This window comes from Streptomyces sp. NPDC127098 (assembly GCF_042722465.1).
In the GTDB taxonomy this organism is placed as follows: Bacteria; Actinomycetota; Actinomycetes; order Streptomycetales; family Streptomycetaceae; genus Streptomyces; species Streptomyces millisiae.
The window spans coordinates 56119-164156 of the sequence record NZ_JBHXFJ010000006.1 but is presented as its reverse complement, the minus strand read 5'-3'; the positions used below and the strand labels follow the sequence as shown (position 1 = coordinate 164156).

Here is a 108038-nt window from a genome sequence, read left to right as displayed (position 1 = left end):
CGCTTCCACCTGCCGGGTAAGGAGAAGCCGACCAGGATCAACGTGGGACGGCAGTGGCGGGCCGAGCTCGACCAGTTCATGCCGCTGCTGCTCGGCGGGCCCATGACCGCGCCGCCGCCCGCGCCACCGGCCGCCGGTCCGTACCCGCCGGGGCCCTATCCGGCGGCTCCGCCCGGCGGTCGGCCGGGTCCTTACCCGAGGTGACGGGCCCGGAGCCGGGCGCGCTCGCCGCCGTCGCCAGACGGCATGGCGTCGCGCCGGACGCGGTACGGCCCGCGCCGCGTCAAGGTGTCGCCTCGCACGTCCACCTGCTGGGCGACGGGCTGGTCCTCAAGGTCGCCCGTGCCGGGGACCCGGCCCTCGCGGCCGACCTGCGCAAGGAGGCCGTCGTCGTCCCGCACGCCACGCGCCTGGGCGTGCGCGCCCCGGAGATCGTGGAGTTCGACGGCGTGGGGGAGATGTTCGGCGCCCCCTACCTGGTCCAGCGCCGCGCGCCGGGCGTCGCGCCGCCCGGCGACGAGCCGGGCGCGGACGCGTACCGGGAACTCGGCCGGCAGCTCGCCCTGTTGCACGCCGCGCCGCCGACGCCGCTGGCCGGTGTGGCGGAGGACCGCGCGGGCGACGTCAGACCCGGCATCGAGGCGCTGGCCGCCGGTGGGTACCTCAGCGCGTCGCTCGCCCGCTGGCTGACCGGTTGGCTCGACGAACTCGCCGCCCACGTCCCGGCCGAGCCGCCGCTCGTCCTCGTGCACGGTGACGTCTCGGCCGGCAACCTCCTCGTCGATCCCACCACCGGCGCCCTCACCGCGCTGATCGACTGGGGCGACGCGGCCCACGCCGACCCGGCCGTCGAGTTCGCCAAGGTGCCGCCGCGCGCGGTCCGTTCGGTGCTCGCCGGCTACGCGCCGGGCGAGGAGGAGGCGTGGTGGCCGAGAATCCTGTGGCACCACGTCGCCTGGGCCGTCTTCCGGCTGCCCACCGGACCCGAGCCGCCGACGGCCACGCACTGGAGCGCCCAACCCGCCAACCGGCTGCTCGAACTGCTACGCCACTACGTCGACTTCGGCGGTTTCGGGGACTCCGCGGGCTGAACGAGGTCCCAGCGGTTGCCGTACCGGTCGACGAAGACCGCGACCCGGCCGTAGGGCGCCGTCCACGGCTGCTTCTCGATCGTCACCCCGGCCGCCGTGAACCGCGCGAAGTCGGCGTCGAAGTCGTCGGTGTAGAGGAAGAAGCCGACCCGGCCGCCGGTCTGGTCGCCGATCCGGCTGCGCTGGTGGTCCGTGACCGCCCTGGCCAGCAGCAGCCCGGTCTGCGCGTCGGGTCCCGGGGCGACCACCACCCAGCGCTTGCCCGGGTAGTCGTCCGGCAGCGGCGTGTCCTCGCGCAGCTCGAAGCCGAGCGGACCGGTGTAGTACGCGATGGCCTCGTCGTAGTCCGGGACGACGAGGGCCAGCAGCCCGAGATGCCTCATCGGGGCAGCATGTCATCCTGGGCGACATGGCCGAAGGCGGGTACCGGGAGCGGCCGGCGTCGCGGGACGCCGGCCTCCCGGGTGCCGTGGTGTGGGAGAAGACGGCGGTCGCGGACCGCGTCGGCCGGGTGCTGCCCGACGGCTGCATGGACCTGATCTGGGACGGCGCGCGGCTGCTGGTGGCGGGCCCGGACACCCGGGCGCACCTGGTGGCCGGGGTGGCTGGCACGCGGTACACGGGGCTGCGGTTCGCGCCGGGCTTCGGGCCGCTGGTGTACGGGGTGCCGGCGGACGAGCTGACGGATCGGCGGGTGGGCCTCGACGCGGTGTGGCCAGGGCGCCTGGTGCGGGAGTTGACGGAGCGGGTGGCCGGCGCGGCCAGGGCCGGGGCGGCCCTGGAGGCGGTGGCCGCGGGTCGGCTGGCCGCCGCGCCGCCGGATCCGGAGCCCGAGCCGTGGCGGGCCCGGGCGGTGGCGGCGCTGGCCGCCGGCCGCGGGGTGGCCGGGACCGCGCGTGAACTGGGGCTGAGCGAGCGGCAGTTGCGTCGCCGCAGCCTGGCCGCCTTCGGCTACGGTCCCAAGACGCTGGCGCGGGTGCTGCGGCTGGGGCAGGCGCTGCGGCTGACCGACGCCGGTACCCCGCCGGCCGAGGCGGCGGCGCTGGCCGGCTACGCCGACCAGGCCCATCTGGCGCGTGAGGTGCGGGAGCTGGCGGGGGTGCCGCTGACGCGGCTCAGGGGGTGAGGGGTGCGAAGAGGTCGACGCCGTTGCCGTCCGGGTCGAGGACGATGGCGTAGCGCTGGCCCCAGAACGCGTCCCACGGCTTCTTCTCGCCGACGTACCCGGCGGCGGTGAGCTCCGCGTAGACGGCGTCCACGTCCGCCGGGTCGTCGCAGCGGAAGGCGAGCCCGAGGCGACCGCCGGTCCCGGGGGTCCACTCCGGGTGGAAGCCCTTGATCGTCGCCACGGTGTCCCAGGCGACGCGCAGGCCGCCGGGGAGCCTGGCCTCCACGTGCGGCTGGCTCTCCGCCCCTTCGGGGATGTCGAGGCCGAGCCGCCGGTAGAAGGCGAGTGAGGCCGCCATGTCGTCGGTGACGAGGCCGATGAGGTCGAATCGTGCTGTCATGCCGCCGAGGCTAGGCCGGGCGGTCGGGGCGGTCTTGAAGGAATCGGACGCGGGTGACCGTGGGAACGCGTTTTCGACGATGTGGTTGTCCACAGGTTCGTGTCCCGTTTGACCTGGGACGTCGCCCTGGCTGTGGATAACTTCCGGCCTGTGGATAACGTGACCGACATCGTGTCGGCCTGTGGATAACCCGCCTGTGGACGACTCCGGACTACACTGCGGCACGGCCCGAAGCCACAACTGGTGTTTGCGACTTCGGGCCGCTTCACGCCGCGCGCCGGGTCATCCCAGGTCGGGTCGCCAGCTCCGGCTCGTCTGCAATCGCTGCAGGTCATCGCGGATTTCGAGCAGTCGCTGCCGGTGCTCGCCCGACGTCTCGATGAGGTGGTTGAGCAGTGGCGTGACGGCGGTCCTGATCATCTGCCGCACCGACTCCTCGGCCACCGCGACCATCCGCTCGTCGACCAGCCGCTGGACGTGCCGCTCCAGCTCGTGCAGGGCCCGCAGCGGAAAGTTATCCACAGGCTCGGCGGCCGCCGAGAGGCAGGCCTCCGCCTCCGTGTCGAGGAGGTAGGACCGCACCTGACGTGCGATGACGCTGTCCCGCAGCAGCATCCCGACGTTCAGCACCGCCCGCCGGGGGTAGAGAGTGATGCCTCGTCCTGGCGTTCTAACCGACATCCTGTCGGTTAGAAACTCGCGCAGCTCCGCGCCGCGCAGGACGCGCATACCGTTGGCCTCCAACTCGGCTCGGTGCCGCTCGACCACCTTCTCGACGATCTTGGTGTCGACCTCGTAGTACGCCGCCACCATCCGCGTCGTCACGTGCAGTCCGTCCGGCAGCGTGCGCAGCGTCTTGACCTTGTCGAGGGCGTCGACCCGGTCGATCACCCGGCTGCGCAGCTGGCGCGAGTCGAGCAGGTCGCTCTCGTGGGTGTGGGTGTTCCTCATCGTCTTCCTTCCCGAGCCGGTGGCTCGACGGATGACGTAGTGTCTCTACGCCATCCGGGTTAACGAGGAAGATCCGGCGAAGATGCGGGCGAGGTGCGCGCATGCGTCCGAAGCGGGGGAAGTCGCCCGAACTCACTCCGCCCAGGGGATCGTTCTGATCTCGCCGGTCTCGGTCACGGTGGCCAGGCCGCCGGCCGTCATGCAGACCAGCGCCTCGACGGCTTCGCCGCCCGTGGTGGACACCTGTCGCGGCTCGCCCGCCGGCAGGACGGCGGCCTGGCCCGGGCCGACGTGCTTGGGTTCTGCGGTGCCGTCGCCCGAGGCGACGGCGATGGTGCCGGTCAGCGGCAGCCAGACCTGTTCGCGGTCCACGGAGTGCCAGGGGCCGCGGGCGCCGGGCGCCATCCGCACCCGCCAGGCGCTGAGTTCGCGGGTGCCGCGGCGGGGCGTGGCGAGGCTGGTCATCTCGGCGTTCGGGGTGGCGACGGTGTCGTGCTCGGTGGGCGTGTGGACGCGCATGGGTGGGCTCCTCCGGCCTGTGTAAAGCTGCTTTACTCGTGCTCTCGGCAGTGAGTAAAGCAGCTTTACACGTGTGTGTCACCATGGACCCCGTGTCAGAACCCCCGCCGCCACCCGAGACCGAGCTGACCTTCCTCCTCGGCATGGGCTTCCAGCTCCTCCTCGCCGAGTTCGAGACCCGCCTCGCCGAGCAGGGGTACGGCGACCTGCGGCCCATCCACGGCCTCACCTTCCAGGCGCTGGGACCGGCCGGCGCGACGAGCAGCGAGCTCGCGGCTCGGCTCGGCGTCACCAAGCAGGCGGCCGGGCAGATCGTCGACGACCTGGAGCGGCGCGGCTATGTGCGGCGCGAGCCGCATCCGGCCGGTGGGCGGCGCAGGCTGGTGGTGCTCACCGAGGCCGCGCACCGCCATCTCGCCGTCGCCGGCCGGACGTTGCACGGTCTCGAGGCGGAGCTCGGGGAGCGGCTCGACGTGGGCGTGCTCCGCGCCGAGCTCGAACGACTGCTGGTGGCGTTGGCGGACGGGCGGCCGCTGCCGCCGCTGCGTCCCGTCTGGTAGGCGGGGGGCGGGCGGTCAGCCCAGCGCGACCGAGTAGGGCGCGAAGCGGCGGGTGATGTCGCCCGGGATGTCGGGGGCGCCGAGCACCATCAGGGCGCAGGGGCGGTCGCCGGTGAGGCCGTTGGCGCGGAGCCAGCGGTCGAGCTCGGGGTGGCGGGCGTCCACGTCGTAGCGGATGGGGCGCGGGGCCTCGGTGCCGAGGCGGGCGACCAGGGCCTGGGCGGTGGCGGTGTCCTCCGCGACTACCGGGCCGATGACGATGCTGGACGGGTTGGGCCAGGCGGCGGCGAAGCCGGTGAGGCGCCCGGTGGCGGCGTCCTCGGCGACCAGGAAGCGGTCGGCGAAGGCTGGGAGCCTGGTCAGCAGCGCGGTGCGGTCGGTGCCGAAGACCGGGCGGTCGTAGGCGAGCACCGCCGGCAGGTCGGCGGCCGCCGCCGGCCGCACGGTGGTCGCCGGCCGGGCCTGGGGCGGCACGGCGCCGGTGAAGGTGCCGCGGATGGTGGTGAACTGGCCGACCGTCTTGAAGCCGAGCTGCTCGTAGAGCGGCCGGCCCTGGTCGGTCGCGCTGAGGAACACGGCGGCCGGTCCGCACTCGGCCAACGCGTGCCGCATCAGGTGGCGGGCGATGCCGCGGCGGGCGTACCGCTCGGCGACCAGCACCATGCTCAGGCACCGGTGGCGGTCCCCGTAGGCGGTGACGACGACGGTGGCGATCAGTCCGCCCACCGGATCGCCGGCCGGGGCGTCGATGCCGTAGCCCTGCCCTGCGGTGAGCAGCAGCCGCCACTTGTGCTCCTCGCGGGTCCAGTCCCGGCTGTCCGCCAGGTCGAGGCAGGCGGTGAGGTCGGCCGGGCCGAGGCGGCGGACCGGCGGGAGGTCGTTCGGCAGCGTCACGACCTCAGGGATACCGGGGCGCGGGGCGTGGCGCGAGCGGTTTTCGACGTGCGGACGGCGCGGGCGGCGCGGGCGGCCCGCGCGGCGCGGCCGCGTCGGGTGAGGCGCCACGGCTTGAGGACGGATATCGCGGTCATGAAGAGGTAGAGGCTGAGCGAGACGACCGGCGGCGCGACGAGGCTCGCCGGGTCGGACACCGGGTGCCCGGCGGCGACCTCGGCGGCCGCGTTGTCGATTCCGGCCCGGAACAGGAACAGCGAGGCGAGGCCGGCGCCCAGCGTGAGCCAGAACTTGACGTAGACCCACCAGTGGCGGGCAAGACCCCACGGGGTGCCGAGCGACAGCACCAGGCCGGAGGCGAAGGTGGTCAGCGCGAGCGGGGCGATCAGCCAGTCGCCGAAGATCTTCATGGCGCGGTAGGCGGCCTCGGCCGTGGCGGCCGAGTCGGTGGTGGCGCCGGCGATGCCGAGCACCAGCAGACAGAGGGTGAGGCCGAGCCAGCCGACGGACACGACGACATGTCCGACGAGGAGGGCCCGGCGCACCGGACGACGTAGCTCTCTCATGCCGCCACGGTCCCGCGCGAACCCGTCGCGACGCGTCTGACGGGGGGAGTATCCGCGGCTACTCGCCCTTGAGTACGGGCGGGGCGGTCCGCTCGGTGAGACCGGACCGGCCCGCGGGCCGGGAGCCCGCGGTGCCCGCCGAGGGCACCCGCCCGAGCGCGGTCACCACGAGGGCACCGAGCGCCAGCGCGCCGCCCAGCCACAGCACCGACCGGGTGCCGAAGCCGTCCACCAGTCGGCCGCCCGCGAAGGCGCCCAGGGCGATGGCCCCGTTGAACACGGCCACGAACAGGGAGGTGGCGCCCTCCCTGGCCTTCGGGGCGGCCAGGGCCAGCCAGGTCTGGGTGCTCACCGACACGCCGCCGTAGGCCAGGCCCCAGACGACCAGCAGGACCGCCGCGCCCGCCACGGACAGTCCGAGCACCGGAACGAGCGGCAGGGAGGCGGCCAGCGCGGCGCCGATCACCAGCACGGTGCCGCGCACCGACCGGCCCACCCGGGCGCCGACCACGAAGTTGCCCGCGATGCCGGCGACTCCGTAGGCCAGCAGGAGGGTGCCGATCATCGACGCCCCGACGCCCGAGACGTCCTCCAGGATCGGCCGCACGTAGGTGTACGCGGCGAAGTGCCCGGTCACCAGCAGGGCCACCACCGTGAGCCCGGTGGCCACCCGCGGGTTGCCGAGCAGCCGCAGCACACCGCCGAGCGCGACCGCCTCCTCGGCGGGCAGCGGCGGCAGCACCACGGCCATGGTCACCGCCACGAGCAGGGCGAGACCGCCGACGGCGAGGAACGCCTCACGCCAGCCGGCCAGTTCACCGAGGTACGCGCCGGCGGGCACGCCCACCACCGAGGCGACGGCGATACCGCTGAAGATCAGGGAGGTGGCCGGCCCGACGGACGTGGCCGGCACCAGCCGTGCCCCGAGGCCGCCGGCGAGCGACCAGACGCCGCCGAGGCCGACGCCGACCAGCACGCGGGCCACCATCATGACCGTGACGTTCGGCGACCAGGCGGACAGCACGTTGGCCGCCGCCAGGAGCACCAGCAGGGAACAGAGGACGACGCGCCGGTCGATCCGGCCCACCGCGGCGGTGACCAGCGGCGCGGAGAACGCGCCGATCAGCCCGGTGACGGTGAGCGCCAGCCCGGCCGTGCCCTCGCTCACGTCCAGCGAACCGCTGATGGGTGTGAGCAGGCCCACCGGCAGCATCTCGGAGGTGACCACGGTGAAGGTGCCGGCCGCCACGGTCAGCACGGCGGGCCAGCCGCCGTTCAGGGATCCACGTGCCATGGCTTCAGCCAAGCCGGGGGCAGGGAGGGGGAACAACCGCGGAGTTCTCATGCTTCCATGAGGTGGGCTCATCGATCGGCGGCCTGGTCCGCGTGCGGAACGCGCCGGGCGAAAGGGCGACGGAGGGCACGGTGGAGATCCGCGAGCTGGAGTGCTTCCTGATCCTCGCGGAGGAGTTGCACTTCGGACGGACCGGCGAGCGGCTGTACGTCTCCCAGGGCCGGGTCAGCCAGCTGATCCGCTCCCTGGAACAGCGCGTCGGCGGCCGCCTGGTGGACCGCACCAGTCGGCGGGTGCGGCTCACCCCGCTGGGGCGGGACTTCCGCGACGACCTCCGCCCGGCCTACGCCGCGCTGCGCGACGCCGTCGAGAACGCCCGGGCGGCGGCCCGTGGGGTGAGCGGGCCGCTGCGCATCGGGTTCCAGGGCGTCGTGGGGTACGGGTTCATGGACGTGGTCGGGGAGTTCGAGGACCGATACCCAGGCTGCGTCACCCGGATCACCGAGCTGCCGCTCTCCGACCCCTTCGGGCCGCTGTACCGCGAGCAGGTGGACGTCGCCGTGGTGTTGTTGCCGGTCGAGGAACCGACGCTCGTGCTCGGGCCGGTCTTCTCCCGCCAGCCGTACTTCGTGGCGGCCTCCCGCCGGCATCCCTTCGCCACCCGGACCGTCCTGGACGCCGAGGAACTGGCCACGACACCGCTCGTCGGGGTGGCCGCCCCGGCGCCGGACTACTGGCGCGAGGCGCAGGCACCCACCCACACCCCGTCCGGCGCGCCGGTGCCGCGGGGCCCGACGGTCGGCACCCTCCAGGAGGGTCTGTCGCTGGTGGCGGCCAACCGGGGCGTGATGCTGCTGTGCCGCCCCACCTCCGAGTACCACCACCGCCAGGATGTGGCGTACGTCCCGGTGACCGGTCTCCCCGACTCCGCGCTCGGCCTCGTCTGGCGCGGCGACCGCGAGAACGCCCGGGTGCGGGCCTTCGCCGCGGCGGTGGCCGACGCGCTGGCCCGGGACCCGGGCATCGGGTAGCGCGCTCCGGTGCCGTCAGGCGGTGGCGAAGGGGTCGCCGGCCACCCCGGCGAGCCGGATCAGCCCGGGCCCGTCGCCCCACTGCTCGGGCACGAGCGCCCACAGGGTGTATGTCACGCCGTGCTCGGCGGCGTGCCGCGTCGCCCACGCCAGCACCTCGTCGACGTCGGCGTCCGACACCTCGTACTCGTCCGCGACGTTGACCGCCCGGTCCCAGAAGTAGACCCGGTAGCGCGGGTGGTCCAGCTCCCAGGTGGTGTCCCTCGGGTCGACGCCTCGTATCCGCATGGCGCCAGTCTAGGAGCGGGGCGGCGATGAGTTTCCCCTTCCGCCGAGGTCTTTCGTGCATGACCAACGACGACCTTCCCCTTGATCTCGGTCCGGCGGCCGCCGGGGTGGCCGGCCTGCTCGACGGCGTCGACCAGGAGCGGTTCGGCGCCCGGACGCCGTGTCCCGACTACCGGGTCGAGGACCTGCTGCGGCACCTGCTCGGGCTGACGCTGGCCTTCCGGGCCGCCGCCCGCAAGGAGTTCGGCCCGCTGACGGACCTGAGCCCGACCGACACCGCGCAGCCGGCGCCCTCCCTCGACGGCGACTGGCGCGGCCGGCTGCGGCGGCAGCTCGACGAACTGGCGGCGGCCTGGCGGGAGCCGGCCGCCTGGGAGGGCGAGACCAGGGCCGGCGGCGTCAGCCTGCCGGCCGAGGTCATGGGCCGGGTGGCGCTCAACGAACTCCTCATCCACGGCTGGGACCTGGCCCGCGCCACCGGCCAGCCCTACGAAGCGGACGACGTCACCGCGGGGGCCTCGATCGCGCTGCTCTCCCAGGGGACCGACCCGGCCGCCCGCGAGGGCACCGGCTTCGCCCCACCGGTTCCGATCGCGGACGACGCCCCACCCCTGGCCCGCGCCGTGGCCCTCAGCGGCCGACAGCCCTCCTGGGCGCCGGAGCCGCTCGCCTGACCGCCCCCGGCCCGGCGAGGAGGGGCCGGGCCCGGGGGCTCACGTGGTCAGTCGGTCAGGGGCAGGTAGACGCGGTTGCCGGCGTCGGCGAATTCCTGGGATTTGGCGGCCATGCCGGCCTCGATCTCCTCGCCGGTGAGGGTGAGGCGGTCGCCGTAGTCCTTCCTGATGTCCTGGCTGATCCGCATCGAGCAGAACTTCGGGCCGCACATGGAGCAGAAGTGCGCCGTCTTGGCCGGTTCGGCCGGGAGGGTCTCGTCGTGGAAGGAGCGGGCCGTGTCGGGGTCGAGGGCCAGGTTGAACTGGTCCTCCCAGCGGAACTCGAAGCGGGCGTCGGAGAGCGCGTCGTCCCAGACCTGGGCGCCCGGGTGGCCCTTGGCCAGGTCTGCGGCGTGGGCGGCGATCTTGTAGGTGATGACGCCGGTCTTGACGTCGTCGCGGTTGGGGAGGCCGAGGTGTTCCTTCGGCGTGACGTAGCAGAGCATGGCCGTGCCCCACCAGGCGATCATCGCGGCGCCGATGCCCGAGGTGATGTGGTCGTAGGCGGGCGCGATGTCGGTGGTGAGGGGGCCGAGGGTGTAGAAGGGGGCGCCGTCGCAGATCTCCTGTTGGAGGTCGATGTTCTCCTTGATCTTGTGCATGGGGACGTGGCCCGGGCCCTCGATCATGGTCTGGACGTCGTGTTCGCGCGCGATGCGGTTGAGCTCGCCGAGGGTGCGGAGTTCGGCGAACTGCGCCTCGTCGTTGGCGTCCGCGATGGATCCCGGGCGGAGGCCGTCGCCGAGCGAGAAGGTGATGTCGTAGGCGCGCAGGATCTCGCAGAGCTCGGCGAAGTGGGTGTAGAGGAAGCTCTCCCGGTGGTGGGCCAGGCACCAGGCGGCCATGATGGAGCCGCCGCGCGAGACGATGCCGGTCTTGCGGCGCGCGGTCAGCGGCACGTAGCGCAGCAGCACGCCGGCGTGCACGGTCATGTAGTCGACGCCCTGCTCGGCCTGTTCGACCACCGTGTCGCGGTAGATCTCCCAGGTCAGTTCCTCGGCCCTGCCGCCGACCTTCTCCAGCGCCTGGTAGATGGGGACGGTGCCCACCGGGACCGGCGAGTTGCGGAGGATCCACTCGCGGGTGGTGTGGATGTCGCGGCCGGTGGAGAGGTCCATGATGGTGTCGGCGCCCCAGCGGGTGGCCCACGTCATCTTCTCCACCTCCTCGTCGATGGACGAGGTGACGGCGGAGTTGCCGATGTTGGCGTTGACCTTCACCAGGAAGTTCCGGCCGATGATCATCGGTTCGGACTCCGGGTGGTTGACGTTCACCGGCAGCACGGCACGGCCGGCGGCGATCTCGTCGCGGACGAACTCGGGGCTGACGTTCTCCCGGATGGCGACGAACTCCATCTCGGGCGTGATCTCCCCGCGCCTGGCGTACGCGAGTTGTGTGACGGCGCCCGTGCCGTCGGCGCGGCGCTCGTCGATCCACGCGCGCCGCAGCGGCGGGAGGCCGCGGCGGACGTCGGTGGTGACCTCGGGGTCGGTGTAGGGACCCGAGGTGTCGTAGAGCGTGACGGCGTTGCCGTCGGTGAGGTGCACCCTGCGCACCGGGACCCGCAGGTCCGGGCGCGACCCGGTGAGGTATCCCTTGTGTGAACCGATGACGGGCGTGCTGGACGTGCCCGTTTCCTGCTTGGTCATCAGACCCACTCCCTACGCCGGCATTACCCGGTAACAGGTTCGGCGGTCGGCGCAGCGGCAGCGCCCTCTCAGCCCCGTGCTCGGAGCTCCCGCGATGTGTTGCTCGCGTCCCCACGCTAACGGCATGACGCGCGTGCTGAACAGGGGGCCGGTGGTCCGGCGGGCGTGCGTTGGGCTTCTTACGCGATGATCGGCGGGTGACCGAACACCACGAAGGCCACCACGGCCACTCACACCAGCACGGCCCGCCGGCCCCCGTCTCGGCGCACCTGCGCCGGGTCATCGCGGCGGTGCTGATCCCGTTCGCGGCGCTGATGGCGGCCGGCCTGGTGCTGCTGTGGCCGGGTGGGGAGCCGGAGCGCGAGGACCGCACGGGCGTCGGCTTCGACCAGCAGCTCGAACAGGCGCGGGTGACGGAGGTCGTCGAGACGCCCTGCGAGGAACTCGGCGTCCAGCTGGCGTCCGGCATCGAGGGCGAGTGCGCGCAGGCCACGGTGGAGGTGACCTCGGGGCAGGACACCGGGCACACGTTCACCGAGGTGGTGACCCCGGACGCGTCGCAGCAGTTCCACGTGGGGCAGGAGGTGGTGGTCGCCTACGCGCCGGACGCGCCCGAGGAACTGCAGTACAGCGTCTCGGACGTGGACCGGCAGGCGCCGATGCTGTGGCTGGCCGCGATCTTCGCGGTCGTGGTGGTGCTGGTCGGGCGGCTGCGGGGGCTGCTGGCGCTGGTGGGGCTGGTGGTGAGCTTCGCGGTGCTGACGCTGTTCATCCTGCCGGCGATCCTCGGCGGCTCGAACCCGTTGCTGGTGGCGGTGGTCGGGGGCAGCGTGATCATGCTGACCGCCCTGTACCTGTGCCACGGGGTGAACGCCCGCACCTCGGTCGCGGTGCTCGGGACGCTGGTCTCGCTGATACTGATCGGGCTGCTCGGCTCGGTGTTCATCGAGTGGGCGCACCTGAGCGGCAACACCGACGACCAGACGGGTCTGGTGCACAGCCTCTATCCGCGGATCGAGATCCAGGGCCTGCTGCTGGCCGGCATCCTGATCGGCTCGCTCGGGGTGCTCGACGACGTGACCGTCACCCAGACCTCGGCCGTGTGGGAGCTGAAGCGGGCCGACCCGGGGGCGGGTTGGCTGAAGCTCTACCGCTCGGCGATGCGGATCGGCCGGGACCACATCGCGTCGGTGGTGAACACGCTGGTGCTGGCCTACGCGGGCGCCGCGCTGCCGTTGATGCTGCTGTTCACCATCGCGCGGGCCAGCGTGTCCACGGTGGCGTTCAGCGAGCTGGTCTCGGAGGAGATCGTGCGGACCCTCGTCGGGTCGATCGGCCTGGTGGCCTCGGTCCCGGTGACGACGCTGCTCGCGGCGCTCGTGGTGAGCGCGGACCGGCCGGCGCCCGGCGCGGCGTCGATCCCGGCGCCGGCGGGCGCGCCCGCCGGCGGAGTGGTGACCGGGGTGGCCCCGGGGGCCGGGGTGCCGGCCGCTACCAACCGCCACCGGAGGAGGAAGAAGAGGTGAACTTCCGCACCACGAAGATCAGCACGGCCACCAGCGCGGCGAAGACCAGCACCCGGAAGGCGAGTCCGAGCACCCAGGTGATCACGGAGATGATCAGGCTGCCGAAGACCACCAGCGCGATGGTGGGGATGGCGATCCAGCGCACCCACCACGGCAGTGTCATAAAGGCGGCTTTCATTGCCCCGGCTCCTTCATCGCCCTAGCTCCTACCACGATCGACTGACGCATTCGATGCTAAGGGCGCCGGACGGGGTGTGGGAGGCCCGGGCGCCCCGGTCCTCCCCTGACCGTTCCCTGACTCCTACCCTGAGCCGGGGGGCCGACTCAGCTCCCCTCGGGGGGCGAGAAGACGACCATCACCCGCAGGTCCTCGGTGATGTGGTGGAAGCGGGCGGGGGTGCCGGCGGGCACGTAGACCACGCTGCCACGCCCCACCGTGGTCGTCTCGTCGCCGACGGTCATCGCCGCGCGGCCGCTGACCACGAAGTTGACCACGTCCTGCCGCTGCGGGCGCTGGGTGTCCTGCTCACCGGCGTTCAGCGCGTAGAGCCCAACCGATACGTTGCGTTCGTTGAGAAAGCGCAGGTAGGCACCGTCGTGCGCGAGCCGTTCCGCCTCCAGACGATCCAGCCGGAACTCCTTCATCGCCTCATTCCTTTTGCTCTCCAGGTGCCATCTGCAACGATCCCTTGTATGACAAGCATTTTGTTCAGGTTCCTTGCCAACGCCGTCGCCCTGGCCGCCGCCGTCTGGCTGGTCGGCGACATCACCCTCGGGGAAGACGACGCGAGCACCGGCAGCAGGGTGGTGACCCTGCTGGTCGTCGCGCTGATCTTCGGCGTGGTCAACCTGATCGTCAAGCCCATCGTGAAGTTCCTGGCCTTCCCGCTGCTGATCGTCACGCTCGGCCTCTTCACGCTGGTGATCAACGCCTTCATGCTGCTCCTGACCAGCTGGATCGCCGGCGACGAGCGCTTCGAGGTCGCAGGGTTCATGGCCGCGGTGCTGGGCGGCCTGATCATCTCCATCGTTTCCTGGGCCGTCAACATGGTCCTCGACCGCGACTGACCGGATCGCCATGACCTACCGCATCTGCGTCGTCTGCTCCGGCAACATCTGCCGCTCGCCGATGGCCGAAACCGTGCTCCGCGCGCGGCTCGCCGAGGAGGGCCTCGACGGCTCCCACACGGTGGACAGCGCCGGCACCGGCGGCTGGCACGTCGGCGAGCCGGCCGACCCGCGCGCGGTCGCCGCGCTCGTCACCGCCGGCTACCGGGCCGGCGCCCACGACCACACGGCCCGCCGCTTCGAACACGACTGGTTCGACCGCTACGACCTGGTCGTCGCCATGGACCGGGGGCACGAGCGCGAGCTGCGCCGGCTGGCACGAAACCAGGGAGACGCCGCCAAGGTGGTGCTGCTGCGCGACCACGACCCGGACGCGGCCCCGGACGACCGCGACGTGCCCGACCCCTACTACGGCGACGACGAGGGCTTCGCGGCCTGCCTGAAGATCATCGAACGCGGCGTCGAAGGACTGCTCGACGCGGGCGTGGTGGTGCGGTCGTGAACGCCGTCGCGCGCCGCGTGGGCGGCCTGCTCAACACACTCCCGTTCGACGCCCAACCGGTGAGCGGGGGCGAGATCTGCGAGGCGTACCGGGTGCGGCTCGGCCACGGCCTCGACAACGACGGCGGTCCTTTCCACACCTGCTTCGCCAAGACCATGGACGGCGCGCCGGCGGACTTCTTCGCCGCCGAGGCCGCCGGCCTCGAAGTGCTGCGGTCCACCGGGGCCGTCGCGGTGCCCGGCGTGCTGGCCGTCGAGGCCGACGTCCTGGTGCTGGAGTGGGTGGACACGACGGAGCCGAGCGACGCCGCGGCGGAGCGGCTCGGCCGCGACCTGGCGGCGCTGCACTCCACCCCGGCGCCGCACTACGGCACGACCGGCCCGCTGTACCTCGGTCCTGTGCCCCTGACCACCCCCGACCCGCCGGTCGCCGACCCGGCCGGCTGGCCGGCGTTCCACGCCGAGCACCGGCTGCTGCCGCTGTTGCGGATGGCGGTCGACGGCGGCGGCATCGACCCGCGCGACGCGCGGGACGTGGAACTGCTGTGCGAGCGGATCGACGAGGTCGCCGGCGAGCCGCAGCCGCCGGCCGTCATCCACGGCGACCTGTGGCCCGGCAACATCCTGTGGACCGGCGACCGGCCGCACCTGGTCGACCCGGCGGCGCAGGGCGGCCACCCGGAGGCCGACCTGGCCTTCCTCGAACTGTCCGGCTGCCCGCGGTGGGACCGGGTGATCGGGGCGTACGAGGAGGTACGGCCGGTGCCGGGGCGGCGCGAGCGGGCGCCGCTGCACGCGCTGCACCACGTGCTGATCCACGCGGCGCTGTTCGGCGGACCGTACGGAGCGGAGAGCGGCACGACGGCCCGCCGCGCGCTGCGCGCGTCGCGCTGACCGAGGGGTTTCTCCCCACCCACCCGCCCTTGTTCGCGCTCCGCGCGGAGCGAAAGGGCGGGTGGGTGGGGGACACCGGTTCGCGTGACGCGTCGTGGTGGCGGTTACGCTCGCCGGGAGCGAGGAGGTGGTGCAGGTGGTCGGTGAGGGGACGCGGGCCGTGGGGGCCGGGGTGCCGGAGGGGGAGGCGTATGCCGCGCCCGTGCCGGGGCCGACGTTCGCCGCGCACTTTCATCTGCCGGGCGATCCCGCGGTCGCCCCGTACGCGTACGGCCGGCAGGGCAACCCGACGTGGACCGCCCTTGAGGCCGCCGTCGCCGATCTTGAGGCGCCGGGCGAGGCGGACGCTGCGGCGGTCGTGTTCCCGTCGGGGATGGCCGCCACCACGGCCGTGCTGTTCTCCCTGCTCCGGCCTGGGGACGTCGCCGTGCTGCCGTCCGACGGGTACCAGCTGCTGCCGCGGGCGCGGGAGCGGCTCGAGGGGTTCGGCGTCGTCGTGCGGACCGCGCCGACCGGCGCGGACGCGCAGCTCGCCGCCATCGACGAGGGCGTGCGGCTGGTGTGGGTGGAGACGCCGTCCAACCCCGGGCTCGACGTCTGCGACATCCGCCGGCTCGCCGAGGCCGCGCACGCGCGCGGCGCGTTGCTCGTCGTGGACAACACCCTCGCGACGCCGCTCGGGCAGCGGCCGCTCGCGCTCGGCGCCGACCTGTCGGTCGCCAGCGGCACCAAGGCGCTCAACGGGCACGGCGACGTGCTGCTCGGCTACGTCGCCGCCCGCGAGCCCGCGCTGGCCGCCGCGGTGCGCGCCTGGCGCACCGAGACCGGCGCGATCATCGGGCCGATGGAGGCGTGGCTGGCGCACCGTGGGATCGCGACGCTGCAGCTGCGCGTCGAGCGGCAGGGCGCCACCGCCCTGGCCGTGGCCCGCGCGCTGCGGGCGCGCCCCGAGGTGAGCGGCGTTCGCTATCCGGGGCTGCCGGAGGATCCGGGTCACGAGGTGGCGGCCCGGCAGATGCGGCACTTCGGCTGCGTCGTGTCGTTCACGCTGCCCGACCGCGGGTACGCCGAGCGGTTCCTGGCCGCGCTGCGCCTGGTGTCGGACGCCACCAGCTTCGGCGGGGTCAGGTCGACGGCTGAGCGGCGCGCCAGGTGGGGCGGGGACGACGTGCCTGAGGGGTTCGTCCGGCTCTCGGTCGGCATCGAGGACGCCGAGGACCTCGTCGCCGACCTGCACGCGGCGCTGGACGCCGCCGGGGACGTTTCGTCCGGCGGCGCACGGGCCACATGACTTGCATGACCCATGCACGACTCGTGGTCAAACGCACCGCCCGCGCCATCCTGCTCGACCGGGACGACAGCGAGCTGATCGTCATCAAGCGCACCAAGCCCGGCCTCCCGCCCTACTGGATCACCCCGGGCGGCGGGGTGGAGCCCGAGGACGAGTCGGTCGTCTCGGCGCTGCACCGCGAGGTGTCGGAGGAGCTGGGCGCCAAGGTCTGCGACGTGGTACCGGCCTTCGTCGACACCGTCCCGCACGTGCCGGAGCCCGGCGAGGCCACCCCGCCGGGGCTCAAGGTCCAGCACTTCTTCGTCTGCCGGCTGACCACCATGGACCCGGCGCTGCGGCACGGCCCCGAGGTGGAGGAGCCGCGCGGCGTCTACGAGATCGTGCGGCTGCCGTTCACCCCGGAAGGGCTGGCCGCCGTCGACCTGGTGCCGACCTCGCTCAGCGCCTACCTGACGGGGAACATCGACGGTGTCCGGGCGCTGCTGGCCGCCGACTTCGCCTGAGCCCGCGCCCGGAAGCCCCGGGGCGGCTCAGCGGCCGAACCAGTCGGCGTCGGGGGCGCGGCCGCCCGCGCGCTCGGCCCGCTCCAGGGCGCGCCGCGCCTCCGCGCGCCAGGCGTCCGGCGGGGGCGGCGGCGGGGCCGCGGGCGGCGCGGAGGGGCCGGGCGGCAGCGCGTGCGGTACCGGGCGGCCGCCGAGCTCCTGGGCGCGGCGCACCTGCGCGTCCCTGGCGGCGCCGAAGAAGTCGCCGCCCTTGCGCCGGTAGTCGTCGGTGCCCCAGGCGCGCTCGGTGTCCTTGGGCGGTGTGACGAGCCGGGGTATGTGCTTGGCGCAGTGGATGTACGCCTCCTCGACGTCGATGCGCACCCACAGGTCGGTGCGCCGGCCGGGGGCGGTGTCGGTCGGCAGGTCGGGGTGGAGGGCGCGCAGCTCGTGGTCGGGGACGATCCGGGCGCGGCCGTTGATGTGCAGGCCGATGCGGGCACGTTCGAAGTCGATGAGCAGCAGCCCGGCGTGAGGGTTCTCCGAGATGTTGCCGAGCGAGGCGTGCACGCCGTTCCCCCGGTACTCGGGGTAGACCAGGGACTTGGGGTCGAGGACCCGCAGGAACCCGGCCGGGCCGGCCCGGAAGCTGTTGTCGCACTCGCCGTGGCGGTCCGAGGTCGCCAGGAAGAACATCTCCTGACGGCCGACGAACTCCCGCATCCGGTCGTTGAGGTGATCGAGCACCTGGTCCTGGTAGAAGCGGTCGGCCCGCTCCTCGCTGCCGAGTTGACGTTGCAGCACGTGTTCGCCGTCGCTGCCCGGCCGGCCGGCGCGCGGCGGCAGGGCGGTCACGGGCCGCAGTGCCCCGTGCGGCGCGGGTCCCGTGCCCTGTGGTCCTGTTCGTTCTGGCATGCCTGAATCCCGGTACGTCACTTGGTCCGCGCTACTCAATCACTTACGTCCCGGATGCCACCAGGGTCCCGAGGAAGTCGTGTCTGATCCGGTCCGCCGGGATGCCGGCGGAGACGAGCGCGTCCACGCTCTTGCGGATCATCTGGGGCGGGCCTGACAGATAGCCGTCGAAATCTCCCCAGGGGCCGAACTCTTTGACGGCCTCGGGGAGTTGCCCGGCGAATCCACGGGTGGCGTACTGCGCGACGACCGGTCTGACCGACAGCCAGGGCAGCCGGCGCTCCAACTCCAGGAAGGAGTCGAGGTCGTAGAGGTCGGCGTCCCGTTGGGCGCCGAAGAAGACCTCGACCTCGCGGCGCACCCCGTGCTGGGCGACGTCCTCGACGAGGGCCTTGATGGGGGCTATGCCGGTGCTGCCGCCGACGCACAGCAGACCGCGGCTCGAGGTGTGGTCCACCGTCATCGAGCCGGCCGGCGGGCCGAGTTTGATGACGTCGCCGCGTCTGGCCCGGTGCACCAGGGAGCGCGAGACCCAGCCCGCGGGCACCGCCTTGACGTGGAACGACAGCAGCCCGTCGGGGCGGGGCGAGGAGGCGAAGGAGTAGTAGCGCCAGACCCGCGGCCACCACGGCGTCTCGACGCTCGCGTACTGGCCGGCGCGGTAGGGGTAGGGCTGGTCGGTCCTGACGGTGACGACGGCGACGTCGCTGGTGCGCCGCTCGTGGCTGACGATCTCGGCGTACCACCAGGGCGGCGAGCGGAGTTCGTCCTCGGCCGCGGCGTCGATCATGATCTGCGAGATGGCGGTGTAGGCGCGCACCCAGGCGGCCTCCGCCTCCGGGCCCCAACTGCGCGGCGCGTAGCGCTCGAGCGCGGACATCAGGCATTCGCCGACCAGTGGATAGTGCTCCGACTGGGTGCCGTATTTCCGGTGCCCCCGGCCCAGGTTGCACAGGTAGTCGGTCAACGTGACGGTGTCGTCGATATGTTCCGCGGCGAGGAGCAACGCACCGAACAGTCGGTCTCGTTGGGCGTCCATCGCGGCGGGGAACATGTCGCGCAACTGCGGATTGTGCAGGAACAGCAACGCGTAGAAGTAGGACGTGGCCTGGTGCGAGACCGGCTCGATCTCCGCGAGTGTGCGGCGAATCACCACGGCGTCGGGGGAAGGCCCGTTATTGCGGAGCCCTTTCACGAGCGGGTTCTCGCCGCTGCTCGGGTCGAGGGTGGGATGACCGGAAGTCCACCCGCCGTCCGAGGTGTCCGGAACCGCGCCCGGATACCCGGTGGGGTGTTCGCCTGCCCGCTCGCCCGGCTGGCCGGCCCGGAAGTCGCCGCGGTACGCGTCGTGGCCCTGTCCTTGGCTCGCCGAAGCGGCGGCCCGCCCGGCGGCATAGCCGGATCCGGGCTCATTGCCATATCCGGCGGCGGTGGCGCCATCGTTGGCCGATATCGCGGTCATGACCCTGCCTCGCCTCGATCAACTCCCGGTCGCACAGCGTGTCAGCCTGCTCACCGGGAGCGGGTGGTTAACCGGAAACCCGGCCATCGCGCCCCCGCATCTCATAAACTGGGCGGCTTCTGACCGCCTCGATGCGGGACTGACCCTACCGTTATACGGACGAGACACAACCCCCCGGCTGAAACGCGGTCTTCGCGCCATTCCTCCGTTTCCTAGAGTGGGGGTCATGAATATCACCATGCGGCAGGCGGCTTCCGCCGATGTGCCCGAGATCGTGGCCATGTTGGCGGACGACATGCTTGGCGCGGGGCGCGAGAATCCCGCTGATCAGCAGCCCTATCTGGCCGCTTTCGAGCGGCTCGCGGCGGACCCGAACCAGCTGGTGTTCGTCGCCGAGGACGCGGACGATCCCGCGGCCGGCATCGTGGGCACCTTCACACTCGCCGTCCTGCACGGGCTCTCCCGGCAGGGCGCCTCGCGCGGCCTGATCGAGGCGGTGCGGGTGCGGGGCGACGCGCGGGGCAGCGGCCTCGGCACCGAGCTGATGAGGCTGGCCGTCGAGGAGGCCAGGCGGCGCGGCTGCGCGCTGGTGCAGCTGACGTCCGACGTGGCCCGCCTCGACGCCCACCGCTTCTACGAGCGGTTCGGCTTCAAGGCGACCCACCTCGGCTTCAAGATGGAGCTGTAGGGCGGGCGGCTACCGCCAGCCGTCGGGGTGCGTGCCGCCCGGCACCGGCGCCACCGGGTCGTACGGGGAGCGGGTGAACACGAACGTGCCGAGGTCGAGGTGGGTGACGGCGCCGGCCTCGTCCCGCCCGACCCGCAGCGTCTCGCCCGCGAAGTAGCCGGCGAGCCCGGTCCAGGTGCCGTCCGGCTCGGGCCTGAACCCGGAGGAGCGGAGGCTGGCGAAGCCGGCCGGGGCCAGCGACAGCGCGCGGCCGGCGCGCAGCCGCAGCTCGTAGGCGGTGGTCCCCCAGTACCAGACGCCGGTCAGGGCCACGAGCTCCGGATCGGGGGCCGGGTCGGGGCGCCAGACCTCGGGGATGGTGGGCTCCCTGCGCAGCACCTCGTCGAGCAGCCCGGTCGCGAGGCCGTGGGTGTTCGGGCCGCTGGTGGCGTTGGCGAGGACGACGGCGCCGATCCGCTCCTCGGGCAGCGTCCACAGCGAGGCGACGAAGCCGGGCATCGAGCCGCCGTGGCCGGCCAGCAGCCGCCCCTCGTGGCGCAGCAGCTGCACGCCGAGGCCGTAGGAGCCGTCCCAGCCCGCCGGTTCGGGCGCGGCCGCCGGGGCGCGCATCTCGGCGAGCGTGTCGGCGGACAGCACGTTCGGGTCGCCGGCCGTCAGGAAGGCGGCGAACGTCGCCAGGTCGACGGCGGTCGACCACAGCTGCCCGGCCGGCGCCAGCCGCCCGGTGTCCACGGTCGGCTCCGGCTGCCGCGCGTCGGCGTACGGGTGCACGGCCCAACCGCGCGCGTGCGGCTCGCTCGGCGCGTAGCCGGTGCGGGTCAGGCCGAGCGGCAGCAGCACCTCGTCGCGCAGCGCCGCCGCCCACGGGCGGCCGCGGAGCCGCTCGACGAGCGCGCCGAGCAGGGCGTAGCCGGGATTCGAGTAGTGGTACCGGCGGCCGGCCGGGTGCTTCTGGGGCCGCTCGCCGAACACGTCCGCCAACTCCGGCCGCAGCTCGCCAGGTGTCCGCTCCCACCACGGGCCGCGCCCCTCGGCGGCGAGACCGCCGGTGTGGCTGAGCAGCTGCGCCACGGTGGCGTCGGCGCCGTGCGGCACGTCGAGGTGGGCGCCGATCCTGTCCCCCAGGTCGAGCAGCCCCTCGTCGCGCAGCCGCAGCACCAGCACGGCCGTCAGCGTCTTGCTGATCGACCCGATCCGGTACTGCACGTCCGAGGCCGCCGCCGTCGTCTCCTCGGGCAGTTCGCCCCGCGCCCCGTCCCACACCACCCGGCCGTCCCGCACCACGGCCGCCACCATCGACGGCGCCCGCCCTTCGGCTTGCGCCGTGGCCAGCCGCCACTCGCACGCACGTGCCGTCTCGGCCATCACTCCCGCGTCGTTTCCACTCATGCGCCCACGCATACCGGCGCACCGGGGCCGACGCCAGCGACTTTCCCCGCGTGGCGAAGCCACGCGCCTGCCGGCGCGGCCCGCAGCGCGCCCGTGGGCTCGGCCACGGTGCGCCTGGCGGCGCGGCCATCGCCGGCCCCGGGGCCGGTGGGGCGCGCTTCGCGCGGGGTCGGCCTGCGGCCGGGCACCTGTCGGCGTGATGCGTAGCGCCCGCCGCGCTCCGCGCGGGTTTGGGCGCGCCCGCGGCCGGGTTGCGCCCGCGCCGGCCGGCGGGGGACGGGCATGGGCCGCCGCGGTCCGTGGCCGTGCCTTGCGGCGGCGGTCGCGTGGGTGCGCCCGCGGTGCCCGCCGGCCGGGGCCGGCGGGGGTGGCCTGGCTCAGTGGAGCGCCTACGCTGGGGTGGGTGGAGCGGGATCTCGTGCTTGGGTTCGTCAACACCGTGCGGCACGACGGGCATGGTGGGGTCGCCGACGACCTGGCCGATGTCGGTGGGTTCGCCGACTGGGTCGCCGGGTGCGGGGTGGGCGTGGCGGTGGTGGACGAGCGGCTGCGGGGTGAGGTGGTCGCGTTGCGACGGGCCGTGCGCGCGTTGTTCGCGCGGGCCGTGCGGCCGGGGCCGGTGAGTCGGGCCGATGCCGGGCGGTTGATGCCGGAGGCCGAGGCCGTGGCGCTGCTCAACGAGCGGGCGGCGCGTGCGCCCGGTGTGCCGCGGCTCGAGTGGCCGGCGGAGGCCGACGCGCCGCGTGCGCGGTTCGTCGCCGGCGAGCCGGAGTTCGGCGCCGCCCTCGCCCGCGCGGCGATCGACTTCCTGGCCGGCCCGGACCGGGTCCGGCTGCGGGCCTGCACCGCGCCCCGCTGTGTCCGCTACTTCCTCAAGGGGCACGGCCGGCAGGAGTGGTGCAAGCCGTCGTGCGGGAACCGGGCCCGCGCCGCCCGGCACTACCGCCGTCACCGCGTGAGCGGTTAGGCACACGATCTCTCGAATGGGCCGGGAGGAGGCTTTCCCCTAGGCCGAACGAGAGAGCCGCAGGGCCCCGTCCGGGGTAGTCGCGTGGCGGCGCGTGAAAAAACGGTTCCCATGCCATCGCCGCCCGTCTCCCTCGACACCCGGGTGCCCGCGCTGCTGCTGCGGCTGGACCGCAATCCGTTCCACCACGGCTCGCTCGGCGCGGTCAGGTCGCTCGGCCGGGCGGGCGTCGAGACGCACGCCTTCGTCGAGTCGCCGACCGTGCCGCTCGCCAGGTCCCGGCATCTCGCCGCCGCGCACCGCTTCGACGGCGATCCGCGGTCCGACGCCGACGTGGCGCGCGCCCTGGACCTGGCCGCGGCCAGGATCGGCAGGCCGGCGGTGCTGGTGCCGATGGACGACGCCGGCGCGCTGGCCGTCGCCCGGCTCCGGGACCGGCTGGCCGACCGTTTCCTGTTCCCCCGGCTGCCCGAGGGGCTGGCCGAGCGGGCCGCCGACAAGGCGGAGCTGGCCAGGTTGTGCGCCACCACCGGCATCCCGCACCCGGAGACCGTCGTCCCCGGCGACGCCGCCGAGGCGGCCGCGGCGGCGCGCGAGCTGGGGCTGCCCGTGGTGGCGAAGTGGAGCCGCCCCTGGCTGCTGCCGCGCGACGCCGGACTGCGCAGCGTCACGCTGGTGACGAGCCCGGAGCGGGCCGCCCGGCTGTACGAGTCGAGCCCGCTGGCCGGCAGCGCGCTGCTGCTCCAGCGCCGGCTGCCCGCCGGCGGCCCCGGCACGGACTGGTTCTTCCACGGCTGTTTCGCCGCCGGCGGCCGTCCGCTGTTCGTCGGCACCGGGCACAAGGACCTGGCCTGGCCGCCGCGCGCCGGCCTGACGGCCGTGGGCAGCTGGCTGCCGAACCCGACGGTGGCCGCGCTGGGCCTCGGCCTCGCCGAGGCGGTCGGCTACCACGGGGTGCTCGACCTGGATGTGCGGCGGGACGCCGTCACCGGCGGCTACCACCTGCTGGACTTCAACCCGCGCCCCGGCGCCCAGTTCCGGCTGTTCACCGACCGCGCCACCGGCCTCGACCCGGTCCGCGCGCTGCACCTGGACCTCACCGGCCGGGCCGCGCCCGGGCCGCCGCTCCCCCGCGCGGGCCGGACGTTCGTGGTCGAGAACTACGGGGCGCTCGCCTCGTTCGCGGACCGCAGGCCGTGGTGGCCGGGCACCGGCGGCCGGGAGGTCGAGTGGGCGTGGTTCGCGGCCGACGACCCGGCGCCGTTCCTCGCCCTGACGCGCGCCCTGCTCGGCCGGGCGGTCACCCGCTCGCGCCGCATCCCCACCCCAGCGGAGAAGGAGAACGCACGATGCACGACCTGGTAGTGGTGGGCGCCGGCCCCTACGGCCTCTCGGTCGCGGCACACGCCGCGGCGGCCGGCCTCGACCTGCGGGTGCTCGGCCGCCCGATGGCCTCCTGGCGCGACCACATGCCCGACGGCATGTACCTGAAGTCCGAGCCCTGGGCCTCCGACCTCTCCGAGCCGGTCGGCAGTGACACGCTCGCCGCCTACTGCGCCGAGCGCGGGCTGCGGGCCGAGCACGCGTGCCCGCTGCCGATCGGCACCTTCACCCGCTACGGCCTGTGGTTCGCGGACCGGCTGCCGGTGCCCGTCGAGGACCGCACGGTGACCTCCGTCGCGCCGCACGGCGACGGCTTCCGGGTGGAGACGGCGGACGGCGCGACGCTGCTGACCCGCACGGTGGCGATGGCCGTGGGCGTGATGCCGTTCGTCCACCTGCCGGAGGCGCTGCGCGAGCTGCCGGTCGGCCTGGCGTCGCACAGCAGCGACCACCGCGACCTGTCCAGGTTCAAGGACACCGACGTGACGGTCGTCGGTGCCGGCCAGGCCGCGTTGGAGACGGCCGCGCTGCTGGCCGAACAGGGGGCCCGCCCGACGGTGGTGGCCAGGGCGGGCGCGGTCCGCTGGAACACCACGCCGCTGCCGTTGCGCCGTGGCCCGCTCGACCGGCTGCGCGCCCCGCACAGCGGCCTCGGCACGGGCTGGTCGAGCTGGGTGTGGTCGGAGCTGCCGGGCGCGGTGCGCCGGCTGCCGGCCGGCACCAGGGCGCACATCGCGGCGACCGCGCTCGGCCCGGCCGGCGCGTGGTGGCTGCGGGAGCGTCTCGAGGGCGTCGTCCCGGTGCGGCTCGGCCGCGAGCTGCTGCGGGCCGAGGGTACGGACGTCGGGACGGTGGCGATCGAGCTGGCCACCCCGGAGGGGGGAGCGGAGACGGTGGAGGCCGGGCACGTGATCGCCGCCACCGGTTTCGTGCCCGACCTGCGGCAGCTGCACATCCTGGATCCGGCGGTGCGGGAGGCGCTGCGCACGGTGCGCGGCACCCGGGCGCCCGAGTTGAGCGGCGGGTTCGAGTCGTCGCGTCCCGGGCTGTTCTTCGCGGGGTTGCTGACGGCGCCGTCGTTCGGACCTTCGATGCGGTTCGTCCACGGGGCCACGTTCACGGCGGGCCGGCTGGTGCGCGGGGTGCGGCAGCGGCTGGGCGGCCGGCGCTGGCCGGTGCGGCTGCCGGGACCCGCGCGGAGTAGCGGTCGGCCGGTGGATCAGGCCGCCAGCTGGGTGGCGAGCGTCTTGGCCTTGGCGCGCGCGTCCTCGTGCGCCTTGGCCGCGGACTCCTTGGACTTCTCCAGCAGCGGAGCCATCGCCGGCACGATCGGCGCCAGGGTCAGCTCGGGCACGATGAAGCTCACGTCCAGCCTGAGCGCGCCGCCGAGCAGCCACTCCAGGTAGCTCTGGGCGTAGTCGTTGCCCTCCATGGGGGTGCCGGGGGCGTAGGAGCCGCCGCGGCTGGAGACGACGGTGACCGGCTTGCCGGCGATGGTGGAGTTCTCGCCGGCCGTGCGCTCCATGATGATCACGTGGTCGATCCACGCCTTGAGGCTGGACGGGATCGAGTAGTTGTAGAGCGGCGCGCCGAGGAGGACGGCGTCGGCCGCCTCCAGCTCGCCGGCGAGCTCCTCACGCAGCGCGAACGCGGCGAGCTGCTCGGGGGTGCGGTCCGGGATCGGCACGTACTGGGTGTGGTAGGCGGCGCCGTCGATGTGCGGAATCGGGTTGGCGGCCAGGTCCCGGTAGATCACGGTGCCCTCGGGGTGCTGTTCCTCCCACGCCTCGCGGAAGCTCTTGGTGACGGCGCGCGAGACCGAGTTCTCGCCGTTGATCGACGAGTCGATGTGCAGGAGCGTGGCCATGGGGTCCCTCCGGGGGTAGCTTTGGTTAGGTGCTGCGAAGCAGTACGCAACTATTAGTACCACAGCAGCTTACTTTTCTGCAGCAGAGTGCCGAAGTTCCGGTAGGCTGGACACATGGTGGAGCGGCGGGGCGAAGTGGGCGAACGGACAGGACGGGCGGGACCGAGCGGCGAGCGATCGAGGTGCACCGAGCCGGACACGGCGGTGCAGCGCGTCTTCAACCTGCTGGGCAAGCGCTGGACGGGCGTGCTGATCGCTGCCCTGATGGGCGGCCCCGGACACTTCACGGACCTCAGGCGCGCCGTCCCCGGCATCAGCGAGCGGATGCTCTCCGACCGGCTCAGCGAGCTCGTCGCCATGGGCCTGCTCACCCGCGAGGTCCAGGAGGGCCCCCCGCTGCGCGTCACCTACCGGCTCACCCCGTCCGGCCAGGAGCTGCGGCCCGCCCTGCTCGAGCTGACCAGGTGGGCCGAGACCCACCTCCCCGAGGAGGACGTCAGCGAGTGCCCCAGCCAGCAGCAGCTGACTCCCCCCGCCCCCGGCTGACGGCCGGCCCCCCGGCCGCGCCGCGCCGATAGGGTGTGGGCGTGGCGGATGACACGACGGACCCGACGACCACGGACCCGACGAGCATGGACTCGACGAGCACGGACGAGGCGGCGGACGACGCGGCGGCGACGGCGCGGCTCGAAGCGGCCGTGCGGGCCGCCGAGGGCGCGCTGATCGAGTTCGAGATCGCGGTGGAGACCTTCCGCATCGAGGTGGAGAACTTCTCCCGCCTCCACGAGCAGCGCCTCGGCCCCTACTACAGCCGCCTCGAAGAGCTCGACGCGCAGATCGCCGAGGCCGTCGCCGCGCGCACCGGCGACCCGGAGGACGAGCGCCGCGCCCGCGAGGCGCGCGCCGCGATCATGCCGATGCCGCAGGTCGCCGACCTCTTCCAGGGCTGGCTCGACAGCGAGGGCTTCAGCCAGGAGGCCTACGCGATGCTCACCCAGCAGCCCGTCCAGCAGCCGCCCCGGGTCCGCCCCTCCGACGAGGCCCGCAAGCTCTACCGCGAGCTGGTCCGCAAGTGCCACCCCGACCTGGCCGTCGACCAGAACGAGCGCGACCGCCGCGACGTCTTCGTCTCCCGCGTCAACCAGGCGTACGCGCGCGGCGACGAGGACGCGCTGCGCGAGCTCGCCGACGAGTGGGACCGCGGCCCGCGCGGCGAGGAGCCGGCGTGGGAGCGGCAGGAGGAGCTGTACGCCCGCCTGGAGTGGCTGGCCCAGCGCAAGGACCTGCTGGCCGACGCCGCCGCCGCGCTGGAGGACAGCGCCGTCGGCTCGATGCTGCGGATGGCCGGCGACGACCCCGACGGCATGCTGGCCGAGATCGCCGAGGGCCTCCGGCAGCGCGTCGTCGAACGCGAGGCCGAGCTGGCCCGGCTGCGCGAGTCCGCCTGACGGCTCCCCGCGCGGCCGCGACGCCTCGGCTGGCCGCGTTGGCTCCGCCGCGTGGGGCGCCATCCGCCGCACGCTCGTCCACCGGGATCCGTCGGACAGGACCCGCTGGCGGCTAGGGCCTGTCTTTCGGATCTTCGCGGGCTCGCGACGAGCCCCCAGCCATGGGGGTCCCCCCGGGCGGAGTCTCGGGAGGCTGGGAGGTGCCCCCAGGCATCCCGGCTGGCTGCGTTGCCCCACGCCGCGGAGCGGCATGTCGACGCTGCGCGCGAGTACGGCCACGTACAAGCTGCGCTGCCGGCGACACTCGGCTGGCCGCGTTGGCTCCGCCGCGTGCGGCGCCGTCCGCCGCACGCTCGTCCACCGGGAACCGTCGGACGGGACCCGCCGGCGGCGGCGAGTAGTCTCGGCCCATGAGCTTCGCACCCGTGCAGAACGTCCCCCCGACCGCCGTGCCAGCCGACGCGCCGCTGCTCGACGTCCGCGAGCCGGAGGAGTGGGCCGCAGGCCACGCGGCGGGCGCCCTGCACATCCCGATCGGACAGGTCGTCGAGCGCCTCCCGGAGATCAAGGAGGCCGCGGGCGACGAGACGCTGTACGTCGTCTGCAAGGTCGGCGGCCGCTCCGCCCAGGTCGCCGCGTACCTCGCCCAGCAGGGCATCCCCGTCGCCAACGTCGACGGCGGCCTGCACGCCTGGCAGGACGCCGGCCGCGCCCTCGTCTCCGACCAGGAGAACGCCGAGCCGTTCGTCCTCTGAGCCACCGGGTGGGTCAGCCCGCCGGTTCCGCCGGTTCCGGCGGTTGCGCCATCGACGTGAGGCGGCGGGCGAGCCGGGCGGCGGCCTCGCGCAGCTCAGGCGGGTCCACCACCTCGGCGTCCAGGCCCAGCATGGCCACCCGCCCGGCGAGCCAGTTCAGGTCGTCCCCGCCGACGACGAGCAGGCACCACCCGTCGCGGTCGTCCTCCTCCACCCGCCCCACCTGCGGCGGCACCAGATCCCGCACCCGCTCGACCGGGGCGCGAAGCCGTACCCGGGCCAGGTGCCGGTACGGCGACTCCGTCACCGACCGCCGCACGTAGGCGACCGGGTCCGGGTGCTCCCGGGGCCTGAAGCGCCAGTCCGTCGCCGTCACCTCGCCCATCCGGTCGAGCCGGAAGGTGCGCCAGTCGGCCCGATCGACGTCCCAGGCCATCAGGTACCAGCGGCGCCCGGTCGTCACCATCCGCACCGGCTCGACCGTGCGCTCGCGCTCCCCGCCCTGCCGGCCGGCGTACCCGAACCGCACCCGGACGGCGTCCCGGCAGGCCCGGGCGAGCGTCACCAACACCTCGGCGTCGATCTCCACGCCCGGGCCGACCAGGGTCTCGGTCGCGCCGTGCACCGCCCGCACCTCCGCGCGCAGCCGGGGCGGCATCACCTGGTCGAGCTTGGCGAGCGCCCGCAGCGCCGCCTCGGCAGCGCCGGCGACCGTGCCGCCCGACGCCAGCCGCAGCGACACGCCCGTCGCGATGGCCTCCTCGTCGTCGAGGAGCAGCGGCGGCAGTCGGGTGCCCGCGCCGAGCCGGTAGCCGCCGCCGACGCCGGGGAGCGCGTGCACCGGGTAGCCGAGCGCCCGCAGCCGCTCCACGTCGCGGCGCACCGAGCGGTCCGTGACCCCCAGCTCGGCCGCGAGCTCGGCGGCCGTCCATGACGCCCGGCGCTGCAGCAGGGCCAGCAGCCGCAACACCCGTTCGGTGGTCGCCTCCACGGTCATCCGGTCATCGTTCCACGACGTTCCACGAAACGCGGCGAATCACGGAACGACGCTGTCCGCAATATGCGGAAGGCTGGGGCCATGACCGACCAGACCTGGGACCGGACCTGGAACCCCCTGCTCCGCGCGCAGCTCGACCACCACTGGACGAGCCAGCTGCGCGAACGCCTCGACGGGCTCACCGACGACGAGTACTTCTGGGAGCCGGTGCCCGACTGCTGGAACGTGCGCCCGCGCGGCGCGCCCGGCAGCGCCCCGGTGCGGGCCGGCTCCGGCACCATGACCATCGACTTCGCGATGCCCGAGCCCAGCCCACCGCCCTTCACCACCATCTCCTGGCGGCTCGGCCACGTGATCGTCGGCGTCCTCGCGATGCGCAACGCCTCGCACTTCGGCCGCGCCGCCACCGACTACCAGTCGTTCGCCTACGCGCCGACCGCCGCCGAGGCGCTGGCCCAGCTCGACGCCGAGTACGCCACCTGGCAGGCGGGCGTGGCGGCCCTCGGCGAGGAAGGACTGGCCCGCCGCTGCGGCGCCGCGGAAGGCCCGTACGCCGAACGACCGCTGGCGGAGCTGGTACTGCACATCAACCGCGAGGTCATCCACCACCTCTCCGAGGTGTGCCTGCTCCGCGACCTCCACCAGCACACCCCTGGGAGGGGGAACTGAGATGGCCCACGACATCCAGATCACGTTCGACTGCGCCGACCCGGCCGCGCTGGCCGACTTCTGGGCCCTGGCCCTCGGCTACCGGCTCCAGGACCCGCCCGCCGGCTTCGACTCGTGGGACCAGGCCCTGGACGCGCTGGGCGTGCCGCCCGAGCGCCGCAACGACCGCTCGGCGGTGGTCGACCCGGACGGTGCCGGGCCACGGCTGTTCTTCCAGCGCGTGCCGGAGGGCAAGCTGGCCAAGAACCGCGTGCACCTCGACGTGCGAGCCGCCCCCGGGCTCACCGGCGACGAGCGGATGGCGGCCCTGGAGGCGGCGGCCGAGCGGCTCGTCGCCCACGGCGCCACCAGGATCGACCGCCACGAGCCCGCGCCGCCGCTCGCCGGCGGCCACCTCGTGATGACCGACCCGGAGGGCAACGAGTTCTGCCTCGACTGACCCGACGACCTGCCGGGGGTCAGCGGCGGTCGTCGGCGCAGAGGGCGGCGTCGACGGTCTCCTGGAGGTGGGTGCGGGTGTCGCCCGGCACGGCCAGGGTGGTGGTGTAGGCGGTGACCGTGCGGTCGTCGCCCCGGCCGGGCGCCCAGCCGCCGAGCACCGTGTCGCCCGGCAGGTCGCCGCCGTGGCCGTAGTACCGGCCGCCGCAGCTCAGCGGGAAGCTGGCGACGCCGTAGCCGTAGCGGGTGCCGGCCGGGAAGACGCCGTCGCCGCCGACCCTGGAGACGTCGTGGGTCATCAGCCACACCGCCCAGCGCGGCAGCAGCTCGCCGCCGAACAGCGTCTCCCAGAAGACGTTCAGGTCCTCCGGGGTGGAGACCAGGCCCCCGGCGGCGCCGAAGAGGTGCCCCGGCAGCTCGGTGAGGTCGGTGGCACCGGCCGCCGGATCGGCCGGGCTGACACCGTAGTTGTGGGCGTGCCCGCCGCGCAGGCCGAACTCGCCGCGCTCCGGCCAGTAGGTGCTCTCCAGGCCGAGCGGGGTGATGATCGTGTCCTCGACGTAGGCGCGGAAGTCGTCGCCCGTGACGGCCTCGATGACCATGCCGAGGACGAGGTAGTTGGTGTTCGTGTACGCCCAGTCCGTGCCCGGCTCGAACAGCGGCTCCTGGGAGAGCGCCAGGGTGAGGAGTTCCTCGTCGGTGACGTCGAGGTCCGTCCAGTCCATCAGGCCGACGTACTCCGGCAGTCCGCTGGTCTGGGACAGCAACTGCCGCACCGTCACCGCGCTGTCCGCCAGCTGCGGCACGTGCCGGCCGGCTCGCTCGTTGAGCCCCAACCGCCCCTCGGTGACGAGCCGCATCACCGCGACCGACGTGAACGACTTGGTGTTGCTCGCGATCCGCACGCTGCCGTCCGAGCCGACCATCTCCCGGCCGCTCCCGGCCTCCGCCGTTCCGGCGGTGTGGGTACGGTCCCCGGTGAACGCCAACGCGCCCGGCACGCCGTCCTGCTCGACGAGCCGGTCCACCTGCCCCTGCACGGCGTCGACATCCCGCCCACCGGCGACGGCGACGGGGACCGTCACCCCCACCACTGTGGCGGCGAACAGGACGGCGGCGGTGAGGCGACGGCGCATCATGACGTTTCTCCTTGGGCGTTGGACGTGGGTCCGATCGACTGCCTCAAGCCTGTCGATCAACCGGCCTCCGGACACTGGCCGCAGACACCGACGCCGGGGTGTACCCAACCCCCCTGTGAACACGGGTCACAGGGCCATGGGTGGGTGTGGCGGACTTCTCTAACTTCTTCCTGGTCACACCACGGTGACCCGATGTCGAAGCACGACGTGTTGGAGGAAAGCCCTCATGGCCCGCAGGAAGTTCGGAACGGCCGCCGCGATCGCACTGTGCACCGCCCTGGCCGGTGTGGGTCTCGTCGGTTGCGACGACGCGGAGACGGAAGCGACCACCGAGGCCCCCGCCGGGGACGCCGACGCGGATCTGTTCACCGGCACCGGGACGATCACGGTCGGGGAGTACTCGGTGAACGTCTCCTGCTCCGGCACCCCGGTCGAGGGCCGGCCGACCGTCGTCCTGTTGCACGGCGGCGGCGACGACCTCACCGCCATGGCCGACTTCCAGGAGATGCTGAGCGCCGACGGCCGGGTCTGCTCCTACGACCGCCTGGGCGCGGGCGGCAGCGACCAGCCCGCCGGGCCGCAGGACTACGACGACACGAGTGAGGTCCTCGACGGCGTCCTCGACGCGGTCGCCGGGGACGAGGGCGCGGTGCTGGCCGGCCACTCCATGGGCGGCCTGATCGCGGCCCGCTACGCGCCCGAGCACCAGGACCGGGTCGCGGGTCTGGTGCTGCTGGACGCCACCCCGCCCACCCAGGTCGCCGACCTGACGAACCGGATCCCCGAGTCCGCCACCGGCCCGGCCGCCGAGCTGCGCGCCCAGACCCTCGCCATCTTCGAGGGACAGAACCCGGAACAGCTCGTCATGGCCGACGGCGAGGTCGGCTCCGCCGGCGACATACCGGTCCAGGTCGTCCGACGGGGCCTGGCCCAGTTCGCCGAGGTACCCGAGTACGGCCCGGGGCTGGACGAGGACTGGGCCGCCGGCCAGGAGCAGTGGCTGGCGCTGTCCAGCGACAGCGAGCTCGTCACCGCCGAGAACAGCGGCCACTACGTCCACGTCGACGAGCCGGACATCGCCGCCGAGGCCGTCAACGCGGTCACCGAGCAGGCCAGCGCCTGAGGCTGCGCCTGCGCCTGCGCCTGACAGGAGTACGTACACGCCCGGGTAGTACGGGTCGGGGCCCTCGCCGTACGGCGAGGGCCCCGGTTTCAGTGGGTGGTCGTCCTGGCGTGGGTGAGGAAGGCCGACCAGGCGGCGGGGGAGGTGTGGAACCGTGGGCCGTCCGTCAGCTTGGAGTCGCGAACGTGCACGGCGTCGGCGCACGTCGCCACCTCGACGCACTGACCGCCCTCGTTGGTGCTGTAGCTGGACCTGAACCAGTCGAGCTCGGGTGGTTCGTTGCTCATAGTTCTCCCAACAGCTTCTCGATCAGCTCCGTGGACTCCCGGAAGTTGAGAGCCTGTGCTCGGATACTTCCATATCGGGCCGCCATCAGACGTACCTGTTCCGCGTCAGTGATGAGCCGGCTCTGAGCATGGGATTCGATGTAGACCAGCTGGGACTTGCCCTTGGGGGTGAGCAGCGTGAAGGGGCCGTCCAATCCCGGGTGTTCTTGCTGGGCGGTGCGCATGATCTGGAGCTCGGTGCCGGGGAGTTCCGCCGCGCGGAGAAGATTGAGGAGCTGTCCTCGGTGCACCTCTCGGCCGCCGATCTGGCGGTGTAGCACCACCTCCTCGATGACGAAGGTGGTCTTCGGCGGTGGCCAGTTGTGCAGGATCTTCTGACGTTCGAGGCGATCGGCCACGCTGGCGTCGATCGTCTCCTTCGAGAATGGCGGCTGCCGGACCCCGTACAGCGCGCGAGCGTACGACTCGGTCTGGAGTAGCCCGGGAATCACCATCGTGCTGTACTCGTGGATTTCCACGGCCTTGCCTTCGAGCCGCGCGAACACGCGGAACCAGGCCGGGTGTCGGGTCCTGGCCTTGGTGCGGGCCTTTTCCAGGTCCTCGATGACGGCGGTCAGCAGGCCGCCGGTCCCGAAGAGCTTGTCGGCCGCCAGCAGCATTTCCGGGGAGACGACGCGGCGGCCGCTCTCCACCGAACCCACCATGTCCACACCGTAGTTGAGGCGGTCGGCCGCCTCCTGCTGGCTGAGGCCGGCGCGTTCGCGCGCCCGTTTGAAGAGCTTTCCCACGGCCCGGATGAAGTCGCGGGCGCCGTCGTTGTCCTCGGGCAGTTCCGCCTCGGGATCCTGCGACTGTGACTGTGCTTCTTGCGACTGTGCTTCTGCCTCGGCCATGCCACCACATTTCTCTGCTGACAGGTGACGACCCGTGGTCGTACCCGGACCGTGCGTACCGGATGTAGTGCTGGCCACGATAAGTGGGTATGAGGACCGTAGGGGCATGACCGCAGAAATTCCGCCTCAACCGCGCACTTACGTGCAGCAGTTTGCTCCCACGCGCCGGTCTGTGCGCCTCGCACATCGACTCGTAATTCATCAACTTGGTATGTGGGGTCATTCGCCCGAGAGCCCGCTTAGCGCTGTGGCCGGGGCGATGGCTGATGAGCTGGCCGCCTATGCCGTTTTCTCCGGCCCGGGGGTGGGCCGCGGATTCCAGCTTCGGCTTCGGCAGCCGGGTCTAGTGGGGGCACTACGCATCGAAGTACGCGACGCACGCGGCGATTTCCGTCAACCGCCGTGGACGCATGGTCGCGGCCCGCTTGTCGTCGCGACGCGGGCCAGTGTCTGGGGGTTCACGGATCAGCGCGGCGTCGGCCGGACGATTTGGGCTGAGTTGGAAGAGATTGAATAGACATGAGCGCGCAGCAGAACGCCGATGGAGACGGAACGACTGACGCACCACAGCAGAGCCAGGAGCAGGGGCAGGAACCGGGCCAGGACAGCCCGACGCTGCAACGCCTGCGGCAACGCGTCCGCGAGCTCAACGCGCAGAGCGAGGCCAACGCCGTCCTGAAGGGCAGGTGGTGAGAGCAGGCGCTCGATCAGTCGCTCAGGAGTACCAGCGAGCTCGAACGGGTGAACTTGCGCTGATTGGGTGCGTTTGGGGCTGATCATCCGTCTACTGTCCGTCTCGTGGATAGACGGAACATTCAGCAACACCGCCCAGCGGACGCGATCGACATCAACGACTTCGTCCACACGGCGACTGGCATGCGAGTCCGGCGATTGACGTTGCCGGACGGTACGCACTGGTTCCCGGCCGTGGATCTGGCCAGTGGCCTGGGATACGTGAACACTCGGCAAGCGGTCCTGCATCACGTTGCCATGGAGCACACCGCCCAGCTGGACGATCTCGCGAGGAGCGTCTACGGAGTAGGCACTTCGCGCAAAATCGCAGGTCACGGGCTCAAGAAGTCCATGCGCATGGTGAACTTGCAGGGCCTGGTCGCGCTCGTCAACGGAAGCACCAAGCCCGAGGCCCGCCCCTTCAAGGCGTGGGTCAGCGAGGTGGTCGTCACCGTTCAACGTGATGGTTCGTACTCGTTGGAGAAGGCCGAGGCGCAGCCGGTCACGGCCTACGCGATGCCGCAGCAGGTCGCCGACGTCATCGTGCGGCTTGAGGAGCTGAACGTGCGCTCCGACAGACGGTTGGCCGAGGCGCAGGAGGAGGCCAACCGGGCGCGGTGGGAAGGCGTTGCCGCGATCCAGGACGTGGCGCGCGACGTGTCGCGACTGGTGGGTTTGTTGGAGCGGGTGCCCCGGCAGCGGGAGCACTTCGACCAGCCGTCCGTCTCCGCACAGGAGTTGTTGGAGTCGTGGCGGTCGCGGCTCACGGTCACGGAGGACATCTGGGCTGTCGCCGTGCTGCTCGCGCCCGCGCTGGCTGAGCGTGGTGAGGCGCGGTACGGCGTCGAGGAGATCGCGGCCGGCACGGGTCTGACGACCGCCCGGGTGCACGACTGCCTGCGGTTCCTGATCAAGCGGCAGTGCATCAGGCAGATCGGCTCGGTCCTCAACACGCCCGTGTACGGGCTTCCTCAGGCGTGAAGCTGGGGCGCGCTGCGGTGCGTGGTGGGCGTGATACGTTCTGTCGCGATCAAGGCGATCAACAGACAAAAGTTGACCCCGGCGGTGCGCCAACACCCCGGGGCCCGGCACAAGGACAGCAACTCCTCATGCACATTCATCGTAGCCGCCGCGCGAGTGGCTTCGCGGCACTTCCCAACGCTCTGCTCCAGGACCGGCGGTTGTCCTACACCGCGCGGGGGATCCTCGTCGACCTGCTCTCCCGACCCGATGGCTGGTTGGAGGACGGTAAGCGGATGGCCGACACCAGCCCGCAGGGGCGCGGCGCCGTCGCCAGGGCGCTGCGCGAGCTAACTCGTTTCGGTTACTACCGGGTTGACCGCGTGCGCCGGGACGACGGGACGCTTATCAGCGTGGCGCATGTCTACGACACCCCGCAGTCGCCGCAGTCGGCACCGGGTAACACCCGTCCAGACTCCGGTGAGCCAGGCAGCGATCCGCCGGAGAATAAAAGACCAAAGAACCGAGAGAAAGTACCCACCCTCCCCGAGCCGGCGCCGGAGCCGAGCGACGGGACCGTCGCGACGCTGCTCCGCGTGGTGCGGCGGGAGCCGCGGCTGCGGCTCGGCGTGGCGGAGGCGCGGGCGCTCGCGCCGTTGGTCGAGCCGTGGTTGGAGCGGGGGTACGGCGAACGGGAGTTGGTTCCGGCGCTGCTCGACGGCCTGCCCGTGCCGGTGCACTCGGCGGCCGGCCTCCTGCGTGACCGGCTGGTGCGGAAGCTGCCCCCGGCGCGCCCGGCGGTGCCGCGACTGCGCGAGTGCGATGCCTGCGGCGGGCCGACGCGACAGGCGGGCGTCTGTCGTGGCTGCGCCGGCACAGGCGAAGGGGACCGTGCCGAGGAGTACGCGCACCGGGCCGAGGTCGCCATACGCGGTCTGGCCAGGGTGCGGGCGGTCCTGCGCGGCGGGCCGGCTGTCAGTGGGGGCTGGCAGACTGCGCCGGCATGAGCGATGACACGGTGCGGTTGCGGGACGTCGAGGTGGCCGACCTGGAGGTCTTCCACGCGCAGGAGCAGGATCCGGAGGCCGCGCGCCGGTCCCGTTTCGAGCCCCGCGAGCGGGAGCGGTTCATGACGCACTGGAAGGAGCGGGTCCTGGGGGACCCGGACAACCTCGTGCAGGCCGTCACCGTCGACGGGGTGCTGGCGGGGAACCTGGTGGCGTGGACGGAGGGCGACGGTCGGCGTTTCATCGGGTACTGGTTGGGCCGCGAGTTCTGGGGCCGGGGCATCGGCACGCGGGCGCTGGCGCTCTTCCTGGAGAAGGAGGCCACGCGCCCGCTGTACGCCGATCCGCACGAGGGGAACACGGCCTCGGTGCGGCTGCTGGAGAAGAGCGGCTTCCGCCGTGCCGGCACGGAGGACGAGCACGTGCTGCTGGTGCTCGACGAGGGCCGCTGACGCGCGCGTCAGTTCAGCCGGCGTCGGACGCGCCAGAGGCCGAAGGCCGCCAGCAGCGCGCTGGCCGCGACGTCCAGGTCGAGTGCGCCGAGGCAGACCGCGGTGTCGCCGAATGCGCCGGTGGCGCCGCCGGTGAGGCTGCCCAGGTTCCCGGCCTGGTTGACGGCCTCGGCGGTCATCGGCAGCGAGGTCGTCTCCCGAGGCTGGGAAACGCGGCCGGGGCCCGGCCCCGGCCGATCGTACCGTTGTGCGCTCAGCGGGTCCCTGCCGCCGCGGCGTGGAGGCGGAGGACGTAGCCGATCTCGCTGACGTTCTTCGCCAGTTCGAAGTTGACCCAGCCGGCGATGTCGACCAGGCGCATGCCCTCGCCCCAGGGAAGGGTCCTGGTCCGCTCGGTGGAGTCGAGGTCGGCGTCGGTGAGGGACTGGAGCGCGGTGCGCCAGTCGTCCTTCAGGCCGCGCAGCCAGTCGGTGGCGGAGGCGGCGTCGCCGGGCCAGGTGATGTCCTCGCGGTCGGGGGCGCCGTCGCGGAAGCAGTGGCCGAGGGCGGTGGTCCACCAGTAGCCGATGTGCCAGGTCAGCCAGCCGATCGAGGTGGCCGGCGCCGGCTCGGGCTCCGGCACCTGCCAGTCGGCGACCCACCGTCCGGCCGCGTCCTGGCGGACGGTCCAGCTGTCTGGGGTGGGCTCGAAGCGGCAGGCGTCGTCGTCGAGCGCCGGGAGGTGGTACTCGAACAGCGACCAGACCATGTCGAGCTGGTTGGTCAGGAGTTCTACGCGAGGTGGGGTCGTCACGAGCGGCGAGCCTGGCAGGGCCGCCGTGCGGCTCGCAAACGAATTCGGCTTGCCGCCCCCACGAGCGAGTCGTCCACGTGCAGCGGGTCTGAGGCCGCACGAACGGCATCGCTGTGTCAGACCAAAGGTTAGGCTGCATGGACGGCAAGGCGCAGCGACGGGAGGAAGCATTCGCATGACGACCGCGTCCGGCTTTCCGGCTGATGCGCCGGGGATTCCCCAGCCGGCCAGTACGCCCGAGGACCTGCGGGCGGCCATGGCCCTGCTCGCTCCCGAAGCGCTCGGCACGTTTGATACGGAGCGCGCTGTCGCCCTGCGCCAGGCGCGGGAGCAGGTGAGCGCGGCTCCGATGCGGCGTTTCGTCGGGCAGTGGGCGGTCCGTGTCGCGATCGAGCGCCACCCGGGGCGGGCGGCGCGGCTGCGGGCTCTGGAGGCCAGAGCCGCGGAAGTCGATGATCTGGACGAGGCGCGCGCCATCGCGGCCGAGATCGGTGCCATCATCGACGCGGCCACGGTCGAGGCCGGCGTCCGCCAAGAGCAGAGTGGTCTGTGAGCGACAAGTGGCAGTGGCGTTGGGAGTATGACCCGGACGCCGAGCACGTGCTTTCCGGCCTCCCGGCACATGTGGTCGCGGAAGTCGAGCGCCTTGCCGACGAGCTCGTCGCTCTCGCCGAGGTGGGCGTTGATGTCACGGACATCGGAGCCGGCCCCTCTCACGGCGGTCCGGGCGGCCTTCGCCGAATTCCGCTCCTTGCCGACGGCTGGTTCTACGCCCTGCCTGTCCCTCGTATGAAGTTGATCGCTGTCGTTCGGGTGATCCCTCCTTTCGCCGACCTCTGAGAGATCCGGTCGCTCACCACTCCCGCGGCGCGATCAGCTCCTCCGGGTCCGCGTCGGCGAAGCCGTAGGTGTGGGCGATGAACCAGAAGTCGCCGCCTATCTCCTCGCGGGCGACGGTCTCGATCTCGCTGCCGGCGGCCTCGAACTCGGCCTCCAGGGCGTTGAACTCCCGGGTGGCGGCGTGGGTGAGGGCGTAGAACGCGGCCAGGTCGGCCGGGCGGTCCGCTTCGACGCGTTCGCAGAGCCGCGTCAGGATCGCCCGGCCCCGGTCGAGCACGTGGTCGGGGAAGTAGTCGTCCTCGTAGAGCACTTCGAGGAACCGGCGGTCGGCGGCCCCCGGGTTGGTGATGGGCATGGGCCGATTGTCGCCGGGGGCACTGACACCGCGTGGCCGGTCTAGGGGTGGGCGCGCAGGCCGGACAGGAGGCGGTCGAGGGCGCGTTCCGTCTGGGCGAGGGCCTGGGGATCGGTCGACTCGGCCAGCCAGAGGGCGGCCTCGTTCATGGCGCCCGAGAGCAGCCGGGTCAGGGGGGCCACCGGTTGGTCGGGGATGGTGCCGGCGGCCATGAGGGTTTCCAGGGCCTCGGCCAGGTGGCGGGCGGAGGCCGCCTCGTCCATGGCCCGCCACTCGTGCCAGCCGAGGACGGTGGGGGCGTCCAGCAGGACGATGCGGCGGACGGTGGGGTCGGCGGCGGCGGAGAGGAAGGCGCGGCAGCCGGCGCGCAGTTGCTCGAAGGGGTCGTCGTGCTCTTGGGCGGCGGCCGCGACGCGTTCGCCGAGTTCCTGTTGGACCTCGGCGACGACGGCGCGGAAGAGGCCGGTCTTGCTGTCGAAGTGGTGGTAGGCGGCGCCCTTGGTGACGCGCACCGCGTGGGCGACCTCGGCGAAGACCACGTCGTGGTAGCCGTCGGCGGCGAAGCGGCGGCGGCCCTCGTCCAGCAGGGCGCGGCGGGTCGCCGCTCGTTGCTCGGCTCGCGTGGGGGCCATCGCGTTCCGTCCTCCCTCGAATTCACATACCCGGGGTATGTTAGCGTCTCGTACTCACATACCCAAGGTATGTGAAAGCTGGAGAGGGAGAACCACCATGAGTGCCGAGCTGACCGGCTTCTATCCGGTGATCGTCAGTCGCGACGTCGCCGCCTCGCGCCGCTTCTACACCGAGCACTTCGGCTTCGAGCCGACCTTCGAGGCCGACTGGTACGTGAGCCTCCGCCGGCCGGACGCCCCGCACTACGAGCTCGCGCTGCTCGACCACGGACACCCGACGATCCCGGAGGGGCACCGCGCCGCCATCGGCGGTGGGCTGTTGCTGAACTTCGAGGTCGACGACGTGGACGCGGAGCACGACCGGCTGGTGGGAAGGGCCGGCCTGCCCGAGGTGCTGCCGCCGCGCACCGAGGAGTTCGGTCAGCGGCACTTCGTCGTCGCGGCGCCGGACGGGGTGCTGATCGACGTCATCACGGTCGTGGCGGCGACGGAGGAGTACGCCGAGCAGTACGCGCCGGGGCACGCTCCGGCGGCCTGAGGTGCTGTACAGCGGGGTGGCATCGTGATCCGCTGGCCGGCATGAGTGCTTCGATCCGCCACATCACCTTCGACTGCGCCGACCCCTACGCGCTGGCGACGTTCTGGGCGCGGGTACTGGACGGCTCGCTCGGCGAGGACGACGCTCCCGGCCGCCCGCACGCCCTCGTCACCACGGCGACGGGCGGACTGCTCTTCATCAGGGTCGAGGAGCCCAAGACGGTGAAGAACCGCGTGCACCTGGACCTCCAGCCGGAGGACCGGACGCGGGACGAGGAGGTGGAGCGGCTGCTCACCCTCGGGGCCACGCTCCAGGGCGACCACCGGCGACCCGACGGCACCGGGTGGGTGACGCTCACCGACCCGGAGGGCAACGAGCTGTGCGTCGAGCGGAGCGCGGCGGAGCGGGGCACGGCCGACGGCTAACCGAGGCCGCGCAGTCGGTCGGCGGCCTCGGCGAGGACGTCGTCGCGCTTGCAGAAGGCGAAGCGGACCTGGGTGCGGCCGGCCTCCGGGTCGTCGTAGAAGACGGAGTTGGGCACGGCGACGACCCCGCAGCGGGCCGGGAGGGCGCGGCAGAAGGCGTAGGCGTCCTTCTCGCCGAACGGGGCGATGTCGGTGGTGATGAAGTACGTGCCGTCCGGCTGGTAGACCTCGAAGCCGGCCGCGCGCAGGCCGTCGGCCAGCAGGTCGCGCTTGCGGCGCAGGTCGGCGCGCAGGCCGTCGAAGTAGGCGTCGGGCAGGCGCAGCGCTTCGGCGACCGCGTACTGGAACGGCCCCGAGCTGACATAGGTGAGGAACTGCTTGGCGGTGCGGACGGCGGCGACGAGCGGGGCGTCGCCCATGGCCCAGCCGACCTTCCAGCCGGTGAAGGAGAAGATCTTCCCGGCGGAGGAGATGGAGACGGTGCGCTCCCGCATGCCGGGCAGGGCGGCGATGGGGTGGTGGGCGCCCTCGTAGACCAGGTGCTCGTAGACCTCGTCGGTGACGACGAGGAGGTCCCGCTCGCGGGCGAGCTCGGCGATGGCGGCGAGTTCCTCGGGGGTGAGGACCATCCCGGTCGGGTTGTGCGGGGTGTTGAGGAGCAGCAGCCGGGTGCGGTCGGTGATCTTGCCGCGGAGCTCGTCCAGGTCAGGCCGGAAGGTGGGGGCGCGCAGGGTGAGGGGGACGCGGGTGGCGCCGGCCATGGCGATGCAGGCGGCGTAGGAGTCGTAGAAGGGCTCGAAGGCGATCACCTCGTCGCCCGGTTCGAGGAGCGCCAGCATGCTGGCGGCGATGGCCTCGGTGGCGCCCGCGGTGACCAGGACGTCGGTGTCGGGGTCGAGCTCCAGTCCGTAGCGGTGGCGCTGGTGGTCGGCGACGGCCGCGCGGAGTTCGGGGATGCCGGGGCCCGGCGGGTACTGGTTGCCGTGGCCCTCGCGGATGGCACGCACGGCCGCCTCGCGCACGGCCTGGGGGCCGTCGGTGTCCGGGAAGCCCTGGCCCAGGTTGATCGCGCCGGTCGCGGTCGCCAGCGCCGACATCTCCGCGAAGATCGTCGTGCCGAGCCCGGCCAGCCTGCGGTTCAGCAGCGGCCTGCCGCTCGTCTCCAGTGACCCCATGGACCGATCTTAGGCCGGGGGCGGGCGGATCACGCGTCGAAGTCGAGCTCGACGGCGGGGGTGCGGGGGCGTGACTGGCAGGCGAGGACATAGCCGGCGGCGAGCTCGGCGGGCTCCAGCGCGAAGTTGCGGTCCATCGCCACCTCGCCGCTGACGAGGCGGGCACGGCAGGTGCCGCAGACGCCGCCACGGCAGGCGTAGGGGGCGTCCGGGCGGTTGCGGAGGACGGTGGTCAGCAGGGTGTCGCCGGGGGCGAGGGGCCAGCTGGCGCGGCGACCGTCCAGGGTGGCGGTGAGGGTCGCGGCGTTCGGCGTCTCGGACGGTGGCGGGGCGGGAGCCGGTTTCACGTGGAACAACTCGGTGTGGATGAGCCCTTGGGGAACGTTCAGCGTCCGCAGGGCGGTTGTGGCCGCGTCGACGAGGCCGAGCGGTCCGCAGAGGTACCAGCCGTCGACGCGGTCGACGGGGAGCAGCGCGGGCAGCAGCCGCCGCAGCCGGGGTTCGGTGAGGCGGCCGGTGGCCGGGCCCGTGTGACGCTCCTCGCGGCTGAGGGCGTGCAGGAGTTGGAACCGCTCCGGGTGACGGTCCTTGAGGTCGGCGACCTCGTCGATGAACATCGCGCTGGCCGCGTCCCGTTCGGCCCGGAGCAGGGTGAAGCGGGCGGTGGGCTCGCTCTCCAACAGGGTGGTGGCCATGGCGAGAACGGGCGTGATGCCGCTGCCGCCGGTGACGGCGGCGAAGTGGCCGGGGCGGGGGGCGAGGGTGAACCGGCCGGTGGGCGGCAGGACGTGCAGGGTGTGGCCGGGGCCGATGGCCGCGAGGACGTGGTGGGAGAAGAGGCCGCCGGGGATGTGGCGGACGCCGATGGTGAGTTCGGGCGCGCCGGGCGGCGAGGCGATGGAGTAGGTCCGGCGGGCGGTGCCGTGCCGGACGGTGAGGTGCTGTCCCGGCAGGTGCCGGAAGGTCTCGGCGAGATGCGGCGGCACGGCCAGGGTGAGGGCGACCGAGTCGTCGGTGAGGTCGGAGCGGCGGGTAACGGTGAGGGGATGGAAGCGCAACGGTCTCACCGCTCCTTGACGTGGTCGAAGGGCTCGGCGCAGGCGGTGCAGCGGCGCAGGGACAGGCAGGCGGTGGCCGAGAAGCGGCTCAGCAGGGCGGTGTCCCGGCTGCCGCAGTTCGGGCAGCCGACGGGGATGAAGACGGTCCCGGTGGGCCGTGGTGGGGCGATCCCGGCGGCGGCGAGCTTGCGGCGGCCCTGGGGGGTGATGTCGTCGGTCGACCAGGGCGGGGTCAGCACGGTGGTGACGGCGACCCGGGTGGCGCCGGCGGCGAGGAGCGCGGCGCGGAGGTCGGCGGCCATGGTCTCGACGGCCGGGCAGCCGGTGTAGGTGGGCGTGAGATCCACCTCGACGGCCCCGTCGGGGAGCCTGCGTAGCGCGCGCAGCACGCCGAGGTCGGCGAGGGTGACCACCGGCAGCTCGGGGTCCGGCACGGCGCCGGCCGCGGCCCGCAGTTCCTCCTCGGTCGGGCCGGTCACCAGGTGGCTCCGGGGTGGCTTCGGTGGAGGTGTTGCATCTCGGCGAGCAAGCGGCCGAAGGACTCGCTGTGCAGGCCGCGGCGGCCGGTGCCGCCGCGGGTGGCGGTGGGGACGGTGAGGGTGGCGGTGGTCAGGACCTCGGAGATGCGGGCCAGCCAGTCGCGTTCCACGGCGGCGAGGTCGAGGCCCGGGAGGTCGGGGAAGGGGTGGAACAGCTCGCCGGTGTAGCGCCAGAGGGCGTCGACGGCGCGCTGCATCCGGGCGTGGCTCTCCTCCGTGCCGTCGCCGAGGCGCAGCGCCCAGGTGACGGCGTGGTCGCGGTGGTAGGCCGTCTCCGGGGCGGCCTTGACGGCGAGCGGGGTCAGCTCGGTGTCCAGGGCGGCCAGGCGCTGGAAGAGGAGCTCCTGGAAGGTGGCGTAGTAGAGCTGGCGGGCGATGGTGTGGGCGAAGTCGCCGTTCGGCTGCTCGACCAACTGCGCGTTGGTGAAGGCGCGTTCCTCGCGCAGGTAGGCCAGCTCGTCCTCGTCGCCGAGGAGCGGGAACAGGGTGCGGGCCTGGCCCAGCAGGTCGAGGGCCAGGTTGGCCAGTGCCACCTCCTCCTCCAACACCGGGGCGTGGCCGGCCCATTCGGCGAGCCGGTGGGAGAGGATCAGCGCGTCGTCCGCCAGGGCCAGGGTGGCCGTCGGAGCGGTCGCGGGGACGGTCACAGGTGACGCACCCCGTCCGGCACGGCGTAGAAGGTGGGGTGGCGGTAGGGCTTGTCGGCGGCCGGGGCGAAGAACGGGTCGCGCTCGTCGGGCGAGGTGGCGGCGATGGCGGCCGCCGGCACCACCCAGATGGAGACACCCTCGCCGCGCCGGGTGTAGAGGTCGCGGGCGTTGCGCAACGCCACCTCGGCGTCCGGGGCGTGCAGGCTGCCGGCGTGGGTGTGGGCGAGGCCGCGGCGCGGCCGGACGAAGACCTCCCACAGCGGCCAGTCGGCGCCGCTCATGCCGCGAGCCCGTGCTTGTCGGCGTAGGCGGCGGCCGCCTCGCGGACCCAGGCGCCCTCGGCGTGCGCGGCCCGGCGGAGGCCGATGCGCTGCTCGTTGCACGGCCCGTCGCCGCGCAGCACCGCGCGGAACTCCGCCCAGTCGATCGGCCCGAAGTCGTGGTGGCCGCGCTCCTCGTTCCACCGCAGCTCGGGGTCGGGGAGGGTGAGGCCCAGCGCCTCGGCCTGGGGCACGCAGATGTCCACGAACCGCTGCCGCAGCTCGTCGTTGGTGTGGCGCTTGATCTTCCAGGCCATCGACTGCGCGGTGCGCGGCGACTCGTCGTCCGGCGGGCCGAACATCATCAGCGAGGGCCACCACCAGCGGTCCACCGCGTCCTGCGCCATCGCCCGCTGCGCGGGCGTGCCGTGGGACAGGGCGTACAGCGACTCGTACCCCTGCCGCTGGTGGAAGGACTCCTCCTTGCAGATCCGGGTCATCGCGCGGGCGTAGGGGCCGTAGGAGCAGCGGCACAGCGGCACCTGGTTGGTGATCGCGGCGCCGTCCACCAGCCAGCCGATGGCGCCGACGTCGGCCCAGGTGAGGGTCGGGTAGTTGAAGATCGACGAGTACTTGTGGCGGCCCGAGTGCAGCCCGTCGAGCAGCTCGTCGCGGCTCGCGCCCAGCGTCTCGGCGGCCGAGTAGAGGTAGAGGCCGTGGCCCGCCTCGTCCTGGACCTTGGCGATCAGGATGGCCTTGCGGCGCAGCGAGGGGGCGCGGGTGATCCAGTTGGCCTCCGGCTGCATGCCGATGATCTCGGAGTGCGCGTGCTGGGCGATCTGGCGGAGCAGCGTGGCGCGGTAGCCGTCGGGCATCCAGTCGCGCGGTTCGATCCGCTCGTCGGCGGCGACGGTGCGGGAGAAGCGGTCCTCAAGTCCGTCCGGTCGCGGTGCGGTCGGCGTCGTCGGTCGCTCCATCGGCTGGGCCTCCCCTGGCGCGTCGCCCTCGGCACAGCAACCGACCGATCGTTCGGTTCGGCGCTGCTTCGATGGTGATCCGACGGCTCCGGTGTGTCAAGGTCGCCGGCGGGCAGGTACGGTGCTGCGGTCAAGCCACTGTGGTACCGGGGGAACGGGGCGAGCATGCCGCACACCGACGACACCAGGGGCGATCCGCCCACCGAGACCGTTCAGCTGAGCGCGCTCTCCCTGGCGTCCCGGCTGGTCATCGCGCTGACGCTCGGCGCGCTCGGCACCTTCGCCGCCTGGCACCTGTTCGCGGTCTTCCTCTTCGTCGCGCCGTCGAACACGGTCAACGAGGAGTACCGGGAGGGCGTGCGCGACTACATCTACCCGGAGTTCGAGCAGAACTGGAAGCTGTTCGCGCCCAACCCGCTCCAGCGCAACGTCGCCGTGCACGCCCGCGTCGAGATCGACGGCGAGGTCACCGACTGGGTCGACCTCACCGCCATGGACATCGAGGCCATCGAGCACAACCCCGCCCCCAGCCACGCCGACCAGAACCTGCTGCGCCGCGGCTGGGACTTCTACACCGGCGCGCACAACGAGGACGGCGAGCCGGTCGGTTTCCGCGGCGAGCTCTCCGAGGAGTACATGCGCCGCATCGCGCTGCTGCGGCTCCAGGAGAGCGGTATCGAGGTGCGCGACGCGACCCGCCTCCAGCTGCGCGAGGCGCTGACCCGGGTGCCGGCGCCGGCGTGGCGCACCGAGGACTTCGACACCGAGACCCGCTACGAGGAGCTGGCGTGGTGGGACGTGACGCCGGCGGACCTGCCGGGCGGGGGTGAGTGACGTGACGGTTCCGGCTCAACGGAGCGCGACCGCGGCGGACACCGCCGAGCAGCGACCGGGCATCGGCGCGCGCTTCGACGCCTGGCTCGGGCGCGGCGTCGGCAACGTCACGCGGCGCGCGCTCGGCCCGCACCAGACGGCGATGGTGCGGATCGGCTTCGCGACGACGATGCTGCTCTTCCTGCTGCGCGAGTGGCCCCACCGGCGGGAGCTCTACGGTCCTGACAGCCCGTGGAGCTTCGACATGGCCACCCGGTTCGTCGACAACAACGGCGCGTTCACCGTGCTGCTGTGGTCGGACTCGACGCTGTGGTTCGAGTTCGTGTACCACCTGGCCATCGCGGCGAGCCTGGGCCTGCTGCTCGGCTGGCGCACCCGGGCCATGTCGCTGCTGTTCATGGTCGGCGTGCTGTCGGTCCAGAACCGCAGCATCTTCATGGGCGACGGCGGCGACAACGTCATCCACCTGATGGCGATGTACCTGGTGCTGGTGCGGTGCGGCCAGGTGTGGTCGCTGGACGCGCGCCGGCGCGCGAGCGGGCGCGAGCACCCGGCGGACCCCGTGGGGATCGTCCTGTGGACGGTGCTCGGCCTGACGCTGATGGGCGCCACCGCCACCGGCAGGCTGGAGAGCCCGATCTGGTCGCTGTTCTTCGTCGGCCTCTGGCTGGCGTACGGCTGGTGGTGGCTGATCCAGCGGTTCGACCGCAGCGAGACGCGGATCGTCTCGGACATCCTCGCCAACCTCGTGCACAACGCCACCCTGCTGGTGATCATGGCCGAGGTCTGCATCATCTACGGCACCGCCGGCTGGTACAAGATCCAGGGCTCACGCTGGCAGGACGGCACCGCCGCGTACTACCCGATGCACCTGGACTACTTCAACCCGTGGCCCGAGATCACCGGGCTCCTCTCCGGCAGCGGGCTGCTGGTCCTCGCGATGAGCTACGGCACGGTCTTCGTGCAGGTGGCGTTCGTCTTCGCGCTGCTCAACCGGCGGGCCAAGAACGTGCTGCTGGTGGTCATGATCGCCGAGCACATCGGGATCGCGGTGCTGATGGGCCTGCCGTTCTTCTCGCTCGCGATGATCGCCATGGACAGCGTCTTCCTGCCGACCGTCTTCCTGCTCTGGCTGGAACGACGCGCCCGCGGCCTGTGGACGCGGGGCCGCCGGCGGGAGCAGGACGCCGCCGCCGCGCCGGAGGTCGACGAGACGCCGGCCGTCGAGGAACGCCGGCCGGAATGGGCCAGAGACGGATGAACGAGGACGTCCCGGCGCGGTGGAACGCGGCCACGGACACTGTGCTGCTCGACGGCTTCCACGCGCTGAAGCACGCGCTGCGGTTCGGCGCCGAGGTGCCGGTCGCGGTCGCGGCCGACCGGGGCGCGGCGCTCCGGCTCGCGGCGGAACTGGCGCCGGACGTCGTCGGGCGGCTCGACGAACTCCTCGTCGAGGTGGGTGGTGAAGGGCTCGCGCGTCTGGTGCAACGGCCGCACCCCACGGGCGTCGCGGCGCTGGCCAGGACGGTCGAGCGGGAACCGGCGCCCGGGGCGCCGGTGGTGGTGCTCGACAACCCGCGCCACCTCGGCAACATCGGCGCCGTCGTCCGCCTGGCGGCGGGCCTCGGCGCGGGCGGCGTCATCACGACCGGCACCGTCGACCCCTGGCACCCGAACGTGCTCCGGGCGGCGGCCGGCCTGCACTACGCCACGGCGGTGGTGCGGCGCGACGTCGCCGCACTGCCGGCGGACCGCCCGCTGTACGGGCTCGACCCGGCGGGCGCCGACATCCGGACGGTGGACCTGCCGGCCGACGCGGTGTTCGCCTTCGGCTCCGAGCGGGCCGGGCTCTCGGCGGAGGTCCGGGGGCGCGCCGACGCGCTGGTGTCACTGCCGATGCGGGCCGGGGTGTCCAGCTACAACCTGGCGACGAGTGTGGCGATGGTGCTCTTCCATGTGCGGCCGCAGGTGGCTGGCTGACGCGCCTTCCCCCCCACCCACCCGCGTGTCCGCTCGCGCGGAGCGGGTGGGTCCGCGCCCACCCACCCGCCCCTGGGGGCACCTCCCAGCGTTAGCTGGGGGAGGGTGGCCTCGCGCGGCGGTGGGGCCTGCCGCGCTCCCGCGCTCCCGCGCGAAGCGCGCGGAGGGGCGGGCGGGCCGCGGCCGAGTTGCCGCGCAGCGGTCCGGCCTGCGGCGCTCGCGCCCACCCACCCGCGGGTCCGCTCGCGCGGGGCGGGTGCGGGTCCGCGCCCACCCACCCGCCCCTGGGGGCACCTCCCAGCGTTAGCTGGGGGAGGGTGGCCTCGCGCGGCGGCCCCAGCGCTCCGCGCGCGGGGCGCGGTGAAGGGCGGGCGGGGCCCCCGCGCGAAGCGCCGGGCCGGCCCGGCGGCGCAGCCGCGGCGCTCCGCGCTAGCGGTGAAGGGCGGGGGGTGGGGGAAATCCTCCCGCGCGGCGACCGACCCGGCGGCCAAGCCGCCGCAGGCCGGGGCCGCGCCACCGCGCGGGGCGCGACAAGGGGCGGGTGGGCGGGGAACCCCCCGCGCGGAGCGCCGGTGGGCGGTTGGCCGTGGTCCGTGCCAGCGGGGGAGGGTGGGGGAGAAAGCGCTGGTTACAGGATGCCCGCCGCGCGGGCCGTCGTGAGCCAGGTGGGGAACTCGGTCATCAGGGCGTCGTAGAGGGTCGCGTCCGGGAGGGACTTCGGCGTCGGTCCCGCGGGGAAGAAGCCGGCGTTGTCGACGGCGCGGCCGGGGAGGTCGTCGAGGCGGCGGAGGAAGGTGAACTCGTCGTCGCCGAAGCCGACGAACTGCCAGAAGATCGGCAGCCGCGCCGACTCCGCCAGCAGGCGGCCCGTCTCGCCCTTGTCCTTCGGCGCGCCGTCCGTCTGGAAGATGACGAAGGCCGGTGCCGTCGCGCCGGAGGCGCGGTGGTGGGCGATGACGGCGCGCATCGCCTTGGCGTAGTACGTCTTGCCCATGTGGCCGAGCGTCTCGTGGAGTTCGGCGATCCGGCCGCGGTGGGTGCCGAGCACCACGTCGGCCGTCGTGTGCACCTCGGTGGAGAAGAACACGGTCGGCACCACGCCGTCGTCGTCGAAGTGGGCCGCCAGGCCGAGGGCCTGTTCGGCGAGGCGCTGCACCGTGCCGTCCTGGTAGAAGGGCCGCATCGATCCCGAGCGGTCGAGGACGAGGTAGACGGCGGCGCGCTCGCCGAGCAGCCGGTGCTTGCTCAGGCTGACGCGGGCCGTCTCGTACCGCTCGACCAGGTCGGGCGCGACGGCGGTGAACTTCTCGAGGGAGAGGGGCATGACCGGTGAACCGGTCGGGGGTCAGGAGGAGTTCCCCGGGTGGTTCTCGTTGTGCTTGGCGATGCGGTCGGTGAGTTCCCGCAGCCCGTCGATCCGCATCGTCGGGAGCGCGTCGGCGTCGGGGTGGTGCTGGTGGATGAGGCCCCACGGGCCGCGCCGGATCAGGGCCGTGCGCAGGCCGAGGGCGGCGGCCGGGCGGATGTCCTCGTCGAGGCGGTCGCCGACGTAGAGGATCTCGCGCGGGTCCATCCGCAGCGAGTGGATCAGGATCTCGAAGAAGCGCGGGTCGGGCTTGGCGACGCCCATGGTCTCGGCCGAGCCGACCAGGTCCACGTAGCCCGCGAAGAGGCGGCGCAGGATGTCCGTGGCCCGCTTGGTCTGGTTCCCCGCGATGCCGAGCGTCAGTCCGGAGGCGCGCAGCAGCTTCAGGGTGAGCCGGACGTCGGCGTAGAGGTCGTTCTCGCCGAACCACTCGTGCTCGCCCACCGCCTCCCGCTTCTCCCGCTCCGCGGCCAGGTCGAACTCGGGCCGGAAGAGCCGCAACGCCTCCATGGGGTCGCGGCCCTGGGCGATCATCGCCCCGAACTGGGCGGAGAACGTGTGCCGTGGCGCGCCCACCCAGGCCGCCCAGCCATCCCACTCGCGGCTCTCGTCCAGCAGACACTCGCCGACGTCGAACACGACTGCTCGAATCATGGCCGGCAGCGTAGGGCGGCGCGGCGGGCCGCGAAACGGCGTCGTCCCCGGATCGGGCGGATAATCCGCGAAACGGGGACGGGCGCGGGCGGGGTGCGGCATATTGCCGCGCGGCGCTGCGCCCCCGGCCGCCCCTCCCTTTAATCGAACAGGTGCGCCTCGGTCACTCCGGCCGCGTCCCCCGAAGGTGTCTTCTGTTGCGCAATGCGGTGGAAACTCGTAACCGGCCGCGCGAAAAACCGTCCACAGTGAGGAAACAGGCACCAGGACGGACCGAGGGAGCTGCGATGGCCTGGGCGGAGGGCGCTTGTGTGGTCGACACGCGGACCGGCAGGGTCGGCCGCGTCACCGGTCGGCGCGGCACCCGGTTGCGGCTGCGCGCGCTGATCGGCGGGCGGGTGTGGGAGTGCCCGCAGGACGCGGTGCGCGCCGCGACCGAGTGGGAGCAGCGGAACGCCGACGTGCTGGACGCCAGCTGGCGGTTCTGGCGCGCGGCCGGGATGTGAGGGCCGTTCAGGCGGGTCGCCGGATCTCGATGAAGCGGAAGCGGGACGCGACGAACGCGGCGTCCACCAGGCTGGCGTTGGCGGCCGGGTTGCCGCCCGAGCCGTGGAAGTCGGAGAACGCGGCGGTCTGGTTGACGTAGACGCCGCCGGTGAGGTTGAGCGAGAGCTGCGCGCACTCGTCGAGGCAGACCTCGGTCAGCGCCCGCTCGACGGCCGCCGAGGTGGTGTGGCCGAGCACCGTCATCGCGCCGTGCTCGCGGATGGTGCGGCGCAGCAGCGTGAGCGCGTCGTCCGTCGAGTCGACCGCGACGGCGAACGTGATGGGGCCGAACTGCTCGGTGAGGCAGGCGGGCTGGTCGCCGGAGAGCTTGACGATCAGCGGGGTGCGGACGGTGGCGTCCGGGTGTTCCGGGTGGCTGACGGCGCGGGAGGCGAGCGCCACCTCGCCGAGCGCCGGCGCCTCCGCGAGGCGGCGCGGCACCTGGGGGTTGACGAGGGCGCCGAGCAGCCCGGCGGCGCGGGCGTCGTCGGCGAGCAGCCCGGTGACGGCCGCGGCCAGGTCGGCGACCACCTCGTCGTAGGTCTTCCGGCCCTGGTCGGTGCCGATGCCGGCGCGCGGGATCAGCAGGTTCTGCGGGGTGGTGCACATCTGGCCGCTGTAGAGGGCGAGCGAGAACGCGAGGTTGGCGAGCAGCCCCGCGTAGTCGTCGGTGGAGTCGAGGACGACGGTGTTGACCCCGGACTTCTCGGTGAAGACGGTGGCCTGGTGGGCGTTCTCCTCCAGCCAGTCGCCGAACGCGGCGGAGCCGGTGTAGTCGATGACGCGGATCTCGGGGCGCAGCGCCAGGACGCGGGCGACGCCCTCGCCGTCGCGCTCGGCGGCCAGGGCCACCAGGTTGGGGTCGAAGCCGGCGTCGGCCAGCGCGTCGCGGGCGATCCGCACGGTGAGCGCGAGCGGCAGCGTGGCGCGCGGGTGCGGCTTGACCAGCACCGGGTTGCCGGTGGCGAGGGAGGCGAAGAGCCCGGGGTAGCCGTTCCAGGTGGGGAAGGTGTTGCAGCCGATGACCAGGCCGATGCCGCGCGGCACCGCGGTGAACTCCTTGGTGAGGACAAGGGGTTCGCGCCGTCCCTGGGGCTTGGTCCAGGTGACGGGCGCGGCCGGGACGCGGGTCTGCTCGACGTAGGCGTGGGCCACCGCCTCGACGCCCCGGTCCTGGGCGTGCGGGCCGCCGGCCTGGAGCGCCATCGGGTACGCCTGCCCCGTGGTGTGCATGACGGCTTGCGCGAACTCGGCGCTGCGGGCGTTGATCCTGGCGATGGCGTCGAGGCAGACCAGGGCGCGGGTCTCGGGCCCCGCGGCGCGCCAGGCGGGCAGCGCGGCGCGCATCGCGGGCAGCAGCACGTCGGGGTCGGGGTGCGGGTACTCGACGCCGAGCGGGAAGCCGTAGGGCGAGACCTCGCCGCCGACCCAGCCCGTGGTGCCCGGCTGGTCGTGGAGCGGGAAGCGGTGGTCGCGCAGCGCGGCGAAGGCGGCGGCGCCCTCGTCGGCGGGGTAGGCGCGCGGGCTCTCGGGGTGCGGCGACCAGAAGGCGCGGTCGCGGATGGCGGCGACGGCGGCCTCCAGCGTGGCGCGGTGGGCCTCGACGGCGGGCGCTTGGGGTGCGGTGGCGGAGGTCGTCACGGCGGCCAACTCCTCATCGGGTCGCGAGTGGAACACTGGCGGGCGTGTCCGATACTGCTTCGGATACTGCTACCGAACGATCGGTCGGGGCAAGGGTGCGAGGGCGCGCGAGCGCGCCGAATGCGGGGTGTTGCCGAGGTGGGTATGGCGGCGCGGCGGGACGCCTACACGGTACGGAGCCTGTTGGAGGTCGCGGTCGGGGTCTTCAACGACCGTGGCTACGACGGCACGTCGATGGAGCACCTGTCCCGGGCGGCCGGCATCTCCAAGTCCTCGATCTACCACCATGTGCGCTCCAAGGAGGAGTTGCTCGACCGGGCGGTCAAGCACGCGCTCGACGGCCTGTTCGCCGTGCTGGACGAGCCGGCGGCGCGGGACGGCAGGGCCGTGGCGCGCCTGGAGTGGGTGGTGCGGCGCACCGCCGAGGTGCTGATGGAGCGGCTGCCGTACGTGACGCTGCTGCTCCGGGTACGGGGCAACACGGACACCGAGCGGTGGGCGCTGGCGCGGCGGCGCGAGTTCGACCAGCGGGTCGCGGACCTGGTCCGGGCCGCCGTCGCGGAGGGCGACCTGCGGCCCGAGGTGGACCCCAGGCTGGCGACCCGGCTGCTGTTCGGCATGATCAACTCGATAGTGGAGTGGTATCGGCCACATCCCGGGGAGCCGGTCGTCTCCCGCGACGTGGTCGAAGCCGTCATTTCCACCGCATTCGACGGGCTGCGAAAGCCGACGGTGCGCGGCTCCGCGCCATAGCGGAGCGATGGCACCCGCCCGTCAGGTGACATCAACTACCCTTGCCCGGCGTGGGGGTGGCGCACCAGGCACAGGCGACCACGGAGAGCCCATGAACCACGAACGCCACGTCCCCACGAGGCCGTTTTCGCCTCCGGCGGGAAAGCCGTCTTCGCCTCCGGCGGGGAGCCACGCATGGCGCGACCCCGACGAGAGGGCGGCGGAGCGTGCGGCGACGGAGCCGCCGGGTGTGGCCGTTTCCGGGGCGCGCTCGCCTGAGCCGGCGGCGTCCTCGCCGTCGCATGTGGCGGGTGCCGCGGACGCGGGTTCCGCTCCGCCTTCGGCGGGGGGCCAGACGTGGCGCGTCGTGGGGCCCGGGGCGGCGGAGCCGCCGTATGGCGCGGGCTCCGCGCAGCTGGATCCGGCGCGCGGCGCCGGGCCGGCGCCTTCGGCGGCGCAGCCGCCGCACGCGGTGCCGGCGGAGCCGGCGTGGGCACGGGCCGCCACCACGCCGCCTTCGGCGGCGGTGGCGCGGCAGGTGGGGCCGGCGACAGCCGGCCACGGTTTGGCGAGTGCGGCACGCGCCTGGCAGGTGCCGGACTGGGCCGAGGCCGAGGACTTCGTGCGGCGGTTCCACGCGGAGGAGCCGGACCAGCCGGTGCCCACGGGGATGCGGCTGCGGCAGATCCGCGAGCACCTGGAGCGCACCGGCACCTACCGGCACACCCGCGCCGAGTTGGAGTACGGGGCCCGCGTCGCCTGGCGCAACTCGAGCCGCTGCATCGGCCGGCTGTACTGGAAGAGCCTGCGGGTGCTCGACCGCCGCACCTCGGCGACGCCCGACGAGATCCACGCCGACCTGTGCGAACACCTGCGGCAGGCCACCAACCACGGCCGGATACGCCCGGTGATCTCGGTCTTCGCGCCCGCCACCCCGTTCCGCAGGGCGCCACTGGTGTGGAACAGCCAGCTCATCCGCTACGCCGGCTACCGCACCGTGGACGGCGGCGTGATCGGCGACCCCGGCAACGTCGACTTCACCGACGCGGTGCGGCGGCTCGGCTGGCAGGCGCCCGGCGGCTGGTTCGACGTGCTGCCGCTGGTGATCGAGACGCACGGCGACAAGCCGCAGCTCTTCGACGTGCCGCGCGACCTGGTGCTCGAGGTGCCGATCAGCCACCCCGACCACCCGGGCTTCGCCGAACTCGGCCTGCGCTGGCACGCCGTGCCCGCCATCTCCAACATGCGGCTGTCGATCGGCGGCATCGACTACCCGCTCGCCCCGTTCAACGGCTGGTACATGGGGACCGAGATCGGCGCGCGGAACTTCGCCGACGCGGACCGCTACGACCTGCTGCCCGTCGTCGCCGAACTGCTCGGCCTCGACACCAGCAAGGACACCACGCTCTGGAAGGACCGGGCCGTGGTGGAGCTCAACGTCGCCGTGCTGCACTCGTTCGAGGCGGCCGGCGTCAAGATCACCGACCACCACACCGAGTCCCAGCGCTTCCTCACCCACCTCGAACGCGAGGAGCGGGCCGGTCGGCGGGTGCCGACCGACTGGAGCTGGATCGTGCCGCCCATCTCGGGCGGCCTGACGCCGGTCTTCCACCGCTACTACGACGAGGGCGACCAGCGGCCCAACTTCTACCTCGACGACGAGGCCAAGGCCCGCGCCACCGGCTGCCCGGTGGCCCACTAGGCGCTAGCCGCGCGTGGCGGCGTCCGCGATGAACGAGCCGTACGACGGGCGGCCCACCGGCTCGTAGACCTGGAGCACGATGCCGGATCCGGTGGTGGCCGTGTCCGTGAGCCGCAGCGCGGTCGGCACCGTGCCGGCCGCGAAGAGGCGGCGGCCGCCGCCCAGCACCACCGGGTGGATCAGCAGCCGCACCTCGTCGATCAGGTCGTGCGCGAACAGCGAGCGGGCCAGCACCCCGCTGCCGTGGATCTGCAGCTCGCGCCCCGGGCGCGCCTTGAGCTCGGCCACCCGCGCCGGCACGTCGTCCGCGAGCACGGTGGTGTGCGCCCAGCCGGGATCCCGCAGAGTCGTGGACGCCACGTACTTCGGCAGCGTGTTGAGCCGGGAGGCCACCGGGTCCGCCGGGTCCCGATGCTCCGGCCAGAAGCCGGCGAAGATCTCGTAGGTGCGGCGGCCGAGTAGGAACGCGTCCGCCCGGTCGAACCAGCCGGTGACCAGCCGGCCGAAGTCCTCGTCGGCGTACGGGTAGGACCAGCCGCCGTGGGAGAAGCCGTCCGACGTGTCCTCCTCGGGCCCGCCGGGGCCCTGCACCACGCCGTCCAGGGTCAGGAACTCGGTCAACGTCAGCCGCATGGGTTCGCCTCCTCACGTCGTTTCCCGGTCAGACCGGGGCGCGGCGGGGAACTCATCGGTCGTCGGTCGTTCGGGGGTCATTCGGGGATCAGGTCGGTCTCCTCGAAGACCAGCAGCGTGCGCGTCGACAGCACCTCGGGGATCGCCTGGATCCGGGTCAGGACCAGTTCGCGCAGCTCCCGGTTGTCCGCCGTGTGGACCAGCAGCAGCACGTCGAAGTCGCCGCTGACCAGCGCGATGTGGGTGGCGCCCGGCAGCCGCGCCAGCTTGCTGCGCACCGTGCGCCAGCTGTCCTGCACGATCTTCAGCGTGATGTAGGCCGACGCGCCCTGCCCCGCCCGCTCGTGGTCCACCAGGGCCGCGAAGCCCCGGATCACCCCGTCGTCCAGCAGCCGGTTGACGCGGGCGTAGGCGTTGGCCCGGGAGATGTGCACCTGTTCGGCGATCGAACGGATCGACGCCCGGCCGTCCGCCCGCAGCAGTCGCAGTATCGCCGCGTCGATCGGGTCCAGCGGCCGGACCGGCCCCACCCGGCCCGTGGTCAACTGGTCTTCCGCCATGCGGATTCACCTCCCCTCCCTGGACGTCCTGCCCCCATGGGACGGCAAACCCGGCCAGCTGTCCACAGGGCCTCGCGACCCGTAGCCAGGATGCGTCGTCGACCGAACAATCGGTAGGGAGAGACGCCGACCGCACGACGGGAGGTATCGCCGTGGACGTGGCCGCACGCGAGCTGCTGCCGGAGCCGGAGCCCCACCGGGTGCTCGGCACCGGCGCCGAGCCCGACCCGGACACCTGGCCCGAGCTCTACCGGCAGTTGGTGCGCGGCCGCCGGTACAACACCCAGGCGACCGCCCTCACCCGGCAGGGCCGGCTCGCCGTCTACCCCTCCTCGACCGGGCAGGAGGCGTGCCAGGTCGCGGCCGCGCTCGCCCTCGAACCGCGCGACTGGCTCTTCCCCAGCTACCGCGACACGCTGGCCACCGTGGTGCGCGGCCTCGACCCGGTCGCGGCGCTCGGGCTGCTGCGCGGCGACTGGCACACCGGCTACGACCCGCGCGCGCTGCGCGTCGCCCCGCTGTGCACCCCGCTCGCCACCCAACTCCCGCACGCGGTCGGCCTGGCGCACGCGGCCAGGCTGTGCGGCGACGACGTGGTGGCGCTCGCCCTGGTCGGCGACGGCGGCACCTCGGAGGGCGACTTCCACGAGGCGCTGAACTTCGCCGCCGTGTGGCGGGCCCCGGTGGTCTTCCTGGTGCAGAACAACGGCTACGCCATCTCGGTGCCGCTCGCCAAGCAGTCTGCGGCGCCCACCCTGGCGCACAAGGCCGTCGGCTACGGCATGCCGGGCCGTCTCGTGGACGGCAACGACGCGCCCGCCGTGCTCGCCGTGGTGCGGGAGGCGCTGGCCCGTGCCCGGGCGGGCGGCGGACCGACCCTGATCGAGGCCCTGACCTACCGGCTCGACGCGCACACCAACGCCGACGACGCGGGCCGCTACCGGCGGGAGGCCGAGGTCGCGGCGTGGCGGGCCAGGGACCCGCTGACGCTGCTCGGCGACGAGCTGCGGCACCACGGGCTGCTCGACGAGGAGTTCGAAACGAAGGCACGGGAGGAGGCCGAGGCGCTCGCGGCGGCCCTGCGGGCCGGGCTCGGCGCCGACCCCCGGCTCGACCCGGCCGACCTCTTCGCCCATGTCTTCGCCGCCCCGACGCCACAACTGCGGGCGCAGGCAGCGTCGTTGGGGGTGACGTTGGGGTGACGACCACGACGACGACCACGATGGCGGCCGCGCTGAACCGCGCGCTGCGGGACGCCCTCGCCGAGGACCCGGCGGTGCACCTGCTGGGCGAGGACATCGGCACCCTGGGCGGCGTCTTCCGGGTGACGGACGGCCTCGCCGCCGAGTTCGGCGAGGAGCGGTGCACGGACACGCCGCTGGCCGAGGCCGGCATCCTGGGCACCGCGACCGGGATGGCGATGTACGGGCTGCGGCCGGTCGTGGAGATGCAGTTCGACGCGTTCGCCTACCCGGCGTTCGAGCAACTCGTCTCGCACGTCGCCCGGATGCGGAACCGCACGCGCGGCGCGCTGCCGCTGCCGCTCACCGTGCGGATCCCGTACGGCGGCGGGATCGGCGGCGTCGAGCACCACAGCGACTCGTCCGAGGCGTACTACATGGCGACGCCCGGGCTGCACGTGATGACGCCGGCGACCGTCGCCGACGCGTACGGGCTGCTGCGGCAGGCCATCGCCTCCGACGACCCGGTCGTCTTCCTGGAACCGAAGCGGCTCTACTGGGCCAAGGGCGAGCTCGACCCCGAGGTGCCGGTGCCGCCGGGCGGTCGCGCGGTGGTGCGGCGGCCCGGCGCGTCGGCGACGCTGATCGCCTACGGGCCCGCGGTGCCGGTCTGCCTGGCGGCGGCCGAGGCGGCGCGGGAACGCGGCTGGGACCTGGGCGTCGTCGACCTGCGGACGCTGGTGCCGTTCGACGACGAGACGGTGTGCGCGGAGGTGCGGCGCACCGGGCGGGCCGTCGTGGTCCACGAGGCGGCCGGCTTCGCCGGCCCCGGCGCGGAGATCGCGGCGCGGGTGACCGAGCGGTGCTTCCACCATCTGGCGGCGCCGGTGGGTCGGGTCACCGGCTTCGACATCCCGTACCCGCCGCCGCTCCTCGAACGTCACCATCTGCCGGATGCGGAACGGGTGTTGGCGGCGGTGGCCCGCCTGCAGTGGGAGGACTGAGGGGTTCGGTATGACGGAGGTATTCCTGCTGCCGGACCTCGGCGAGGGGCTGACGAGCGCGGAGATCGTCCGCTGGCTGGTCGACGTCGGCGACACGGTGACGATCGACCAGCCGGTGGTGGAGGTCGAGACGGCCAAGTCCGTCGTCGAACTCCCCTGCCCGCACGCGGGCGTCGTCACCGCCCGCCACGGCGCCCCAGGCGACGAACTCCCGGTCGGAACCGAACTGTTGCGGGTTTCGCCTGACGGCGGGCTCGGCGGTGCGGGAGGCGCCGTAGGCGCCGGTGATGCCGCGCCGCCTGGCGGCGCCGCGCCGAGCGCGCTGCGCGGGCAGGCTGGTGCCGGGGGCGGCGTGTCCGCCGGGTCGCCGGAGGCTGGGGCCTCCGGCCTCGCGCCTGGCGGCGGGCCGCCCACGCACGGGGGCGGAGCCGCGATGCCGCCTGGCGGCGGTGCGCCGAGTGCGCTGCGCGCGCAGGCTGGTGCCGGAGAGGCTGGGGACGCCGGCGCCGGCGGCGGCGCTGGGGCCTCCGGCCCTGCCAGTCTCGCGCCTGGCGGTAGGCCTGGTGCCGCAGGCGCGATGCCGCCAGGCGCTGCTGCGCCGAGCGCGTTGCGCGCGCCGGCTGGTGCCGGGGCCTCCGGCCCGGCGGATGACGTGGCGTCCGGGCCGGTGCTGGTCGGCTACGGGACGGTGCCGGTCGTGCCTGGCGGCACGCCGCCCACGCACGGCGGCGTAGCCGCGATGCCGCCTGGCGACGCCGCGCCGACCACGCCGGCTGGTGCCGGGGCCTCCGGCCCGCCGGAGGCGGGCGCGGTGGATGCCGCCTACGGCGGCGGGGCCGATGGCCCCGCCCGCGCTGTGGCCGTCGTGTCGCCGTTGGTGCGGCGGTTGGCGCGGGAGTCGGGGGTCGACCTCCGGTCGGTGACCGGCACCGGGCCGGGTGGGCTCATCATGCGCGCCGACGTGCTGAACGCGTCCCCCCACCCCCCACGCGGCGAGGCCGCGCCAGCCGGCGGCCTCGCCGCGCCACCGCCCGCCGCCGGCGACGTCGTCGTCGAGCTGCGCGGCGTCGCGCGGGTCATGGCGGAGCGCGTCGCGGCCAGCAGGCGGGAGGTGGCCGACGCGACGTGCTGGGTGGAGGCGGACGCGACCGGTCTGATGGAGGCGCGGCGGGTCGTCGGCGTGCCGGTGACCGCGTTGCTGGCGCGGATCTGTCTCGCGGCGCTCGCCCGCCATCCGCAGCTGAACGCGAGCGTCGACATGGCGGCCCGGCGGATCACCCGGCACGGCGCCGTGCACCTCGGGTTCGCCGCCGCGACCGAGCGTGGCCTGCTGGTGCCGGTGGTCAGGGACGCGCACGCCATGGACACCGGCCGGCTCGCCGCCGAGCTGCGGCGGCTGACGGAGGGGGCGCGGGCCGGCACGCTGGCGCCGGCCGAGGTGACCGGGTCCACGTTCACGCTCAACAACTACGGCGTCTTCGGCGTCGACGGTTCGACGCCGATCGTCAACGCCCCCGAGGTCGGCATGCTCGGCGTCGGGCGGATCGTCGAGAAGCCCTGGGCGCACGAGGGGCGGCTCGCGCTGCGGCCGGTCGTGCAGCTGTCGCTGACGTTCGACCACCGGGCCTGCGACGGCGCGGTGGCCGGCGGGTTCCTGCGGTTCGTCGCCGACCGCGTCGAACAACCCCTCGCACTCCTTGGCGACCTTTGACGTGTCCGCCGGTACCGTGGGCGGAATGAGCGCGCATGACGCCGTGATCCTCGCGGGTGGCGCCGCCCGGCGGCTCGGTGGGGCCGACAAGCCGGCCGTGCGGGTCGGCGGCCGGACGCTGCTCGACCGGGTGGTCGACGCGTGCGGCGCGGCCCGGCGGGTCGTGGTCGTCGGGCCACGCCGGCCGAGCCGGGCGCGGGTCGTGTGGACCAGGGAGGAGCCGCCGGGCGGCGGGCCGCTCGCCGCGCTCGGGGCCGGGCTGCGCGAGGTGGAGGCGCCGCTCGTGCTGGTGCTCGCCGCCGACCTGCCGTTCCTCACCCCGGCGGGACTCGCCCGGCTGCTCGACATGCCGCCGGACGCCGACGTCGTGCTGCCCCGCGACGCCGCCGGGCGCGACCAGCCGCTCTCCGCCGTCTACCGGGCCGAGCCGCTGCGCCGCGAACTCGCCCTGCTGGCGACCGAGTACGGCACTCTCGCAGGGCTGCCGTTGAAACTGCTGCTCCCAGGCCTGCGCGCGCACCGGGTCGCCGCCACCGACGACAACGGTGGCCTGGACTGCGACACCTGGGCCGACATCGTGACCGCCCGCACCAGGATCAGGGACGATATGACCGTGCTGGACGAATGGCTTGCCGCCGTCAAGGCCGACCTCGGCATCGAACTCGACGTGGACATCAAGGCGCTGCTCGACGCCGCCCGCGATGCCGCACACTCCGTGGCGCGGCCGGCCGCGCCGTTGACCACCTTCCTCATCGGGTACGCCGTCGCCCAGCAGGGCATCGCCCCGGCGGACGCGGCGGCCAGGATCTCCGCGCTCGCGCTGAAATGGGCCGAGGAGTCCGAGGGCGCGGGCGAACCGGGGGCGGCGACGTGATCGACGACTTCGACGACGCGCTGGCGCTGGCCAACGGGCCGGCCCCGGCCGCCGTCGCGACGCCGGCCGAGCCGCCCCAAGGGCGCAAGGCCGCCGGGCGCGAGCTGCCCGGCTGGGAGTCCGCGCGGGCCATCGCCCACCGGGCGGCCCGCCCGCTGCCGCCGCGCCGGCTGCCGATCGACCTGGCCCTCGGCCACACCCTGGCCGCCCCGCTCACCGCGCTCACCGACCTGCCGGCCTTCGACACCTCGGCCATGGACGGCTGGGCCGTCGCGGGCCCAGGGCCCTGGCGGCTCACCGGCGCCGCCGACGTGCTCGCCGGCGCCCCACGGGCCGAGCCGCTCACCGACGGCCAGGCCGTGCCCATCGCCACCGGCGCCCGGATCCCGTCCGGCGCCACCGCCGTGCTGCGCAGCGAGCACGGCACCGTCGCCCGCGGCCAGCTCAGCGGCCCCAACCCCGAGCCGGGCGCCGACGTGCGGCCGCGCGGCCAGGAGTGCCGCACCGGCACCGAGCTGCTGCCGGCCCGCACCACGCTCACCCCCGCCGCGCTCGGGCTGGCCGCCGCCGCCGGCTACGACCAGCTCGCCGTCCGGCCCCGGCCCCGTGCCGAGGTGCTGGTGCTCGGCGACGAACTGCTGTTCCGCGGCCTCCCGCACGACGGCCGGATCCGCGACGCCCTCGGCCCCATGACCGGCCCCTGGCTGACCGCGCTCGGCGCCCACACCCTCGTCACCCGGCGGCTCGGCGACGACGCCGAGGCGCTGCACGAGGCGATCTCCACCAGCCGCGCCGACCTGATCGTCACCACCGGTTCGACCGCCGCGGGGCCCGTCGACCACCTGCGCGCCGTGCTGCGGAGGCTGGACGCGCAGCTGCTGGTCAGCGGCGTGGCGGTGCGTCCTGGGCATCCGATGCTGCTGGCCGAGCTGCCCGGCGGGGTGCCGCTGGTCGGCCTGCCGGGCAACCCGCTGGCTGCCGTCTCGGCGCTGCTGACGCTCGCCGCGCCGCTGCTGTGCGCGCTCGCCGACCGGCCGGCGCCCGAGGAGGCGTGGGCCGAGCTGACCGACGCGGTACGCGGCCACCCCACGGACACCCGTCTCGTGCCGGTGCGTCGCCCGGCGCCGGGGGAGGCGCGGCCGCTGAGCTACGCTGGCCCCGCCATGCTGCGTGGCATCGCCGCCGCGTCAGCCCTGGCGGTCATCCCGCCGGGTGGTGCCGAGGCGCACACCAGGGTCCGCCTCCTCGACCTTCCGCACGCCTGACCGCGGAGCGGAAGAAGCCGAAGCCGCCGAAGCCGAAGCAGAAGAAGCAGACGAGTTCCGACCGCATGAAACTCAAGAGCGCGCGCCCCTCGTCCTCCCTGGACGACCTGTCGCACGGCGTCCAGCTCCCCCGCTACGTCGCCGGGCCGCTCGTGCAGGTGGTGCGCCGGCTGCTGATGGCGCTGGGGGTGATGGCGCTCGCGGTGGTCATCGTCTACACGGACCGCCACGGCTACAAGGACAACGTCGCGGGCGGCCCGGTCGGGTTCATCGACTCCCTCTACTACGTGACGGTGTCGCTCTCCACCACGGGCTACGGCGACGTCGTCCCGGTCACGGACACCGCCCGCCTGCTGACCACCTTCCTGATCACCCCGCTCCGGGTGCTGTTCCTGATCATCCTGGTGGGGACGACACTGGAGGTGCTGACCGAGCGCACCCGCGAGCAGTGGCGGTTGGCGTACTGGAGGAAGCACATGCGAGACCACACCGTCATCGTCGGCTTCGGCACCAAGGGCAGGTCGGCCGCCGAGACGCTGATGAGCGCCGGCCTGCCGCAGGACCGGATCGTGGTCGTCGACCCCAACCCGGCGGTCGTCGAGCAGGCGGGCGCCGACGGCTACGCCGGGGTCATCGGGGACGCCACCCGCAGCAGCGTGCTGACCCGGGCCATGGCGGACCGGGCCAAGCAGGTGGTGATCTCGACGCAGCGCGACGACACGGCGGTGCTGGTGGCGCTGACGGTGCGGCAGCTGAGCAAGAAGGTGCGGATCGTGGTCTCGGTGCGGGAGGCCGAGAACGTGCCGCTGCTGCGGCAGTCGGGCGCCGACGCGGTGATCACCAGCGCCAGTGCGGTGGGCCGGATGCTGGGGCTCTCCATGATCAGCCCGAGCTCGGGCGCGGTGCTCGAGGACCTGGTGCAGCACAGCAGGGGGCTGAGCCTGCGGGAGCGCCCGGTGACCAAGGCGGAGGCCGGGAAGTCGCCGCGCGAGTGCGAGGACCTGGTGGTCTCCGTGATACGCGGGCACCGGCTGCTCGGCTACGACGACCCGGAGGCGGCGACGTTGCAGTTGACCGACCGGCTCGTGGTGATCCGCCGGGTGAGCAAGGCGGAGGAGAAGGCCGCCGCGGCCCACCGCAAGGAGCGCGGCCCCGGCTCCTGGCGCATCCCCGGCCGGTAGGGCCGCGTGACGGCGGATCTTGCCCGGCTGGCCGGCGAGGGTCCTGGCGCGGTGCCGGTGCGGCTCGCGCCCCGGTCGGACGCGACGCTGCTGCGGGTGGGCGCGGTCGTCGTCAAGGCACACGCGCCGGACACCGACGCGGCGGAGCTGGCGGCGCGGCTGCGGGTGGCCGCGCACCCGGCGCTGGCCGGGATACTGCTGCCGCCGCTGCCGCCGGCCGAGGCGCGGGCGCTGCCCGGCGGCCGGTCCGCGACGTCGTGGCCGTACGGGGTGCCGATCGATCCCGGCGCCGACGAGCTGCCGTGGGAGGCGGCCGGCGCGCTGCTAGCCCTGCTGCACGCCGTCGATCCGGTGGCGCTAGGGCCAGGGCCGCTGCCGGCGGCCGGCGGCCCGGCGCGGGCCGCGGAGGCGGTGGCGCGGTTGGTGGCGGCGCCGGGCGCGGCGACGGCGGCCGAGCGGCGGCTGGTGGAGCGGGTGCTGACGGGGGCTCGGACGGACGGGACGGGCCGGGCGCTGTGTCACGGGGACTTCCACTTCGGCCAGTTGGTGTCCGACCCGGCGGGCGGCGGCGGGCTGCTGCTGATCGACGTGGACGACCTCGGCCTCGGCGACCCGGCCTGGGACCTGGCGCGGCCGGCGGCCTGGTACGCGGCCGGGCTCGTGGACGAGGCCGACTGGCGGCGCTTCCTCGCCGGCTACGGCGTGGCCGAGCCCTGGCCGGACTGGCTCGACGGGCCGGCCCGCGCGCTCACCGCCCAACTCGCCGCCCGCGCGCTGCTGGCCGGCCGGCCGTTGCGGGAGGAGGGGGCGGCCTTCGTCGACGCCTGCCGCCGGATCGACGCCCTGACGTAGGGTGGCGACGACGTCCAGTGGTCTGTTGATCCGATGGAGCCGAAGATGCAGTGTCCCAAGTGCCGTGCGCCGATGCACACGTTCAACCGCAGCGGGGTCCAGATCGAGCAGTGCAGCGGATGCCGGGGGATCTTCCTCGACTACGGCGAGCTGGAGCACATCACGCAGCTCGAGTCGCAGTACACGCAGGCCGCCCCGCCGCCCCCACCGGCGCCCGCCCCGCCGCAGCAGCCGCACTACCAGCAGCCGGCCGCGCCCGCCGCGCCCTGGGGCGTCCCGCAGCACGGCGGCCACTACGGGCACCACGGCCACCACCGCCGCAAGGGCGGCCTCTCCGGGCTCTTCTTCTCCTCCTGACCCGACCCCGACCCGCCCGTGACCCGACCATCCCGCTCCCTGCTCATCCGGTGGGCGTGGCGGTAGCGTCACGCCCATGCATGCGATCACGATTGCCGCGCCCGGGGGTCCCGAGGCGCTGGTGTGGACGGAAGTGCCGGACGCCGAGCCGCGTGCCGGCGAGGTCCTGATCGAGGTGGCGGCGGCCGGCGTCAACCGCGCCGACGTGCTCCAGCGGCAGGGGTTCTACGACCCGCCCCCCGGCTCCTCGCCCTACCCGGGCCTGGAGTGCGCGGGGCGGGTCGTCGCCGTCGGGGACCCCATCCCCCACGGGGTCGCCGACTGGCGGGTCGGCGACGAGGTGTGCGCGCTGCTGACCGGCGGCGGCTACGCGGAGCTGGTCGCGGTGCCGGCCGGGCAACTGCTGCCGGTCCCGGCCGGGATGGACCTGGCCACGGCCGCCTCGCTGCCCGAGGTGGTGTGCACGGTCTGGGCCAACGTGTTCATGGCCGCCGGGCTGCGCCCCGGCGAGACGCTGCTCGTGCACGGCGGCGGCAGCGGCATCGGCACCATGGCGATCCAGCTCGGCCGGGCGGCCGGGGCGCGGGTCGCGGTGACGGCCGGCAGCGACGAGAAGCTGGCGCGCTGCGCGGAGTTGGGGGCCGAGGTGCTGATCAACTATCGCGAGCAGGACTTCGTGGCCGAGCTGTCCGTCGCCACGGAGGGGCACGGCGCGGACGTGATCCTCGACATCGTGGGCGCCAAGTACCTGGCCAGGAACATCGACGCGCTCGCGACCGGCGGGCGGCTGGCGATCATCGGGCTGCAGGGCGGCGTCAAGGCCGAGGTGAACCTGGCGCGGCTGATGGCGAAGCGGGGCTCGGTGACGGCGACCTCGCTGCGGGCCAGGCCGGTGGCCGAGAAGGCGGCCGTGGTGGCCGAGGTGCGGGAGCACGTCTGGCCGATGTTCGCGGACGGCCGGCTCCGGCCCGTGGTGGACCGGCGGCTGCCGCTGCCGGCCGCGGCCGACGCGCACCGGGTGCTGGAGGAGAGCGGCCATATCGGGAAGATCGTGCTGACACGCTGAGCCACCCTCGGCCCGGATGCGGCTTTTGTGTTGATATGTGACGCTAGTTACATCGTCGATTACATCATCGGACAGAAGCGTGAAGGATCGGGCCTGTGAGGGTGTGGGCGGGTTTCGCAGTGGCCGCGACGGTCGTCGCGGCTCCCCTTCTCCCCCAGCCGGCCGCCGCGGTGGGCCCTCCGGCGGCGGCGTCGGCGCCTGAGGTGGAGGAACGGGACGACGGCCGGCGCCCGGCCGAGGCGCCGATCCTGTGGTGGGAGCCGGCGCCCACCACTCCTGGACCCGTCCGCGACGACGGCGCCGCCGCCCCCGTCGCGGCCCGCCGCGCGGGCGGCGAGGTACCCCCCGTCCTCCCCCTCGGGGCCGGCCTCGCCTGCCTGGGCCTGGGCCTGGGCATCCTCGGCTACCGGCTCCGTCAGTAGTCGCGACGTCCGGCTCTGGCCGCTCCCGCTACGCGTTGGCGTCGAGATAGGCGAGGACGGCCAGGACCCGGCGGTGGCCGGGGGCGGTCGTGGGGAGCGAGAGCTTGCTGAAGATGTTGCCGATGTGCTTGTGCACCGCGTTCTCCGTGATCACGAGGTCGGCGGCGATCTCCCCGTTGCCCAGGCCGCGCGCCATCAGCGTCAGGACCTCCCGCTCGCGGGCGGTCAGGGTGTCGACCGGCCCGCGGGGCGCGCTGGTGAGGAGCTGGGCGACGACCTCCGGATCCATCACGGTGCCGCCGGCCGCCACCCGGGCCAGCGCGTCGACGAACTCGCCGACCCGGCTCACCCGGTCCTTGAGCAGGTAGCCCACCGCCCCAGAACCGTCCGACAACAGCTCGCGCGCGTAGATCTTCTCCACGTACTGGGACAGCACGAGCACCGGAAGCCCGGGGCGCTCCCGCCGCAGTTCCAGTGCGGCGCGGACGCCCTCGTCGTGGAAGGTCGGCGGCAGCCGCACGTCGGCTATCACCGCGTCCGGCTCGTGCCGGCCGACGGCCGCCAGCAGCCCGGGGCCGTCCGTGACCACCTCGGCGACCTCGATGTCCCTGGTGGAGAGGATGAGTTCGAGCCCGGCGGAGAGCAGCACGTTGTCCTCGGCGATCACGACCCGCACGGCAGCTCCACGGTGATCTCGGTCGGGCCGCCCGCCGGACTGCGGACCAGCACCGAGCCGTCGAGCGCCGCCGCCCGCCGGCGGATGCCGACCACGCCGGTGCCGCGCGCCTCGTCGACGCCGCCGACGCCGTCGTCCGTGACCTCGACGAGCAGCCGGTCGTCGGACCTGGTCAGCCGTACCCGGGCGTGGTCCGCGCCGCTGTGCTTGGCCGCGTTGGTCAGGGACTCCGTCACGATGAAGTACGCGGCGGCCGACACCGCGGGCGGCAGCTCGCCGAGCTCCGCGCAGTCCACCTCGACCGGGACGGGTGACCGCGCCGCCACGGCGGCGATCGCGCCCTCCAGGCCCCGGTCGGCCAGGATCGGCGGGTAGATCGTGCGGATCACGTCCCGCAGCTCGGTCATCGCCTCCTCGGCGCCCTCGTGCGCCTCCTTCAGCAGCGTGGCCAACCGGCCGTCGTCCTCCGGCAGCTGCTCCCTGGCCACCCCGAGCCGCATCGCGATGGCCACGAGCCTGGCCTGCGCCCCGTCGTGCAGGTCGCGCTCGATGCGGCGCAGTTCGGCGCCGTGCGCGTCGAGCACCCCGGCCCGCGACTCGGTCAGCTCGCCGACCCGCTCGGCCAGCCGCTCCTCGGCCGACGGCTCCAACCCGGCCAGGCAGACGCCGGCGTGCCAGCGGGCGAGCCGCGGCAGCAGCCACCAGGTGAGCGCGGCGCCGACCAGCGACTGGCCGAGGTCGAGGGGTATGGAGGCCAGGCCCACGTCCCCGAAGGACGACTCCAGGTCGAACAGCGGCCGGATCGGGGCCATGATCACGCCGCCCACCGCCATACCGAGGAAGAGCACCGCGCCGAGGCCGGTGAGCAGCCCGGTGCCGATCGCGGTCGGCAGCCAGCGCAGCAGCCGCCGGGTCTCGGGGGAGCGCATCGCGTGCCGCCAGGCGGCGGCGAAGCCGCGGGGCGGCGCGGCCCGGCGGTCGGTGGACGCCGGCGCGTCGACGGGGGAGCCGAGCAGCCCGGCGGCCCGGCGGCGGTGCCAGTCGGCCGACTCCCCGAGGGGCCTGAGCACCCACGGGAGACCCGAGGCCAGCACCCCGACCACGAGGAGCGGGAGCACGGTGAGCAAGGCCATCGCCGCCGGCAGGGTGCCCAGCAGATAGCCGGCCCCTCGCCTCACCTCGGTCCATCGATCCTGCCGTTCACGCATGGGAAGCAGTCTGGGCCATCCGCGGCGGCGAGCGCACTACAGCAGGGTCTACCGTTCCCGCTCACCCTGACTCGACCCCGAGACGACCCTGACTCGCCTTGCGCCCCGGGCAACATACTCGGTATACATACGCGGTATGTCCATTCGCTACGGCCTACTCGCCCTCCTTGAGTCCGGCCCTCGGTACGGCTCCCAGCTCCGCACCGACTTCGAGTCCCGCACCGGAGCCACCTGGCCCCTCAACATCGGGCAGGTCTACACGACGCTCCAGCGCCTGGAACGTGACGGCCTGATCACACCCGAGGGCGGCGGCGACGCCAAGCAGCAGCTCTACGCCATCACGGAGTCGGGCCGCCGCGAGCTCGCCGAATGGTTCTCGCGGCCCGTCGACCGCACCCAGCCCGCCAGGGACGAGCTCGCCATCAAGCTCGCCATGGCCGTGGGCACGCCCGGCGTCGACGTCGCCGAGATCATCCAGGCCCAGCGGCTCCACACCCTCCAGGCCATGCAGGGCTACACCCGCCTCAAGGCCCGCGCCCTGGCCGCCGGGCCCGACACCAGCGACGAGATGGCCTGGCTGCTCGTCCTCGACCAGCTCATCTTCTTCGCCGAGGCGGAGAACCGGTGGCTCGACCACTGCGAGTCACGCCTCGTCCGGTTCGCCCGGGATCGTCGCGACCGCCCCGCGTCGGCGCCGAGCGCCCCACCCGCCGACGTGGCCGACGAGCCCGACCCCGCGGCGACGGCGGGCCGCCGCCCCGGAGCCCGGCCGTGAACTCCGCCATACGACCCGACAAGCCCGAGGGGGGAACCTCGAAATGACCGACACACCCAGGCCCGAGACCGGCTCCGCCGTGCTCGAACTGCGCCAGCTCGCCCGCGTGCACGGCAGCGGCGTCGCCGCCGTCCACGCGCTGCGCGGCATCGACCTCGCCGTCAAGGCCGGCGAGTTCGTCGCCGTGATGGGCCCCTCGGGGTCCGGCAAGTCCACGCTGCTCACCCTCGCCGGCGGCCTCGACACCGCCACCGGCGGGCAGGTGCTGGTCGAGGGCCAGGACCTCGGCGCCCTCAGCCGGGGCCAGCTCGCCAAGGTCCGCCGCACCCACATCGGGTACGTCTTCCAGGACTACAACCTCATCCCGGCCCTCACCGCCGCCGAGAACATCGCCCTGCCGCGCGAGCTCGACGGCACCTCCTCCCGCGCCGCCCGCCGCGAGGCGCTCGCCGCACTGGAGGAGATCGGCCTGCCCGAGGTCGCCGAGCGCTTCCCCGACGAGATGTCCGGTGGCCAGCAGCAGCGCGTCGCCATCGCCCGCGCCCTGGTCGGCGACCGCCGCCTCGTCCTCGCCGACGAGCCCACCGGCGCCCTCGACTCCGAGACCGGCGAGGCAGTCCTCGCCCTGCTGCGCCGCCGCTGCGACGAGGGCGCCGCCGTCGTCCTCGTCACCCACGAGTCCCGCTACGCCGCCTGGGCCGACCGGCTGGTCTTCCTGCGCGACGGCCGGATCGTCGACGAGTCGGCCGCCGGCACCGCCGAGTCCCTGCTCACCAGCGAGGCGACCAGGTGAAGCGTCTCAGCACCTGGCGGCTCGCGCTGCGCATCGCGCGCCGCGACGCCCGCCGCGCCAAGGGCCGCAGCGCCCTGGTGATCGCCATGATCGCGCTGCCCATCCTCGCGGTGTCGGCCGCCGACCTGACCTTCCGCACCGCCCAGCTCTCCCCCGCCGAGAATGTGACCCGTGAACTCGGCGCGGCCGACGCCCGCTACGAGATCGCCACCCAGGGCTCGCCCGTCCGCCAGAACCCCGAGGGCGACTACGTCGAGTACGACGAGAACGCCGACGACGCGGTCTGGGAGGACGACCCCAGGTCGGACGACGAGGTGCTGGCGCAGGTCCAGGAGGCGCTGCCGGACGGCGCCAGCCTGCTCTCCGACACCACCGCCTACGTCACCTCCTCCACCAGCACCGGACTCACCAACGTCGAACTCCGCGAGATCGACGCCGCGAACCCGCTCACCGAGGGCATGCTCACCCTGCTGCGCGGCGAGTTCCCCGGCGAGCCGGGCGAGGTCGCCGCCACCCAGGCGTTCCTCGACACCTCGGGGCTGCGGGTCGGCTCCGAGATCACCCTCGGCGGCATCGACGAGCCCTACCGGGTCACCGGCGCGTACGAGCTGCCGAGCGGCCTCGACACCGATCAGGTGATCGCGCTCCCCGGCGCCGTCCTGCCTCACGTGCAGCAGGACAACGACTGGGGCTCGGGCACCGACACCTTCCTGGTCGACGTCCCCGAGGGCGTCGTCGACTGGCCGGCCGTGCTGCGCGCCAACGAGCTGGGCATGACCGTCGTCTCACGCGACGTCACGCTCAACCCGCCCCCGGCCGACCAGGTGCTGGTGGCCGACGACTTCGGCGACTCGTCGATCGGCGCGGAGGCCATGGCGACCATCGTCACCGTCGTCTCGCTGATCATCCTGGAGATCTGCCTGCTCGCCGGCCCCGCCTTCGCCGTGGGCGCCCGCCGCGCCCGCCGCCAGCTCGGCCTGGTCGGCGCCAACGGCGGCGACCGCAGGCAGCTGCGCGCCATCATGCTCGCCAGCGGAGTGGTGCTCGGCGCCGGCGCGGCCGTCGTCGGCACCGTGGGCGGCATCCTGCTGACCCTGGTCGGCCGCCCGCTCCTGGAGGACTTCGGCGGCACCCGCTTCGGCTCCTGGGACTTCAGGTTGCTGGAGGTCGGCGCGATCGCCCTGCTCGCCGTCGTCACCGGGCTGCTCGCCGCCGTCGTCCCGGCCGTCAACGCGGCCCGCACCGACGTGCTGGAGTCCCTCACCGGCCGCCGCGGGGTGCGCCGCGCCAGCCGCGCGCTGCCCACCATCGGCTTCATCGCGCTGCTCGGCGGCGCCGCGATCGCCATCCTCGGCGCCATGACCTCGTCCGGCGTCAACACGGTCGCGGTCGGCTCGATCATCGCCGAACTCGGCGTCGTCGCCCTGACCCCGTTGCTGGTCGGCGTCTTCGGCCGACTGGCCAGGAGGCTCCCGCTGTCCGGCCGGCTCGCGCTGCGCGACGCCGCCCGCAACCGTGGCCGCACCGCCCCCGCCGTCGCCGCCATCATGGCCGCCACGGCCGGCGCGGTCGCCGTGGCCACCGTCGCGGTCAGCGACCAGGCGCGGCAACGCGCCGAGTACCAGCCGTGGATGCCCACCGGCACCGTCGCGATCTCCACCTACTCGCCGAGTGAGCAGGCGCTGCTCGACCCGGCCAGGCAGGTGATCGAGGCCGAGATGCCGACCACCACCCGAGCCGACGTCTACCGGGCGCTCGCCAAGGCCGACTGCGACGAGTCCGTCGACGACTGTGGCCTGGTCCAGCCGAGGGTGCCCGAGGAGAACGCGTGCCCGCTCTGGGGCCCGGAAAGCGAGAACCTGGACGCGGCGGCCCGCCGTGAGCTGGTGACCGACGAGCGTTGCGTCTACCCCGAGGGCAACATGATGGGCAGCAGCGGCCTGGTGGTCGCGGGCCCCGAACTGCTCGACGTCCTCGGCGTCGACGACGAGGGCGCGCGGGACGCCCTGGCCCGTGGCGACGTCGTGGTCTTCGCCGGTCGTTACTTCGACGCCGACGACCGGGTGACCATCGACAGGTACGACACCTATCCGGAGGAGTGGGACGAGGGCATCGGGCCCATCGCCCCGGCGGATGACTCGACCACGCTGCCGGGCCACCGGGTCGACGCCGAGAGCTACGGCATCGAGCTGCTGATCTCCCCGGCGGCCGCCGAGGCCGCGGGCCTGGTCACCGTCGAGGAGGGCAGCTACTACGCCACCGACCGGGTGCCCACCGAGGCCGAGCAGCAGGCCGTCAACGGCGACCTCGAGGAGCTGGCCAACCGCAACGGCGTCGTCGAGGCGCCCTGGACGGTCGTGGAGGACGGCTTCGACGGCGACACCTCGATGGAGCTGATCATCCTCTCGCTGGCCGCCGCCATCCTCGCGCTGGGCGCCGCCGGCATCGCCACCGGCCTGGCACAGGCCGACTCCGAGGCGGACCTGGCCACCCTCGCCGCGGTCGGCGCCACGCCACGCGTCCGGCGTACCCTCTCCGGACTCCAGTGCGGTCTCATCGCCGCCATGGGGGTGCTGCTCGGCGCGTTGTCCGGCATCATCCCGGCCATCGCGCTGCGGCTCGCCGAACACCGGTCCGACCTCCAGGGCTGGGAGCAGGCATGGAACGAGGGCTGGGACCCGGGCGTCAGGCCGGAGCTGTTCATCGAGCTGCCGTGGACCACCTTCGGCCAGCTGATCGTCGTGGTGCCGGTCGTCGCCTGCCTGGTGGCCACCCTGCTGACGCGCTCCCGCATCACCCTCGCGCGGCGCGCGGGGTGACCGGCGTTGCATGATGGGGGTATGACTCAGCCGAGGAACGAACCGCCCCAGGAGAACGCCCAGATCCTGGTCGTCGGACCCGACGGGATGGCGCTCAGCAGCCCCGCGCCCAAGCGCAACGGCGACGACGGCGACGAGGGCCGCTCGGAGATCCCCGTGACCGAGATGGTGGAGCAGCCGGCGAAGGTCATGCGGATCGGCAGCATGATCAAGCAGCTGCTCGAGGAGGTGAAGGCGGCCCCGCTCGACGAGGCCAGCCGGGTCCGCCTCAAGGAGATCCACGCCAGCTCGGTCAAGGAGCTGGAGGAGGGCCTCGCCCCTGAGCTCGTCGACGAGCTGGAGCGGCTCTCCCTCCCGTTCACCGACGACGGCGTGCCGACCGAGGCGGAGCTGCGGATCGCCCAGGCGCAGCTGGTGGGCTGGCTCGAGGGCCTGTTCCACGGCATCCAGACGGCGCTCTTCGCCCAGCAGATGGCGGCCAGGGCGCAGCTGGAGCAGATGCGGCGGGCGCTGCCGCCCGGCGCGTTCGGCGACGAGCAGGACCAGGGCCCCGACGCCCACGGCGGGGCGCGTTCCGGCCCCTATCTGTGACGGAATGTGACGACCCACGACCGGCGGTGCCGGCCGAGGCCCCAGGGCCCCGGCCGGCACCGCCGGTTTCTCGTGGTCGCGCCTAACTCCAGGTGATCAGCCGCCGCGGGTGCTCAAGCACCGCCGCCACGTCCGCCAGCACCCGGGAGCCCAGCTCGCCGTCCACCAGCCGGTGGTCGAACGAGAGGGCCAGGGTGGTGACGTGCCGCGGCTTCACCTTGCCCTTGTGCACCCAGGGCTGCTGCCTGATGGCGCCGAACGCCAGGATCGCGGACTCGCCCGGGTTGAGGATCGGCGTCCCGGTGTCGATGCCGAACACGCCGATGTTGGTGATGGTGACCGTGCCGCCCCGCATGTCGCCCGGCGCGGTCCTGCCGTCCCTGGCCGTGTTCACCAGCAGGTTCAGCGCGCTGGCCAGCTCGGGCAGCGTCTTGGCGCCGGCGTCCTTGATGTTCGGCACGATCAGGCCACGGGGCGTCGCCGCCGCGATGCCCAGGTTCACGTACTCCTTGTAGACGATCTCCTGGCGGTCCTCGTCCCAGGCGGCGTTGATCTCCGGGTTGCGGCGGATCGCCACCAGCAGCGCCTTGGCGACCAGCAGCAGCGCGTTCACCCGCAGCCCGGCCATGTCCGGGTCCTGCCTGAGCCGCTCCACCAGGCGCACGGTCCTGGTGACGTCGATCGTCACGAACTCGGTGACGTGCGGGGCGGTGAAGGCGCTGCCGACCATGGCCTGCGCGGTCGCCTTCCGCACCCCCTTGATCGGCACCCGCCGCTCCCTGATCTCCGCCAGCGACTGCGGCGCGACATCGGCCGCGGCCGCGGCCGCCTCGGCCTCGGCGGTGGTCGGCGCCGGCCTGGGGGCGACGGCCGCGTGGACGTCCTCCCTGGTCACGACGCCGTTCGGGCCGCTGGGGATGACGGTGGCCAGGTCCACGCCCAGATCCTTCGCCAGCTTCCGCACCGGCGGCTTCGCCAACGGACGGCCGTCCCTGGGCGGGGCGACGGCCACGCGGTCGCCCTCGACGCCCTGCGGCAGGGCGGGCCCGCCGTACCCCCCGGCGGCCTCATGCCCGCCGGGCAGGTGCGCGGGCTCCCACCCGTTGGACCCGCCGGCCGGTCCACTCGGCTGCTGAGCCGGGGCGGCCCCACCGGCCGCCCGGCCGCGGTTCGCTTCGCCGCCGGCAGGCGCCCGGCGGGGGCGCCGCTTCGGCGTGGCGGTGGAGACGCCGTAGCCGACCAGCACCGGTTCCCGGCCGCCGCCGCCCTCGCCGCCTTCGGCGGCCGGCGCGGCGGCCGGCTCAGGTGCGGGCTCCGCCGCCGAGGGATCGGTGTCCACCGTGATGATCGGCGTCCCGACGTCGACCGTCCGCCCCTCGGGGAAGTGCACCTCCCTGACCACGCCGTCGTAGGGGATCGGCAGCTCGACCGCCGCCTTGGCGGTCTCCACCTCCACCACCACCTGGCCGTCGCTCACCGTGTCACCCGGCTGGACGAGCCACTTCAGGATCTCGGCCTCCGTGAGCCCCTCGCCCACGTCCGGCATCCGGAACTCGCGGAACCGCTGTGCCGCAGACATCGTCACGACTCTCCTCAGCCTCTCGCCTCAGTACGCCAAGGCGCGGTCGACGCTGTCCAGCACCCGGTCGAGCCCAGGAAGGTACTCCTCCTCAAGACGTGCCGGCGGATACGGCGCGTGGAACCCGCCGACCCGCAGCACGGGGGCCTCCAGATGATAGAAACACCGCTCCGTGATCCGGGCGGCCACCTCGGCCCCGGAACCGAAGAAGACCGGCGCCTCGTGCGCCACCACAAGACGGCCGGTCTTCTCCACCGACCGCTGGATCGTGTCGAAGTCGATCGGCGAGACCGACCGCAGGTCCACGACCTCGATCGACGTGCCGTCCTCGGCCGCCGCCTCGGCCGCCGCGAGCGCCGTCCGCACGGTCGGCCCGTAGGCCGCGATCGTCAGGTCGGTGCCGTCCCGCACCACCTTCGCCGCGTGCAGCGGCCCGGGGATGCCGGTCGGGTCGACCTCGCCCTTCTCCCAGTAACGCGACTTGGGTTCGAAGAAGACGACCGGGTCGTCGCACTCGATCGCCTGCTGCAGCATCCAGTACGCGTCGGACGGGTTGGCGGGCGTCACGATCTTCAACCCGGCGACGTGCGCGAACAGCGCCTCCGGCGACTCGCTGTGGTGCTCCACCGCGCCGATGCCGCCGCCGTAGGGGATGCGGATGACCACCGGCAGCTTCACCTTCCCCAGCGACCTGGCGTGCATCTTCGCCAGCTGGGTGACGATCTGGTCGTACGCGGGGAAGACGAAGCCGTCGAACTGGATCTCCGCCACCGGCCGGTACCCGCGCAGCGCGAGACCGATCGCGGTGCCGATGATGCCGGACTCGGCCAGCGGCGTGTCGATGACCCGGTCCTCGCCGAAGTCCTTCTGCAGCCCGTCCGTGATGCGGAAGACGCCGCCCAGCTTGCCGACGTCCTCGCCCATCACCACGACCTTGGGGTCGGCCTCCAGCGCCCTGCGGAGCGAGGAGTTGAGCGCCTTGGCGATCGCCATCTTCTCGGCGGCCATGTCAGTTCCCCCCGTGCTGGTGCTCGTGGTCGGTGAAGGAGGCGAGGTAGTCGGCGAACTGGGCGCGCTCCTCGTCCACCAGCGGATGTCCGTCCGCGTACACGTTCTCGAAGACGGCCATGGGGTCCGGGTCCGGCATGGTCCTGATGGCCTCCCTGACCCGCCTGGCCAGCCCGTCGCTCTCCTCGTCGAGCGCGGCGAAGAACGCGTCGTCCGCGGCGCCCTCCCGCTCCAGGAGCCGGCGCAGCCGCAGGATCGGGTCCTTGGCCTCCCACGCCTCCAGGTCCTCCTTGCGGCGGTACCTGGTCGGGTCGTCCGAGGTGGTGTGCGCGCCCATCCGGTAGGTGAAGGCCTCCACCAGGATCGGGCCCTGCCCGGTGCGCACGTGCTCGGCGGCGGCGCGGGTCACGGCCAGGACCGCCAGCACGTCGTTGCCGTCCACGCGGACGCCGGGGAAGCCGTAGCCGGCGGCGCGCTGGTAGAGCGGGACGCGGGTCTGCCGCTCGATGGGCTCGGAGATGGCCCACTGGTTGTTCTGGCAGAAGAAGACGACCGGCGCCTGGTAGACGGCGGCGAAGGTGAACGCCTCCGCCACGTCGCCCTGGCTGGACGCGCCGTCGCCGAAGTAGGCGAGCACGGCGCTGTCCGAGCCGTCCATCCGCACGCCCATCGCGTAGCCGGTGGCGTGCAGGGCCTGGGAGCCGATGACGATGGTGTAGAGGTGGAAGTTGTTGCTGTTGGGGTCCCAGCCGCCGTGGTTGACGCCACGGAACATGCCGAGCAGCAGGGTCGGGTCGACGCCGCGGCACCAGGCGACGCCGTGCTCGCGGTAGGTCGGGAAGACGTAGTCGTCGGGGCGCAGGGCGCGGCCCGAGCCGATCTGCGCGGCCTCCTGGCCGAGCAGCGACGGCCAGAGACCCAGCTCGCCCTGGCGCTGGAGGGCGGTGGCCTCCGCGTCGAAGCGGCGGGTGAGGACCATGTCGCGGTACAGGCCGCGGATCTCCTCGTGGGTGATGTCGAGGGAGTAGTCGGGGTGCTCGACACGCTCGCCCTCGGGCGTCAGCAACTGCACCATCGCGGGCTCCGCCGGCCGGCTCGCGGCCGCCTTCCCGCCCGGGCCGCTCCGCTTCGCCGTGGCCTTCTTCGCCGTGCTCTTCCTGGCCGGGGACTTCTTCGTCGTGCTCTTCCGCGCCGCGGCACGGCGTGGGGTCCCGCCCGCCTCGGTGCTGCTCTCCACAGTCACTCGTGTCCTCCGTCGGTCCGGCCCCCGGGGTCCGCCGGGCGGCCAGTGCGGTCCGCCCGGTCCCGTACGGCGCACGGGGGTGGGTGCGGCCTGGACGGAACCGAGCGGTTCTTTGTCCCGATCGCGTCCCGTTCGACGGCCCAATAAGAGCACGGTATCCGTTGGGATCACAAGCTGTGAAAAGACCCCTGACCTGCGGATTTACCTGGAAATCCAAGTACTTGTATGGGTTGTGGAACGAGACGGCATCAAGCCTGGCAGGGCTTGGGGACAGGTGCACGTTAACCCGGGCAACCGGGTCGCGTGAAGAGCGGTGCACGCGCCGTTGTGTGACACTTGCGGTGTGTCCGAGGGCGGAAAAATCAGTGTATTTCTCCTCGATGACCACGAGGTGGTGCGCCGGGGCGTGCACGAGTTGCTCGCCGTCGAGCCGGACATCGAGGTGGTGGGCGAGGCGGGCACGGCGGCCGACGCGCTCAACCGGATCCCGGCCGCCAGGCCCGACGTCGCGGTGCTCGACGTGCGCCTGCCGGACGGCAGCGGCGTCGAGGTGTGCCGGGAGATCCGCTCGCGCGACGAGTCGATCCGGTGCCTGATGTTGACGTCCTACGCGGACGACGAGGCGCTGTTCGACGCCATCATGGCGGGCGCGTCCGGCTACGTGCTGAAGGCCATCCGGGGCAACGAACTACTGGCCGCCGTGCGGGACGTGGCGGCCGGCAAGTCGCTCCTCGACCCGGAGGCGACGCGCCGCGTCCTCGACCGGCTGCGCGGCGGCACGGGCGCGACCCGCGAGGACGACGAGCGGCTGGCCCGGCTCACGGGCCAGGAACGCCGCATCCTCGACCTGATCGGCGACGGCCTCACCAACCGGGCGATCGGCGAGGAGATGCACCTCGCCGAGAAGACGATCAAGAACTACGTGAGCAGCGTGCTCTCCAAACTCGGCATGTCCCGCCGCGCCCAGGCCGCGGCCTACGTGGCCCGCCGCCAGGCCGAACGCCCGGCCGGCCACTAGCGGCGTGCCGGCCGTTGCCGCGCACCCCCCGCGCACCCCCCGCCCTGGCGGGCGGCCAGCCGCGAGCCGCGCGGAGCGCGGAAAGGGCGGACGGGCGGAAGAAGCCGCGCGCCGGGTCTTCGCGCGGAGCGCGCGAAACGGGCGGGTGGGTGGGGAAAGCCGCGCGCAGCGCGGGCCCGGCGGCGTCGGCCACCGCGCGGAGCGCGGGCCCGGGTGGGGAGGTCCGTCGTGGTCGCCGTCCCTTCGAGCCGCTGGCCCCGGCAGGGGCCGCCGGCAGGGGCTAGGGCCTGTCTGACAATCCCCGGCGGGCTCGCGACGGCTGGCATCCCGCCTGGCTGCGTTGCCGAATCGCGCGAGTACGGCCAAGTATGAGCTGCGATCCGGTGCCTTGCGATGCACCGCATCTGACGACGCGGGCTGATCCTCGAAGATCGCCCGGACAGGACCTAGTCGCAGAAGGCGTCCCGCACCGCCGGCGCCTGGCTCGTCCACCAGACGACGAGCGCCGCCGCCGCCGCGAACTGCGGATCAGCCCGCTGGTCGCGGCGCTCGTAGTGCCACCGCAGCATCCAGAAGTCGTTCAACCGCTCCCACCACACCCGGTGCACGGCCGCCGCCAGCTCCGCCGGCGAGGCGCCCGTCGCCGCGCGGTAGGCGCGCGCGTAGGCACGGACCTTCGGCAGCGCGAGGCTGCCGTCCGGCCGGAGGAAGAAGATGGCCGCGGCGCGCACCGCCTCCTCCGCGCGTGGCTGGACGTCGAGCCGGTCCCAGTCGACGATGGCCACCGGCTCCACCGGGCCCTCCGCCCGGTAGAGGAGGTTGAGCGGGTGGAAGTCCCCGTGCACCCACCCCTCCGCCGGGACCTCGGCGGGCCCGGGCCGCAGGTGGGCGTGGGCGCGCAGCAGGGTGCGGCGTTCCAGCAGCCGGTGCTCGGCGAGCTCGTCGAAGCCGGTCCTGCGGGGCCTGGCCCTGACCCGGCCGAGCAGCTGGTCGATGACGGCGTCCGTCTCGGCCGGTGCCGCCGCACCCCGGCAGGTGGGGCGCGGCCTCGGCGCGCGCCTTATGACGAGTTCGAGCGCCCGGTGCACGCGCCCGAGCAGCGCGCCGAGCCGGCGGCTCTGGGCTCGGCTGAGCTGGCCGCCGTCCCGGTGGCGGCCCTCGATCCAGGGGTGCAGCGCGTAGCAGCGGTCCCGGTGCACGACGACGGTCCGCCCGTCGCGGTCCGCGAGCGGCGGCGCGACCGGCAGGCCGAGCTCCGCGAGCGCCGCGGTGGCGCGATGCTGGCGGAGCAGCGGTGCTATGTCCTCGGGGTCCCCGTCCAGGTGGTGCTTGAGGAAGAAGACGCCACGGGTGGTCGCGAGACGGTAGCCGTGGTTCAGCAGCCCCTCGGCCAACGGGGCGCACTCCAGCGGGCGCCCCGTGTCGTAGCGGCGCACCAGTTCCGAGAGGGTGCGCTCCTCCAACCGCGTCACGTGACCGGATTCAGGTGGTGCTACCGGCGGTCTCGCTGCCCGTGGAACCCGTCTCGCCCCCGATGGCGCCTTCGAGGGCACCCTCGCTGGTACCGGGGTCGGTCGTGGTGCCCTCGTCGGCGCCCTCGTCCGTCCCGCCGCCGGCGTCGTCGCCCTCCGTCGCGCCGCCGTCCGACTCGTCCGGGGGCGTGGTCGGATCCTCGGTCGGCTCCTCGGTCGGCTCCTCCGTGGGGGTGGTCGGCTCCTCGGTGGGGGTGGTCGGGTCGACGGTCCCGGTGTCGTCGGTCCAGCCGCCGGTCGAGTCGCTCGGGTAGTAGGAGTCCCCGGTGTCGTCCTCCTCCTCGACCTCCTCATCGGAGGCGGAGGGGCTCTCGTCCGGCTCGTCCGACGGCTCCTCGACGGTCTCGGTCGGCGTGGGGTCGCTGTTCGGGTTCTCCTGGTCGCCGCCGCCCATGTTGGCCGCGACCAGGACGCCGGTGCCGATGGCGACCACGGCGGCCAGCGCCACCAGCAGCAGCCGGCCCCGGCGCCCGCCGCCCTGGCGGGGCGGCTCGGACCGGCCGCCGTCCGGGTTGCCGAGCAGCATGGGGGCGGTGAGCTGGCCGGTCGGCGCGTCGACCCCGGCGCGTGAGGCCGGGGTGCCCATCGGCGGGGTGGCGCCGCCGGTGATCGAGCCGGTGTTCCACAGGCCGCCGGTGTGGCCGCCGTGCTCCTCCAGCATCCGCAGCGCGTACTGGATCATGCCGCGCATCTCTTCGGCGGACTGGAAGCGGTCGTCCGGGTTCTTGGTGAGCGCCCGCATCACCAGACCGTCGAGCTCGGGCGGGGTGCTGGTCGACACCTCGGACGGCGGCCTGGGGGTGTCCTGGACGTGCTGGTAGACGACGGAGAGCGGGGTCTCGCCGACGAACGGCGGCCGCAGCGCGAGCAGCTCGTAGAGCAGGCAGCCGACCGCGTACAGGTCGGAGCGGGTGTCGACGGTCTTGCCGAGGGCCTGCTCGGGGGAGAGGTACTGGGGGGTGCCCATCACCATGCCGGTCTGGGTCATGGTCTGGGCGGCGCCGTGCAGCGCGCGGGCGATGCCGAAGTCCATCACCTTGACCGCGCCGGTGTCGGTGATGATCACGTTGGCCGGCTTGATGTCCCGGTGCACGATGCCGTGTTGGTGGCTGTAGGCCAGGGCCTCCAGCACGCCGGAGACGATGAGCAGCGCCTGGTTGACCGGCGGCGCCTCGGCGTCGGTCAGCAACTCCCTGATGGTGCGGCCCTGGACGAGCTCCATCACCATGTAGGGCGTCACACTGCCGCCGACGACCTCCTCGCCGGAGTCGTAGACGGCCACCACCGCGTGGTGGTTGAGACCGGCGACCGACTGTGCCTCGCGGGTGAACCGGGCCTTGGAGACCGGGTCCTCGGCGAGGTCGGCGCGCAGCAGCTTGATCGCCACGGTGCGGCCGAGCCGCAGGTCCTCGGCGGCGAAGACCTCCGCCATGCCGCCCCTGCCGAGCCGGTGGGTGAGCCGGTACCGGCCGTCGCCGACCAGCCCGTTGTTGCCCCACATCTCCGGCGTATCGGGCACCTCGTTGCCGGCGGCCTCGGGGTTTCCGTCGCCGGAATCCGCGGCGCCATGATCCTGTGCCATCAGTCCTCGCCGTAATCGCTGGATCGCCCAGCCATCAAACCCGTTCCGGGGGCGCGATGACAAGTTGGGTGGTCATGTCGACATCGCGTGAAGGGCGTTACGTGTCGTGCGTGCGATGTCGCGGTGTGTCACGCGCGGCTGGCCGCGCGGTGGCTCAGTGCGCCAGCGGGAAGCTCGCCAGGATGCGCTCGGCGAGCTCCGTGTCCCCCTCGACCTTCAGCTTGTCGGCCACCCGCCGCGCCTTCGTCCGCCCGCACACGATGCGGGTGAACGTCTCCCAGTCCATGGTGAAGGTCACGATCGGGCCGAGCGACGGGCTGCGGTCCACCGAGCCGACGCCGTCCTCGTCGACCCGCACGGTGCGCAGGAACTCCACGGGGCCGCTCACGTCGAAGACCACGGCCGACTTCGTCGGCGCGCCCGCGTCCTCGGCGATCACCTTCGGCAGCTTGTTCAACATCACGTCGCGCGCGATGTGGGCGGCCGGCGAGTTGACGTTCCCCGGCTGGCGCAGCGCGCGGCGCAGATCCTGCTCGTGGAGCCAGACGTCGAAGACCCGCGCGGTGAGGAAGTCGACCAGCGGGATCTGCCCGTACAGCGGGTGCGTGACGAGGTCGTCCGGCTTGCGGCGCTCGTTGCGGAGCTGGCGGGAGCGGCGGATGATGACGTACTCGAGCTCGCTGGTCATCTCCGGGCCCGTGTGGTGCCGGCGCACGTCCACCTGCACCTCCAGGTAGCGGGTCGTCTCGTCGACCACGTGGAAGAGGTCGCGCGGCAGGGTGTGGATGGGCCGCGGGTCGCCGAGCGCCTCGCACTCGCCGCCGATCACGTGCGAGACGACGTCCCGCACCGACCAACCCGGGCATTCCGTCGGCCGGTTCCACTCGCCGTCCACGAGGGTCGAGACGAGCTCCGATATCGCCTCGATGGTCTGGGTCCAGGCATCGACATACGGCTGAAGGCTCGGGTGCGGCACGGTCACGGGACCCCTCGTGGCGGTTTCGTCGCTGGTTTCGGTGCAGGCAAGGGCGGAAGCAGGCTTGGGTGTTCACACGTTACGCTGCGCGGGGGCAGCCGGTGAATGCTTTCCCTAGGACGAATCCTAGGGGGCGCCCGCGTCGCGACTCACGCCCCGCCTCGTGCCCCGCGTCATGACGCGGCGAGGAAGGCGGTCATGGCGTTGGCCAGCAGGTACGGATCGACGGCCGCGCAGAGTTCGCGCGCCGAGTGCATGGACAGGATCGCCACCCCGATGTCCACCGTGGGAATGCCGTGCCGGGCGGCGGTGATGGGGCCGATGGTGGTGCCGCAGGGCATCGCGTTGTGCGACACGAACGTCTGCCACGGCACGCCGGCGCGCTCGCAGGCCGCCGCGAACACCGCCCGGCCCGTGCCGTCGGTGGCGTAGCGCTGGTTGACGTTGGTCTTGAGCATGGGTCCCGCGCCGGCCATCGGGTGGTGGTCCGGGTCGTGCCGCTCCTCGTAGTTGGGGTGGACGGCGTGCCCGGTGTCGGAGGAGAGGCAGAACGAGCCGGCCAGCGCCCTGGCGCGGTCCTCGACGCTCCCGCCCCGCGCGTGGACCGAGCGCTCCAGCACGGTGCCGAGCAGCGGGCCCTGGGCGCCGGTGTCGGAGGTCGAGCCGTTCTCCTCGTGGTCGAACGCGGCCAGCACCGGGATGAAGCCGAGGTCGGCCGAGCCGGCGACGGCGGTGAGCGCGGCGGTGCCGGCGTGCACCGAGACCAGGTTGTCGAGCCGCGGGCCGGCCAGCAGCTCGCGGTCCTTGCCCAGGTAGGCGGGCGGCTCGACGCTGTGCGCCATCAGGTCCCAGGCGACGACCTCGGCGGCCGGCAGCCCGGCCTCGGCGGCCAGGAACTCGATCAACTCGCCCTCGCGCGGGCGGCCGATGCCCCACAGCGGCGTCATGTGCCGCTGCCGGTCCAGCTTGAGACCGTCGTTGACGGAGCGGTCCAGGTGCACGGCCAGCTGCGGCACCCGCAGCAGCGGCCGGTCGACGTTCACCAGCACGGCGCGGCCGTCGCGCAGCGTGAGCCGCCCGGAGAGCCCGAGGTCGCGGTCGAGCCACGTGTTGAGCAGGGTGCCGCCGTAGATCTCGACGGCGAGCTGCTTCCAGCCGGCCCGGCCGGTGTCGGGGACCGGCTTGATCCGGAGGTTGGGGGAGTCGGTGTGCGCGCCGAGGATGCGGAACGGCGTGGCCGGGGTGGCGCCCTCCGGCACGTACCAGGCGATCAGCGCTCCGGCGCGCTGCACGTAGCGCCCGCCCGCGGCGCCGTCCCAGGCGGCGGTCTCCTCGACCTGCCGGAACCCTGCCTTCTCCAGCCGCAGCGCGGCGTTCGCCACCGCGTGGTAGGGGGAGGTCGAGGCCGCGAGGAACCCCATCAGGTCGTCGGTGTGGGCCAGGTCGAACGGAGCGCTCATTCCCTCAGCATACGAAGCCGCCGCCCGCCTGGCCCGGTCTCGTCCCGCATTGTCGCCGGTGTCACTGGCGTAGCGCGTCGAGCGCCTCCCGCAGCTCGGTGTGGTCCACGTGGCCGTACTTCTCCTGCGGCCCGGTGCCAGCCACCCGGTCGCGGTGCTCCTCGGCCGCCGCCAGCACGGCCTCCCTGGCCGGGCCGTAGACGATGCCGTTGTCCAACTCGGGCGGGGTGTACACGGTGCCGCGGTCGATGAAGTCGGCGACGCCCGCGCTGTCCTCCCACTGCTGGCCGAGCAGCCGCCCGGTGAACTCCCGGTCGGAGAGCAGGTCGTTGGCGGTGTCGCGGTTGTTCGCGGCGCCGGCGAGCAGGCCGCCGCTGCCGGTGTTCTCGACCACGTGCTCGGGCTCGAAGTCGAACCACAGGAACTCGTCGGGCTCGTACTGCCGGCTGGAGCGTTCCTGGACGTCCAGCGCGACGTTGGTCAGCCGCCGGGTGTTGCCGTCGTCGGCGGGCACGGTGGTGTGGGTGAGGAGCTCGCCGAAGCCGTTGTAGTCGGCCAGGGCCTCCCGGAAGGCCTCCGAGTCGGGCTCGTTCTCGAACAGCGGTCCTTCGAGCTGCGCCAGGTAGGGCGTGACGGCGGCCAGCGCCTCGCGGCGGTGCGGCGCCTCCGGGTCGGGCACGGCGATGTCGTGGTTGAGCAGCATCATGACGCCGTTGCCGACCGCGGCCCTGCCACGGGTCAGCCGCTGCGCGTCCGTCTCGGAGAGGCCCTCGGTCGGCAGGTTGCCCAGCATAGCGAGGGTCTCGGCGTCCAGCGAGGCGAAGAACTCGTCCAGGTAGCGGCTCTCGCCCTCGCTCAGCGGGCGCGGGTCGGTGATCGGGACGCGGGACATCACGTCGTGGGCCATGGTGCCGAGGGTCCTGGTGTAGTACTCCACCATCTCCGGGTCGCCGCCAAGCAGCAGGGTCTCCTTCAGCCCCTGGGCCGCGAACCTGGCCATCTCCGGGCTGGTCCACAGGGCCAGCGGCCCGGCGGTGACGTCGTACCCGAGATCGTCGAGCTCCTGCCCGAACCGGGTGAGCAGGCCGCGGTACTCGTCGATGTCGAAGCTCATGGAGGAGTGCGCGTACTGGGCGTCCTCGGCGGCCTGTTGGAGGTACCGGCCGCGGATCTCGGCGGCGAGCTCGGCGTCGTCGGGACGCCCCTCGTCGGTGTACTCGACGGTCTGCCGCTCGCCGCCCACCCAGTACGTCAGGTTGGTGCGTTCCTCGTACTCGGCCTGGGCCGAGGCGAGGTGCTCCGCGTATCTGAGCTCCAGGTAGTCGACGATCATCGACCGCACGTCGAGCTCGGTGTCGGTCGCCGCCCGCATGGCGCGGTCGAGGTAGCGCGAGACCTCCTCCATCTCCGCGCCGTTGCCGGCGAGTTCGGCGGCCGTCCGGCCGTCCCGGTCGCCGCCGTCCACCAGGGTCTCGCCGTCCCGGCCGCCGGAACCCTCGGCGATCTCGGTGGCCCGCTCCGCCAACTCCCCGGCGCCGGCCGCCTCCCCGGCGGCCTGGTGGTACACGCGGGCGGTCTCACCCATCGCCTCGGGGTCGATCTCCGCGGAGAACGCCCGCTGCAACTGCCAGGGTTCGACCTTGGCCGCCGCCTCGACCTCGTCCCGGGTGAACGTCAGCTCGGCCATCCCGCCACCTCCGTTTGCGGATTTGCTGGCTGAACGCTAGGCAGCCCGCCCCGAGGTGTCCACGCCAAGCGATCTTTTCTGAGCGCAACTTGAGGCTCACCCGCGTAGACCGCGCGACATCAGCGCGTAGGCGGCCCCGCCGACTCGAACCGGGCCCGGAGCGCCGCCGCCCGGGCGCGGTGCCGCCGGGCCTCCTCCGGCTCCTTCTCGTCGAGCGCGGCGGCCAGGCCGTCCAGGGCGGCGGCCTCGTGCCAGGGGTCGCCCACCTCCGCGTGGACGGCCGCCGCCTGCCGACAGAACGCCGCCGCGTCCTCGTCCCGCCCGAGCCGCCGGTACACCTCGCCCGCCCCCTGCCAGGCCAGCGCCTCGCGGTTCCGGTTGCCGAGGCGCCGGTGCACGGTGGCCGACCGCTGGTACGACTCGAGCGCCTCACCGAACCGCCCGGCGGCCCGCTGCGCGTTGCCGAGGGTGATCAGCCAGTAGGCCTCGCCGATCGAGAAGCGGAGGTCGAGGGCGATGTCGACGGCGCGCTGCGCCGAGTCCAGCGCCTCCGCCAACTGGCCGCTCTCGCGCCGGATCTCACTGAGCACGCGCAGCGCGTTGCCCTCGCTGCGGCGGTCACCGAGCTCACGGAAGGCCGTCAGGGCGCGCTCGACATCCTCGCCGGCCAGCGTCAACTCGCCGGCCTCGTAGCGGGCTTGCCCTCGGTTCGCGAGGGCGTTTCCGGCGCCGTGACTGTTGCCGAGACCTTCGTGCAGGGCGATGGCCTGGGAGAACAGATCATCGGCGGCCGAGAGGCGGCGTTGGTGGAAATGGTTGAGCCCGACGAGGTTGAGCGAGGCCGCCTCTCCCTCCCGGTCGCCGAGCTCACGTCGGATGCCTAGCGCGCGCCGGTGGCACTCCAGGGCCTGGTTCAGCCGATTGACCCGGCTGTGGCTCATGCCGAGCCCGGTCAACAGCAGGCTTTCGCCCGCGCGGTCGCCGACTCTTCGGGCGGCGTGGAGCCCGATCTCGCCGGCTGGCGACCAGGCGTCGCTGTGCGCGGAGGGCGCTTCGATGAACTTCGTGACGGCGGCCAACTGCCAGGCATGTCGGTCGAGTCCGGCCTCGTCGGCGGTGCGGATCGCGCTCAGGAGGTTGGCGTACTCGCGCTCGCCCCAGTCCATCGCCGCGTCGTAGTCGGGTAGCGGGAGTGGCACGACGCCGGTCGCCGGCGGCGTGAGCGGCAGCCGGGCCCTCGGCGGGTCGAGCCATCCCTGCGCGGAGTCGGCGGTGTGCAGATACCAGTCGAGCACCCGGCGCAGCGCGAGCTTCCGCTCCTCGGCCGGCTCGTCGCGCTGGGCCTGATCGGCGGCGTAGGCCCGCAGTAGGTCGTGGAACTCGTAGCGGTCGGGGGCGGTCTGCTGGAGCAGATGCGCGTCGGCCAGTGCGGTCAGCGCCTGGCGGGTCCTGGGGACGCTGCTGCCGGCGAGTGCCGCGGCCCCGTGGAGGCTGAACTCGGGGCCGGGATGCAGACCGAGCAACCGGAAGAGACGGGCTGCCGAACTGGGTAGGGCGCGATAGGACCAGGCGAAGACGGTCCGCACCGCGCCCGTGTCCTCGCCGTCGCCGGTGCTCAGAGCGTCCCACAGCGTGGACTCGTCACGCAGCTCGGCGATCAGGTCGTCCAAGCGCAGGTGTGGGTAGCTGGCGGCCCGCTCCGCGGCGATGCGGAGGGCCAACGGCAGGTGGGCGCAGAGCCTGGCCAGCTCGGTCAGCTTGTCGGCGTCGTCCTCCGGCCGATATCCGGCGGTGACGGCGCGTAGCAGTGAGACCGCCTCAGGTGCGGGGAGGGTCCCGAGGGTGAGGCGGTGGGCGCCGTCGCGTATGGCGAGGCCGGGAAGGCGGCTGCGGCTGGTGACGAGTACCAGGCTGCCGGCCGAACCGGGGAGCAGCGGCCGGACCTGGCGGACGGTGGCGGCGTTGTCCAGGACGATGAGCACGCGCCGGTCGGCCAGCACCGAGCGGAAGAGCGCGGCGCTTGTCTCCTCGTCGACCGGGATCGCGCCCGGCGGGACGCCGAGCGCGGTGAGGAAGCGATGCAGTGTCTGCTGCGCGGTGACCGGCTCGTCGGGGTCGTAGCCACGCAGGTTCACGTACAGCTGGCCGTCCGGGAATCGCTCCTCGATCTGGTGGGCCCAGCGCAGCGCGAGCGAGGTCTTCCCGGCTCCGGCCGTGCCGGCGATCACGCAGACCGACACGACGAGCGGCTCGTCCCCGTCACCGGCGAGGATCGCGTCGAGCCGCTCGAGCTCAGCCGTGCGGTTGACGAAGCCCCTGATGTCGCCTGGGAGTTGGCGCGGAACGGGAGCTTCGGCCGATTCACCGTGAGTGCTGATGGTCCTGCTCCGTCCAGGCCGGAGGCGCGGGCAGCCGCACGACCTCACGCTTCACATAGGCCACCAGATCCTCGCCGGCCTCGTACAGCTCCCTGAGGAGGTCGGTCCAGCCCTCGACGAGCTCCGGGTCGGTGAAGCGGATGGCGCCGTCGGAGAGTCCTTCCTCCGTGTACTGCACGCTGTAGAGCGTCTGGCCGCCGATGGAGACCAACTCGGGCAGCGGCCCGGCGGCTTCCAGCGGGCCGATGTCCTCGACGTGCACCACGTGGACGGGGATGCCGCTCTCGGCCCGCACGCGCAGCGAGTTCAACTCCCACTGCACATAGGGGGTCAGGGGCCTCGCCACCACCCGAACACGGCGGAAGACGCTGCCGCGCCGTCGGTCGTCCTGAGCGAGCTCGACCAGGCCTGGTCGGGTCTCCTGGATCAGCCGCAGGGACTCGGCCCAGTCGCCTCGGCGAAACGCGTCCCAGCTGGGGTTGTTCCGCTCCAGGAAGTGCTGCCGGCGCTCCAACTTCCAGGAATCGAGGCCGCGGACCGCGTTTCTGCGCTCCGCGAAGTCCTGGTGGTAGTCGTCGAGCGACAGCCGCTCGCCGCGCGCGGGATCGAGGGCGAGAAGGGACACGTCAAGCATCGGGGATGTCTGCTTTCGCGGCGCTGAGCATCGTTCCCGGGATGACGACCAGCCGCTCGTCGGCGGCGAGCGTGACGCCCTCCGGGAGCCGGGAGCGGTAGTCGGCCGTGACGTCACGGCCGATCACCGCTATGTCGCCGTTGTCGAGCTGCCAGATGTCAGGGCAGTCGTTGTCGCCGTTGGTCACGCCCAACTCCTGCGGCGACTTGCCCAACCGCCGTGCGAATAACGCCGATGTGTCGGCGTTCCAGGGACGGGACATCGCTTCCCCCAATCAGGCGCGGACGCGTACCCATAGTACGAGGCGTGATTACGGTGAGCAACGTTCGCATTCGGCCACGTGACCGTGGATGGCAGAGAGCCGGCCCCCGGCGGCGTGGGAGTGCCGGGGGCCGGTGGTTCGGGGGGTGTGGCTAGAACGCGGCCTCGTCGAGGTCCATCAGGTGCAGGTCGGTGGTCTCGGCGACGGTGCGGGCCACGGCGACGCCGGGGAGGACGGTGGTCGCGAAGTGGCGCGCCGCGGCGATCTTGCCCGCGTAGAAGGCGCGGTCCTTCGCCGAGGCGGTCGGCAGCTTGGCGGCGGCCACGGCCGCGCCGCGCAGCAGCAGGTAGCCGACGACGACGTCGCCCGCGGCCATCAGGAAGGAGGTGGTGTTGAGGCCCACCTTGTAGAGGGAGCGGACGTCCTTCTCGGTGGCCGCCAGGTCGGTCAGCAGCACGCCGACCATGGCCTCGAGCTCGCCCACCGCGCGGCCGAGCTGGTCGAGGGCGTCGGCGAGGTCCTCCTGGCCCGGCGCGTCGGCGAGGAACTTCTTGATCTCCTCGGCGATCGCGGTCAGCGCCACGCCCTGGTTGCGGACGATCTTGCGGAAGAAGAAGTCCTGGCCCTGGATGGCGGTGGTGCCCTCGTAGAGGGTGTCGATCTTGGCGTCCCTGATGTACTGCTCCAGCGGGTAGTCCTGGAGGTAGCCGGAGCCGCCGAAGGTCTGGAGGGAGTGCGCGAGCTGCTCGTAGGACCGCTCGGAGCCGTAGCCCTTGACGATCGGCAGCAGCAGGTCGTTGATCGCCTCGTCGGCGCTCGCGTCCTCGCCGGCGTGCTGCTTGACGAGGATCGCGTCCTGCACGCTCGCCGTGTAGAGCACCAGGGACCGCATGCCCTCGGCGTACGCCTTCTGCGTCATGAGGGAGCGGCGCACGTCGGGGTGGTGGGTGATGGTGACGCGGGGCGCGGTCTTGTCGGCGAGCTGGGTGAGGTCGGCGCCCTGGACGCGCTCCTTGGCGTAGGCCAGCGCGTTGAGGTAGCCGGTGGAGAGGGTGGCGATGGCCTTGGTGCCGACCATCATCCGGGCGAACTCGATGATCTTGAACATCTGGCGGATGCCGTCGTGCTTCTCGCCGAGCAGCCAGCCCTTGGCGGGGGTGCCGTGCTGGCCGAAGGTGAGCTCGCAGGTGTTGGAGATCTTCAGGCCCATCTTGTGCTCGACGTTGGTGGCGTAGACGCCGTTGCGCTCGCCGAGCTCGCCGGTCTCCCAGTCGAAGTCGTACTTGGGGACGATGAAGAGGGAGAGGCCCTTGGTGCCGGGGCCGTGGCCCTCGGGGCGGGCGAGGACGAAGTGGATGATGTTCTCCGAGAGGTCGTGCTCGCCGGAGGTGATGAACCGCTTCACGCCCTCGATGTGCCAGCTGCCGTCCTCCTGGCGGACCGCCTTGGCCCGGCCCGCGCCCACGTCGGAGCCGGCGTCCGGCTCGGTGAGCACCATGGTGGAGGCCCACCGCCGGTCCACCATCAGCTGCGCGATCCTGCGCTGCTCCTCGGTGGCCTCGTCGTAGAGGACCCGGCCGAAGGTGGGGCCCGAGCCGTACATCCAGATGGCCGGGTTGGAGCCCAGCACGTTCTCCCCGGCCGCCCAGATGAGGGAGCGCGGCGCGGTGAGGCCGCCCAGCTCCTCGCCGATGCTCATCCGCCACCACTCGGCGTCCATGTAGGCGTCGTAGCTCTTCCGGAACGACGCGGGCACCGGCGCGGTGTGGGTGGCCGGGTCGAAGACCGGCGGGGTGCGGTCGCCGTCCTCGTAGGACGCGGCCAGCTCGTTCTCGGCCAGGCGCGTGATCTCGGCGAGCATGTCCCTGGCGGTCTCGGCGTCCGTCTCGGCGAAGGGGCCGGTGCCGTACACGGCGCCGCGGCCCAGCACCTCGAACAGGTTGAACTCGATGTCTCGGAGATTCGACTTGTAGTGCCCCATGGCGAACGACTCCGTATGTGGTGGGAGAAAGGCTCTTACCGGCAGGTAACCACCAATCATGCTACCCACGGGTAATAAGAAGCAAGCGGAAACCGGTCAAGTGTGAGTCAGTAGGCTTTCCACTCATGTACGGCTACGACAACCAGTCCGCCTACGCGGGTCAGCAGCAGCCCTACGGGGTCCAGCAGCAGCCGCTCGCCGGCTACGGCGGGCAGCAGCTCTATCCGGAGCAGCCGCAGCCTGCCGCGCCGGCCGCCCCGCCACCCGCGCCGCCGTCCCTGGCGGACGCGCTGCGCGCCTACACCTCGGGGGCGATGTCCAGCGAGGAGTTCCACGACATCTTCCTCGGCGCCAAGATCTACTGCCCGCGCGGCGAGAACCCGGGCTTCCTCGCCCTGCACAACACCCAGCAGCCGGTGATCCCGCTGTTCACCTCGCTCAAGGAGCTGCGGCGCTACGCCGGCAAGGAGTCCCGCTTCTTCACGGTCACCGGCGGCGAGGTGCTCGACCTGCTGCCCACCGGCTACGGATTCGCGCTGGACATGGAGGGCGAGCACCGCCTGGTGCTGGACGCCAAGTCCGTCGAGGAGATGGTCGACTACACGATGCGACGGATGTACGGCTGACGGCGCCCGCTGGCGCGGGAATGCCACCCCCTCGACTTCTGTTGAGCGTTCAACTACTCTGAGGTCAGTCGTCGAGGAGGCTCGTCATGCCAGCGATCACCGTTGACAACCCGCTCACCCTGCCGCGCGTCGCCGCACCCGCGGCGACCGCCGTGGCCCGCCCGGTCCGCGCCGTCTCCACCGCGCCCACCGGCTTCGAGGGCGAGGGCTTCCCGGTCCGCCGCGCCTTCGCCGGGATCAACTACCGCAACCTCGACCCGTTCATCATGATGGACCAGATGGGCGAGGTGGAGTACGCGCCCGGCGAGCCCAAGGGCACGCCCTGGCACCCGCACCGGGGCTTCGAGACGGTCACCTACATCATCGACGGGATCTTCGACCACCAGGACAGCCACGGCGGCGGCGGGAGCATCACCAACGGCGACACCCAGTGGATGACGGCCGGCTCCGGACTCCTCCACATCGAGGCGCCGCCGGAGCACCTGGTCGTGTCGGGCGGGCTCTTCCACGGGGTCCAGCTGTGGGTGAACCTGCCGGCCAGGGACAAGATGATGGCGCCGCGCTACCAGGACATCCGCGGCGGCAGCGTCAAGCTCCTCACCTCCCCCGACGGCGGCGCGCTGCTGCGCGTCATCGCCGGCGAGCTCGACGGCCACCAGGGCCCCGGCATCACCCACACCCCGATCACCATGGTCCACGCGACCCTGGCCCCGGGCGCCGAGGTCACCCTGCCGTGGCGGGAGGACTTCAACGGCCTCGCCTACGTGCTCGCCGGACGCGGCTCGGTCGGCGCGGAGCGGCGCCCGATCCAGCTGGGGCAGACCGCCGTCTTCGGCGCCGGCGGTTCGCTGACCGTCCGCGCGGACGACAAGCAGGACGCGCACACCCCGGACCTGGAGGTCGTCCTCCTCGGCGGGCAGCCGATCCGGGAGCCCATGGCCCACTACGGCCCGTTCGTCATGAACACCCGCGAGGAACTCCAGCAGGCATTCGAGGACTTCCAGAAGGGCCGGCTCGGGACCGTCCCGGCCGTGCACGGGATGACCGAGGGCGGTCTTTAGGGGCTCGCGCGGGCCGGACCTGAACGGGCGGGCGGGCGGCCCGCCGCGCCGGCTAGATTCGATGGCATGACCACGCACGACCAGCCGATCAGGCCCATATCCACCGCCCCGCCGACCGACGTGGACGTCGCGATCGTCGGCGCCGGCCTGATGGGCTCGGCCGCCGCCTGGGCCGCCACCCGGCGCGGCCGGTCCGTCGCGCTCCTCGAACGGTTCGCGATCGGCCACGACCACGGCTCCTCGCACGGCAGCGCCCGCATCGTGCGCCGCGCCTACGCCGACCCGCTCTACGTGCGGCTGACCGGCCGGGCCATGGAGCTGTGGCGCGAGCTCGAACAGGACGCGGACGCCCGGCTGTTGCGGATCACCGGCGGCGTCGACCACGGCCCCGGGGGCGAGCCGGGGGCGGTGGCGGCGGCGCTCGCCGCGTGCGGCGTCGCACACGAGACGCTGCCGGCGGCCGAGGCCGAACGACGTTGGCCCGGGCTCCGGTTCGAGGGCCAGGTGGTGCACCAGCCGGACGCCGGCACCGTGGACGCGGCGGCCGCGGTGGCCGCGTTCGTCGACCTCGCCGGCCGGCGAGGCGCCGACGTGCGCGCCGAGACGCCGGTCGACCGGATCGTGGTCGAGGGCGAGGACCGGGCCAGGATCGAGACCGCCGCCGGACCGCTGACCGCCCGCCGCGTCGTGGTCGCGGCCGGCGCCTGGACCGCCGGGCTGCTCGGCGAACTGCTGCCGCTCCCCCCGCTCACCGTCACCCAGGAGCAAGTCTTCCACTTCCCGCGCCGCGAGGCCGCGTCCGCGGACTGGCCGGTGGTGATCCACGACGGCGAGCTCTCGGTCTACAGCCTGGCCGGCGGCCGCGACGGCGGCCCGGGAAACGGGCGCAAGATCGCCGAGCACCACGGGGGCCGCGCCACCACCGCCGACACCAGGGACGGTCTTGTCGACCCGGCCGCCAGGGCACGCATCGTCGACTACGTGCGGCGCTGGCTGCCCGGGCTCGAACCCGAGCCGTTCAACGAGGCCACCTGCCTGTACACGTCGACGCCCAACGAGGACTTCCTCCTCGACCGCGTCGGGCCGCTCGTGGTGTGCTCGCCCTGCTCCGGGCACGGCGCCAAGTTCGCCCCGCTGATCGGCGAGCTCGCCACCGACCTCGCGGACGACCGTCCGTCGCCCGACCACCGGTTCACGCTGGAGGCGCACGCGGCCTTCCGGCCCTGAGCGGGCCCCGACACCGTCGGGGCCCAGACCACCGGCCCTGCGTGGGCCGGCCCTGCCGGGCCGAACGTCGGCTCACCGGCCCTCAAAGGGCCGCTCGCTGGCGCTCGTGGAGTTCGAACCAGGTGGTCTTGCCCATGCCGCGTGGCGCCGAGCCCCAGGCGTCGCACAGGGAGTCCATCAGCAGCAGCCCGCGCCCCGAGGAGGCCAGCTCGCCCGGCTCCCGCAGGTGCGGCAGCTGGTCGCTCGGGTCGCTGACCTCCACCCGCAGCAGCCGGTCGCCCGGCGGGCCGCTCAGCTCGGCGACCAGCAGCGCGTCCCCGTCGGTGTGCCGCAGCACGTTGCCCAGCAGCTCGGACAGCATCAGCACCGCGCCGAACACCCGCTCCGCGTCCCCCCACTCGTGCAGCATCGCGGAGAGCTCCCGCCGCGCCTGGGCGATCTTGGCCGGCTCGGACTGCCCCACCGAGAGCACCACCCGCCGCACCCGGGTGGCCTGCTCGGGCGGCCGCCCGCCGGAGCCCGGCGGGCGGCGCAGCAGCACCAGCGCGATGTCGTCCCGGTCCCCCTCGAGCAGCGGCGCGGGCGCCGCCACCCCGCTGGGCGGCACCCGTACGGCCGCCGCCTGCACCGACTCGATCACCGTGTCGGCGAGGTCGTCCAGGTGCAGCCCGCTCAGCCCGCGCAGCGTCGAGCCGAGCCGCGCCCACCCCACGTCCAGGTCGCCGTGGCCGGTCTCGACCAGGCCGTCCGTGCACAGCAGCAGGATCTCGCCCGGCTGGAGGTTCAGCCGGGTCGTCGGGTAGTCGTCGCCGACCGCGTCCACGCCGCCGACGCCGAGCGGCAGCCCGCCGGCCGTCGGCCGGGTCAGCAGCGTGCCGTCGGGCAGCACCATCCCCGGGTCCAGGTGGCCGGCCCGCGCCACGTCGAGCGTGCCGGTCGGCGGGTCCACCTCCAGGTAGAGGCAGGTGGCGAACCGCGGGTCGTCCTGCCCCGCGTCGCCGCTGGTCAGCGCGGAGAGGAAGCGGGAGGCGCGGGAGAGCACCGCGTCCGGCCGGTGCCCCTCGGAGGCGTAGGCGCGCAGCGCGATCCGCAGTTGGGCCATCACGGCCGCCGCCCGCACGTCGTGCCCCTGCACGTCCCCGATGACCAGCGCCACCCGCCCGGACGGCAGCGGGATGACGTCGTACCAGTCGCCGCCGACCCGCAGCCCGCCGCCGGTGGGCACGTAGCGGGCGGCCACCTGCATGCCCGGCACGACGGGGCGCGCCGCCGGGCGCATGGTGTGCTGGAGGTCGGCGGCCAGCTCGCGCTCGGTGTCCTGCAGGAAGGTGCGGGACAGCGCCTGGGCCAGCAGCCGCGCCAGCGTGGAGAGCATGGCGCGGTTCTCGACGGTGAAGTCCACGTGGTAGGTGAACGCCACCAGCCAGGACCCGATGATCCGGCCGGCCACCACCAGCGGCAGGTAGGCCCAGGACGCTCGGTTGTACCGCTCGATGACGGGCCAGTAGCGCGGGTAGCGCTCGGCGTACTCCTCGGGGGTGCTCAGATAGATGGCGCGCCCGGTGCGCAACACCTCGGCCGCCGGGTAGCGGGCGGTGATGCTCATGGGGAAGCCGAGGTCGGTGGTGTCGATGGGGGTGCCGTGGTACTCGGCCAGCCAGACCCGGTCGCCCTCCCGGGAGTAGATGGCGATCCCGTCCGGCGAGAAGCCCGGCATGGCCAGGGCCGCCGTCACCCGCAGGACCTCCTGCGTGGTGCCGGCCTCGGACAGCGCCTGCCCGGCGTCCAGCACGAACGCCTCCCGCGCCCGCTCCCACTCCCAGTCGGCCTCCCCGCCGGGGGCGTGGTGCGCGCGCTCGCCGTCCCCGTCGAGCAGCACCTCGACCAGGGTGCCGGCGAGGCCCTCGCCCGCCACGTGGTTCACCCGCAGGCGCAGGGTGCGCAGCAGCTCGCCCTGCTCGTCCACCACCCGGAACTCGACCTCGGCGATCCGGCCCTCGGAGCGCTCCAGCGTGATGGCGCGCTCCATCTCCATCCAGTCGTGGATGGGGATCCGGGACCTGACGGCGGCCTGCGAGAGGGTGGCGGGCTCGGCGGCCAGACCGAGGAGCGCGGCCGCCGTCGCGTCGAGCACGGCCACGCCGCGGACGTCATCCCAGACCCAGAGGCCCGTCCCGGAGGCGGCCAGCACGTCCTCGGTGCGCACAGTGACCCATCGTATTCCGGTTTGGTGGGTTATGCCGCACCGCGTCGGGCAGGCGGGGAAACGGGGCGAGCGGCCCCGTAACGCGACGGTAGTCTGAGAGGCCGTTCCCACACACGACCAACGATCTGGATGAGCGATGCATCGGTACCGGTCCCACACCTGCGGTGAGCTGCGCGCCACCGACATCGGCAAGGACGTCCGGCTGTCGGGCTGGCTGCACAACCGGCGGAACCTGGGCGGCATCCTCTTCGTCGACCTGCGCGACCACTACGGCATCGTGCAGCTCGTCGTGCGTCCCGGCTCGCCCGGCTACGACGCGGTCAACGAGCGGCTGAGCTCGCTCGCCAAGGAGACCGTGGTGCGGGTGGACGGCAAGGTCGTCGGGCGCGGCGCGGAGAACGTCAACCCCGAGCTGGGCACCGGTGAGATCGAGATCGAGGTCGGCGAGGTCGAGGTCCTCGGCGGCGCCGAGCAGATCCCGTTCACCATCAACGCGGAGGACGGGGTCAACGAGGAGCGCCGCCTGGAGTACCGCTTCCTCGACCTGCGCCGCGAGCGCATGCACCGCAACATCATGCTGCGCAGCCAGGTCATCTCCGCGATCCGCCGGAAGATGACCGACCAGGGCTTCACCGAGCTGGCCACGCCGATCCTCTCGGCCACCTCGCCGGAGGGCGCCCGCGACTTCCTGGTGCCGTCCCGGCTGCACCCGGGCACCTTCTACGCGTTGCCGCAGGCGCCGCAGCAGTTCAAGCAGCTGCTGATGATCGCCGGCTTCGACCGGTACTTCCAGATCGCGCCCTGCTTCCGCGACGAGGACGCGCGGGCCGACCGCTCGCCAGGCGAGTTCTACCAGCTCGACATGGAGATGAGCTTCGTCGAGCAGGAGGACGTCTTCCAGGTCATCGAGAAGGTGATGACCGAGCTGTTCGAGGAGTTCGGCGGCGGGCGGCATGTCACCTCGCCCTTCCCGCGGATCCCGTTCCGCGAGGCGATGCTCAAGTACGGCTCGGACAAGCCTGACCTGCGGGCCAGGCTCGAACTGGTCGACGTCTCCGAGGTGTTCGCCGGCTCGGGCTTCAAGGCGTTCGCGGACAAGCACGTGCGGGCGCTGGCCGTGCCGGACACCGCCGACCAGCCGCGAAAGTTCTTCGACCAGCTGGGCGCCTTCGCGGTCTCGCTCGGCGCGCAGGGCCTGGCGTGGGTCCGGGTCGGCGAGGACGGGCGGACGCTGACCGGCCCGATCGCCAAGTTCCTCACCGAGTCGGACGTCACGGCGCTGCTGGCCGCCGTCGGCGCGACCGCCGGCACCTCGATCTTCTTCGGGGCCGGCGACTTCGACGAGGTCTCCAAGATCATGGGCGCGGTCCGGGTGGAGGCCGCCAAGCGGGCCGGCCACTTCGAGGAGAACGTCTTCCGCTTCTGCTGGATCGTCGACTTCCCGATGTTCGAGCGGAACGAGGACACGGGCGCGATCGAGTTCTCGCACAACCCGTTCTCCATGCCGCAGGGCGGCCTCGAGGCGCTGAACAGCAAGGACCCGCTCGACGTGCTGGCCTGGCAGTACGACATCGTGTGCAACGGCGTCGAGCTGTCCTCGGGCGCGATCCGGAACCACGAGCCGGACATCATGTACCGGGCGTTCGAGATCGCCGGCTACAGCCGGGAGGACGTGGAGCGCGAGTTCGGCGGCATGCTGCGCGCCTTCCGCTTCGGCGCCCCGCCGCACGGCGGCATCGCGCCGGGCGTCGACCGCATCGTGATGCTCCTGGCCGACGAGCCGAACATCCGCGAGACCATCGCGTTCCCCCTCAACGGCAACGCGCAGGACCTCCTGATGGGCGCCCCGAGCGAGGTCGGTGAGGCGCGGCTGCGCGAACTCCACATCGCGTTGCGGAAGAAGCAGTAGCCGCGGTGCGTGCGCGGCTCGCAGGCCCGGGTCACCGGCGCGCTCCGCGCGCCTGCTGCCCGGGTCTGTGGCCGTGTTGGTCTGCGGCCGTGTTGGTCTGCGCGGGGTCGTCCCTCCTCGTCGGCGATGGCTCGTCGGCGAGGGCGGCCGTCAGTAGTGGTAGCGGGCCTTGATGATCTTTACTTCCTTGTCGTCGGCTCGGTAGACGAGCCGGTGTTCGTCGTCGATCCGACGCGACCAGTAACCCGTGAGATCGCCCTTGAGCGGCTCGGGCTTCCCGATGCCGTCGAAGGGGGTGCGCTGGATCTCCGCGATCAGGCGCGTGATCCGCCTGGCCATCTTCCTGTCCGACGCGAGCCAGAACAGGAAGTCCTCCCAGCCGGCCGGGTCGAAGTTGACGTTCCTCACTCCTCGCCCCCGGCCATGTCTCGTAGCTCGTCGAGCGTCCTGGCGACTCCGGGCTCGCCCGCCCTGTCCCGAGCGATCGCTTCCATGAGCCGCTGAGCGTTGGCGGGAGAGCGCAGGAGATAGACGGTCTCCTGCCAGGAGTCATAGTCATCCGCGGCCATGAGAACGGCGTCCCCCGCCTTGGAGGTGATCCGCACCGGGTCGTGATCCGTGTTGACCCGTTCGATGAGTGGGAACAGACTCTTCCTCGCCTCGCTGGCACTGATACTCATGTGCTGTCCCTTCCGCATGGACTCACCGGGTGGTACGAGACCATCGTACCGTAGTGGTACCGGATTCCGGTACCACTGCGGCGGTCGCTCCGGCAGCGAGCTGCGCGAGGAGACGGGCCTGGCCGCGTTGACGGCCGAGCTCATGGCTGGGCGTGTGCCTGCTGATCCCGTTCAACTTCCCTGGCACCACTGAGGGCCGGTGAAGACCGGTATGCCGGGGTCGCCCCTGAGCGGAGCCACGCGTCAGCCGAACAGCCGACCGTTTCTCACCGCGCGGAGGGTGCGGGAGTTCAACGCTCTCTGCCGCACCAAGCGCATCGGCAGGGGCGGCGCGTGACCAGTCACCGACGTCCGAGGGCCTCGGCCTCCGCCGTGACGCGAAGCGTCGTCCGTCGACGTGCCGACCGGTTCTTCGCGGCCACCGACGTCATGTACGGCTTCGCCATGGGCATGATGTTCGGCCCTGCTCCCTCTGGCTCTTCTCCCGTCTGTTTCCGTAGGAGGCACCGATACCGCGGATCGCCATGGACTGGTCAGCGTCACGCGGCGCGGACGGCGATGCCGGGGTAGGCCAGGATCAGGCCGGACCCGTCGTAGACGAGGCGGCAGGCGAAGTCGAACGCCGGGGCCGTGTAGTCGAGCCGCTGGTGTGAGCCCTCGTCCGGCACGCGGGCGTAGGTCTGCTCCAGCCGGTCGACGGTCAGGTCGAGCGCGCGGACATACGCCGCCGGAGCGTCCGACCGTGCGCCGACCGGCAGGGCGAGGCGGTGGGCCGGCAGGGCGTTGGTCATCGCCGAGGACTCCAGATCGACGTCGAGGCAGCCGTCCAGGTGCGGGGCGGCCACGCCGTCCACCCGCCAGCGCCCGGTGCCGGCGGCCTCCAGCACCGTCGAACGCGCCGCATCCGCCCTCGACCGTGACGTGATCCGCGCCCGTCGCGTCGTCCAGGTGGTGTCGAGGGTGATCGCGTAGTCGACGATCCAGCTCTCACCGTCCTCGACCGCCGCGGTGGACCCCTCGATGTCGTAACCCCCGTCGCGGCGCGGGCGGAAGAACGCCACCTCGAACCCCGACCGGGCGTCCTGGTGCGACCAGGCCGCCGACCGGGGAGGGGAGGCGAAAGTCATGCCCCATGCTCGCACGCCCGCCCCCTTCCGCGTGGAGTGCGGGAAGGGGGCGGGCGGGTGGGACGGAAAGGCCGGGCGTCAGCCTTCCGGCATCGCCGAGGAGTGGTGGTTGACGATCAGCCACTCGCCGGTCGCCGGGTCCTTCTCGTAGACGAAGGTGTAGCGGGCGGCCACGTCCCGCTGTTCGCCCGTCGCCGGGTCGGTCAGGTGGAAGGTGTACGCGCCGGAGTCCACCGCCGCGTTGCGCGCCAGGATGTCGACGTAGGACTCGTCGATCTCGCCGTTCGGGTCCTGGGCGAGGAAGTGCTCGAAGTAGTCGACGATGCCGTCGCGGTCGGTGCGTATCACGTTGGACAGCGTCGGCTCCAGGACCGCGTCCTCCGCGTAGCGGTCGGCGACGACCTCGGGGTCGCCGGTGGCCAGCGCCTCGTTCCACTCGACGAACAGGTCACGGATCTCCTGCTCGGTGGGCTGGTGGTGGGAGGCGGTGTCCTCGCTGGACTGGCCGGAGGCCGAGGCGGTCGCCGCCGCTCCGGCGGTGAGGAGGCCGGCGGTGATCAGGGCCGCGGCGCCAAGGGTGTGGCGCCCGGTAAAGGTGATCTTTCGCATGCGCCAAGAGTTCAACGCGTGCGGTCAAGGACGGGCATGTTCCGGTAAAGGAGCGTCAAGTCCCTTCTAAAGCTTGTCTCTTGCGATCCGAAGTGGTCGATTCCGCTGCGCCGCGGACATTCAGAGGTTGAACTCCGTTGGAGAGAGGTTCAACACCCCACACGCCTCACGCAGCACGGCGAGCTCGGCCTGGGCGAAGTAGCCGTCGGCGCCGGCGATCACCATGCCGGTCTGGATCACGGCCCGCGCCTCCATCGGCTTCTTGGCGACCTTGGCGATCTCCTCGAGCACCGCGCCGCGCCCGAACTGGGGGTTGGAGACCAGCTGGTCCACGTGCTTGTTGAACCGCTGGCGCAGCGTGTCGGCCGGGAAGTTCTGCAGGACCTCGTTGCTGACGATCAGCGACTCGACGCGCTGCCGCTCCGCCGCGTCCACCGTGCCGTCGGCGGCGGCGACCAGGGCGCAGATAGCCATGGAGGCGTCCCGGTAGCCGCCGCTCTTGAGCTCCGTCTTCATGGAGGCGAGCTGGGTCTTGAACACCCCGAGCAGCTGGGACCGCGAGCCGCCCGAGCCGGAGCCCCCGGAGCCCCCGGAGCCGGCGGGCCCGCCGTGGCCACCCGAGCCGCCGAAGCCCCCGAATCCGCCACCCGAGCGGCTCCCGGAGCCGCCCGAGCCGCCAGAGCTCCGTGACTGCTGGATCCCCTTCGCCGTGTCCTTGAGCCGGTCCCACATGGCCATCTCCCCGTCGTCGCTCTCGTATGGTCGCTTTCCGCGATCTCTCGCTCTCGCACCGTCAACGGTCGCCGTGGCCCGGGAGTTCCCAGTTCACCAAGAGTTCTTAAAGTCCCCTGGCCCGGAAGGTGCGCAGCCGCAGGCTGTTGGCCACCACGGAGACCGAGGAGAAGGCCATCGCCGCGCCCGCGAGCATCGGGTTGAGCAGGCCGGCGGCCGCCAGCGGGAGCGCCGAGACGTTGTAGCCGAAGGCCCAGAACAGGTTGCTCTTGATGGTGAAGAGCGTCTTCCTGGACAGTCGGATGGCGTCCGCCGCGGCCAGCAGGTCGCCGCGGACCAGCGTCAGGTCGCCCGCCTCGATGGCCGCGTCGGTGCCGGTACCCATGGCGAGGCCCAGGTCGGCGGTGGCCAGCGCGGCCGCGTCGTTGACGCCGTCCCCGACCATGGCGACCGTGCGGCGCTCGGCCTGGAGCCGCTGGACCACGGCGACCTTGTCCTCCGGCAGTACCTCGGCGATCACCTCGTCGATGCCCGCCTCGGCGGCCACCGCCCTGGCGACCTTCTCGTGGTCGCCGGTGAGCAGGATCGGCGTGAGCCCGAGCCCGCGCAGCCGGCGCACGGCCTCCGCGCTGGTCGGCTTGATGGCGTCGGCGACCTCCAGGACCGCCCGCGCCTCGCCGTCCCAGGCCACCGCGATCGCGGTGCGGCCGCGCTCCTCGGCCGCCGCCTTGGCCTCGGCCAGCGGTTCGGGCAGGGTCAGCGACCAGTCGGCCAGCAGCCGCTCCCGGCCCACGAGGACCGCGTGCCCCTCGACCACGCCGTGCACGCCGAGCCCCGGCACTCCTGTGAAGCCCTCGACCGCCGGGAGGGAGCCCGCGCGCTCGGCCGCCGCGTCGGCGACGGCGCGCGCGATCGGGTGCTCGGAGGCGTGCTCCAGGGCGCCGGCGAGCCGCAGCGCCTCCTCCTCGGTGACACCCTGGGCCGGGTGCACGGCCAGCAGCGACATCCTGCCGGTGGTCACGGTGCCGGTCTTGTCCAGCACGATGGTGTCGGCCCGGCGGGTGTTCTCCAGGACCTCGGGGCCCTTGATCAGGATGCCGAGCTGGGCGCCGCGTCCGGTGCCGACCAGCAGCGCGGTCGGGGTGGCCAGGCCGAGGGCGCACGGGCAGGCGATGATCAGCACGGCGACGGCCGCGGTGAACGCGGTGGTGAGGGTGGCGCCGGTGCCGAGCCAGAAGCCGAGGGTGCCGAGCGAGAGGGCGATCACGATCGGCACGAAGACGGCCGAGATCCGGTCGGCGAGCCGCTGCGCCGCGGCCTTGCCGTTCTGCGCGTCCTCGACCATCCGGGCCATCCTGGCCAGCTGGGTGTCGGCGCCGACCCGGGTGGCCTCGACGACAAGCCGGCCGCCGGCGTTGAGCGTGGCGCCGGTGACGGCGTCGCCCACGGCGACCTCGACCGGCACGGACTCGCCGGTCAGCATCGAGGCGTCCACGGCCGAGGTGCCCTCGACGACGACGCCGTCGGTGGCGATCTTCTCGCCCGGGCGGACCAGGAAGCGGGTGCCGACGGCCAGCTGCCCGATCGGCACGCGCTCCTCGCGGCCGCCCTCGCGCACTACCGTGACCTCCTTGGCGCCGAGCTCCAGCAGGGCGCGCAGCGCGGCGCCGGCCCGGCGCTTGGCGCGGGCCTCGAAGTAGCGGCCGGCGAGCAGGAAGGCGGTGACGCCGGCGGCGGCCTCCAGGTAGATGGCCGAGCCGCCGTCGCCGCGCTCGATGGAGAGCTCGAAGGGGTGGGTCATGCCGGGCATGCCGGCGTCGCCGAAGAACAGGGCCCAGCCGGACCAGAGCAGCGCGGCCAGGGTGCCGACCGAGATCAGGGTGTCCATGGTGGCGGCGCCGTGCCGCGCGTTGGTCCAGGCGGCGCGGTGGAACTGCCAGCCGCCCCAGACGACGGCGGGCGCGGTGAGGGTGAGCGAGAGCCACTGCCAGTAGTCGAACTGCCAGGCGGGCACCATGGCGAGCGCGATCACCGGGACGGCGAGGGCCGCGGTGACCAACAGCCGGTGGCGCAGCGGGGCGAGCTCGTCCGCCTCGGTCCCGGCCGGTGTCTCTGGCGTGGCCTCCTGCCTGGGCGGTGGTGGTGGCTCGGCGGTGTAGCCGGTGGCCTCGACGGTGGCGATCAGGTCGGAGACGGTGACGCCGTCGGCGAAGGCGACCCTCGCCTTCTCGGTGGCGTAGTTGACGGTGGCGGTGACGCCGTCCATCCGGTTGAGCTTCTTCTCGATCCGGGCGGCGCAGGAAGCGCAGGTCATCCCGCCGATGGCGAGCTCGACCTCGGAGGCCGCCGTGGTGTCGGTGGTCCCTGCGGTGGTGGGTGTGGTGGCTGTCATCCTCGATCACGTCTCCTCGGCGGCCCAGAATACCCCAGGGCGGTATGGTCGCCCCAGGTCTCCTGTATACCCCTAGGGGGTATTGTGGCGCAAGGTCGCCCCGCGGCTCGCCTGGTGATCAACGGGGATCTGCCGCAGGCTACGAAGCATGGACAGCGCTGACCCCGCCTCCCGCAGGCTCACGATCGACCGGTCGAGCCTCGTCCACCGGCTGCGCTACGCCGCGCGCAACCCCCGGCGCATAGGCCCCCACCTGCGCCGCGGCGCGCGCGACGCCTGGCTGCGCGCCCGGCACCGGGACCACGTCGCCTACTACCGCGCCGTGATGGCCTCGGACACCGCCCGCAGCCCTGAGGCGGCCGTCGGCAGCCGCGACCACGAGCGATGGCTGGCGTTGGGCAAGCTCCAGTTCGACTACCTCAGGGACCACGGCCTGGCCCCCGGGCACCGGATGCTCGACATCGGTTGCGGCAACCTGCGCGCCGGCTGGCGGTTCATCGACTACCTCGACCCCGGCGGCTACTACGGCATCGACATCTCGCCCGACATCCTCATCAGCGCCAAGGAGACGCTGAGCGGGCGCGGGCTCCAGGCCAAGCTGCCGCATCTCACGCTCACCCGCGACCTCACCTTCGACTTCCTGCCGTCGGGCCACTTCGACGTGGTCCACGCGCACAGCGTCTTCTCGCACTCGCCGCTCCCCGTCATCGACGAGTGCCTGGCCCACGTCGGCCGGATCCTGGCCCCCGGCGGCTTCTTCGACTTCACCTTCGACCGCACCGAGGGCCGCGAGCACCAGGTGCTGCGCGAGGACTTCTACTACCGCGCCGAGACGCTGACCGAGCTGGCCGCCGGGCACGGCCTGACCGCCCGGCTGATGGCGGACTGGGAACGGCTGCCCCACGGCCAGTCCAAGATCCGCGTGACCGCCGGGGCGCCGGGAGGCGCGCCATGACGGTGCCCCGCCCGCGCGTCGTCGTCCATCCGCCGCGTGCCGCCGGCGGCCGCCGCGTCACCGTGGCCGGCCAGGACCTGGGCGTGGCCCGCTCCCCGGTGGAGCTCATCGAGTTCCTCCGGCGCGCCGGCCTCGACCCCGACGAGGTGCTGCTCGAGGACGCCACCCTCATCGAGTGGCGCGGCGGCGGCCCCGAGGTGTGGACGGGCGGCGGCGCCGACCCGTTCGAGGGCTGACCGGGCCGGCCCACGCGGATTCACCGTCCTTCGGTCGCGGAAGCCGCCGCGAGATCGGATCTGGCGGCCGCCGCGCGGCATCTCGCGCCCCGAGGACAGATGAGTTTCCGCGTCGCCGGTGGTCCACCCATCGAGAACGGACCACCGACGGGCATGTCAGGGGATGGGGAGAGATGACCAAGCGAACAGCCGGTCCCGGGGGGACCGGGGCGGCGATCGAGACGTCCGGTCTCGTGAAGGTGTTCGGCGAGAAGCGGGCCGTGGACGGAGTCGACCTCACGGTGCCGGCCGGCACGGTGTACGGCGTGCTCGGGCCCAACGGCGCGGGCAAGACCACCACCGTCCGGATGCTGGCCACGCTGCTGCGGCCGGACGGCGGCGAGGCCCGCGTCTTCGGGCACGACGTGGCGCGCGAGCCGGACGCGGTGCGGGCCAGGGTGAGCCTGACCGGGCAGTACGCCTCGGTCGACGAGGACCTGACGGGCGCGGAGAACCTGGTGCTGCTCGCCCGCCTCCTCGGCCACCGCAAGCCGGCGGCGCGGGACCGCGCGGCCCAGCTGCTGGAGGCGTTCGGGCTGACCGAGGCGGCCGACCGGCAGACCAAGACCTACTCGGGCGGCATGCGGCGCCGCCTCGACATCGCGGCCAGCATCCTCAACACGCCGGACCTGCTCTTCCTCGACGAGCCGACCACCGGGCTCGACCCGCGCAGCCGCAACCAGGTCTGGGACATCGTGCGGGTGGTCGTCGCGCAGGGCACCACGGTGCTGCTGACCACCCAGTACCTGGAGGAGGCCGACCAGCTGGCGGGCCGGATAGCCGTGATCGACCAGGGCCGGGTGATCGCCGAGGGCACGCCGGGGGAGCTGAAGTCCTCGGTCGGCGCCGGCGCCGTGCACCTCAGGCTCCGCGACCCTGAGCAGCGGGCCGACGCCCGGCGGTTGTTGGCCAAGGTGCTGAACGCCCCGGTCCAACTGGCCGCCGACCCGCTGGCGTTGACCGCCCGCGTGATGCCGTCGGGCGCCGGCAGCACGGAGCCGGCCGAGCTGGCCGCGCGGGCCCTGGCCGAGCTGGCGGGCCAGGGGATCACCGTGGACGACTTCTCCCTCGGGCAGCCGAGCCTGGACGAGGTCTTCCTCGCCCTCACGGAGAAGAGCGGTGGCAGGAACAGCGACGAGAGCATGACCAAGGGGGCCGCAGCGTGAGCACCGTAGCCGACACCACCCAGCAGGGCACGCCGGGCGAGGCCGAGGAGGACGCCTACGTACCGGCGGCCGGCGCGCTGGCCGCAGTGCTCGCGTCGACCGAGTCGCGGCCGCCGCGGCCGAGCGCGCTCTCCGCGTCCGCCACCTTCGGCTGGCGCGCGATGCTGAAGATCAAGCACGTGCCCGAGCAGCTGTTCGACGTCACCGTCTTCCCGATCATGATGACGCTGATGTTCACCTATCTCTTCGGCGGTGCGCTGGCCGGCTCCACCAGCGAGTACCTGACCTATCTGCTGCCGGGGATCATGGTGATGAGCGTGATCATGACCACGATGTACACCGGCGTCGCCGTCAACACCGACATCCAGAAGGGCGTGTTCGACCGCTTCCGCTCCCTGCCGGTGTGGCGGCCGGCCGCCATGGTCGGCTACCTGCTCGGCGACCTGCTCCGCTACGTGCTGGCCTCGCTGGTGATCCTCGCCGTGGGCCTCGCCCTCGGCTACCGGCCCGACGGCGGGGTGCTCGGGGTGGCCGCGGGGATCGCGCTGCTGCTGGTCTTCTCCTTCGCCTTCTCCTGGATCTGGACGATGTTCGGGCTGCTGATGCGCTCCGAGAAGTCCGTGATGGGCGTCAGCATGATGGTCATCTTCCCGCTGACCTTCCTGAGCAACGTGCTGGTCGAGCCCGAGACCATGCCCGGCTGGCTGGAGGCGGTGGTGGACGTCAGCCCGGTCACCCGGCTCGTCGCGGCGGTGCGCGGGCTGATGGGCGGCGCGACGGACGTCGGCGAGATCGCCTGGGTGCTGGTCGCGAGTCTGCTGCTGGTCGCGGTCTTCGGCACCCTCACCATGCGCCTCTACAACCGGAAGTAGGTCCCTACGACCGGCCCTACAACCGGCTCTACAACCGGAAGGCGGTCTCGCGCGGCGGCCGGTAGGCGCAGACCAGGCCGGTGGAGACGGACTCCCGCAGGTGCGCGGCCAGCTCGGGATGCCGGTCGTCGAGCCGGCGCAGGGTGTCGCGGATCCGCGCCGTCACGGTCTTGCGGGCGCGCTCCGCCTGGTCGCCGAGCCGCCGGTCGCGCCGGCCGAGCCCGGCAGCCGCGCGCAGCTCGGCGAGCAACGCGGCCCGCTCGGCCTCCAGTTCGGCCGCCAGGTCGGCGTCGCCCAGCCGCCCGGCCCGGGCCGTCTCCGCGTCCAGGCGGTCCAGGCGCCGCCGGTACTCGGCCTTGGCCCGCTCGTCGAGCACCGGATCCCCGCCCAGCGGGGTGAACGAGCCGTCGGGACTCAGCAGTCGGGCGGCCGGCAGCTCGGTGCCCGGCTGGCGCAGCAGCCGGTGCAGGTCGTGCAGGCCCTTGGCGTCCGGCATGCGCGCGGTGCGGCCCGCGTACCGCAGCGTCCACACCGCGCCGTCGAAGCGGAACTCGTCGGCTGGCGGGGCCGGCTCCGCCGGGTCCCGTTGCCCGGTCGAGGCGCGCAGCGCGGCCAGCCGGTCCCGGAGGTGGGCCATGCCCAACTCCTCGGCCTCGCCCGCCACCTGGTCGAGCAGCGCCGCGGCGGCCGCCGGGTCGCCCGGCCCGCCGCGGCCGAGCAGCGCGGCCGCGAGCCCGGCCCGCGCCTCGGCCGCCCAGGCCCGCGCCCCCATCCGGTCGGCGGAGTCGGCCGCCGCCGTGTAGCCGTCGACGGCGGCCGGCCAGCGCTCGGCCGCCGCCTCCACGCCGGCCGCCCACAGCGCCGCCGGGCCGCCGACGTCCAGGCCCCACAGCGAGACCAGCCACTGTCCGAGGTGCGGCGCCAGGGCTGCCCTGGCCGCCGCGATCAGCCCGGGATCGCGGGTCGCGGCGGCGGCCTGCGCCTGGAGGCGCAGTGCCAGCGGCCGCATGCTGATCGGGTAGCGCTTGCCGGCCACCGTCCGCCACAGCCGGGCCACGCCCGCCGCGTCGCCCCGCTGGGCCGCGGTGATCCCCTCCAGCAGCTCCCGGTACGCGTGGTCGTCGCCACCCAACTCACCGTGTAGCGCGTCCAACTCGGCGAACCGGCCACGTCCGAGCAGCATCGCCCAGCGCAACTGGCGCAGGAAGTAGTGGCGTTCGCCGTGCCCTGGGTGATCCCTGGTCAGCGCGAGCACCCGGCACAGCAGCTCGTCGGCCGCCGTGAACCGGCCCTGGAAGACGGCGATCACCAGCTGGTCGACGAGGGCCGAGAACCGGTAGCGGGGCGGCGCCGCCTCCGGCACGCCGGCCACGAAGTCCCGCAGCTGGTCGAGGAAGCGTGGATCGTCGCGTTCCAGCAGCGCGACCCAGCGGAACGACTTGGCGAGGTGTTCGAGGTCGGGGTCGCCGGTCCGATGGGCGAGGGCGATCATCTCGTCGGTGAGCGCCTCGCGCTCCGGCGCGCTGCCGGGCCCCCAGATCGCGTCGTGCCGGGCCATCAACGCGAAGGCCAGCGCCTCGTCGTCCCCGGAGCGCCGGGCCGACACGGCGGCGCGCACGGCGAGTTCGGCGGCCATCCGTTGCCGGACCGCGGCCTGGTCCGCCGGCTCGGCGAGCTCGTCGGGTGCCGGCGCGTCGGCATCGCGCTCCCCGGCGACCACCCGGCGCCACGCCTCGCGCAGCAGCTCGCCGCCGAGCGAGGTGGACGGGCCCAGCGGCTCCCCTTCGCCACAGGCCCAGTGCGCCGCGAGGCCGACCCTCGCCAGCAGCGCCTCGTCGCCCAGGGCCCGGGCCTCGGCCGCCGCCTCCCGGTAGATCCGGCCGGCGGCCGCCGGGTCGCCGGTGTGCTGGAGCTCGGCCGCGTAGGAGAGCCCGATCCGCACCCGCCGGCGCGGATCGACGCCCGCGGCCAGCACGTGGGCCCGGCGGTAGTGGCCCACCGCCTCCTCGAACGACAGCCGCCGCACGGCCTCGACGGCGGCCTGGGTCAGCAGGTCGAGCGCCAGGGCCGGGGCCAGCTCGGGCCCGGCGAGGTGGGCGTGCCTGGCCAGGTCCGCGGGCACCATCAGCTCGGCGACGCCGGGCGAGCCGGCCAGCGCCTCGGCCACCGCGGCGTGCCGGCGACGCCGCTCCGGCTCGTCGAGCACCTCATAGAGCGCCTCCCGCACCAGGTCGTGGGCGAACGCCTGGCGGTCGCCGCGGCCGGGCGCCACCAGGCGGGCCGCCATCGCCTCGGCGAGCAGCCTGGCCACCTCGTGCGGCGGCTCGGCACGCACCGCGGCCAGCACCCTCGGATGGAACTCGCGGCCCAACACGGCCGCGTCGGTGAGCAGTTCGACGACCGGCCCGGGCAGCGGCGCGAGCCGCCGGCGCACCGCGTCGAGCACCCCGGGCGGCACCAGGGCCGGCAGCCCGGCCCCGGCGCCGTGCCACAGGCGCGCGGTCTCCTCGACGAAGAACGGGTTTCCGCCGGTGCGCCGGTGTACCTCGGCGGTCAGCGCTGGGTCCGGCGCCGCTCCGGTGGTGCGGGCGATCAGGGCCCCGGTGTCGGCGACGTCGAGGCCGGTCAGCGCGAGCGCGGTCGCCTTGGCGCGCAGCGGCAGCAGCAGCTCGCCCACCGGATGTCCTGGCGCGGTCGCCGCGGTGCCCACGTCCCGGTAGGTGCCGATCAGCAACAGCCGTTCGAACCAGGTGTGGTGGGCCGCGAGCAGCCGCAGCGAGGCGGCGTCGGCCCAGTGCA

Annotated in this window: 114 protein-coding genes, 2 pseudogenes and 1 riboswitch (2 of these 117 only partly in view); of the genes and pseudogenes, 60 read left to right on the top strand and 56 right to left on the bottom strand. The window is 73.3% G+C overall.

The window, feature by feature from the left end:
• Together ACFWI8_RS06840 and ACFWI8_RS06835 are read left to right on the top strand one after the other, a co-directional pair.
• Positions 1–204 carry the 3' portion of a hypothetical protein gene (locus ACFWI8_RS06840; protein ID WP_387086680.1) on the top strand. Its footprint begins 309 nt before the window's first position, so the window shows 204 of its 513 coding nt (coding positions 310–513); its start codon lies off the left edge, out of view; its stop codon occupies positions 202–204.
• Positions 201–1091 carry a phosphotransferase family protein gene (locus tag ACFWI8_RS06835; protein WP_387086678.1) on the top strand — a complete coding sequence of 297 codons (891 nt, stop codon included), beginning with the start codon at positions 201–203 and terminating at the stop codon, positions 1089–1091. The genes ACFWI8_RS06840 and ACFWI8_RS06835 overlap by 4 nt, the downstream gene beginning before the upstream one ends.
• On the opposite strand, the gene ACFWI8_RS06830 is transcribed toward ACFWI8_RS06835, so the two are convergent.
• A complete protein-coding gene (locus ACFWI8_RS06830; RefSeq protein WP_387086676.1) occupies positions 1052–1474 on the bottom strand; it encodes a VOC family protein in 423 nt (140 codons plus the stop codon). The two genes, ACFWI8_RS06835 and ACFWI8_RS06830, sit on opposite strands and share 40 nt — an antisense overlap.
• 26 nt (positions 1475–1500) lie before the next feature.
• Between ACFWI8_RS06830 and ACFWI8_RS06825 the strand changes: the two genes are divergently transcribed.
• Positions 1501–2217, top strand: coding sequence for a helix-turn-helix domain-containing protein (locus tag ACFWI8_RS06825; RefSeq protein ID WP_387086674.1), 717 nt, complete (start codon positions 1501–1503; stop codon positions 2215–2217).
• On the opposite strand, the gene ACFWI8_RS06820 is transcribed toward ACFWI8_RS06825, so the two are convergent.
• From ACFWI8_RS06820 to ACFWI8_RS06810, 3 genes are all read right to left on the bottom strand, one after another.
• Complete coding sequence (locus ACFWI8_RS06820) at positions 2207–2599, bottom strand: VOC family protein (protein WP_387086672.1); 393 nt, start codon at positions 2597–2599, stop codon at positions 2207–2209. The genes ACFWI8_RS06825 and ACFWI8_RS06820 overlap by 11 nt on opposite strands.
• A 282-nt stretch (positions 2600–2881) precedes the next feature.
• Positions 2882–3550, bottom strand: a complete 669-nt coding sequence (locus ACFWI8_RS06815; RefSeq protein ID WP_387086670.1) for a restriction endonuclease — start codon at positions 3548–3550, stop codon at positions 2882–2884.
• Positions 3551–3682: 132 nt separating this feature from the next.
• Positions 3683–4069, bottom strand: coding sequence for a cupin domain-containing protein (locus tag ACFWI8_RS06810; protein WP_387086668.1), 387 nt, complete (start codon positions 4067–4069; stop codon positions 3683–3685).
• Between the two features lie 83 nt (positions 4070–4152).
• Between ACFWI8_RS06810 and ACFWI8_RS06805 the strand changes: the two genes are divergently transcribed.
• On the top strand, positions 4153–4629 hold the full coding sequence (locus ACFWI8_RS06805; protein WP_387086666.1) for a MarR family winged helix-turn-helix transcriptional regulator: 477 nt from the start codon (positions 4153–4155) through the stop codon (positions 4627–4629).
• A 15-nt stretch (positions 4630–4644) separates the two neighbouring features.
• Here ACFWI8_RS06805 and ACFWI8_RS06800 read toward each other — a convergent pair whose 3' ends face one another.
• Genes ACFWI8_RS06800 through ACFWI8_RS06790 form a run of 3 tightly spaced genes read right to left on the bottom strand, consistent with a single transcriptional unit; the run spans position 4645 to position 7347 of the window.
• Positions 4645–5523 (bottom strand): GNAT family N-acetyltransferase, encoded by an 879-nt coding sequence (locus ACFWI8_RS06800; RefSeq protein WP_387086664.1) that lies wholly within the window; start codon positions 5521–5523, stop codon positions 4645–4647.
• A complete protein-coding gene (locus tag ACFWI8_RS06795) occupies positions 5520–6089 on the bottom strand; it encodes a DUF2269 domain-containing protein (protein ID WP_387086662.1) in 570 nt (189 codons plus the stop codon). The genes ACFWI8_RS06800 and ACFWI8_RS06795 overlap by 4 nt, the downstream gene beginning before the upstream one ends.
• Positions 6090–6147: 58 nt before the next feature.
• Positions 6148–7347, bottom strand: a complete 1200-nt coding sequence (locus ACFWI8_RS06790) for an MFS transporter (RefSeq protein ID WP_387086725.1) — start codon at positions 7345–7347, stop codon at positions 6148–6150.
• 128 nt (positions 7348–7475) lie between these two features.
• On the opposite strand from ACFWI8_RS06790, the gene ACFWI8_RS06785 reads away from it, so the two are divergent.
• On the top strand, positions 7476–8414 hold the full coding sequence (locus tag ACFWI8_RS06785) for a LysR family transcriptional regulator (protein WP_387086723.1): 939 nt from the start codon (positions 7476–7478) through the stop codon (positions 8412–8414).
• Positions 8415–8429: 15 nt separating this feature from the next.
• Here the strand turns inward: ACFWI8_RS06785 and ACFWI8_RS06780 are convergent, their stop codons facing one another.
• Positions 8430–8702 carry a hypothetical protein gene (locus ACFWI8_RS06780; RefSeq protein ID WP_311599862.1) on the bottom strand — a complete coding sequence of 91 codons (273 nt, stop codon included), beginning with the start codon at positions 8700–8702 and terminating at the stop codon, positions 8430–8432.
• Between the two features lie 59 nt (positions 8703–8761).
• Here ACFWI8_RS06780 and ACFWI8_RS06775 point away from each other — a divergent pair, with 59 nt between their 5' ends.
• Positions 8762–9376 carry a TIGR03086 family metal-binding protein gene (locus ACFWI8_RS06775; protein WP_387086660.1) on the top strand — a complete coding sequence of 205 codons (615 nt, stop codon included), beginning with the start codon at positions 8762–8764 and terminating at the stop codon, positions 9374–9376.
• Between the two features lie 47 nt (positions 9377–9423).
• On the opposite strand, the gene thiC is transcribed toward ACFWI8_RS06775, so the two are convergent.
• Complete coding sequence (thiC, locus tag ACFWI8_RS06770; protein WP_387086658.1) at positions 9424–11064, bottom strand: phosphomethylpyrimidine synthase ThiC; 1641 nt, start codon at positions 11062–11064, stop codon at positions 9424–9426.
• Positions 11057–11167: riboswitch (TPP riboswitch) on the bottom strand. Its footprint overlaps the gene before it by 8 nt.
• A 94-nt stretch (positions 11168–11261) precedes the next feature.
• On the opposite strand from thiC, the gene ACFWI8_RS06765 reads away from it, so the two are divergent.
• On the top strand, positions 11262–12590 hold the full coding sequence (locus tag ACFWI8_RS06765) for a YibE/F family protein (RefSeq protein ID WP_387086656.1): 1329 nt from the start codon (positions 11262–11264) through the stop codon (positions 12588–12590).
• Here the strand turns inward: ACFWI8_RS06765 and ACFWI8_RS06760 are convergent.
• Together ACFWI8_RS06760 and ACFWI8_RS06755 are read right to left on the bottom strand one after the other, a co-directional pair.
• Positions 12556–12768, bottom strand: a complete 213-nt coding sequence (locus ACFWI8_RS06760; RefSeq protein WP_311599867.1) for a DUF5326 family protein — start codon at positions 12766–12768, stop codon at positions 12556–12558. The genes ACFWI8_RS06765 and ACFWI8_RS06760 overlap by 35 nt on opposite strands.
• A 146-nt stretch (positions 12769–12914) precedes the next feature.
• Positions 12915–13235 (bottom strand): cupin domain-containing protein, encoded by a 321-nt coding sequence (locus ACFWI8_RS06755; protein WP_387086653.1) that lies wholly within the window; start codon positions 13233–13235, stop codon positions 12915–12917.
• Between the two features lie 48 nt (positions 13236–13283).
• On the opposite strand from ACFWI8_RS06755, the gene ACFWI8_RS06750 reads away from it, so the two are divergent.
• The 5 genes from ACFWI8_RS06750 to ACFWI8_RS06730 all read left to right on the top strand — a co-directional run bounded on the left by ACFWI8_RS06750 (position 13284) and on the right by ACFWI8_RS06730 (position 16847).
• Complete coding sequence (locus ACFWI8_RS06750; RefSeq protein ID WP_311599869.1) at positions 13284–13658, top strand: phage holin family protein; 375 nt, start codon at positions 13284–13286, stop codon at positions 13656–13658.
• A 10-nt stretch (positions 13659–13668) separates the two neighbouring features.
• The gene (locus ACFWI8_RS06745; protein WP_387086651.1) at positions 13669–14160 is read left to right on the top strand and encodes a low molecular weight protein-tyrosine-phosphatase; all 492 of its coding nucleotides are present in this window, start codon (positions 13669–13671) and stop codon (positions 14158–14160) included.
• A complete protein-coding gene (locus ACFWI8_RS06740; protein WP_387086649.1) occupies positions 14157–15053 on the top strand; it encodes a fructosamine kinase family protein in 897 nt (298 codons plus the stop codon). The genes ACFWI8_RS06745 and ACFWI8_RS06740 overlap by 4 nt, the downstream gene beginning before the upstream one ends.
• A gap of 94 nt (positions 15054–15147) precedes the next feature.
• Positions 15148–16344: a cystathionine gamma-lyase gene (locus tag ACFWI8_RS06735; protein WP_387086647.1), complete on the top strand. Its 1197-nt coding sequence runs from the start codon at positions 15148–15150 to the stop codon at positions 16342–16344.
• Between the two features lie 5 nt (positions 16345–16349).
• Positions 16350–16847, top strand: coding sequence for an NUDIX domain-containing protein (locus tag ACFWI8_RS06730; RefSeq protein WP_387086645.1), 498 nt, complete (start codon positions 16350–16352; stop codon positions 16845–16847).
• Positions 16848–16874: 27 nt separating this feature from the next.
• On the opposite strand, the gene ACFWI8_RS06725 is transcribed toward ACFWI8_RS06730, so the two are convergent.
• Both ACFWI8_RS06725 and ACFWI8_RS06720 read right to left on the bottom strand, forming a co-directional pair.
• Positions 16875–17741, bottom strand: coding sequence for a pyridoxamine 5'-phosphate oxidase family protein (locus ACFWI8_RS06725; RefSeq protein WP_387086643.1), 867 nt, complete (start codon positions 17739–17741; stop codon positions 16875–16877).
• 43 nt (positions 17742–17784) lie between these two features.
• On the bottom strand, positions 17785–19203 hold the full coding sequence (locus ACFWI8_RS06720) for a globin domain-containing protein (protein WP_387086641.1): 1419 nt from the start codon (positions 19201–19203) through the stop codon (positions 17785–17787).
• A 226-nt stretch (positions 19204–19429) separates the two neighbouring features.
• Between ACFWI8_RS06720 and ACFWI8_RS06715 the strand changes: the two genes are divergently transcribed.
• Positions 19430–19891, top strand: a complete 462-nt coding sequence (locus tag ACFWI8_RS06715) for a GNAT family N-acetyltransferase (RefSeq protein WP_387086639.1) — start codon at positions 19430–19432, stop codon at positions 19889–19891.
• A 9-nt stretch (positions 19892–19900) separates the two neighbouring features.
• Here the strand turns inward: ACFWI8_RS06715 and ACFWI8_RS06710 are convergent, their stop codons facing one another.
• Positions 19901–21280 carry a serine hydrolase domain-containing protein gene (locus ACFWI8_RS06710; protein ID WP_387086637.1) on the bottom strand — a complete coding sequence of 460 codons (1380 nt, stop codon included), beginning with the start codon at positions 21278–21280 and terminating at the stop codon, positions 19901–19903.
• A gap of 403 nt (positions 21281–21683) precedes the next feature.
• Here ACFWI8_RS06710 and ACFWI8_RS06705 point away from each other — a divergent pair, with 403 nt between their 5' ends.
• The 3 genes and pseudogenes from ACFWI8_RS06705 to ACFWI8_RS06695 all read left to right on the top strand — a co-directional run.
• Complete coding sequence (locus ACFWI8_RS06705; protein WP_387086635.1) at positions 21684–22247, top strand: CGNR zinc finger domain-containing protein; 564 nt, start codon at positions 21684–21686, stop codon at positions 22245–22247.
• A gap of 111 nt (positions 22248–22358) precedes the next feature.
• Positions 22359–23612: an ATP-grasp domain-containing protein gene (locus ACFWI8_RS06700; RefSeq protein WP_387086633.1), complete on the top strand. Its 1254-nt coding sequence runs from the start codon at positions 22359–22361 to the stop codon at positions 23610–23612.
• A pseudogene (locus ACFWI8_RS06695) lies at positions 23597–24835 on the top strand (NAD(P)-binding domain-containing protein); the annotation flags it as partial. The gene ACFWI8_RS06700 and the pseudogene ACFWI8_RS06695, both read left to right, overlap by 16 nt.
• Before the next feature lie 14 nt (positions 24836–24849).
• On the opposite strand, the gene ACFWI8_RS06690 reads toward ACFWI8_RS06695, so the two are convergent.
• Positions 24850–25497, bottom strand: a complete 648-nt coding sequence (locus ACFWI8_RS06690; RefSeq protein ID WP_387086631.1) for an FMN-dependent NADH-azoreductase — start codon at positions 25495–25497, stop codon at positions 24850–24852.
• A 114-nt stretch (positions 25498–25611) separates the two neighbouring features.
• On the opposite strand from ACFWI8_RS06690, the gene ACFWI8_RS06685 reads away from it, so the two are divergent.
• The 3 genes from ACFWI8_RS06685 (at position 25612) to ACFWI8_RS06675 (ending at position 27700) form a co-directional block, all read left to right on the top strand.
• Positions 25612–26043 (top strand): winged helix-turn-helix transcriptional regulator, encoded by a 432-nt coding sequence (locus tag ACFWI8_RS06685; protein ID WP_387086629.1) that lies wholly within the window; start codon positions 25612–25614, stop codon positions 26041–26043.
• A gap of 86 nt (positions 26044–26129) precedes the next feature.
• Positions 26130–26945 (top strand): J domain-containing protein, encoded by an 816-nt coding sequence (locus tag ACFWI8_RS06680; RefSeq protein ID WP_387086721.1) that lies wholly within the window; start codon positions 26130–26132, stop codon positions 26943–26945.
• A 410-nt stretch (positions 26946–27355) separates the two neighbouring features.
• Positions 27356–27700, top strand: a complete 345-nt coding sequence (locus tag ACFWI8_RS06675; protein ID WP_387086627.1) for a rhodanese-like domain-containing protein — start codon at positions 27356–27358, stop codon at positions 27698–27700.
• 13 nt (positions 27701–27713) lie between these two features.
• Here the strand turns inward: ACFWI8_RS06675 and ACFWI8_RS06670 are convergent, their stop codons facing one another.
• Positions 27714–28697, bottom strand: coding sequence for a helix-turn-helix transcriptional regulator (locus ACFWI8_RS06670; RefSeq protein ID WP_387086625.1), 984 nt, complete (start codon positions 28695–28697; stop codon positions 27714–27716).
• Positions 28698–28778: 81 nt separating this feature from the next.
• On the opposite strand from ACFWI8_RS06670, the gene ACFWI8_RS06665 reads away from it, so the two are divergent.
• Positions 28779–29366: a DinB family protein gene (locus ACFWI8_RS06665; RefSeq protein ID WP_387086623.1), complete on the top strand. Its 588-nt coding sequence runs from the start codon at positions 28779–28781 to the stop codon at positions 29364–29366.
• Position 29367: 1 nt separating this feature from the next.
• A complete protein-coding gene (locus ACFWI8_RS06660; RefSeq protein ID WP_387086621.1) occupies positions 29368–29805 on the top strand; it encodes a VOC family protein in 438 nt (145 codons plus the stop codon).
• Between the two features lie 19 nt (positions 29806–29824).
• Here the strand turns inward: ACFWI8_RS06660 and ACFWI8_RS06655 are convergent, their stop codons facing one another.
• Positions 29825–30943 carry a serine hydrolase domain-containing protein gene (locus ACFWI8_RS06655; protein ID WP_387086619.1) on the bottom strand — a complete coding sequence of 373 codons (1119 nt, stop codon included), beginning with the start codon at positions 30941–30943 and terminating at the stop codon, positions 29825–29827.
• 226 nt (positions 30944–31169) lie between these two features.
• On the opposite strand from ACFWI8_RS06655, the gene ACFWI8_RS06650 reads away from it, so the two are divergent.
• The gene (locus tag ACFWI8_RS06650; RefSeq protein WP_387086617.1) at positions 31170–32066 is read left to right on the top strand and encodes an alpha/beta fold hydrolase; all 897 of its coding nucleotides are present in this window, start codon (positions 31170–31172) and stop codon (positions 32064–32066) included.
• Positions 32067–32155: 89 nt separating this feature from the next.
• Here ACFWI8_RS06650 and ACFWI8_RS06645 read toward each other — a convergent pair whose 3' ends face one another.
• Entirely contained in the window at positions 32156–32353 is a 198-nt protein-coding gene (locus ACFWI8_RS06645) for a DUF397 domain-containing protein (protein ID WP_387086615.1), read from the bottom strand.
• The gene (locus tag ACFWI8_RS06640; RefSeq protein ID WP_387086613.1) at positions 32350–33246 is read right to left on the bottom strand and encodes a helix-turn-helix domain-containing protein; all 897 of its coding nucleotides are present in this window, start codon (positions 33244–33246) and stop codon (positions 32350–32352) included. Before ACFWI8_RS06640 ends, ACFWI8_RS06645 begins: the two co-directional genes overlap by 4 nt.
• Before the next feature lie 519 nt (positions 33247–33765).
• Here ACFWI8_RS06640 and ACFWI8_RS06635 point away from each other — a divergent pair.
• The 4 genes from ACFWI8_RS06635 to ACFWI8_RS06620 all read left to right on the top strand — a co-directional run bounded on the left by ACFWI8_RS06635 (position 33766) and on the right by ACFWI8_RS06620 (position 36397).
• The gene (locus ACFWI8_RS06635) at positions 33766–33939 is read left to right on the top strand and encodes a hypothetical protein (RefSeq protein WP_387086612.1); all 174 of its coding nucleotides are present in this window, start codon (positions 33766–33768) and stop codon (positions 33937–33939) included.
• 105 nt (positions 33940–34044) lie between these two features.
• Positions 34045–34959: a Bro-N domain-containing protein gene (locus ACFWI8_RS06630; RefSeq protein WP_387086610.1), complete on the top strand. Its 915-nt coding sequence runs from the start codon at positions 34045–34047 to the stop codon at positions 34957–34959.
• Positions 34960–35087: 128 nt separating this feature from the next.
• Complete coding sequence (locus ACFWI8_RS06625) at positions 35088–35945, top strand: hypothetical protein (RefSeq protein WP_387086608.1); 858 nt, start codon at positions 35088–35090, stop codon at positions 35943–35945.
• Positions 35942–36397 (top strand): GNAT family N-acetyltransferase, encoded by a 456-nt coding sequence (locus ACFWI8_RS06620; RefSeq protein ID WP_387086606.1) that lies wholly within the window; start codon positions 35942–35944, stop codon positions 36395–36397. Before ACFWI8_RS06625 ends, ACFWI8_RS06620 begins: the two co-directional genes overlap by 4 nt.
• An 8-nt stretch (positions 36398–36405) precedes the next feature.
• Here ACFWI8_RS06620 and ACFWI8_RS06615 read toward each other — a convergent pair whose 3' ends face one another.
• Together ACFWI8_RS06615 and ACFWI8_RS06610 are read right to left on the bottom strand one after the other, a co-directional pair.
• Entirely contained in the window at positions 36406–36576 is a 171-nt protein-coding gene (locus ACFWI8_RS06615) for a hypothetical protein (RefSeq protein ID WP_387086604.1), read from the bottom strand.
• A 74-nt stretch (positions 36577–36650) separates the two neighbouring features.
• Positions 36651–37190, bottom strand: coding sequence for a DinB family protein (locus ACFWI8_RS06610; RefSeq protein WP_387086602.1), 540 nt, complete (start codon positions 37188–37190; stop codon positions 36651–36653).
• Positions 37191–37365: 175 nt separating this feature from the next.
• Here ACFWI8_RS06610 and ACFWI8_RS06605 point away from each other — a divergent pair, with 175 nt between their 5' ends.
• Positions 37366–37743, top strand: a complete 378-nt coding sequence (locus ACFWI8_RS06605) for a DUF6247 family protein (RefSeq protein WP_387086600.1) — start codon at positions 37366–37368, stop codon at positions 37741–37743.
• On the top strand, positions 37740–38030 hold the full coding sequence (locus tag ACFWI8_RS06600; protein WP_387086598.1) for a hypothetical protein: 291 nt from the start codon (positions 37740–37742) through the stop codon (positions 38028–38030). Before ACFWI8_RS06605 ends, ACFWI8_RS06600 begins: the two co-directional genes overlap by 4 nt.
• Positions 38031–38043: 13 nt before the next feature.
• Here the strand turns inward: ACFWI8_RS06600 and ACFWI8_RS06595 are convergent, their stop codons facing one another.
• Positions 38044–38385: a DUF5713 family protein gene (locus ACFWI8_RS06595; protein ID WP_387086596.1), complete on the bottom strand. Its 342-nt coding sequence runs from the start codon at positions 38383–38385 to the stop codon at positions 38044–38046.
• Positions 38386–38426: 41 nt separating this feature from the next.
• Complete coding sequence (locus ACFWI8_RS06590; RefSeq protein WP_387086594.1) at positions 38427–39017, bottom strand: TetR/AcrR family transcriptional regulator; 591 nt, start codon at positions 39015–39017, stop codon at positions 38427–38429.
• A gap of 97 nt (positions 39018–39114) precedes the next feature.
• Here ACFWI8_RS06590 and ACFWI8_RS06585 point away from each other — a divergent pair, with 97 nt between their 5' ends.
• Positions 39115–39555 (top strand): VOC family protein, encoded by a 441-nt coding sequence (locus ACFWI8_RS06585; protein WP_387086592.1) that lies wholly within the window; start codon positions 39115–39117, stop codon positions 39553–39555.
• Between the two features lie 41 nt (positions 39556–39596).
• Positions 39597–39980, top strand: a complete 384-nt coding sequence (locus ACFWI8_RS06580; RefSeq protein WP_387086590.1) for a VOC family protein — start codon at positions 39597–39599, stop codon at positions 39978–39980.
• Here the strand turns inward: ACFWI8_RS06580 and ACFWI8_RS06575 are convergent.
• Genes ACFWI8_RS06575 through paaA form a run of 6 tightly spaced genes read right to left on the bottom strand, consistent with a single transcriptional unit; the run spans position 39977 to position 44639 of the window.
• The gene (locus ACFWI8_RS06575; protein ID WP_387086588.1) at positions 39977–41155 is read right to left on the bottom strand and encodes a pyridoxal phosphate-dependent aminotransferase; all 1179 of its coding nucleotides are present in this window, start codon (positions 41153–41155) and stop codon (positions 39977–39979) included. The genes ACFWI8_RS06580 and ACFWI8_RS06575 overlap by 4 nt on opposite strands.
• 29 nt (positions 41156–41184) lie before the next feature.
• On the bottom strand, positions 41185–42222 hold the full coding sequence (locus ACFWI8_RS06570) for a 2Fe-2S iron-sulfur cluster-binding protein (protein WP_387086586.1): 1038 nt from the start codon (positions 42220–42222) through the stop codon (positions 41185–41187).
• Positions 42219–42695 carry a 1,2-phenylacetyl-CoA epoxidase subunit PaaD gene (gene paaD, locus ACFWI8_RS06565; protein ID WP_387086719.1) on the bottom strand — a complete coding sequence of 159 codons (477 nt, stop codon included), beginning with the start codon at positions 42693–42695 and terminating at the stop codon, positions 42219–42221. Before paaD ends, ACFWI8_RS06570 begins: the two co-directional genes overlap by 4 nt.
• Positions 42689–43399, bottom strand: coding sequence for a 1,2-phenylacetyl-CoA epoxidase subunit PaaC (paaC, locus tag ACFWI8_RS06560; protein ID WP_387086584.1), 711 nt, complete (start codon positions 43397–43399; stop codon positions 42689–42691). The genes paaD and paaC overlap by 7 nt, the downstream gene beginning before the upstream one ends.
• Positions 43396–43683 (bottom strand): 1,2-phenylacetyl-CoA epoxidase subunit PaaB, encoded by a 288-nt coding sequence (gene paaB, locus ACFWI8_RS06555; protein ID WP_311599920.1) that lies wholly within the window; start codon positions 43681–43683, stop codon positions 43396–43398. The genes paaC and paaB overlap by 4 nt, the downstream gene beginning before the upstream one ends.
• Positions 43680–44639 carry a 1,2-phenylacetyl-CoA epoxidase subunit PaaA gene (paaA, locus tag ACFWI8_RS06550; RefSeq protein WP_387086582.1) on the bottom strand — a complete coding sequence of 320 codons (960 nt, stop codon included), beginning with the start codon at positions 44637–44639 and terminating at the stop codon, positions 43680–43682. The genes paaB and paaA overlap by 4 nt, the downstream gene beginning before the upstream one ends.
• 165 nt (positions 44640–44804) lie before the next feature.
• Here paaA and ACFWI8_RS06545 point away from each other — a divergent pair, with 165 nt between their 5' ends.
• From ACFWI8_RS06545 to ACFWI8_RS06535, 3 genes are read left to right on the top strand one after another with little or no spacing between them, the layout of a single operon-like run.
• Positions 44805–45473 carry a DUF5819 family protein gene (locus ACFWI8_RS06545; protein WP_387086580.1) on the top strand — a complete coding sequence of 223 codons (669 nt, stop codon included), beginning with the start codon at positions 44805–44807 and terminating at the stop codon, positions 45471–45473.
• The gene (locus tag ACFWI8_RS06540) at positions 45466–46734 is read left to right on the top strand and encodes an HTTM domain-containing protein (RefSeq protein WP_387086578.1); all 1269 of its coding nucleotides are present in this window, start codon (positions 45466–45468) and stop codon (positions 46732–46734) included. The genes ACFWI8_RS06545 and ACFWI8_RS06540 overlap by 8 nt, the downstream gene beginning before the upstream one ends.
• Positions 46716–47453, top strand: coding sequence for a TrmH family RNA methyltransferase (locus ACFWI8_RS06535; RefSeq protein WP_387086576.1), 738 nt, complete (start codon positions 46716–46718; stop codon positions 47451–47453). Before ACFWI8_RS06540 ends, ACFWI8_RS06535 begins: the two co-directional genes overlap by 19 nt.
• A 628-nt stretch (positions 47454–48081) precedes the next feature.
• Here the strand turns inward: ACFWI8_RS06535 and ACFWI8_RS06530 are convergent.
• Positions 48082–48777 carry a vWA domain-containing protein gene (locus tag ACFWI8_RS06530; protein WP_387086574.1) on the bottom strand — a complete coding sequence of 232 codons (696 nt, stop codon included), beginning with the start codon at positions 48775–48777 and terminating at the stop codon, positions 48082–48084.
• Positions 48778–48798: 21 nt separating this feature from the next.
• Positions 48799–49473 (bottom strand): HAD family hydrolase, encoded by a 675-nt coding sequence (locus ACFWI8_RS06525; RefSeq protein ID WP_387086572.1) that lies wholly within the window; start codon positions 49471–49473, stop codon positions 48799–48801.
• Between the two features lie 311 nt (positions 49474–49784).
• On the opposite strand from ACFWI8_RS06525, the gene ACFWI8_RS06520 reads away from it, so the two are divergent.
• Positions 49785–49979: a hypothetical protein gene (locus ACFWI8_RS06520; protein ID WP_387086570.1), complete on the top strand. Its 195-nt coding sequence runs from the start codon at positions 49785–49787 to the stop codon at positions 49977–49979.
• Positions 49980–49986: 7 nt separating this feature from the next.
• Here the strand turns inward: ACFWI8_RS06520 and paaN are convergent, their stop codons facing one another.
• Positions 49987–51660: a phenylacetic acid degradation protein PaaN gene (gene paaN / locus ACFWI8_RS06515; RefSeq protein ID WP_387086568.1), complete on the bottom strand. Its 1674-nt coding sequence runs from the start codon at positions 51658–51660 to the stop codon at positions 49987–49989.
• Between the two features lie 144 nt (positions 51661–51804).
• On the opposite strand from paaN, the gene ACFWI8_RS06510 reads away from it, so the two are divergent.
• Complete coding sequence (locus ACFWI8_RS06510; protein ID WP_387086566.1) at positions 51805–52413, top strand: TetR/AcrR family transcriptional regulator; 609 nt, start codon at positions 51805–51807, stop codon at positions 52411–52413.
• A 544-nt stretch (positions 52414–52957) separates the two neighbouring features.
• A complete protein-coding gene (locus ACFWI8_RS06505; RefSeq protein WP_387086564.1) occupies positions 52958–54094 on the top strand; it encodes a nitric oxide synthase oxygenase in 1137 nt (378 codons plus the stop codon).
• A gap of 3 nt (positions 54095–54097) precedes the next feature.
• Here the strand turns inward: ACFWI8_RS06505 and ACFWI8_RS06500 are convergent, their stop codons facing one another.
• Complete coding sequence (locus tag ACFWI8_RS06500; RefSeq protein ID WP_387086562.1) at positions 54098–54727, bottom strand: dihydrofolate reductase family protein; 630 nt, start codon at positions 54725–54727, stop codon at positions 54098–54100.
• Between the two features lie 77 nt (positions 54728–54804).
• The gene (locus tag ACFWI8_RS06495) at positions 54805–55287 is read right to left on the bottom strand and encodes an Lrp/AsnC family transcriptional regulator (RefSeq protein WP_387086560.1); all 483 of its coding nucleotides are present in this window, start codon (positions 55285–55287) and stop codon (positions 54805–54807) included.
• Between the two features lie 152 nt (positions 55288–55439).
• On the opposite strand from ACFWI8_RS06495, the gene pdhA (ACFWI8_RS06490) reads away from it, so the two are divergent.
• From pdhA (ACFWI8_RS06490) to ACFWI8_RS06440, 11 genes and pseudogenes are all read left to right on the top strand, one after another.
• Positions 55440–56489, top strand: coding sequence for a pyruvate dehydrogenase (acetyl-transferring) E1 component subunit alpha (gene pdhA, locus ACFWI8_RS06490; RefSeq protein WP_387086558.1), 1050 nt, complete (start codon positions 55440–55442; stop codon positions 56487–56489).
• A gap of 20 nt (positions 56490–56509) precedes the next feature.
• Positions 56510–57472, top strand: a complete 963-nt coding sequence (locus tag ACFWI8_RS06485) for an alpha-ketoacid dehydrogenase subunit beta (protein WP_387086717.1) — start codon at positions 56510–56512, stop codon at positions 57470–57472.
• A pseudogene (locus ACFWI8_RS06480) lies at positions 57423–57695 on the top strand (biotin/lipoyl-containing protein); the annotation flags it as partial. The gene ACFWI8_RS06485 and the pseudogene ACFWI8_RS06480, both read left to right, overlap by 50 nt.
• 429 nt (positions 57696–58124) lie before the next feature.
• The gene (locus ACFWI8_RS06475; RefSeq protein WP_387086715.1) at positions 58125–59183 is read left to right on the top strand and encodes a dihydrolipoamide acetyltransferase family protein; all 1059 of its coding nucleotides are present in this window, start codon (positions 58125–58127) and stop codon (positions 59181–59183) included.
• Between the two features lie 25 nt (positions 59184–59208).
• The gene (locus ACFWI8_RS06470) at positions 59209–60057 is read left to right on the top strand and encodes an NTP transferase domain-containing protein (protein WP_387086556.1); all 849 of its coding nucleotides are present in this window, start codon (positions 59209–59211) and stop codon (positions 60055–60057) included.
• A complete protein-coding gene (locus tag ACFWI8_RS06465) occupies positions 60009–61322 on the top strand; it encodes a molybdopterin molybdotransferase MoeA (protein WP_387086554.1) in 1314 nt (437 codons plus the stop codon). Before ACFWI8_RS06470 ends, ACFWI8_RS06465 begins: the two co-directional genes overlap by 49 nt.
• A 65-nt stretch (positions 61323–61387) precedes the next feature.
• Positions 61388–62503 (top strand): potassium channel family protein, encoded by a 1116-nt coding sequence (locus ACFWI8_RS06460; protein ID WP_387086552.1) that lies wholly within the window; start codon positions 61388–61390, stop codon positions 62501–62503.
• Between the two features lie 6 nt (positions 62504–62509).
• Positions 62510–63355, top strand: a complete 846-nt coding sequence (locus tag ACFWI8_RS06455) for a phosphotransferase family protein (RefSeq protein ID WP_387086550.1) — start codon at positions 62510–62512, stop codon at positions 63353–63355.
• A 45-nt stretch (positions 63356–63400) separates the two neighbouring features.
• Positions 63401–63712: a zf-TFIIB domain-containing protein gene (locus ACFWI8_RS06450; RefSeq protein WP_387086548.1), complete on the top strand. Its 312-nt coding sequence runs from the start codon at positions 63401–63403 to the stop codon at positions 63710–63712.
• A 76-nt stretch (positions 63713–63788) separates the two neighbouring features.
• Entirely contained in the window at positions 63789–64778 is a 990-nt protein-coding gene (locus tag ACFWI8_RS06445) for an NAD(P)H-quinone oxidoreductase (RefSeq protein WP_387086546.1), read from the top strand.
• Between the two features lie 203 nt (positions 64779–64981).
• The gene (locus ACFWI8_RS06440; RefSeq protein WP_387086544.1) at positions 64982–65200 is read left to right on the top strand and encodes a hypothetical protein; all 219 of its coding nucleotides are present in this window, start codon (positions 64982–64984) and stop codon (positions 65198–65200) included.
• A 28-nt stretch (positions 65201–65228) separates the two neighbouring features.
• Here the strand turns inward: ACFWI8_RS06440 and ACFWI8_RS06435 are convergent, their stop codons facing one another.
• Together ACFWI8_RS06435 and ACFWI8_RS06430 are read right to left on the bottom strand one after the other, a co-directional pair.
• Complete coding sequence (locus ACFWI8_RS06435; RefSeq protein WP_387086542.1) at positions 65229–65876, bottom strand: LuxR C-terminal-related transcriptional regulator; 648 nt, start codon at positions 65874–65876, stop codon at positions 65229–65231.
• Positions 65864–67084 carry a histidine kinase gene (locus ACFWI8_RS06430; protein WP_387086540.1) on the bottom strand — a complete coding sequence of 407 codons (1221 nt, stop codon included), beginning with the start codon at positions 67082–67084 and terminating at the stop codon, positions 65864–65866. The genes ACFWI8_RS06435 and ACFWI8_RS06430 overlap by 13 nt, the downstream gene beginning before the upstream one ends.
• A gap of 136 nt (positions 67085–67220) precedes the next feature.
• Between ACFWI8_RS06430 and ACFWI8_RS06425 the strand changes: the two genes are divergently transcribed.
• The 4 genes from ACFWI8_RS06425 to ACFWI8_RS06410 are packed head-to-tail and all read left to right on the top strand — an operon-like array spanning position 67221 to position 72062.
• Positions 67221–67859 carry a PadR family transcriptional regulator gene (locus tag ACFWI8_RS06425; RefSeq protein ID WP_387086538.1) on the top strand — a complete coding sequence of 213 codons (639 nt, stop codon included), beginning with the start codon at positions 67221–67223 and terminating at the stop codon, positions 67857–67859.
• 43 nt (positions 67860–67902) lie between these two features.
• Positions 67903–68652 (top strand): ABC transporter ATP-binding protein, encoded by a 750-nt coding sequence (locus ACFWI8_RS06420; RefSeq protein WP_387086536.1) that lies wholly within the window; start codon positions 67903–67905, stop codon positions 68650–68652.
• The gene (locus ACFWI8_RS06415) at positions 68649–71471 is read left to right on the top strand and encodes an ABC transporter permease (RefSeq protein ID WP_387086534.1); all 2823 of its coding nucleotides are present in this window, start codon (positions 68649–68651) and stop codon (positions 71469–71471) included. The genes ACFWI8_RS06420 and ACFWI8_RS06415 overlap by 4 nt, the downstream gene beginning before the upstream one ends.
• Before the next feature lie 21 nt (positions 71472–71492).
• Positions 71493–72062 carry a bacterial proteasome activator family protein gene (locus ACFWI8_RS06410; RefSeq protein WP_387086532.1) on the top strand — a complete coding sequence of 190 codons (570 nt, stop codon included), beginning with the start codon at positions 71493–71495 and terminating at the stop codon, positions 72060–72062.
• A gap of 82 nt (positions 72063–72144) precedes the next feature.
• On the opposite strand, the gene ACFWI8_RS06405 is transcribed toward ACFWI8_RS06410, so the two are convergent.
• Genes ACFWI8_RS06405 through pdhA (ACFWI8_RS06395) form a run of 3 tightly spaced genes read right to left on the bottom strand, consistent with a single transcriptional unit; the run spans position 72145 to position 75892 of the window.
• A complete protein-coding gene (locus ACFWI8_RS06405) occupies positions 72145–73641 on the bottom strand; it encodes a dihydrolipoamide acetyltransferase family protein (RefSeq protein WP_387086530.1) in 1497 nt (498 codons plus the stop codon).
• A gap of 27 nt (positions 73642–73668) precedes the next feature.
• Positions 73669–74649: an alpha-ketoacid dehydrogenase subunit beta gene (locus ACFWI8_RS06400; RefSeq protein ID WP_387086528.1), complete on the bottom strand. Its 981-nt coding sequence runs from the start codon at positions 74647–74649 to the stop codon at positions 73669–73671.
• A 1-nt stretch (position 74650) separates the two neighbouring features.
• On the bottom strand, positions 74651–75892 hold the full coding sequence (gene pdhA / locus ACFWI8_RS06395) for a pyruvate dehydrogenase (acetyl-transferring) E1 component subunit alpha (RefSeq protein ID WP_387086526.1): 1242 nt from the start codon (positions 75890–75892) through the stop codon (positions 74651–74653).
• A gap of 343 nt (positions 75893–76235) precedes the next feature.
• On the opposite strand from pdhA (ACFWI8_RS06395), the gene ACFWI8_RS06390 reads away from it, so the two are divergent.
• Entirely contained in the window at positions 76236–76910 is a 675-nt protein-coding gene (locus ACFWI8_RS06390; RefSeq protein ID WP_387086524.1) for a response regulator, read from the top strand.
• 446 nt (positions 76911–77356) lie between these two features.
• On the opposite strand, the gene ACFWI8_RS06385 is transcribed toward ACFWI8_RS06390, so the two are convergent.
• The 9 genes from ACFWI8_RS06385 to ACFWI8_RS06345 all read right to left on the bottom strand — a co-directional run bounded on the left by ACFWI8_RS06385 (position 77357) and on the right by ACFWI8_RS06345 (position 89402).
• On the bottom strand, positions 77357–78382 hold the full coding sequence (locus tag ACFWI8_RS06385; protein WP_387086522.1) for a phosphotransferase: 1026 nt from the start codon (positions 78380–78382) through the stop codon (positions 77357–77359).
• A 10-nt stretch (positions 78383–78392) separates the two neighbouring features.
• Entirely contained in the window at positions 78393–80024 is a 1632-nt protein-coding gene (locus ACFWI8_RS06380) for a protein kinase (protein WP_387086520.1), read from the bottom strand.
• 154 nt (positions 80025–80178) lie between these two features.
• Complete coding sequence (locus ACFWI8_RS06375; protein WP_387086713.1) at positions 80179–81000, bottom strand: maleylpyruvate isomerase family mycothiol-dependent enzyme; 822 nt, start codon at positions 80998–81000, stop codon at positions 80179–80181.
• Positions 81001–81173: 173 nt separating this feature from the next.
• On the bottom strand, positions 81174–82460 hold the full coding sequence (locus ACFWI8_RS06370) for a M18 family aminopeptidase (RefSeq protein ID WP_387086518.1): 1287 nt from the start codon (positions 82458–82460) through the stop codon (positions 81174–81176).
• A gap of 61 nt (positions 82461–82521) precedes the next feature.
• A complete protein-coding gene (locus ACFWI8_RS06365) occupies positions 82522–84147 on the bottom strand; it encodes a hypothetical protein (RefSeq protein WP_387086516.1) in 1626 nt (541 codons plus the stop codon).
• A gap of 119 nt (positions 84148–84266) precedes the next feature.
• Positions 84267–86387 carry an ATP-binding protein gene (locus ACFWI8_RS06360; RefSeq protein WP_387086514.1) on the bottom strand — a complete coding sequence of 707 codons (2121 nt, stop codon included), beginning with the start codon at positions 86385–86387 and terminating at the stop codon, positions 84267–84269.
• A gap of 121 nt (positions 86388–86508) precedes the next feature.
• Positions 86509–87159 (bottom strand): DUF6879 family protein, encoded by a 651-nt coding sequence (locus ACFWI8_RS06355; RefSeq protein ID WP_387086512.1) that lies wholly within the window; start codon positions 87157–87159, stop codon positions 86509–86511.
• Positions 87152–87421: a hypothetical protein gene (locus ACFWI8_RS06350; RefSeq protein WP_387086510.1), complete on the bottom strand. Its 270-nt coding sequence runs from the start codon at positions 87419–87421 to the stop codon at positions 87152–87154. Before ACFWI8_RS06350 ends, ACFWI8_RS06355 begins: the two co-directional genes overlap by 8 nt.
• A 151-nt stretch (positions 87422–87572) precedes the next feature.
• Positions 87573–89402 (bottom strand): acyl-CoA dehydrogenase, encoded by a 1830-nt coding sequence (locus ACFWI8_RS06345; RefSeq protein ID WP_387086508.1) that lies wholly within the window; start codon positions 89400–89402, stop codon positions 87573–87575.
• A gap of 125 nt (positions 89403–89527) precedes the next feature.
• Here ACFWI8_RS06345 and ACFWI8_RS06340 point away from each other — a divergent pair, with 125 nt between their 5' ends.
• From ACFWI8_RS06340 to ACFWI8_RS06330, 3 genes are all read left to right on the top strand, one after another.
• A complete protein-coding gene (locus tag ACFWI8_RS06340) occupies positions 89528–90028 on the top strand; it encodes an SseB family protein (RefSeq protein ID WP_132931220.1) in 501 nt (166 codons plus the stop codon).
• Positions 90029–90114: 86 nt separating this feature from the next.
• Entirely contained in the window at positions 90115–91089 is a 975-nt protein-coding gene (locus ACFWI8_RS06335) for a pirin family protein (RefSeq protein ID WP_387086505.1), read from the top strand.
• A 66-nt stretch (positions 91090–91155) separates the two neighbouring features.
• Complete coding sequence (locus tag ACFWI8_RS06330; protein ID WP_387086503.1) at positions 91156–92316, top strand: FAD-dependent oxidoreductase; 1161 nt, start codon at positions 91156–91158, stop codon at positions 92314–92316.
• Positions 92317–92398: 82 nt separating this feature from the next.
• Here ACFWI8_RS06330 and ACFWI8_RS06325 read toward each other — a convergent pair whose 3' ends face one another.
• Positions 92399–94522: a SpoIIE family protein phosphatase gene (locus tag ACFWI8_RS06325; protein WP_387086501.1), complete on the bottom strand. Its 2124-nt coding sequence runs from the start codon at positions 94520–94522 to the stop codon at positions 92399–92401.
• A 136-nt stretch (positions 94523–94658) separates the two neighbouring features.
• Between ACFWI8_RS06325 and aspS the strand changes: the two genes are divergently transcribed.
• Positions 94659–96431, top strand: coding sequence for an aspartate--tRNA ligase (gene aspS, locus ACFWI8_RS06320; RefSeq protein WP_387086499.1), 1773 nt, complete (start codon positions 94659–94661; stop codon positions 96429–96431).
• A 150-nt stretch (positions 96432–96581) separates the two neighbouring features.
• Here the strand turns inward: aspS and ACFWI8_RS06315 are convergent, their stop codons facing one another.
• The 6 genes from ACFWI8_RS06315 to ACFWI8_RS06290 all read right to left on the bottom strand — a co-directional run bounded on the left by ACFWI8_RS06315 (position 96582) and on the right by ACFWI8_RS06290 (position 101971).
• Positions 96582–96839: a Txe/YoeB family addiction module toxin gene (locus tag ACFWI8_RS06315; RefSeq protein WP_387086497.1), complete on the bottom strand. Its 258-nt coding sequence runs from the start codon at positions 96837–96839 to the stop codon at positions 96582–96584.
• On the bottom strand, positions 96836–97111 hold the full coding sequence (locus ACFWI8_RS06310; protein WP_387086495.1) for a type II toxin-antitoxin system Phd/YefM family antitoxin: 276 nt from the start codon (positions 97109–97111) through the stop codon (positions 96836–96838). The genes ACFWI8_RS06315 and ACFWI8_RS06310 overlap by 4 nt, the downstream gene beginning before the upstream one ends.
• 539 nt (positions 97112–97650) lie before the next feature.
• Positions 97651–98238 carry a putative glycolipid-binding domain-containing protein gene (locus ACFWI8_RS06305; RefSeq protein ID WP_387086493.1) on the bottom strand — a complete coding sequence of 196 codons (588 nt, stop codon included), beginning with the start codon at positions 98236–98238 and terminating at the stop codon, positions 97651–97653.
• A 78-nt stretch (positions 98239–98316) separates the two neighbouring features.
• Entirely contained in the window at positions 98317–98847 is a 531-nt protein-coding gene (locus ACFWI8_RS06300; RefSeq protein WP_387086491.1) for an SgcJ/EcaC family oxidoreductase, read from the bottom strand.
• Between the two features lie 120 nt (positions 98848–98967).
• On the bottom strand, positions 98968–99585 hold the full coding sequence (locus tag ACFWI8_RS06295; protein ID WP_387086489.1) for a tellurite resistance TerB family protein: 618 nt from the start codon (positions 99583–99585) through the stop codon (positions 98968–98970).
• Between the two features lie 100 nt (positions 99586–99685).
• Complete coding sequence (locus ACFWI8_RS06290) at positions 99686–101971, bottom strand: heavy metal translocating P-type ATPase (RefSeq protein WP_387086487.1); 2286 nt, start codon at positions 101969–101971, stop codon at positions 99686–99688.
• 148 nt (positions 101972–102119) lie between these two features.
• Here ACFWI8_RS06290 and ACFWI8_RS06285 point away from each other — a divergent pair, with 148 nt between their 5' ends.
• The 4 genes from ACFWI8_RS06285 (at position 102120) to ACFWI8_RS06270 (ending at position 105239) form a co-directional block, all read left to right on the top strand.
• The gene (locus tag ACFWI8_RS06285; protein ID WP_387086486.1) at positions 102120–102926 is read left to right on the top strand and encodes a class I SAM-dependent methyltransferase; all 807 of its coding nucleotides are present in this window, start codon (positions 102120–102122) and stop codon (positions 102924–102926) included.
• Positions 102923–103162, top strand: coding sequence for a hypothetical protein (locus ACFWI8_RS06280; protein ID WP_387086484.1), 240 nt, complete (start codon positions 102923–102925; stop codon positions 103160–103162). The genes ACFWI8_RS06285 and ACFWI8_RS06280 overlap by 4 nt, the downstream gene beginning before the upstream one ends.
• Before the next feature lie 173 nt (positions 103163–103335).
• Positions 103336–104367, top strand: a complete 1032-nt coding sequence (locus ACFWI8_RS06275; protein WP_387086482.1) for an ATP-binding cassette domain-containing protein — start codon at positions 103336–103338, stop codon at positions 104365–104367.
• A gap of 77 nt (positions 104368–104444) precedes the next feature.
• Positions 104445–105239: an ABC transporter permease gene (locus ACFWI8_RS06270; protein ID WP_387086711.1), complete on the top strand. Its 795-nt coding sequence runs from the start codon at positions 104445–104447 to the stop codon at positions 105237–105239.
• Positions 105240–105267: 28 nt separating this feature from the next.
• Here ACFWI8_RS06270 and ACFWI8_RS06265 read toward each other — a convergent pair whose 3' ends face one another.
• Positions 105268–108038, bottom strand: partial view of an ATP-binding protein gene (locus tag ACFWI8_RS06265; protein WP_387086480.1) — the 3' portion only. The gene runs 481 nt beyond the window's last position; the window shows 2771 of its 3252 coding nt (coding positions 482–3252); the start codon falls outside the window, past its right edge; the stop codon is at positions 105268–105270.

Excerpts from the sequence above, each read along its gene's own strand:
- ACFWI8_RS06830 (WP_387086676.1), bottom strand. The coding sequence starts at position 1,474 with ATGAGGCATCTCGGGCTGCTGGCCCTCGTCGTCCCGGACTACGACGAG.
- ACFWI8_RS06825 (WP_387086674.1), top strand. The coding sequence starts at position 1,501 with ATGGCCGAAGGCGGGTACCGGGAGCGGCCGGCGTCGCGGGACGCCGGC.
- ACFWI8_RS06820 (WP_387086672.1), bottom strand. The coding sequence starts at position 2,599 with ATGACAGCACGATTCGACCTCATCGGCCTCGTCACCGACGACATGGCG.
- ACFWI8_RS06815 (WP_387086670.1), bottom strand. The coding sequence starts at position 3,550 with ATGAGGAACACCCACACCCACGAGAGCGACCTGCTCGACTCGCGCCAG.
- ACFWI8_RS06810 (WP_387086668.1), bottom strand. The coding sequence starts at position 4,069 with ATGCGCGTCCACACGCCCACCGAGCACGACACCGTCGCCACCCCGAAC.
- ACFWI8_RS06805 (WP_387086666.1), top strand. The coding sequence starts at position 4,153 with ATGGACCCCGTGTCAGAACCCCCGCCGCCACCCGAGACCGAGCTGACC.
- ACFWI8_RS06795 (WP_387086662.1), bottom strand. The coding sequence starts at position 6,089 with ATGAGAGAGCTACGTCGTCCGGTGCGCCGGGCCCTCCTCGTCGGACAT.
- ACFWI8_RS06780 (WP_311599862.1), bottom strand. The coding sequence starts at position 8,702 with ATGCGGATACGAGGCGTCGACCCGAGGGACACCACCTGGGAGCTGGAC.
- ACFWI8_RS06775 (WP_387086660.1), top strand. The coding sequence starts at position 8,762 with ATGACCAACGACGACCTTCCCCTTGATCTCGGTCCGGCGGCCGCCGGG.
- thiC (WP_387086658.1), bottom strand. The coding sequence starts at position 11,064 with ATGACCAAGCAGGAAACGGGCACGTCCAGCACGCCCGTCATCGGTTCA.
- ACFWI8_RS06760 (WP_311599867.1), bottom strand. The coding sequence starts at position 12,768 with ATGAAAGCCGCCTTTATGACACTGCCGTGGTGGGTGCGCTGGATCGCC.
- ACFWI8_RS06755 (WP_387086653.1), bottom strand. The coding sequence starts at position 13,235 with ATGAAGGAGTTCCGGCTGGATCGTCTGGAGGCGGAACGGCTCGCGCAC.
- ACFWI8_RS06750 (WP_311599869.1), top strand. The coding sequence starts at position 13,284 with ATGACAAGCATTTTGTTCAGGTTCCTTGCCAACGCCGTCGCCCTGGCC.
- ACFWI8_RS06745 (WP_387086651.1), top strand. The coding sequence starts at position 13,669 with ATGACCTACCGCATCTGCGTCGTCTGCTCCGGCAACATCTGCCGCTCG.
- ACFWI8_RS06730 (WP_387086645.1), top strand. The coding sequence starts at position 16,350 with ATGACCCATGCACGACTCGTGGTCAAACGCACCGCCCGCGCCATCCTG.
- ACFWI8_RS06725 (WP_387086643.1), bottom strand. The coding sequence starts at position 17,741 with ATGCCAGAACGAACAGGACCACAGGGCACGGGACCCGCGCCGCACGGG.
- ACFWI8_RS06720 (WP_387086641.1), bottom strand. The coding sequence starts at position 19,203 with ATGACCGCGATATCGGCCAACGATGGCGCCACCGCCGCCGGATATGGC.
- ACFWI8_RS06715 (WP_387086639.1), top strand. The coding sequence starts at position 19,430 with ATGAATATCACCATGCGGCAGGCGGCTTCCGCCGATGTGCCCGAGATC.
- ACFWI8_RS06710 (WP_387086637.1), bottom strand. The coding sequence starts at position 21,280 with ATGAGTGGAAACGACGCGGGAGTGATGGCCGAGACGGCACGTGCGTGC.
- ACFWI8_RS06700 (WP_387086633.1), top strand. The coding sequence starts at position 22,359 with ATGCCATCGCCGCCCGTCTCCCTCGACACCCGGGTGCCCGCGCTGCTG.
- ACFWI8_RS06690 (WP_387086631.1), bottom strand. The coding sequence starts at position 25,497 with ATGGCCACGCTCCTGCACATCGACTCGTCGATCAACGGCGAGAACTCG.
- ACFWI8_RS06685 (WP_387086629.1), top strand. The coding sequence starts at position 25,612 with ATGGTGGAGCGGCGGGGCGAAGTGGGCGAACGGACAGGACGGGCGGGA.
- ACFWI8_RS06680 (WP_387086721.1), top strand. The coding sequence starts at position 26,130 with ATGGACTCGACGAGCACGGACGAGGCGGCGGACGACGCGGCGGCGACG.
- ACFWI8_RS06675 (WP_387086627.1), top strand. The coding sequence starts at position 27,356 with ATGAGCTTCGCACCCGTGCAGAACGTCCCCCCGACCGCCGTGCCAGCC.
- ACFWI8_RS06670 (WP_387086625.1), bottom strand. The coding sequence starts at position 28,697 with ATGACCGTGGAGGCGACCACCGAACGGGTGTTGCGGCTGCTGGCCCTG.
- ACFWI8_RS06665 (WP_387086623.1), top strand. The coding sequence starts at position 28,779 with ATGACCGACCAGACCTGGGACCGGACCTGGAACCCCCTGCTCCGCGCG.
- ACFWI8_RS06660 (WP_387086621.1), top strand. The coding sequence starts at position 29,368 with ATGGCCCACGACATCCAGATCACGTTCGACTGCGCCGACCCGGCCGCG.
- ACFWI8_RS06655 (WP_387086619.1), bottom strand. The coding sequence starts at position 30,943 with ATGATGCGCCGTCGCCTCACCGCCGCCGTCCTGTTCGCCGCCACAGTG.
- ACFWI8_RS06650 (WP_387086617.1), top strand. The coding sequence starts at position 31,170 with ATGGCCCGCAGGAAGTTCGGAACGGCCGCCGCGATCGCACTGTGCACC.
- ACFWI8_RS06645 (WP_387086615.1), bottom strand. The coding sequence starts at position 32,353 with ATGAGCAACGAACCACCCGAGCTCGACTGGTTCAGGTCCAGCTACAGC.
- ACFWI8_RS06640 (WP_387086613.1), bottom strand. The coding sequence starts at position 33,246 with ATGGCCGAGGCAGAAGCACAGTCGCAAGAAGCACAGTCACAGTCGCAG.
- ACFWI8_RS06635 (WP_387086612.1), top strand. The coding sequence starts at position 33,766 with ATGAGCGCGCAGCAGAACGCCGATGGAGACGGAACGACTGACGCACCA.
- ACFWI8_RS06625 (WP_387086608.1), top strand. The coding sequence starts at position 35,088 with ATGCACATTCATCGTAGCCGCCGCGCGAGTGGCTTCGCGGCACTTCCC.
- ACFWI8_RS06620 (WP_387086606.1), top strand. The coding sequence starts at position 35,942 with ATGAGCGATGACACGGTGCGGTTGCGGGACGTCGAGGTGGCCGACCTG.
- ACFWI8_RS06615 (WP_387086604.1), bottom strand. The coding sequence starts at position 36,576 with ATGACCGCCGAGGCCGTCAACCAGGCCGGGAACCTGGGCAGCCTCACC.
- ACFWI8_RS06605 (WP_387086600.1), top strand. The coding sequence starts at position 37,366 with ATGACGACCGCGTCCGGCTTTCCGGCTGATGCGCCGGGGATTCCCCAG.
- ACFWI8_RS06595 (WP_387086596.1), bottom strand. The coding sequence starts at position 38,385 with ATGCCCATCACCAACCCGGGGGCCGCCGACCGCCGGTTCCTCGAAGTG.
- ACFWI8_RS06590 (WP_387086594.1), bottom strand. The coding sequence starts at position 39,017 with ATGGCCCCCACGCGAGCCGAGCAACGAGCGGCGACCCGCCGCGCCCTG.
- ACFWI8_RS06585 (WP_387086592.1), top strand. The coding sequence starts at position 39,115 with ATGAGTGCCGAGCTGACCGGCTTCTATCCGGTGATCGTCAGTCGCGAC.
- ACFWI8_RS06580 (WP_387086590.1), top strand. The coding sequence starts at position 39,597 with ATGAGTGCTTCGATCCGCCACATCACCTTCGACTGCGCCGACCCCTAC.
- ACFWI8_RS06575 (WP_387086588.1), bottom strand. The coding sequence starts at position 41,155 with ATGGGGTCACTGGAGACGAGCGGCAGGCCGCTGCTGAACCGCAGGCTG.
- paaB (WP_311599920.1), bottom strand. The coding sequence starts at position 43,683 with ATGAGCGGCGCCGACTGGCCGCTGTGGGAGGTCTTCGTCCGGCCGCGC.
- paaA (WP_387086582.1), bottom strand. The coding sequence starts at position 44,639 with ATGGAGCGACCGACGACGCCGACCGCACCGCGACCGGACGGACTTGAG.
- ACFWI8_RS06545 (WP_387086580.1), top strand. The coding sequence starts at position 44,805 with ATGCCGCACACCGACGACACCAGGGGCGATCCGCCCACCGAGACCGTT.
- ACFWI8_RS06535 (WP_387086576.1), top strand. The coding sequence starts at position 46,716 with ATGGGCCAGAGACGGATGAACGAGGACGTCCCGGCGCGGTGGAACGCG.
- ACFWI8_RS06530 (WP_387086574.1), bottom strand. The coding sequence starts at position 48,777 with ATGCCCCTCTCCCTCGAGAAGTTCACCGCCGTCGCGCCCGACCTGGTC.
- ACFWI8_RS06525 (WP_387086572.1), bottom strand. The coding sequence starts at position 49,473 with ATGATTCGAGCAGTCGTGTTCGACGTCGGCGAGTGTCTGCTGGACGAG.
- ACFWI8_RS06510 (WP_387086566.1), top strand. The coding sequence starts at position 51,805 with ATGGCGGCGCGGCGGGACGCCTACACGGTACGGAGCCTGTTGGAGGTC.
- ACFWI8_RS06500 (WP_387086562.1), bottom strand. The coding sequence starts at position 54,727 with ATGCGGCTGACGTTGACCGAGTTCCTGACCCTGGACGGCGTGGTGCAG.
- ACFWI8_RS06495 (WP_387086560.1), bottom strand. The coding sequence starts at position 55,287 with ATGGCGGAAGACCAGTTGACCACGGGCCGGGTGGGGCCGGTCCGGCCG.
- ACFWI8_RS06485 (WP_387086717.1), top strand. The coding sequence starts at position 56,510 with ATGGCGGCCGCGCTGAACCGCGCGCTGCGGGACGCCCTCGCCGAGGAC.
- ACFWI8_RS06470 (WP_387086556.1), top strand. The coding sequence starts at position 59,209 with ATGAGCGCGCATGACGCCGTGATCCTCGCGGGTGGCGCCGCCCGGCGG.
- ACFWI8_RS06465 (WP_387086554.1), top strand. The coding sequence starts at position 60,009 with ATGGGCCGAGGAGTCCGAGGGCGCGGGCGAACCGGGGGCGGCGACGTG.
- ACFWI8_RS06460 (WP_387086552.1), top strand. The coding sequence starts at position 61,388 with ATGAAACTCAAGAGCGCGCGCCCCTCGTCCTCCCTGGACGACCTGTCG.
- ACFWI8_RS06450 (WP_387086548.1), top strand. The coding sequence starts at position 63,401 with ATGCAGTGTCCCAAGTGCCGTGCGCCGATGCACACGTTCAACCGCAGC.
- ACFWI8_RS06445 (WP_387086546.1), top strand. The coding sequence starts at position 63,789 with ATGCATGCGATCACGATTGCCGCGCCCGGGGGTCCCGAGGCGCTGGTG.
- ACFWI8_RS06430 (WP_387086540.1), bottom strand. The coding sequence starts at position 67,084 with ATGCGTGAACGGCAGGATCGATGGACCGAGGTGAGGCGAGGGGCCGGC.
- ACFWI8_RS06425 (WP_387086538.1), top strand. The coding sequence starts at position 67,221 with ATGTCCATTCGCTACGGCCTACTCGCCCTCCTTGAGTCCGGCCCTCGG.
- ACFWI8_RS06420 (WP_387086536.1), top strand. The coding sequence starts at position 67,903 with ATGACCGACACACCCAGGCCCGAGACCGGCTCCGCCGTGCTCGAACTG.
- ACFWI8_RS06410 (WP_387086532.1), top strand. The coding sequence starts at position 71,493 with ATGACTCAGCCGAGGAACGAACCGCCCCAGGAGAACGCCCAGATCCTG.
- ACFWI8_RS06405 (WP_387086530.1), bottom strand. The coding sequence starts at position 73,641 with ATGTCTGCGGCACAGCGGTTCCGCGAGTTCCGGATGCCGGACGTGGGC.
- ACFWI8_RS06400 (WP_387086528.1), bottom strand. The coding sequence starts at position 74,649 with ATGGCCGCCGAGAAGATGGCGATCGCCAAGGCGCTCAACTCCTCGCTC.
- ACFWI8_RS06380 (WP_387086520.1), bottom strand. The coding sequence starts at position 80,024 with ATGGCACAGGATCATGGCGCCGCGGATTCCGGCGACGGAAACCCCGAG.
- ACFWI8_RS06370 (WP_387086518.1), bottom strand. The coding sequence starts at position 82,460 with ATGAGCGCTCCGTTCGACCTGGCCCACACCGACGACCTGATGGGGTTC.
- ACFWI8_RS06365 (WP_387086516.1), bottom strand. The coding sequence starts at position 84,147 with ATGGCCGAGCTGACGTTCACCCGGGACGAGGTCGAGGCGGCGGCCAAG.
- ACFWI8_RS06355 (WP_387086512.1), bottom strand. The coding sequence starts at position 87,159 with ATGCTTGACGTGTCCCTTCTCGCCCTCGATCCCGCGCGCGGCGAGCGG.
- ACFWI8_RS06350 (WP_387086510.1), bottom strand. The coding sequence starts at position 87,421 with ATGTCCCGTCCCTGGAACGCCGACACATCGGCGTTATTCGCACGGCGG.
- ACFWI8_RS06345 (WP_387086508.1), bottom strand. The coding sequence starts at position 89,402 with ATGGGGCACTACAAGTCGAATCTCCGAGACATCGAGTTCAACCTGTTC.
- ACFWI8_RS06340 (WP_132931220.1), top strand. The coding sequence starts at position 89,528 with ATGTACGGCTACGACAACCAGTCCGCCTACGCGGGTCAGCAGCAGCCC.
- ACFWI8_RS06335 (WP_387086505.1), top strand. The coding sequence starts at position 90,115 with ATGCCAGCGATCACCGTTGACAACCCGCTCACCCTGCCGCGCGTCGCC.
- ACFWI8_RS06330 (WP_387086503.1), top strand. The coding sequence starts at position 91,156 with ATGACCACGCACGACCAGCCGATCAGGCCCATATCCACCGCCCCGCCG.
- aspS (WP_387086499.1), top strand. The coding sequence starts at position 94,659 with ATGCATCGGTACCGGTCCCACACCTGCGGTGAGCTGCGCGCCACCGAC.
- ACFWI8_RS06310 (WP_387086495.1), bottom strand. The coding sequence starts at position 97,111 with ATGAGTATCAGTGCCAGCGAGGCGAGGAAGAGTCTGTTCCCACTCATC.
- ACFWI8_RS06305 (WP_387086493.1), bottom strand. The coding sequence starts at position 98,238 with ATGACTTTCGCCTCCCCTCCCCGGTCGGCGGCCTGGTCGCACCAGGAC.
- ACFWI8_RS06300 (WP_387086491.1), bottom strand. The coding sequence starts at position 98,847 with ATGCGAAAGATCACCTTTACCGGGCGCCACACCCTTGGCGCCGCGGCC.
- ACFWI8_RS06295 (WP_387086489.1), bottom strand. The coding sequence starts at position 99,585 with ATGGCCATGTGGGACCGGCTCAAGGACACGGCGAAGGGGATCCAGCAG.
- ACFWI8_RS06290 (WP_387086487.1), bottom strand. The coding sequence starts at position 101,971 with ATGACAGCCACCACACCCACCACCGCAGGGACCACCGACACCACGGCG.
- ACFWI8_RS06285 (WP_387086486.1), top strand. The coding sequence starts at position 102,120 with ATGGACAGCGCTGACCCCGCCTCCCGCAGGCTCACGATCGACCGGTCG.
- ACFWI8_RS06280 (WP_387086484.1), top strand. The coding sequence starts at position 102,923 with ATGACGGTGCCCCGCCCGCGCGTCGTCGTCCATCCGCCGCGTGCCGCC.
- ACFWI8_RS06275 (WP_387086482.1), top strand. The coding sequence starts at position 103,336 with ATGACCAAGCGAACAGCCGGTCCCGGGGGGACCGGGGCGGCGATCGAG.